Below are 112,104 nucleotides of genomic sequence, written 5' to 3' on the forward strand. Positions count from 1 at the left end.
CTACCTCTCCTCGGACACCGAGGCCCGCGTCGGCGGCGACTTCTACGACATCCAGCCCGGCCCGCACGGCACCCGCGTGCTCGTCGGCGACGTGCAGGGCAAGGGTCTGGGCGCGGTGGACACGGCCGCCGCGCTGCTCGGCACCTTCCGCGAGGCCGCCTACCACGAGCGGGACCTCGCGACGGTCGCCGAGCGCCTGGAGACCCGCATGCGGCGCCACCGCGCGCACACCGCGGCCCTCGGCTACGCCGACGGCGACCGTTTCGCCACCGCTGTGCTGATCGGCTTCTCGGACGACCTGCCCGACGCCGTGGACGCAGTCCTCTTCGGTCACGATCCCCCGCTGGCGGTCGGTCCCGAAGGCGTGCGGCCCCTGACGGACGCCGGCGGGCTGCCGCTGGGCATGGGCGACCTGACACCCGGCCCGGCGGTGTCGGTGCGCCGGCTGGACCTCGCCGCCGACGAGACGCTCCTGGCGGTCACCGACGGGGTGACCGAGGCCCGTGATCCCGAGGGACGCTTCTACCGGCACGCCGAGGAAGTCGCCCGCGCGGTCGCCGCCGACCCGTCGAACGCGGCGCCGCCGAGGCTGGTGGCGTTCGTCCGGGACGGCACGCTGCGGCACTGCCGGGGGCGGCTGTCCGACGACACCACCGTCTTCGCGGTACGGCGGACGGGACGGCCCCCGGAGTGGCCCTAGATGCCCCGCTTTGCAGCCGCAGCGGTTACGGTGCTGCCGTACGTGATCGACAGGGGGAGGGGACATGCCAGGAACCGTGCTGCTGCTCGCGGCGTCGCCGGTGGGCAGGGGGTGCCTGGTGGACGCCGCCTCCGTACTTCCCGTGCTCGCGGCCGTGCCGCCCCCGGTACTCTCCGGCACCGACACCGCGAACGTCGTCGAGCTCGCCGACCCGCTGGAGCCGCAGGCCGTCCTCACCCGGCTGCGCGCCGCCGCCGCGGCCCCCGGACCACTGACCGTGTACGTCGCCGGCCAGCTCCAGCTGGACCGGCGCCAGCGCCTGCCGCACCTGGCGCTGGCCCGTACGACACCGGCGACGGTGCGCTACACCGCCCTGCCCTGGCACTGGATCCGCGAGGAACTGCGGCTGCGGCCGAGCGGTGCGACGACGCTGCTGCTCGACCTGCACGCCGACCAGGAGACCTGGCAGTGGCTGCGGGCCAACCCGCTGGACTCCGGGCGCAACAACGCCGTTTACGGTCGCATCGCGCCGCCGCCCGCGCGGCGGACCGTGGCGTCACCCTCGTACATGCGTGCCGTCGCCACGATCCTGCGCAGCGGGCACCGGCCGTCGCCGGACGAGCTGCACCAGCAGGCGCTGGCCCGTGCCGCGGCCGAGGGCGTGGGCGCGGGCGCGGGCGCGGGCAGCGGTGCGGCGGCGGCCGGTGCGGACCTGGTGCTGACGGCGTCGGGGCCGGAGGCCGGCGACCCGCACGCCGTCATCGCCGCCGCCGTGCGCTCCGGACGGCACGTGGACGCCGACGCGCTCGCCGCCCGGCACGAGCGGGCCGCCGCCCAGACACACGGGCCCGCCTCCGAGGACGCGCTGCACTGGGCGGAGGTCCGCGCCGACCTCGCGATGTTCGCGGGGGATCCGGTGCGCAGCTGCCGGGCCTGGCTGACGGTGGCCGAGGTTCGGCTGGGCGCCGGCCAGCCGCCCCAGGCGCCCGCGGTGGAGGCGGCCGTGGACCGGGCCCACCATCAGTGGGGGCAGGTGCGTGACGCCGGGCGGGCCCGGGAGCTGGGCGGGGCGCTCGCCGCGCTGCGGGGCCGGGTGCCGGGGCGGCGCGAGGGCGCGCTGGACCACGTGCAGCGTGAGCTGAGCCGCTTGCAGACCCAGGGCTGAGGTCCGCCGGGCGGTTCCCGGGCGGCGTGCGCGCCCGCGTGCGCGTCAGGGCGGCGGCGTACGAACCCTCGCCTGTGCGCAACAGCGGTGCCATGATGGTGAGTTATGGCTGAGGGGGATGGAGTGGTGACGCGCGGTATCCGGATCCGGCTGGACGGGGCCGCGAGCGAGAGTGACGTCGACGCCCTGCACAAATGGCTGGAACGGGAGAAACCGCTGGCCGACCTGGTGCGGACCGACCAGCTCCGCATCGACGAACACAGCCGGACCGACGAGGCCGGCGCCCCGATGGGCACCGGCATGGACATCGTCGTGGCGGTGATCGGGGGCGCCGCGGGCGCGATGTTCCAGTCAGTGGTGGACCAGGTCCGGCGGTCCGTGGAGGCCTGGCGGGCCAACCGCCGTGCGGTGGAGGACGGCGAGCCGCCCCCGGTGCGCGTCGAGCCGGTGCGACCCGACGACAGGTAGGCGGCCGGTGACCGGTTACGACCCGCGGGGGAAGGCGAACCGGGCGCTGCTGGTCGGAGTGTCCGAGTACGACAACACGAAGCCGCCGGACGGCGTGCCCGGCGACCTTCCGGCGGTCAAGCACAACCTGAACCGGCTGGAGGAGGCGCTTCGGCACGGCGGTGTGTTCGGTGAGCGGGAGATCACGGTGTGCCGCTCTCCCGACCAGGGCACCTTCGACCAGGAGCTGTGGAAGGCCGCCAATGAGGCCGACGGCGTCCTGCTGCTGTACTTCGCCGGGCACGGGGCGATCCCGAACGCGGGCGACGAGCTGTTCCTGCAGATGCGCAAGGCACGCGTGGTCGCGGGCGGGCACGCGGTGTTCCCCGGCGCGGTGCTGTTCAGCGTCGCGCAGGCGATGCTCGCCGCCAGTCCGGCCCGGCGGATCGTGGTCGTCCTCGACTGCTGCTTCGCCGGCAACGCCGCCTGGATCCGCCCGGAGCCCCGCGACAAACGGCGGCTGCTGCTGTTGATGAGCGTGCAGGCCAACCACCGCATCGACGCGGGCGGTCCCGACACCCCGACGCCGTTCACCGCCGAACTCGCGGATTTGCTGGAGGCGGACGGCGACGTGTCGTTCCGCGCGCTGGTGCACGCCCTGCGGTCCCGGATGTCCGCGGCGGGTCACCGGACGGTGCGCGGTGATGTCTGGGAGCCGGAGAGTCGCGCCGAGCCAGGGGTGGACGTACTCCTCGCCGCACGGGCAGGGGCGACCGGAGGCCCGCCCGCACCTCCGCCCGCCCCCGACCCCGCACCTCCGCCCGCCCCCGAGCCCACACCTCCGCCCGCCCCCGAGCCCACACCTCAGCCCGCCCCCGAGCCCACACCTCAGCCCGCACCACCGCCTGCCCCCGAGCCGGGGCCTCCGTCCGGTCCTGGCCCCGACGCTCGGCCCGTCCCTCCGCCCGGACCGGGACGCGCCCGCCGGTTCCGGGCGGCTCTGGCCGGGCTGCCGGGCGGGTCGGGCGGAGCCTGGCGGGCACTGGTCCGCCGTCGTGTGCGTGACCACGGGCCGTTACCGGCGGACCGGAACAGCGACCGGAGCCCGGGTACGCGAACGGGCGGCGCGGAAGGCCGGGACGGGAAGGGGCGGGACGGGAAGGGCCGGGACGGGGAGGGGCGAGGTGGGAAGGGCCGGGGCGGGCGGTCGCGCCGGCTGGTCGCCTGGGGCGCGGTGCTGCTGCTGGTCCTGGCCGCCGTCGGTGTCGGTGCCGCCTACCGGCACGTCGTGCCGGCCGACGGCCCCTCCTCCTGCGCGCCGTCCCTGGAGCTGCGGGTCCTCACCGACCCCGACCTGGAGCCGACGGTCCGGGCCGCCGCCGACGCCTATCTGACGTCGGAGGCGAACACCACCGGCGACGGCTGCCGGCGCAGCGGCATCACCGTCTACAGCGCGGGCGCCGCCGACGCGGTCACCGCCCTGCGCAAGCAGACCGGCGCCTGGCAGGAACCCCGCGAGGCCGACACCAACCCGCAGCGCGACGTCGGTCCGCAGCCCGACGTCTGGATACCCGGCTCCCCCGCCGACGCCGCCCGGGTCGTCGCGGGGCAGGACACCGACGCCGTGGCCGAACTGGACCCCGACCGGGAACCCTTCGCGTACTCCCCGGTCGTGCTCGCGGTCCCGCAGGACCTCGCCGTCGACGGACTCGACGACCGCACCGGACCCCCGCTCACCCGGATGATCGACGATCTGCGCGCCCGGCACGCGGACGCCGCGGTGCGCCGTCCTGACCCGGAGTTCACCGACGCCGGACTGCTGGCCACGATCGCCCTGTACGGCGCCCCGGGCGCGGCCGGCGCCCGTGAGCCCCGCCGCGCCGAGGGCCGGGTCGACCAGCCCGGGCCGCCCGCTCCGACCGCCGCCGAGCTGCTGTGCGCGCTGCCCGACGACGACGCCGTCGACAACCGCACCGCGGCCCTCGTCCCCGAGTTCCTGCTGAAGAGCGGCGTCGGCTGCGACAGCGCCCGCCGCACCCCGCGCATGGCCCAGTATCCGGGCGACGTACCCGGTCTGGAGCCCGTCTTCGTCCGGGTCCGCTGGCAGGGCGCCGACCGCGACGAGGGCGACCGCGACCGCGAGGCGGAGGCCTTCCGGACGTGGCTCACCGGCGCCGGCGGCCGGGCGGCCTTCGCCCGGGACGGCTTCCGCTCGGCCACCGGAAACCGCGCCCTGCTGGACCGCGACGAGGTCGCCGAAGGGGTGCTGAGGGCGCCGTCGCCGCTGACCGAGTCCGCCGGACGGGACGCGATGGAGGCGTCACTCGAGGGCTACCGCGGCGCGAACGGCCCCGGCCGCGTGCTCTTCCTGCTCGACAGCTCCGGCTCGATGGCCGACCAGTGGGAGGGGCCCAGCGGTGGGCCCGGCCTGCTGAAGCAGTCGCTGGGCGGGCTCGGTGACCGGGACGAGTACGCCGTGTGGGCGGTGTCGGACGCCGGCGGGGACACACACGACACCCTGCTGTCCTTCGGTCCGCACACCCGCAAGGACGCCGAGCGCGCCATCGACCGCGAGGCCGGGGTACGGGACGCCGAGGCGGACCCGCTCGGCGCGCTGCGGGCCGCGCTCGACGCCATGGAGGTGCGGGGGGCCGACGACGAGCGCCCCGGCCTGATCGTCTTCGTCACCGACGACGAGGACGCGGACCGGCTCTCCGGCGACGGCTTCGGCAACCTGCTGGCCCTCGCGGGGGCGAGGGAGGTGCCGGTGGCGATGGTTTCCCTGAAGGGCGGCGGCTGCGACGCGGGGAAGCCGGACGCCCGGGTCTCCGAGGCCAGTGGCGGCCGCTGCCTGGACGCCGACGACGATCTCGGCGCCGCCCTGCACGACGAGGTCGCGCGCACCGGAACGGGGGAGACGTGATGCGCCGGATACCGCGGCGAGGACACTGCCGGCGACGGCTCGCGGCGCTGCCGGCCGCGTTGTTCCTGCTCCTGCCGACCGCGTGCGGCGGTGGCGGCGACGGGAGCGGGCCCGCGGCGCCCGCCTCCGCCGACGTGCCCGGCGACATCGTGGTGGCCAGCGGCCGGGACGTCACCGGCAAGAACGGCGTCCGCCAGCGGCTCATCGACGCCTGGAACGCCGAGCAGGAGAAGGCCGGCACCGGTTACCGGGCCCGGCTGGTGGAACTCCCCGGCAACGCCGACGAACAGCGCAGCCAGCTGCTCGGCGCGCTCCAGTCCGGCAGCGCCGCCTACGACGTCGTCAACCTCGACGTCACCTGGGTCCCGGAGTTCGCGGCCGCCGACCTGATCAGCCCGCTGCCGAAGTCGCTGCTCGACGGCGACGTCATCGAGCCCGTCGCGAGCACCGCCCGCTGGGACGGCGAGGTGTACGCCGCTCCCTTCAACAGCGACGTCGGCCTCCTCTACTACCGGCGCGACCACCTGAGCCAGGCGGACGTCGAGCAGACCGACCTGACGGGCGGCCTGGACTGGCCGGAGCTGAAGAAGCTGATCACCGCCGTCGGCGACCACAAGCCCGACGGCTACGACAAGGGCTGGACGACCCAGCTCGCCGCGTACGAGGGCCGGACGGTCAACGCCGTGGAGGCGTTCGCGTCGGCCGTGCCGGACCTCACGCTCACGGACGAGGACGGCGACTACGACGCCACCGTCGAGGAGCTGACCGAGGGCATCACCGAGCTGCGCCGCCGCACCGAGGCCTCGTACGTGCTCCCGGACGCGTTCCACTCCGACGAGGCGGCCTCCCTCGGCGACTTCGCCGCCGGCCGCACCACCTTCCTGCGGCACTGGCCCTACGTGTATCCGGCCCTGCACCAGTCGTTCCCCGACGACGACCGGCTCGGTGTGACCGCGCTGCCCGGCCGGGCGGTGCTCGGCGGCCAGAACCTCGCCGTGACCGCGGCGTCCCAGCGGAGGACCAAGGCGACCGACCTGATCCGGTACCTGACCGGAAAGGAGAGCGAACGCTGCCTGCTGGACGCCGGTTTCGCGGCGACGCGCACCTCCGCGTACACGGACGACACCGTGCGGTGCGCGGTGGGTGCCGCGACGCCCTCGGCGGCCCCGACCGGCGAGAGCGCCGACACCGTGCCCCGCGACGCGGCCGGCCGGCCGGAGTACGCCCGCGACATCCTGCTCCCCGCGCTCGGGAGGGCGGTGCACCGTCCGCGGACCCCGCTGTACGGGGCCTTCACCCATACCTTCACCACCGAGCTGGGAGCCCTCTTCGCCGACGATCCGCCGGGTGACGCGGAACTGGCCCGGCGACTGGACGAGGCCCTGCAAGACGCCCTGCCGGACTGACCGTCTCAGCGGCTCACGGTGGCCAGCGAGTCCGTGACCGGGGTGGTGTCCCCCGCCGGGGCGGGCGCCGGCGGGCGGGCCGTGTCCGTCGGGCCCGCGTTCGCGGCCAGCAGCAGGCAGGCCACTGCGGCGACCGCGGCGGCGAGGGCTCTGGCGTATCGTTCGGCGGTGCGTGTGCGTCCGGGCACGGCGTCCTCTGCGGGATCGTACGGGGGTTGTGTCGAGCGCGGTTAAGTGTGCTTAATCCGCGGTTTAACCTAGAGCCGTCGGAGGCGAACGGCAAGAGCCACAGGGGGAGTTGGCAGTGGGCGACCGGGATGACCGGGGGGCCATCGGCCGCCGGGTGCAGCGTTTGCGGGCCGAGCGCGGGATGACCCAGCGCCAGCTCGCGGAACCCGCGTACACCCCCGCCTACATCTCCACCCTGGAGGCCGGCCGCGTCCGCCCCTCCGACGAGGCGCTGCGGCATCTCGCCGAGCGGCTCGGCGTCGGCTACGAGGAGCTGGTCACCGGGCGCCCGGCGCGGCTCGCCACCGATCTGCGGCTCAGGCTCACCGAGGCGCAGCGCACGCTCGCCACCGACGGCGCCGAACGGGCGGCCGGGCAGTACGCCGGACTGCTCGCCGAGGCCGAGACCCACGAGCTGCCCGAGGAGCGGGCCGCCGCGCTGCTCGGGCTCGGGGAGTGCGCCGTGGAGACCGGCGAACTCGTCACCGGGCGCCGGTACTTCGAACAGGCCGAGGAGTGCCTCGCCGACTCCGGTGCCCCACTGCCGGCCCGCGTCCCCGCCCTGCGCGGACGCGCCGTCGCGCACTACCTCGCCGGTGAACTCCGGTACGCCGTCTACCTCCTCGAGTCGACCCTCGACGAGCTGAACCGCGGCGGCCTGCACGACCCCGACGCGCTGCTGCTGCTCTACGCCAGCGCCATCGGCCCCTACATGGACATGGGCGCCCACGCGCGCGCCGCCCAGGCCGCCGAACTCGCCCTCTCCCTCGCGCCCAGCGTCGGCGACCCCGCGCTGGTGGCCCGTATGCACCGCTCCGTCGCCCGTACCCTGCTCGCCGAGGGCCGCCTGGCCGAGGCCGACGCCTCGCTGGCCAAGGCCGCCGAGCTGTACCGCACGCTGCAACTCCGTACCGAGCTGGCCAACTGCCACTGGATGCGCGGCTACGTGTGCGCCCAGAACGGCGAACTCCCGCGCGCCGAGGAGGAGATGCGGGAGGCCCTCGGCATGCTGTCCGTCAACCGCGCCGCCCTCTACAGCAGCCAGGTCGCCGTCGAGCTGGCCGACGTACTGCACCGGCGCGGCAAGTCCGAGGAGGCCGCCGAACTGCTGCGGGGGGTGCTGGACGACCTCTCCTCCGAACGCGGCGCCGTGCACGCCGCGGGCGCGCACCGGCTGCTCGGCATCATCGCCGAGGACGCCCGGGACACCGAGTCCGCCGAGGAGCACTACGTCCGCGCCCTGAGCCTGCTGGAGCGGGCCGGAGCCGCCGGTGACCTGGCCGACCTGTGCCGGCTCCTCGGCGACCTGCTGTGCCGCACCGGCCGGGTGGAGGCGGCCCTCGACGCCTACCGCACCGGCCTCGGACACCGCACCGCGCCCGGTACGACCACCCTGGGGCCGGCGCCCGCACAGCCGCCTCTGTGAGACGCCGGGGCCGGTGCACGGCCGCACCGGTTACATTGCCCGGGCACACGGACGAGCGGGACGGAACACGTGGACGACCAGCCGACAGTGACCGACCGGGCGGTGACCGACCGGGCGGTGACCGGGCGGGCGGTGACCGGGCGGGCGGTGCTCGACGTGCTGCGGCTCGCCGTGCGCGCGCTGGTGTACGCCGTGCTCGGCGGGACCGCGCTGCTCGCCATCGCGACCGTGGCCTCGGTACTGGGTCCGACCGTGGCGCTCGACCTCTACACGCCCGCGGTGGCGGCCTGGTGGACGGTGTTCACCGCCGTCGTCGTCCAGGGCGTGCCGTTCCTGCTGCTGGGCACGGTCGTCTCGGCGGCGATCGGGGCGTTCGTGCCGGAGCGCGTTCTCAGCCGTCTCCTGCCCCGTAACCAGGCCCTCGCCGTGCCCGTCGCGGGCGCGGCCGGGGTGGTGCTGCCCGGCTGCGAGTGCGCGTCGGTGCCCGTGGCCGGGAGCCTGATACGGCGCGGCGTCGCCCCGGCGGCGGCCCTCGCGTTCCTCCTGTCGGCGCCCGCGATCAACCCGGTGGTGCTGGTGGCCACGTCGATGGCGTTCCCCGGACAGCCCGCCATGGTCGCGGCCCGCCTGGCCGCCTCCCTCACGGCGGCGGTGGTGATGGGCTGGCTGTGGGTCCGGTTCGGGAAGGACGAGTGGCTGCGGCTGCCGAAGACCCGTACGGACCCGGGAGCGTCGTCGTACGGCTGGACCGGCTTCGTCTCCGGACTGCGGCACGACTTCCTGCACGCGGGCGGCTTCCTGGTCGTCGGCGCCGGCGCGGCTGCCGCCTTCAACGTCGCCGTGCCCCGGTCCGTGCTGGATGTCTTCACCGACTCGCCGTGGCTGTCCGTGCTGCTGCTCGCGGTCCTCGCGGTGGTGCTGTGCGTGTGCAGCGAGGCGGACGCCTTCGTCGCCGCGTCGCTGAGCGGGTTCTCGCCGACCGCGCGGCTGGCGTTCATGGTGGTGGGGCCGATGGTCGACCTCAAGCTGATCGCGTTGCAGACCGGTACCTTCGGCCGGGCCTTCGCGGTGCGGTTCGCGTCGGTGACCTGGGTGGTGGCCGTGGCGAGCAGTGTGCTGGTGGGGTGGTGGCTGCTGTGAGGCGGTACGGGCCGGCGGTCCTGCTCGCGCTGACCGGCGCGGCGGTGCTGCGCATCTCGCTCTTCGGCGACCTCTACCTGCGGTACGTGCAGCCGGGGCTGCGGCCGTACCTGATCGCGTCCGGCGCGGCGCTGGTGCTGCTCGCGGCGGCGACCGTCCTCGCCCGGCGCGGTGACGAGCAGGAGGACCGGGAGGCGGACGCCCACGCCCACGGCCACGGCCCCGTCGGCCCCCGCGTCGCCTGGCTCCTCACCCTGCCCGCCCTGGCCCTGCTGCTGTTCCCGCCCCCCGCGCTCGGTTCCTACAGCGCCGAACGCGAGGCGGCGCAGCGTGCGGCCCAGGGCGTCGGCACCTTCCCCGCGCTGCCGCCCGGCGACCCGGTGGAGCTGACCCTCGCGGAGTTCGGTTCCCGCGCGGTCTACGACAGCGAACGGTCCCTGACCGGCCGTACCGTCCGCCTGACCGGCTTCGTCACCCACGGCGACGACGGCACGTGGTACGTCACCCGGCTCCAGGTCTCCTGCTGTGCCGCCGACGCCACCGCCGGCCGGGCCGAGGTCCGGGGGGCCGGCGCGCCGCCCGCCGACACCTGGGTCACGGTCACCGGCACCTGGTACCCGCGGGGCGGACTCGGCTCGGACGCCGCCTGGCCACCGGCCCTCGACGCGACGGACGTACGGCGGGTGGAGCAGCCCGCGAACCCCTACGAGAAGCGCTGAGCCCGCGCTGAGCCCCCTCCACGACCTGCGGCGCGCACGGGTTTCCCCACGTCGGGCAGGGGTAGTCGTGCCTCCGGCCGCGTGAGTGAAGGAGGCGGTGCGCGTGCGGCCCAGCGATGAACCCCGGTGGCCCCCGGACGGGGAACGCGCCGCCGAGGTGATCGCGGCCCAGGTGCGGGGCAGTCCGCCGGGCGAGGTGCCGGGACGACTGTGCGAGACCGTGGTACGGCTGCTGCCGGTGACCGGGGCGAGCGCGTCGCTGCGCGCCGATGGGGTGCCGGTCCGGCTGTGCGCCAGGGGTGACCGGGCGACGTATCTGGCGGAGCTCCAGGCCACGCTGGGGGACGGTCCCTGTGTGAGCGCCGCCGAGTCGGGCGCTCCGGTGCTCGCCTGCGATCTGTCGGCCGGCGCCGACGCGGGCCGGTGGCCCGTCTTCGCCCAGCAGGCGACCGCGGTCGGCATCCGCGCGGTGTACGCACTGCCGCTGGGCGGCGACGCCGGATGCCTGGGCACCCTCGACCTCTACCGGGACACCCCCGGCGAGCTGACCGGCCCGCAGATACGCCTGGCACGGCTCGTGGCGGGCGTCATGACGGTGGCGCTGATGGCGCTGCCGCGCGGGGAGGAGAGCTGGCTGGACGACCTGGCCGTCGACCACGACGAGGTCTACCAGGCCGTCGGCATGATCATGGTCCAGCTCGGTGTCGGCGCGGACGAGGCCCTGGCACGCCTGCGCGCCGACGCCTTCACCCGCGGCCGCACCGCCCACGACGTGGCCCGCGACGTACTCACCCACCGCCGCCGCCTGGACCGCGACCACTAGGGCCTGTCCGGCGGATCAGGCCGCGGACGCGGGGGCCGGCCCGCCGCTCGGGCCGGTTGCGAGGCACCGTTGCCCGGTTCCGGCCCGAGCCGAACGAAAGCCCCCTGCGCTCACGCCGGGCCGCCCGCCGCGTGCGCGCCCGGTCATCCCGCCGCCCGTTCGCTAGACCTGCGCCCGCCCCTGCCGCCGGACCTCCGCCAGCCGCTGCGCCCCCGCCTCGACGGCCGCCCGGGTGGCGTCGTCGGCCGGTTCGCCCAGGGTGCCGTTGACGAGGCTGATCGCGTCGTCGCCGACGCGTACGGCGACGAGGTCCACGGTGAGGACGGCGCCCTCGGCGCGCACCGTCGTCCGCAGGCCCCGCCGGTCGTCCCCCGCGTCCGGCAGCGTCACCTCGGTGACCCGGACCTCCCGGGTGGCGCCGTGGGCAGGCCGGGCCGTGAACCGTCCGCAGGTGTCCGGCAGCGACCCGAGCCAGTCCAGCGCCCTGGCGATGCCGGCCGTGCGGTACGAGGTGATCCGGTAGTGCAGCTGTGCCCCGCCGGCCGCGTCGTCCAGGGCGACCGTGGCCCTGGGCGCGGCGGCGGCGCCGAAGAGCTCCTCGGTGTAGAGGACGTCCAGCAGCCTCCGGCAGTCGGGCCGCTCGGCGGTGGCCCTGAGCACCTCGTCCCGCCAGGTCGCGGCCCCCCGCGTCGGCACCCACGCCGCACCCAGGTCGGCCTCCGTGATCAGGGCCGCCCGCGCCTGCTCCCGGGTGAGCGCGGGCGGCAGGGCGGCGGACGGAAGCGTGGCCGGGGACTGCGCGGTCGCCGGACCGGTACCGGCCGGCCGGACCACCTCCCGCCCGCCGGCGGAGCAGGCGGCCGCCGTCAGCGCCAGTACGGCCGAGAGCGCGGCGGCGAGCAGGGGACGGGCGGCGGGGGCGTGCTGCATCGGTGCCTCCTGGCGGGCCGGGGCGGCCGGAGCCGTTCAGGACCGGTCGCACCCCCCACGGCACCACCGCCCCCGCCCCACCACCAGCGTGCGGGGCCGTCCGGGTGAGGCACCCGGCGCGAAAACGGCTCGCGGCGGTGTCCGTACGCGGGTACCGTCGCGCCCATGAAGCGCGTCGCCCATCGCCTGATGCCGACGCCGGGGAGTGCCCCGGCGCACTGACCGCCGAGCGGAAATCCGAAGCCACGGTGCGAGCGCCCCGGGGCTTCTTCGCGCGGTGCCCGTCCTCCGTCCGCGCGGCCCGGAGCCGCGGGTGTCCGCGTGATCCCGCGTAGGGTCACGGCGACCGGCGACCGGCGACCGGCGCCCACGAAGCCCAAGGAGCCCTCCGCCGTGACGACCGCCTCCGGCCCGCAGCAGCGGCCCATCCCGGTGATCATCGACTGCGACACCGGCGTCGACGACGCGCTGGCCCTGCTGCTGGCGGTCCGCCACCCGGGGCTCGACCTGCGCGCGGTCACCTGCGTGGCCGGGAACACCGACGTGGCGGGGGTCGTACGGAACACCCTGACCGTGCTGGAGCAGGCCGGCGCCCCCGACGTCCCCGTCGCCCGGGGCGCCGGACGCCCGCTGATCGAGGGTGTGCGCACCGCCCGGCACGTGCACGGCCACGACGGCATGGGCGATCTCGGCCTGCCCGCGCCCGCCCGGGCACCCGCCGACGTGGACGCGGTGACCCTGCTGCGCCGGGAGATCCTCGCCGCCCCGCGTCCGGTCACCCTGATCCCCACGGCTCCGGCGACCAACATCGCGCTGCTGCTGCGCACCCACCCCGAGGTCACCGCCGGCATCGAGCGGATCGTCTTCATGGGCGGCGCGGTGGCCGGCGGGAACGCGACGCCGGTCGCCGAGTTCAACGTCTGGCACGACCCGGAGGCCGCCGCGATCCTGCTCACCGCCGGGGTGCCCATCACGATGTACGGGCTGGACGTGTTCCAGCGGGTGATCGTCCCGGGGCCGGACGTACGCCGGCTGCGCGCGAGCGCCGAGCCCGGCACCCGGCTCGCCGGTGAGCTGCTCGCCCACCGCGGCCCGGTCACCGACGAGGCGGACCCGGGCGGCGGCCTCGGCGACGCGGGCGCGGTCTGCGCGGTGATCGATCCGGCGGGCCTGACCACGCGGCGGCTGCCCGTCGAGGTCTCCCTGGCCCCCGGCCCGGCCCGCGGCCAGACCCTCGTCGACCGCCGCCTGCGCGTCGGCGAGTCCGAGCTGCACGACGGCACGCGCGAGCAGCCGCTGGTCGACGTGGCGTTGGACGTGGACGTGGACCGGTACGTGGACCTGTACCTGGGGGCGGTCGAACGCCGAGGCGAAGGCCAAGGCGCGTAGGCCCCGGCGCGTCGCGGGCGCACGGGTTCGCTTTTCGGGTGATGTGGACAGATCTGTTCGTGTCGCCCGCACGCATCGCGAAGGAGACCGCGTGACCGTACGCAGCACCACCAGCACGCCCGACCTGTCGTCCAAGGACCCCAACTGGTGGCGGCAGGCCGTCATCTACCAGATCTACCCGCGCAGCTTCGCCGACGCCGACGGCGACGGGCTCGGTGACCTGCGCGGCATCACCCAGCGCCTGACGCATCTGGCCGCCCTGGGTGTCGACGCCCTGTGGCTCAGCCCGTTCTACCCGTCCGAACTCGCCGACGGCGGCTACGACGTCGACGACTACCGCGACGTCGACCCGCGCCTGGGCACCCTGGACGACTTCGACGCCATGGCCGCCGAGGCGCACCGGCTGGGCCTGAAGGTGATCGTCGACCTGGTCCCCAACCACACCTCGCACCGCCACGCGTGGTTCCGTGAGGCCCTGGCCGCGGCCCCGGGCTCCGCGGCCCGGGACCGCTACGTCTTCCGCGACGGCCGGGGCGAGCGGGGCGAACTCCCGCCGACCGACTGGCAGTCCGTCTTCGGCGGCAGCGCCTGGCGGCGGGTGCCCGACGGCCAGTGGTACCTGCACCTCTTCGCGCCCCAGCAGCCTGACCTGAACTGGGAGAACGAGCAGGTCCGGGCCGACTTCCGCACCACGCTGAAGTTCTGGTGCGACCGGGGCGTCGACGGCTTCCGGGTCGACGTGGCGCACGCGCTGGTCAAGGACCTGGCCGAGCCGCTGCGTGATCTCGGCTCCCCGGAACTGAGCAGCGAGGCGGCGCTCGCGGAGTTCGCCCCCGGCACCCACCCGTTCTACGACCGCGACGACGTCCACGAGGTCTACCGCGACTGGCGCAAGATCCTCGACGCCTACTCCCCGCCCCGGATGGCGGTGGCCGAGGCGTGGGTGCCGGGCGCCCGGCGCGCGCTGTACGCCCGCCCGGACGAGCTGGGGCAGGCCTTCAACTTCGAGTACCTCCAGGGCGGCTGGGACGCGGCGGAGCTGCGCGAGATCATCACCGGCTCCCTGGCCGACGCGCACGCCGCCGGTGCCTCGGCGACCTGGGTGCTGTCCAACCACGACGTGGTGCGCCACGCCACCCGCCTGATCCTGCCGCCGGGCACCGACACCGACGCCTGGCTGCTGTCCGGCGGCCACGCACCGGCCGTCGACGCGGCGGCCGGCCTGCGCCGGGCTCGCGCGGCGACGATGCTGATGCTGGCGCTGCCCGGTTCGGCGTACGTCTACCAGGGCGAGGAACTGGGCCTGCCGGAGGTGGCCGACCTGCCCACCGAGGTCCTCCAGGACCCGATCTGGGAGCAGACCGGGCACGTCCGCAAGGGCCGCGACGGCTGCCGGGTGCCGCTGCCGTGGACGACGGGCGGACCGTCGTACGGCTTCGGCGCGGGCGCGGCGTGGCTGCCGCAGCCGCCGGACTTCGCGGCGTACGCCGTCGAGGCCCAGGACGGAGTGGCGGGCTCGACCCTGGAGCTCTACCGCACGGCCCTGCGCCTGCGCCGCAAGCTGCTCGACGGTGAGTCGCTGACCTGGGCGGACGACGTCCCGGACGGGGTCCTCCAGTTCGACCGGTCGCCCGGCTGGCGCTGCGTCACCAACCTCTCCGGCAGGACGGTCGACCGGCCGGCCGGTGAGGTGCTGCTGAGCAGCGCCCCGCTGGACGGTGGCCGGCTGGGCCCGGACACGACGGTGTGGCTGGGGCTGTAGGCGGCCGTCGAAGACCCGGCGGCGTCCTGGGGACCGGCGGGGCTCAGCCCGCGATCGCCAGTTCGCGCGACGCGGTGCTGAGCCGCCGGCCCCCGTCCTCCGTGCAGGTCACGAAGGATCTCCTGGCAGGACACCCCGGGCCGTACCGCCTCGTACGCGGCGCCCGCCGGGCGCCGCGTACGGTCTCGTGGGCCCGGCGTTCCCCGTCCGTCGGGGCGCCGGCGCGGACGGTGCGGGTGGTGCCGGAGCCGTAGCCGTTCTCGTGGCCGCCGAAGTGCGGGACCACCATGTCGCCGTCCGCCGCTCACGGGCGTCAGTAGCGCACCGCCCGGGCCACCACCGCGCGCACGTCCCCGGACAGGTCGTGGTTGCTGCGCGCGGTGGCGCGGGCGGACTCTCCGGCGGGGACGTCGGCGACGGTGACGACGGCCGTGTCGAGCAGGGTGCCGCCGGCGTCCGTGTAGTTCACCTGCACGACGAAGGACTTCGTCGAGTCGGCGGTGTTGCGGACGGTGATCTCCACGGTGGTGCGCCCGTCGGCGTCGGTCCTCGGGTCGCCCGCCTTCACGTCGCCCTTGACGTCGGCGCCCTCCTGGATCTCCGCCAGCCACCGTCCGGCCTCCGCCGTCGCCGACGCCACCGCGTCCGCGCCCTGGGAGGCCAGGGAGGAGGCGGCCGACGCGGCCCGGCTGGCCGCCGCGCTGCCGGCGTCCGACGGCGCGTCACCGTCGCCGCCGTCGGAGCACCCGGCGAGCACGGTGCCCGCCAGTGCCACCGCACCGACCGCGCCGAGCACTCGGTGACCGGCCATGTCGCCTCCAGGAACCTGGTGAGTACCGTCCCGCGAGAGCACGCGGTTCCCCATCAGTGAAGGTCCGCGGCGACCGGCGCGCACACCGGTGTTCGCCCGGACGGGGGACGCCCCGCCGGCCCGCCCGCTCCGCGACCGGGCCACCGCGTGCCCGGGGCGCACGGTGGCCGGTGCGGGGTCGCCGTGTGGCCGGGGCATGCGGGCCCGGCGTGGGCTCACCGCGTGCCCGGGTCACACGTGCCCGGGCCCCCCGCTGCCGAAGGCCCCGCTCGAACCCGGCAGCCAGCGGCGGCGGTTCTGGTCCTCGCCGCGGCGGCTGCCCGAGTGGTGGAGCTGGTACGGCATGAGCCGTGGGCTGCCGTCCGCCGCCAGCGGGATCTCGTCGGGTTCCCGCGCCTCCCGTTCCTCGTGGACGGCGCCGGTAGCGGGCAGTCTGCCGTGCTCGTCGGCGTGCGGGCGTTCGGATTCGCGTTCCATGACCCCCATGCCCATGCGTACGGCCCAGATCAGCGCGCCGGCGATCACCAGCCCGCCGATGAAGGCGATCGTCAGGTTGAGCGCGTGCGAGGACGCGGCCAGCAGTTCATACGTTGCCGTACTCATGTTCTGATTATGTACCCCCAAATGAGATAAAGCGCCAGGAATGTCCGGATGGTCGCGGTGATCCCCGAGGCTGCCCCTCGGCTCGGGCGCGCATCCGTGATTGAGAGGAGCCGGCGGCTGGTACCCGGTCGGCGGTGCGGCGGTGCCGCCCCGGGCCCGCCGCCCCGCGCCGCCGGTGGAAGGAGCGCCCCCATGACCGCACCGTTGACGGTCGACGCCCATGAGTACGGACTGGTCGGGGACGGCATCGCCGACGACCGACCGGCGCTGCAGAAGCTGGTGGACGCGCTGGGCGACGCCACCGCCGCGGACGGGCGGCCGCGCACCGTGCGCGTGCCCGCCGGGCGGTACGTGATCCGGGACCGGCCCGTGCTCTGGCGCAGCGGCGTCTCGCTGACCGGCGCCGGACGCGGCGCCACCTGCTTCGCGCTGTGCAACCCCGGCGCCCCGACGCGGCCGGTGCCGCTGGCCTGGTTCACCACCGCCCAGCACGGCGCCGGACGGGACAACCACATCGCCGACGTGACCTTCGCCCACTTCGAGATCGACGGCTCGCAGGTGGAGACCGAGGAGTACGAGGTGCTGGCCAAGGGGCTGGGGCTCCAGTACGTGCTGCGCGGGCGTTTCACCGACCTGTACATCCACGACACCGCCGCCACCGGCTTCGGATGCGACTTCCTCCAGGACACCGTCGTCGAGGGCGTCCTGGCCGAGCGGTGCGGGCGGCAGGATCCCGGCGAGAAGATGGGCGGCGCGGGCATCGGGATCGGGGTCGGCGGCTGGGGGCCGGTCGAACGGCTGGCGGTGACCGACTGCACGGCCAACGGCAACGGCACCAACGGCATCTTCCTCGAACTCCAGCAGGACCACTGGGTCCCGCCCCGCGGCATCCGCGTCACCGCCTGCCACACCGAGGGCAACCGCTACGGCATCTCCGACTGGGGCGCCGACGGCCTCCTGGTCACCGGCTGCACGATGCTCGGCAACCACGTCGCCGGGTTCGACGTGTCGGCGCAGGGCACGACCAGCGTCGGCGGACGCGGCGGCATCGTCACCGGGTGCGTGATCGACGGCAACGTCGGGGACGGCGTCGCGCTCGGCAACACCCCGGGGCCGTACGCCTTCCGCGGCAACCGGATCAGCGGCAACGGGCGGTACGGCTACTGGCAGCACAACCTGGCCGGCGGCGACCAGGAGCCCGCCACGGACATCGTCCTGGAGTCCGACGACATCCACGACAACGCCCTGGACGGCATCCGCCTCGACGCCCCGCTGCACGAACCGGCGATCTTCGGCAACCGGATCCGGAACAACGGCCGCCGCGCCGCGCCCGGGACGCGAGGGGGCGGTGCGGGCGTCCACTGCGGGCCGCTGTCCCTGACCGACGAGAACGCCGACTGGATCCCGGGCGGCCACCGCGGAAAGCCGCTGACGGTCGGCGTCCGGAACGCCCGGGCCACCAGCGAGCCGGCCACCGAGGCCACCGCCGGGTCAGTCACCGAGGTCACCGCCGTGGTCACCGACAACACCGCCACCGAACTCACCCTCGCGCCCGAGCGCCCCGGCGCCGAGACGGCCTGGCCCGACGGAACACCCGCGCCGGGCGCCGCCTACCGCCTCCCGGACACCCCGGCCCCACGCACCGGCCTCACCGCCGCCGCCGCCGTGACCCACCCGTACGTGCACGGCAACCGCGTCCGGGACGACGGGCACCCGCGCACCCAGACACACGCCCTGTGGATCGCGCACGAGGCCACGTGGACCGGCGGCCGGGTCTCCGGCAACGACTTCAGCGGCAACGCCTCGGCGGCGACCCGCTTCGACACGGCGCCCAGCGGCGGGCGCTGGCGGGACAACGACGGCTGACCCGCCGGCCGGCCGGCCCGGCGGGCCCGGCGGGCCTCGGACGCGGGCCCGGCGGGCCTCGGACGCGGTCTCGGCGGAACGCGGCCCCCGCTCGGCGGAGCGCGGCCCCCGCTCGGCGGAGCGCGGCCCCCGCTCGGCGGAGCGCGGCCCCCTCGCGTCGGAAGGCCGCCTCACGGTGCCCGCAGCGCGTCCACCGCGATCCGGGCCGCCGTACCGATCACCGCGTCCGCCGCCGGGAGGACGGCCGCGGTGTGGGCGGTACGGGTGAAGACGGCCACGGCGTAGCGGCCGCCGTCGGGGTATTCCACGACGCCGACCTCGTTGCGCAGGGTCGGCAGGCTGCCGGTCTTGCCGGCCACGTGGACGTCGTCGAAGGGGAAGCCCGAGGCCAGGCGGTGCGGCCAGACCTGGAGGCCCATGATGCGGCGCGCGGCGGCGCCGTACTCGGGCGGGCAGGCCTCGTCCCGCCACAGCGCGCGGAGCAGGCGGGTCATGTCGCGGGGTGTGCTGCGGTTGGTGCGGGCCGGGTCCAGGGCGCGGAGCCGGGTGATGACGTGCGGGTCGGTCAGGGCCCGGGCGCCGGACGGCCCGGCGTCCTCGCGCATGGTGCCCAGCATCTCGCCGAAGCCGTACACCGCCCGCGTGCGGGTGAGGCCGAGCCGGTCCGTGGTGCGGTTGACCGCGTCCAGACCGACCCGGCGCAGCAGCAGGTCGGCGGCGGTGTTGTCGCTGACGGACATCATCAGGAACGCCGCGTCGCGCAGCGACAGCCGGACCGGGTCGAGCATGGCCGCCAGCCCCGTGGGCCCCGGGGTGCGCCCGGCCGGCGGGCACTCGACCTGCTCGGTCAGGTCCAGCACCCCGGCCGCCGCCAGCTCGTGCAGCGTCACGAGCACGCACACCTTGTGGACACTGGCCGTGCACACCGGCTGGTCCGCGCCGGCCTCGACCTGTGCGCCGGAGTCGATGTCGACGGCGTGCAGCCACCCGGTGACCCCGGCGTCGGCGAAGGCCGCGTGCAGGCGGCCGGTGGTGACGGTGTCGGTCACAGCCAGAACTCCGATGCCGGGCGAAGGTGCAGTGGCCGGGCGGGTACCTCGGAGCGGGCGCCGGCCGTGGTGCGCAGGGCGTGCGTGGCCGCGTCCGCGAAGGCGGCGACGGCGGCGTCTCCGCGCCCCCTGGGCCAGGCCACGGAGTGCCGCCAGGCCAGCGGGGCCCCGGTCAGCGGGCGCCAGACCAGGTCCCCGTCGGCGGGGGCGGCGAACTGGGTGTCGCGGGGACCCAGGGCGACCGCCCCGGACGACAGCACCAGGCCGCGTACGAAGCTGGCGCCCTGGCCGTGCCGTACGGCGGCGGGTGTGTAGCCGCCCCGCGCGCAGGCGGTGAGCAGGTCGTCGTAGACCGCGGGGGCGCCGGCGCGCGGGAAGAGGACCAGGTCGTAGCCGGTGAGGGAGGCGAGCGGCACCTCGTCGAGCTCCGCCTGGGCGGCCCCGCGCGGCAGCAGCACGCCGAGGTCGCGGCGCAGGACCGGGCCCAGCTCCAGGCCGGTGACGTCGCAGGGGTGGTGGATGAGACCGACGTCCAGTTCGTGGGCGGCGAAGCCGGCGAGCTGGTCGGCGGTGGACAGCTCGTGCAGCTCCAGTTCGAGTCCGGCCCGGCGGCGCCGGAAGTCCGCCAGCAGGGCGGCGACGGTCTCGCCGGAGATGTCGGGGGCGAGGGCGGCGCGCAGCAGGCCGGTCTCACCGTCCCGGATGCGGCGCGCGGCGGCCCGGAAGGACTCGGACCGGGCGAGCAGCTCACGGGCCTCGGCGAGGAGCAGCGTGCCCGCCTCGGTGATCGTCACCTGGCGGCTGGTGCGTTCGAAGAGGCGGACGCCCAGCTCCTTCTCCAGCCGCTGGATGCGCTGCGACAGGGGCGGCTGGGCCATGCCGAGGCGGGCGGCGGCACGCCCGAAGTGTGACTCTTCTGCAACAGCCACGAAGCACTCCAGGTGCCGCACCAGGTCCACGACCAGTAACCATATCGGGGATTGATCGATCCGACATCCATATCAATCTTGGACAGCGGGCCGGTGGGGTTGCTGTCCTCGGGACATGCGCTCCTTCCTCGACCTCTCGCCCGGCCCGCGCCGGTGGCCCGCCGCGCTCGCCCTCGCCCTCGTCCTCCCTCTGGCCGGCTGCGCCACCGAGTCCGGACGCCCGGACGCGGCGCCGTCGGCGGCCAGCACGTCGCCGGCCGGTGCCACGGCGTCCGCGGCGCCGGAGGTCCGCGCACGACTGCGGGTCGACGGCCACACCCGTCAGTACCTGCTGCACCGGCCCGCGGCCGACGGCCCGAGACCGCTCGTCATCGCCTTCCACGGCCGCGGCGCCGACGCCGCCGAGCTGCGCGCGAAGAGCCGGCTGGAGAAGGCCGCCGGGGCGCGCGGCATGCTGGTCGCCTATCCGGAGGGCCTGGACAACGGCTGGGGCGCGGGCACGCGGGCGACGAGGCAGCGCCCGGACCCCGACCTCGACGTGCGGTTCACCGAGGCACTGATCGAGCACCTGGTCCGCACCGAGCGGGCCGACCCCGGGCGGGTCTACGTCACCGGCTTCTCCAACGGCGGCTCGATGGCGCTGCGGATGGCCGCCCAGCGTCCCGACCTGCTGGCGGGCGCGGCCTCGGTCTCCGGGCAGCTGCCCGCGGGCACCGCCGCCGTGAAGCCCACGGGACGCGTCCCGGTCATGGTCGTCTACGGCGCCGACGACCCCGTACGCCCCCTCGCGGGCTGGCCCTCCCCGCCGCCGGACCCCGAGGAGCCGATCCTGCCGAGCCTGTCCGCCCGGGACAGCGCGGCGGCGTTCGCGGCGGCGGGCGGCGCGGGCGAACCGGCGACGACGCGGGAGAAGGGGTACGAGCGGACCGTCTGGCCCCTCGGGGCCGGCGCGGACGGTCCGGCGGCCACCGTCGAGCTTCTCGTCGTCCACGACGCCGGGCACACCTGGCCCGGCACGTCGGTCCCCCCGCCCAAGGGGTTCGGCCCCGTCGCCAAGTCCCTGGACGCCACCGGCACGATCCTCGACTTCTTCGCCGCGCGCTGACCGGCGACGCGGCCCGGCCCACAGACAGGAACCCCGATGACGGACTCTCCCCACTTCACCCCTCCCGGCCGCCGCCGGCCGCGCAACGGCGTGCGGGCCGTCGCCGCGGTGGGACTCGTGCTGGCCATCGCCGCGGGCGGCTCGTACGCCGCCGGGTTCGGGCCCTTCGCACGCGGCGACGACGGCCCCGACCCCGCCGCGATGAAGCAGGCGCGCGCGTTCCTCGCCGACTGGGCCGCCGGGCGCATGCCGAGCGCGGCCGGCCGCACCACCAGACCCGGCACTGCGCAGGAGGTGCTGCGGAGCTTCACGGCGGGCCTCGACATCGAGAAGCCGGAGCTGACGGCGGCGCCGGAGGCGAAGGAGGCGCAGGACGGCACCCTCGGCGTCGCCTACACCGCGAAGATGCCGATCAAGGGCCTGGGCACCTGGTCGTACGAGTCGCGGCTGCCGCTGCGCGAGCAGGACGACGGCACCTGGAAGGTGGACTGGCGGCTGTCCCTGGTGCACCCGCGGCTGAGCGACACGGAGAAGTTCCGCCTGGAGCGCGAGGAGACGACCCCGCCGCAGGTCACCGACCGCGACGGAACCTCCCTCTCGGGCGGCGGGTACCCGTCCCTGGCCCCGCTCCTGGGCCGGCTCGCCGGCCGCACCGGCGGCGGACCGCGCGGCGCGGTCGAGCTGATCGACCGCGGCACCGGCGAGACCGTGCGCACCGAGGCGTCCTTCGGGAAGGAGCCCGACCCGGCGACGGACGGCAAGCCCGTCCGCACCACCCTGGACGCCACCTGGCAGTCCGCCGCCGAGAAGGCCCTCGCCGAGGCCGACGGCAAGAACGCCGCCCTCGTCGCCCTGCGCATCGACAACGGCGAGGTGCTCGCGCTCGCCAACTCCCCCTCCACCGGCTTCAACCGCGCCGCCTCCGGCACCTACGCGCCCGGCTCCACCTGGAAGATCGTCACCAGCGGCGCCCTGCTGCTCAAGGGTGCCGTCGAGCCCGACGACGTCGTGGACTGCCCCAAGTACCTGACCGTCGGGAAGGAGTTCCACAACGTGGAGACGTCCGAGTACCCCGGCGCCACCTTCCGCAAGGACTTCACGGAGTCGTGCAACACCGCGTTCATCAGCCTGCGCGGCAAGCTGGACGACGGGGAACTGGGCAAGGTCGCCCGCACCTACTTCGGGGTCGGCCAGGAGTGGCACATCGGCATCCCGACGTACGACGGCTCCGTGCCGTCGCCCAAGGACGAGACGGAGAAGGCGGCCTCGATGATCGGGCAGGGCCGGGTCCAGGCCAACCCGCTGATCATGGCATCGGTGACGGCCACCGCGGTCTCCGGCGAGTTCCACCAGCCGTCCGTCACCGCGGGCAACGAGGACACGACCCGCACCGAGCCGCTCCCCGACGAGGTCGTCACCCAGCTGCGCGCGCTGATGCGGGCCACCGTCACCGACGGCACCGCGCGCGTGCTGGCCGGCCTGCCCGGCGAGGTCGGCGCCAAGACCGGTACCGCCGAGGTCTCCGAGGACCAGGACAACAACGGCTGGCTCGTCGCCCACCGCGGCAACGTGGCCGTGGCCGTGGTCGTCGAGGAGGGCGTGACCGGCGGCGGCTCGGCGGGACCGGTCGTGCACAGCCTGCTGTCCGCCGTACCGGAGGACCCGTCCTGAGCCGTACGGGTCCCGCACGGACTCAGCCGAGGCGCACCGGCAGCTCCGCCAGACCGCGCAGCAGGGTGCTGGTGCGCCAGGTGAGCGACGCCGGGTCGGCGGCGAGGGCGAGCTCAGGGTGCCGCCCGAGGAGCAGCCGGACGGCGACGGCGGTCTCGACGCGGGCCAGCGGGGCGCCGAGGCAGTGGTGGAGGCCGTGACCGAAGCCGAGATGGCCCTGCGGCGGGCGGTCGATGTCGAAGCGGTCGGGGTCGGGAAAGTGGCCGGGGTCGCGGGAGGCGGCGGCGAGGGAGACGAGCACCGAGTCGCCGGCGGCGATCCGGGTGCCCGCCAGCTCCAGCGGCTCGGCCGCGAACCGGAACGCGGTGGCGTGCACGGGGGAGTTGTACCGCAGCGACTCCTCGACCGCACGCTCGGTCAGGTCCGGCGCGGCGCGCAGGCGGGCGAGCTGGTCGGGGTGGGTGAGGAGGCTGTGGACGGTGGCGGAGATCAGGTTGACGGTCGTCTCGTGGCCGGCGACCAGGATGAGGAAGGCCATGCCGAGCAGTTCCCCGGCCGTCAGCGCGCCGCTGTCCGCCGCGGCGACCAGGTCGCCGAGCAGGGTGCCGTCCGGGTGGCGGCGGCCCGGGCCGGTCAGTTCGGTGAGGTAGCCGGTCAGCGCGCCGGCCGCGGCTGCCGCCGCCTCGGGGGAGGCGGGCATGACCAGCTCGTTCGACCAGGTGTGGAAGCCGTCCCGGTCGGCCTCCGGGACGCCGAGCAGGTCGCAGATCACCGTGACCGGCAGCGGCAGCGCGTATCCGCCGACCAGGTCCGTCGTGCCCTGTCGCGGCAGCGCGGCGAGCAGGTCGCCCGCGACGGCCTCGACGCGGGGGCGCAGCGCGGCGATCCGGCCGGGCGTGAAGTGGCCGGCCACGAGACGCCGCAGCCGGGTGTGCTGCGGCGGATCGCTCTGGAGCATGTTGCGGCCGATGGCGTGACCGCCGTCGGTGCGCCAGGACGCGGAGTGCCGGATGTCGTTGCGCAGCCGCGGGTCGGTGAGCGCGGCCCGCGCCGCGTCGCGCGTCACGACCAGCCAGCTCTCCCCGCTGTCCGGCACGAGCACCCGGTGCACGGCGCCCCGGGCCCGCAGGGCGGCCAGTTCCTCGAGGGTGGGCGCGGTCATGGGGCCTCCCGGTGCAGGAAACGGCGAAACGGCGAAACGGCGGAACGGCGGAACGGCGAAACGGCGAAACGGGGAATGCTCCCCACTTCGTGGTGTGACGGTAGCATCGCCGCGGAAGGCGCGGGGAGTGGTCCCCGTTTCGCCCGGACCCGGAGGATGAGGATGACCGTCGGCGCACGCGACGGAGCGCCCCGGCGGCGACGCGACGCGCGGCGCAGCCGGGAGCTTCTGCTGGCGGCGGCCCACGAGGTGTTCACGGAACAGGGCCTGGACGCGCCGCTGGACGTGATCGCGCGCCGGGCGGGCGTCGGCAACGCGACGCTCTACCGCCACTTCCCCGCCCGCGCCGCGCTCGTGGACGCCGTCTTCCGCGACTCGCTGACCGGCACCATGGACGCCGGTGAACAGGCCAGGAGAGCGCCGGACGCGTGGGCGGGCCTGACCGCCTATCTGGAGGCGGTCTTCGGCACCCTGGCGGCCGACCGCGGCACCAACGACCTCATGACCACGCACCTGCGGGGCGTCGACAGCCTGGAGGCCGTGCACGAGCACAACCGCCGGACCGTGGACTCGCTGCTGTCCCGCTGCCGCGAGGAGGGCACCGTCCGCGCCGACGTCACCACCGAGGACGTCCTGTTCGCGCTCGCGGCGCTGGGCCGAGCCGTCCCGGCGCTGACCTCCGCGACCGCGCCGGACGCCTGGCGCCGCCCCCTCGCCCTGTTCCTCGGCGGCCTGCGCACCGCGCCGGTACCGCCGCCCCTGCCCGCCCCCGCGCTCACCGCCGCCGAACTCGGTGACGTCCTGCGGGAACTGGGCCCGCACCGCAGCCGCGGCGGCGGTCGTGAGGCCGGCGCGTGAGGTGAGGTTCCTCAGGCCTGGGGCGTGGGCGTCGCGGGCCCGCCGTCCCCGGTGTCCTCGCGGCGGACCGCCTCGCCCCGGATGACGCGCGGCGCCTGCCGGTCCTCGGCCGGCGCCCGCTCCTCGTCCTTCATCGCGCGGGCCTCGGCCTTGAGGATGCGGGCCGACTTGCCCGCCGAGCGGGTCAGCTCGGGGAGCTTCCTGGCGGCGAGAACGGCTGTGACGACGATGAGAATGATCGCGAGCTCGCTCAGTCCGAACACGGCGCTCTCCTGGTGGACGTGCGGTGCGGGCCCGTGGCCCGGGCCCGCACGGAATCTACGGCAAAGTCGGCGAACGCCGGAGCGGCGTCAGAGGTCGAACTCGTGCGGCGGCAGGTCCAGGGCGTAGCAGGCCTCGCGGACCACGGCCCGCTCGTCCTTGTCGAAGTCCCCGTCGGCGCCGCCGATCACGATGCCGATCTGCACCACGGCCCGTGCCTCGGCGGGCTTCTTCTTCGCCTTGGCGACCTCCTGGAGGACGCTGACCTTGCCGAAGGCGAAGTCGGCGGTCAGCTTGTCCAGGTTGGCCTCGAAGCGGCGGCGCAGGTCGTCGGCGGGGAAGTTCTGCAGCACCTCGTTGGTGCCGATGAGCTGGGCCACCCGCTGCCGCTCCGAAGCGTCGACCGTGCCGTCGGCTGCGGCCACCAGCGCGCACATCGCCATGCTCGCGTCGCGGAAGGCGCCGCTCTTGAGGTCGTTCTTCTTCGCGGTGAGCTGCGTCTGCATCTGCGACGCGGACTCCTTGAAGCGGTCCCACAGGGCCATGAGAACTCCGTACGGGTCGGGAGAGCCGGTTACTTCTACAGTCATGTAGAAGCTATCAGCCTTCCTCGTCGCCCTCGGAGCCTTCCCCAGTCTTCTCCCCGAAGCCGCCCTCGGCCTCGTCCCCGAAGCCGCCCTCGGTCTCGTCCTCGAAGAAGTCCCCGGCCTCGTCGACGACTTCGGCCGCCACCACCCCGCCGGCGCCCCCCGCCGCGAGTCCGGCCGCGAGTCTTGCCGCGCCCGCCGCGACGGCGGTGCCGGCACCGGCACCGCCGCCGGACAGGGCCCCGGACTCGTGGCCGTACACGGCGTGGGAGCCGTACGACGCCCGGTGCTCGACCAGCTCCTGGATCCAGCCGTCGACGAGGGTGTTCCAGTCCTGTGGTCCGGCCGGCCCCTCGTGCGGGACGGTGAAGCGGCTGAGGGCGTCGTGGCCGTCGGAGAACGGGCCGCCGCGCTTGTCCGCCTCCAGCACCACCTCGAGGGCGCCGGGCACGGCCAGGAAGGTCAGCTCGATCTCGTTGACCTGGTGGGCGTAGCGCGGGGGCGGGGTGAGCTCGATCTCCTGGTGGAAGGGCAGCTGCTGCCCGGTGCCGCCGATGCGGCCGTACTCCAGGCCGGCGGAGCGGAAGCCGAAGCCGAGCTGCCCGAAGGCCTCCAGGACGGCCTCCTGCGCGGGCAGCGGTGCCACGGTCAGCGGGTCCAGGTCGCCCTTGTCCCGGGCGCCGGCCACCGCCAGCTCGGTGCGCACGCCGAGCACGATGCCCAGCGGCCGGCCGTGCAGCTCCGTGACCGGCGTCTCCCACGGCAGCGGCACCGTGAACGGCACGCCGTGCCGCTCGCCCGCCGCGAGCCGGAAGGCCCCGCCGACGGTGTGCCGGCCGAAGACGACGACGCCCTCACCCTCGCCCTCGCCCGAGCCGCTCTCGGCGGCCCCGGCGTGCTCGGCCTCGACGCGCGCCACCAGCTCCAGTGCGACGTGCTCGACATCGTGGCCGGCGCTGCCGCCGGCCAGCTGGACCCGGCCCGACAGCACGCCCCCCGGCCGGGCGGCACCCGGGTCGAGGACCGTGTCCACCGTGGGCCCGCCCACGCCGAGGGAACCGAGCAGCCGCTTGAACACCATCGAGGCGTTCACTCCTTCACGTCCAGGCGGGAACAATCGTGCGGAACGTCCGTGCTGAACGTTCGTGCGGGAACAACCGGACCCGTCCGGCCGTTCTCTACAGGCGAGTAGAAGCATAGGGGCCCGGGGCTTTCGAGGACTCCCCCATGCTTTTGCTCGTCCTTTACCATGAGAGGGAAAATCTCGGGCGCCGGCTGGTACCGGCGCCCGCCGACCCCGTTAAGGAGTCCCGTTCCGTAATGGAGCCTCCCAGTACCGGCCGTGCCATGGCCGGCCCGCAGTCCCCTCTGTATGTGCGTGAGGGAAGCGGGGTGGCACGGTGACCGAGGTCCTGCTGCTTCTGCTGGCCCTCCTCCTCACCTTGGCCTGCGCCCTCTTCGTGGCGGCCGAGTTCTCCCTCACCACCGTCGAGCGCGGTGACCTGGAGCGTGCCGCCGAGTCCGGCGAGCGTGGCGCCGACGGCGCCCTGAAGGCCGTACGGTCCCTGACCCTCCAGCTCTCCGGCGCCCAGCTCGGCATCACCGTGACCTCGCTGGTCATCGGCATGCTGGCCGAACCGTCCCTCGCGGTGCTGCTGCGCGGCCCGCTGCGGGCGATCGGCCTGGGCGGTACCGCCTCGACGGTGGCGACCGTGCTCGGCGTGGTCGTCTCCACCGTCGTCCTGATGGTCGTCGGCGAGCTGGTCCCCAAGAACTGGGCGATCTCCCGCCCGCTGGCCGTCGCGAAGGTCGTCGCGGGCCCGCAGCGCGGCTTCACCACCGCGTTCGGCCCCTTCATCCGGCACCTGAACGGCACCGCGAACCGCTTCGTACGCCGCTTCGGCCTGGAACCGGCCGAGGAGCTGGCGTCCGCCCGCAGCGCCGAGGAACTGGTCGCCCTGGCCCAGCACTCGGCCGCCGAGGGCGCCCTGGAGGCCGACTCGGCGGAGCTCTTCGTCCGCACCCTGCACCTGGGCGAGCTGACCGCGGAAAACGTCATGACCCCGCGCGTGGACGTCAAGGCCCTGGAGGCCCACGCCTCCGCCGCCGACGCCGCGAACCTCTCGCACGCCACCGGCCTGTCCCGCTTCCCGGTCTACCGGGAGAGCCTGGACGAGGTGATCGGCACCGTGCACATCCGCGACGTCCTGGCCCTGGAGCCGGACCGGCGCACCGGCACCCCCGTCACCGAGCTGGCCACCGCGCCGCTCCTGGTGCCGGACAGCCTGCCCGCCGACCGCCTCCTGGAGCGCATGCGCCAGGCCCGCACCATGGCCGTCGTCATCGACGAGTACGGCGGTACGGCGGGCGTGGCGACCGTGGAGGACATCGTGGAGGAGGTCGTCGGAGAGGTCCGCGACGAGCACGACCCCGTCGAGATACCGGACCTGCTGCCCGCCCCCGCCGAGGCGGACGGGCGCACGGCCTGGGAGGCCGACGGCTCGCTCCGCCTGGACCGGCTCGCCCGGATCGGTCTGACCGCCCCGGACGGGCCGTACGAGACCCTGGCCGGCCTGGTCGCCACCCACCTGGCACGCATCCCCGCCAAGGGCGATGTCGTCGACCTTGACGGCTGGCGCCTCGACGTCCTCGACGTCGACCACCACCGCGCCGACCGCCTGCGGGTCACCGCACCCGCGCCGGCCGGTGTGCCGGCCGGACGGCCCGAGCACGGACGGCCCGAGCACGGACAGCCGGAGCACGAGCAGCGGGAGATGGCCCGATGACCGTCGTACAGCTCTTCATCGGCGCCCTGACGCTGCTGACCAACGCGTTCTTCGTGGGCGCCGAGTTCGCCATGATCTCCGTACGCCGCAGCCAGATCGAGCCGCGTGCGAAGGCGGGCGACAAGCGCGCCCGGATGACCCTGTGGGGCCTGGAGCACATCTCCGCGATGATGGCCACGGCCCAGCTCGGCATCACCGTCTCCTCCCTCGTCCTCGGCGCGGTCGCGGAACCGGCCATCGCGCACCTCATGGAGCCGGCGTTCGAGGCGGTCCACATGCCGCACGCGCTGGTCCACCCGATCGCCTTCGCGATCGCCCTGGCCCTCGCCACCTATCTGCACATGCTGATCGGCGAGATGATCCCGAAGAACATCGCGCTGGCCGCCCCGGCGACCACCGCGCTGGCCCTCGGCCCGCCGCTGGTCGCCCTCACCCGGGCGCTGAAGCCGGTCATCTTCGGTATCAACGCCTTCGCCAACACGCTCCTCAAGCTGCTGCGGGTGGAGCCGAAGGACGAGGTCGAGGCCGTCTTCACCGACGACCAGCTGGCCCGCATGGTCGTCGACGCCAGCGAGGCCGGGCTGCTCACCCCGGCCGACGGCGAGCGCCTGCGCGACGCGCTGGAACTGGGCACCCGCCCGGTCGGCGAGATCCTGGTCCCGGCCCAGAAGATGCGCACGGTCGGCCACACGGTCACCCCGGCCGAACTGGAGCGCACGGCCGCCGAGGCGGGCTACTCCCGCTTCCCGGTCACCGGTCCCGGCGGCACCGTCCTCGGCTACCTGCACATCAAGGACACCCTGGGCCTGACCGACCGCGACGCCCCCTTCCCGCGCGCGGCCCTGCACCGGGTCACCCGGGTCCGCATCGACACCCCGCTCGACGACACCCTCACCGCCCTGCGCACCGAGGACAGCCACCTGGCCGCCGTCACCGGCGAGACGGGCGCGGTCCTGGGCTTCGTGACGATGGAGGACGTCCTGACGGAACTGGTGGGCCCGACGACACCGGTGGCGTGATCCCGGGAACTTCCGCATGACCGTGGGCGTCTCCCCCAGCGACACCGCTGCGGGAGGCGCTCATGGCCATGGTCGGCCTTTTCTGGATCACAGAGGACTACGTGTACGTGGGCGCCGAACCCACCGGCACGGCGCCCGGGGTACGGCTCACCAAGGACGGGGTCGAGACCCTCGGGCTCGATCAGGACCGCTTCTGGGCCTGGGACGAGGTCCGCGGCATCGACGTCCAGGACGTGGCCGTGCGCTCCACGGCGCGACGACTGGCCTCGATGGCGTTCGAGTCGCTGGTCGTCCTCGTCACCGGCGACGGAGAATACCCGCCGGCCTTCACGGTGCGGGTGGAGACCGAGCACGACGGCCCGGTCGAGGCCGACGCCCTGGCCGCCGTCCCCGGTGGCATCCACACCCCGGACGAGTACGACCTCTCCCGCGCCCTCCTCACGAGGCTCGCCGCCGGTGCCACGTCCGTCGAGGACCTGCTCGCCTGGCGCCGCGACGAGCCCGAGGACGTCGCGCCGACCAGGGACCAGCGACTGGCGTTGCTGCGGCAGTGGACGACGGCGCCGGCCTGACCCACCACTCTTCGCGGCTCACGGGGCGGGGCGCAGTCCGCCAGCCCCGCCGAGACAGGTGGTCTCGTACGCCCGGCGCGAGGCGATCCGAATGCGATGCGCCTGCCCGAACGCGTGCGGAAGCCCCGCCCGTCCCGGGCCGCTCGCAGTCACCACACTCACCAGCGGCGTGCTCTTCCGGCGTCTCCCTCAAGCCGCCCGCAACGCATCCGCCGGAGGTGTGCGCAGGGCGTGCCGGGTGGGCAGTTCGATGGTGAGGAAGGACGTCGCGACGACCGTGACCGCCACCGCCGGGAGCAGCCAGGCGGGGCCCGCCGGCCACGGGCGGCCGAGGAAGCCCTGGCCCAGGAGGGCGAGCGGGAGGGCGGACAGGAGCAGGCCGGAGGCGAGTGCCGCGGTGGCGACGACGGTGGCCTCGCGGCGCATCATCGCGCGGATCTGCCGCGGCGTCGTGCCGGCCAGCCGCAGGGCGGCGATCTCGGACCGGCGCTGGGCGGTGGCGGCGACGAGCTTGTTGGCGATGCTCAGCAGCAGGTAGCCGAGCAGCACGACGATGGTGGCGAGGTTGACCCACACCTCGGGCGGCGTGTCCGCACCGGTGGCGTCCGGGCCGGTGCCCGACACGGTGAGGCCGGTACGGCCGGCGGCCAGCGCGTCGAGGCCCTGCCCGGCCGCGGACGTGCCGTCGGTGCGGACCAGGAGGCTCTGGTCGAGGCCGGTCGTGGTGTGCCCGGCGGCCAGTTGGCGGGAGAGGACGACGGGGCCGAAGCCCAGGCCCCGGTCGTACACGGCGACGACCTCGGCGTCGACGCGCGCCCCGTCGCCCAGCACCAGCCGGACCCGGTCCCCGAGCCCCGCCCCCCGCGTGCGCGCGGCCTCACCGCTGACGGCGACCGTCGCGCCGGTCAGCCGGTCCAGGCCCCCGTCCGTGACACCGAGGTCGACGACGTCGCGGGCGTCCGGGGTGAGGATCATCGCCGGGGCGGACCCGGCCGTGGGCTCGCCGAACTCCTCGTACTCCCACACCACCGTGGTCGTCCCGAGGGGCGCCGCCGCCCGCACGCCGGGCAGTGCGCGTACGGCGGCCGGCGTGCCGACGGGCAGCCCGCCCAGGCCCGGCGCGCTCACCTCGTACTGGGAGAGCGTGCCGGCGCGGGCGTCGTCCGAGGTCGCCGCCAGCACCGTCGTCTGCGCGAAGGTGTACGTCAGGACGAAGACGACCGCCATGGCCAGCGGGCTGACCACCCCGGAGAGGCGCAGTGCGTAGGCGCGTACGTTGGCCAGGGCCAGCCAGGTCGGGGCCGCGACCCCGGGGCGCAGGCGCCGTATCGCGGCCTCTCCCGCCCGCTTGACCAGTGCCGGGCCGGACAGGGCCAGGCCGGTCGCGGCGAGGATGCCCGCGATGGACGTGGCCGAAGCTGCGACGACGGTCCGGGAGAGGAGCGGCGCCGCCGACAGGACGCCCGCGCCGAGGATCAGCAGCAGACCGGCGTGCGTCCGGATCCGCGACGGGGCGCGCGGCTCGCTGCGCGATTCGGCGACCGCCTCGGTGGCCGGCATGCGGGAGGTGCGCCAGGCCGCGCACCGGGCCGAGAGCCGCACGGCCCCCGCCATCAGGAGCAGGGTGGCGAGCGCCGGCGCCGGGGTGATCGTGAGGGGGAGTTCCCCGGGCAGCACGCCGCGGTCCGTCAGCAGCTCCCGGAAGCGGTCCGCCAGGAGGTAACCGACCGCGACGCCCGGCACCAGGGCCACCGTCGCGACCACCGTCGACTGCGCGGCGGCCAGGCGGCGGATCTGCTTCGGGGTCGCTCCGACCGCCCGCATCAGCGCCAGGTCGCGGCGCTGCCCGGCGATCGTCACGCCCAGCGCGCCCGCGACCACGAACCCGGTGATCAGCAGCACGATCCCGGCGAGCGAACCGGCGAGCAGGATCAGCAGCGAGCGCGCCGAGCCCACGCCGGGCGCCACGGCATCGCCCCGGTCCGCGCCGGTGACGACCTCCAGCCCCGTACCCGCCACCTGCTCGCGGACGGCCGGGACGACCCGCGCCTCGGCGCCGGACTCGACCCGCAGACCGATCAGGTCCACGGTCCCGGCCCGTGGACCGTCACCGTCGCTGCTCCGACCGGCCAGGCGTGCGGCCGTGCCGTCCGCGAAGTAGACGCCCGCGCCCGGCGCGTCGACGACCGCGGAGACCCGGTAGGAGGCGGCGGGGCGGCCGTTCGCCACGACCTCGATCCGCTCGCCCACCGCGACGCCCGCAGCCGCCTCCACGGCCACCTCCCCCGCACCGGAGGGCGCCCGGCCCTCGATGCGCGGGTCCGCGAGCAGTTTCGTCGAGGACCAGCCGTGACCGGCCGTCCTCGGGTCCTCGGCGGCCGGTACGACCCGTCCGCGCGCGTCGACGAGAGCGGCCGGGAAGCCGATGTCGCCGACGGCCGCGGTGACGGCGGGCAGTTCGGCCAGCCGGCCGACGAGCCGGTCGGGGACCGTGGCGCGCTCGGGCAGCGCGATCGGCAGCTCCCCGCTCGGGCGGAACTCCTGGTCGGCCGCGACCACGACGTCGGCACCGCCGAGCCGGCCGGGCGGCAGCTGGGAGCGGAGTCCCGACTCGGCCAGTACGCCGGTGACGGTGATCATCGCCGCGCCGCCCAGGACCGCGCAGGCCACGGCGAGCAGCGCGGTGATCCGGTGGACGGCCATGCGCCAGGCAAGACGCAGCATGGCTACCGCTCCCCCAGCGCGACGAGACGCTCGGCCAGTTCGGGTGCGGCCGGGCGCTCCAGCGCCTCGACCACCCGGCCGTCGGCCATCACCAGTGCCCGGTGCGCGCGGGCCGCGGCGGCCGGGTCGTGGGTGACCATCACCACCGTCTGGCCCAGGTCGTCGACGAGCGCCCGCAGCAGGTCCAGGACCTGGTGGGCGCTGCGCAGGTCCAGCGCGCCGGTCGGTTCGTCCGCGAACACGACGGCGGGCCTCGCCGCCAGCGCCCGTACGACGGCGGCTCGCTGCTGCTGGCCGCCGGACAGCTCGGCCGGCCGGTGCGACAGCCGGTCGGCGAGTCCCACCCGCTCGGTCAGCGTGCGCAGCCAGTCGCGGTCCGGGCGCCGGCCCGCCAGGCGCAGCGGCAGCGTGATGTTGTCCTCGACGCTGAGCGAGGGGATCAGGTTGTACGCCTGGAAGACGAAGCCGACGCGCTCGCGGCGCAGTTCGGTGCGGCGGGTCTCGTTCAGCCCGGAGATCTCCTGCCCGTCGATGCGGACACTGCCCGACGTGGGCGAGTCCAGTCCGGCGGCGCAGTGCATCAGCGTGCTCTTGCCGGACCCGGAGGGCCCCATCACGGCGAGGAACGTGCCGGGCTCCACGGTGAGCGACACGTCGTCGAGGGCCCGTACGTCCCCCGGGTACGTCCTGGTGACGTTCGCCAGCGCGATGGCGGGCGCCCTGCGCGCGGTGGCCGTCGTGACCGCGGTGCTCATCGACGGCCCCGCAGACCGCGCACGACGAGGGCGCCGGCGGCGAGCACGGTGACCGCGCCGCAGGCCAGGTGCACCAGGGTGCCGGCCCCGGTGTAGGAGGCGACCGCGTTGGCGACCGCGCTGATCACGACGACGGCCCACAGCAGCGTACGGAGGACATCCCCGCGCGAGACCGCGTCCGGTCCCTCATCGGGCGGGCCGGGCGGGCCGGGCGGGCGCGTGGTCAGGCGGTAGGGGTCCTGCTGGGTCATGGCGGCGTCCTCCGTGGGCTTCGCTCCGGTCCGTCGTCGACGCTAGGGAGCCGGACCCCCTCCGGCCGATCCCGTGGGCCGCCCGGTCCGGGGTACAGCAGGCTGTACCTTCCGGCGCCGCACCCGCCGCCGGGGAACCGCGCGGCACAGGGCGCGCCGCCCACGCGGACCGCTCCGCCGGGGCCGGCCGCGTTCGCGTGAACGTGCCCGGTCGGCACCCCCGCCACGGGCGTCCTCACGGCCGGGGAGGCGCCGCCCCGGCCGAACCGCTCCTACGAGGCGTCCTGACCGCGGTGTTGCGGACGGCGGTGTTCCGGACGGCGGTGTACCCGATGGCGGTGTACCCGATGGCGGTGTGCCCGACGGCGGCGGGCCGGCCGGGGCCCGGAGTACCGTGGAGGAACCGGGGGCCCGCCGCGCACCGGCCCCGACACCGGTGCCGCTCCCGGCGATCGACGACACCGGGCCCGATCCGCCCGAGCCCGGGGCAGGACTCGCCTCATGACCGTGAACGTGCCGGTGCGGCCGACGACCACAGAACGCTACGGGCGAAACGCCGGGCCGGACCGGCCGGACCCGCCGGAACAGAGGCGGGAACGGGGCTCCTCGCCCCTCGCGGGGGAACGCGTCCGGCCGCTGAGCCGGCGCCAGATCGAGGACCGCTTCGGGGACCTGGGCAACCTGTACGCACAGACCTCCGGCGGCGGCCCACGGGTGTGGAACGAGGCCCGCGGTGCCTTCCTGCGGCAGCTGGCGGCCGACGTACGGCGGCCGGGGTTCTCGCTGCTGATAGCGGAGACCACGGTTCTGACCGGCTGCGCCTACGGCTATCCCGTACCCGGCGGCGGCACCGGGGGCTCACGGGGCCTGGACGCGTATCTGCCGAGGAGCGTGCTGCCCGTCGCCGCGTCCGGTCGGCTCTTCCTGGTCGCCGGGATCATCGTCCCGGCGCGCGTGCGCAGGCAGAACCAGGACCGCGCCTGGAACCTCGCCCGGCGCCTGCAGAAGCGACTGCTCACCGAGCACGACGCCGCCCTCGGCGTCACGCTGGTGGACCGGACCGACGTCGCGACCGTCCACGCGCTGCGCTCCTGGGGCTGGCGCTACGCGGAGGGCGACACCCTCCAGGCGTCCCTGCTCGGCCAGTACGGCGTCCTGCTCCTCGGACCCTGAGCCGCGCCGTCCCGCCCCGCCCCGTCCCGCCCCGCCCCGTCTCGCGCTGCCCCGTCTCGCGCCGCACCGCCCCGCCCCGTGCGGCACGGGCCGAACCGTCCCCGGTCCGGACGGCGACCCGCACCCCCGGCACGCGTCGACGGCCCCCGCACCGAGGCCGCGGCCGGAGCAGCGGCAGCCGGAGCCGGAACCCTGCGGATATGTGTTCGCCACAGCAGGTATCCGACGGGCGCGACTAGAGTTCAGGTTGCGGGGGAAGCGGATCCCCCGCGGCGGGCCGTGTCCCCAGCGGTCCGCGGGAAGGTATGCATGCCCTCGGAGAGCAGGCTGAACGCCGAAGGTCGGACGCAGGCCGCCGACCGGCTCGACGACGACCGGTACCCGGCGTACACGATGGGCCGGGCGGCCGAGCTGATCGGTGCCACGCCCGGTTTCCTCCGTGCCCTCGGTGAGGCCGGGCTGATCAGCCCGACGCGTTCGGAAGGCGGACACCGCCGCTACTCGCGCCGGCAACTGCGCCGAGCCGCCCGCGCCCGCGAGCTGGTCGACCAGGGAACGCCCGTCGAGGCCGCCTGCCGAATCGTCCGTCTGGAGGACGATCTGGAGGCGGCGCTGCGGATGAACGAGGAACTCCGCCGCGAGACCGCGCCACCCGGCGGGAACGGAGAACGGCGCGGCGAGTGAAAAACTGACCTCGGCGAAACAGATATTCGCCGAACGCCGGGAAAAGTTATCCCGCGGTAAATCGAGCCGCCATTCCGGGTGATTCATTTCCCGTGTCGTCGATTCATTTCGTGCTAGGCTGGACATCAGTTGCAGTTGTGGTTGCCATTTGTGTTACCGGGTTTCCGGGCAGGTGATCATCGCAGCGATGTGAAGGCCCGCACGGTGCGGGCCTCCAGCACTGCCTAGGAGTAAGAGACATGGCTTCCGGTACCGTGAAGTGGTTCAACGCCGAAAAGGGCTTCGGTTTCATCGCGCAGGACGGCGGCGGCGCCGACGTCTTCGCCCACTACTCGAACATCGCCACCCAGGGCTTCCGCGAGCTCCAGGAAGGCCAGCGGGTGAACTTCGACGTCACGCAGGGCCAGAAGGGCCCGCAGGCGGAGAACATCGTTCCCGCGTAACGCGCGCGAACCACGTATGAGGGCCCGCACCGCAAGGTGCGGGCCCTCATACGTGTGCCCGTAGTCCCGCCTTCACCAGCCGGTCGCCAGCAGATGGTTGAGGAGCAGGGCCGCCAGGGCCTGCGCCGTGAGCCACGCCCGCGGGCGGCCGAGGAACGCGCAGGCCGGGAGCAGCCACAGGGCGAAGGGCAGCCAGATGCGCTCCGTCTCCGCCTTGCTCATCCCGGACAGGTCGGCGACCAGCAGCGCGAGCAGCCCGGCACCCACGAGCAGCGCCAGCCGGAATTCCTCGCCGGTCACGGCCCTGTCGCGCCACCGGACCAGCACGCCCCCGGCCCGCCGCAGGCCCGCCGCCGTCGCCAGACCGGTGATGAGCACCGTGCAGGCGAGGTTCGCCCACACCCAGTAGCCGTACGGGCGGACCCCGCCCGCGCCCTGGTAGTACCGGGTGACCAGCAGGTGGTACGCCTCCCACCAGTCGAACCCGGCCACGGTGAACGCCACCGGTACGACCGCGAGACCGGCCAGCAGCGGCACGAGCAGTACGGGACGCTCCCGCACCCGGCGCCGGCCCAGCAGCAGCACCGCCGCCCCGGTCACCGCGAAGAGCGTGAGCCCGTACGAGAGATAGCAGGTCAGGCCGAACAGCAGCCCCGAGCCCGCCGCCCACCACAGCGAGCGACCGGTGACCGCCAGTGCCAGCAGCGCGACGGCCCACGCGGCGACCGCCGCGAAGTACGCGTCGGCCGACGTGCCCAGCCACACCGCGGCCGGCGCCAGGACCAGGAAGGGCGCCGCCCGCCGGGCGAGCCGCTCCCCGGCCAGCGCCCGCACCGCCACCAGCACCGCCACGCACGCCGTCGCCCCGACGGTGATGCACCAGACCCCCGCCCAGCCCCCGCCCCGCAGCCCGATCCGGTCGAGCAGCACGAAGGTGAGCGTGGCCGCCGGGGGGTGACCGGCGACATGGGCGGGCCAGTTGTCGGGGGAGTCGATCAGGATGTGCGCGGTGAAGTCGCGCAGGGTCGCCGGGATGTCGTGCCAGCGGTCGATGACCTGGAGGTACTCGAAGCGGGTCGTGAGCCGGACCGCGATGCCCTGGTGCCAGCCGTCGACCAGGGCGAGGGAGAAGATCCAGGCCGTCGCCGTGCCCCAGGCCGCGGCGAGCAGGGCGCGCCACGGCAGGCGGGCGGCGACGGACGGGCCGTACGCCACGGCCGCCACCGCCACCAGGACGGCCGCGGGTGTGCCGGGGCCGACGTGCGGGTCCCAGCGGCCCACCAGCGGCGGCCAGCCGACGAACAGGGTGCGGTCGGTGGCCTGGATGTGGCGGCCGATCAGTACGGCGGCCGTCACGAGCAGCACGGCTGCCGCGGCGGCGTACAGGTCGCGGCGGGCCGGGCGGGAAGGGCGGGCCGGACGGGAAGGGAGGACGGGGCGGAGGCGGGTCACATCGGCACCGTAGGCCGGGAGATCGCCTACGGGACGGTGTGCGCGGCGGACGTCAGCGTTTCGTCATGGGTCGCGGCCCCTTTCCCGGGCCGGTCCCGGCCTACCGTCTGAGCATGCGCGACCACACCCCCCGGCCCGGCCGTCTTCCCTCGTCGCCGGGATTCTGGCGCAGTCCGCTGCGCGGCCCCTGGTTCACGTCGGTGCTCGGCCTCGTCCTGCTCGCCGGCCTCACCGTGCTGTTCGTGACCGGCCTGCTCTCCTACGCGGCCTACAACCCGGACCTCTCCCCGGTCAACGACAAGACCCCGGACAAAGGGCTCCTCGGCTTCTACCTCTTCGCCTGGCCGACCGACCCGCCCTGGCTGTACCGCCTCACCCAGGGCGTACACGTCACTCTCGGCCTAGCCCTGATCCCGGTGCTGCTGGCCAAGCTGTGGTCGGTCGTGCCGCGGCTCTTCACGCTGCCGCCGGCCCGCTCGCTCGCCCACGCGCTGGAGCGGGTCTCGCTGCTGCTGCTGGTCGGGGGCGCGCTGTTCCAGTTCGTGACCGGTGTGCTCAACGTCCAGCTGGACTACCTGTTCCCCGGTTCCTTCTACCCGTTGCACTTCTACGGGGCCTGGGTCTTCTTCGCGGCGTTCGTCGCCCACGCCGTGCTCAAGGCACCGGCGGCGGTGCGCAACGTACGGCGGATGCGGGCCGGAACGCGGGACGCGGAGGGAAGGCGGGATGGGGAGGGAAGGCGGGACGCGGAGGAAAGGCGGGATGGGGAGGGAACGCGGGACGCGGAAGGAACTCAGGGCGCGGAGGGGGAGGCGGCGGAGGACGACGGGCTGGTGTCACCGCGGCCCCTGGCACCCACCGTGTCGCGGCGCGGTGCCCTGTGGACGGTCGGCGGCGGCTCGCTGCTGCTCCTCGCCACCAGCGCCGGGCGCAACTTCGACGGGCCCCTGCGCGCGACGGCCCTGCTCGCGCCGCACGGCGGTCCCGAACCGGGCAGCGGTCCCAACGGCTTCCAGATCAACAAGACGGCCGCGTACGCGGGCATCGACGCGGCCGAGACCGGCGAGGCCGCGTGGCGGCTCGCCGTGACGGGGCGCACGGGCACCGTCCGCCTCGCCCGCGCCGACCTGCTGCGACTGCCGCTGCACAGCGCGGCGTTGCCCATCGCCTGCGTCGAGGGCTGGTCGACGTCCGACCAGTGGTGGCGCGGCGTGCGGCTGCGGGACCTCGCCGCTCTCGTGGGCTTCGACGACGACCCGCCGGACGTGCTCGTCGAGTCCCTCCAGCGGCGTGGTGCCTTCCGCAGCGGGGCCCTGCGGGCCAATCAGGTGGCCGACCCGCGCTCCCTGCTCGCGCTGTACGTCAACGGCGAGGCGCTGAGCCCGGATCACGGCTACCCGGCGCGTGTCATCGTGCCCGCCGCACCCGGCGTGCTGAACACCAAGTGGGTGGCCCGGATGACGTTCGGAGACCTGCGATGAACCTTGTGCGCCGACTGCGGCCGGTGACCGGCAGCCCCTTCCAACTCCTCCTCCACGCCAGCTCGTTCGCGCTCGCCGGATACGCCGGTGTGCGGTTGCTCGCGGGCGACTGGCTCGGTGTGGCCCTGTGGTTCGTGGGGGCGGCGCTGCTGCACGACCTGGTGCTGCTGCCCGTGTACGCGGCGGCCGACCGGGTGGCCGTACGAGGGCTGGAGGCGGCCGGGCGCCGTGCGTGGGTCCTGTACGTGCGAGTGCCGGCCGCCTTCTCCGGGCTGCTCCTGCTGGTGTGGTTCCCGCTGATCAGCGGCCGGGTGGACGCCCGTTACCGGTCGGCCGCCGGGCTGTCGGCGGACGGATTCCTCGCCCGCTGGCTGCTGATCACGGGTGTGCTCTTCGGCGGCTCGGCGCTGCTGCTGGCGCTGCGGCTGCTGCGCAGGGCGACGAAGCGGCGTTCCCCCGAGGCCCACTGAGCGGTGGCCAGCCAGCCGGCGGCGACCGCGTGACGGAGCAGGGCGGGCGTGCCGATCCGGGCCCAGGGAAACGGGCTGTCGGCCGCGTGGGCAGCGGTGACGTCGACGACCTGCACGTCGGCGCGTTCGTCGACGTCCACCGGGGCCGTCTCGGCGATCAGCAGGCCACCGGGCGCGAGCAGGGCGGCGACGCGGACGAGCAGGGCACGGGGGTCGCCGCCGATGCCGACGTTGCCGTCCATGAGGAGGACGGTGTCCCAGCGCCCCTCGCCGGGCAGCGCCTCGAAGACGGAGCGCCGCAGCGACTGGCCGCCGATCCGCAGGGTACGGGCGACGGCGGCCTCGCTGACGTCGATGCCGAGGACGGTCCGGCCCCGGGCGGCGAGTTCCGCCACCAGCCGCCCGGGCCCGCACCCCACGTCGAGCACGGCACCCTCGCACCGGTCCAGCACCTCCCGGTCGACCGCGTCCGCCCGCGCGCACCAGCGCTCCACCTCCAGCGGCAGCAGCCACCCGTCGGTACGACGCAGGAACAGCGGACCGCGCCCGGCCCGCAGCGCGGCGGCGTAGGGATCGGAGGCCGCCCAGGCGGGGGCCGAGGCGGGAGGCGACGCGGGAGGCGAGGCGAGAGTGGGAGGGGAGGTGTGAGCGAGAGGGGAGGCGGGAGCGGGAGAGGAGACGAGAGCGGGAGCGGGAGCGGCCACAGGGATGACGGCACTGACCGCGCGCCCGTCCGCCGGGCCGCTCGCGGCGCCGTTCACCGGTCCCCCCGCCGGCCGGTGACCGCCGTATACGCGGCCAGCCGGGCGGCGAAGCGGCCGTGCGGGGCCAGCGCGGCGACGGCCGACGCGTCGGCGGCGGTGTCGACGTCGCGCAGGCGCGGCAGGTCGCGCACCCGCAGCCCCGCCGCGAGGAGCCGCGCCCGCTGCACGGCCCCCGTCACCGGCGTCGACATGGGCACGCCGCGCACCAGCGCGGGGTCGGGACGGGCCAGGCCCAGGGCCCAGAAGCCGCCGTCTTCGGCCGGACCGAAGCAGGCGTCGCAGCCGGCGAAGTCAAGGGTGAGCAGCTCCGGCGTCACCTGCGGGGTGTCCATCCCGATCAGCAGGGCCGGCCCCGTGCACCCGGCGAAGGCGTCCGCGAGCCGTTCGTCGAGACCGCCCGCGCACTGCGGCACGACGTCGAAGCCGGGCGGCAGCCAGGGGCCGGGGGCGCCGTCGAGCACCAGGACCCGGCGCCGCGCGGGCGTCGCGGCCACGGCGCGCAGCGTGTCGGCGAGGGCCGCCTCGGCGAGCGCGGCCGCCTCCACCCGGGTGAAGGGCGGGGTGAGCCGGGTCTTGACCCGGCCGGGGCGTGGCTCCTTGGCGATGACGAGGAGGGTGGTCGCACTCATCTGGGACTCCCTTCGGGGGCGGCGGGCGCTTCGGTGAGGACGCGGCGCATGTCACGTACCGCGTGCCAGGTGCCGCGCCAGGTCCCGGTCACCTTCGAGGCGCCCGTGCGGGGCAGGTAGGGGACGTCGTGCTCGGTGATCCGCCAGCCCGCGTCGGCGGCGCGCACCACCATCTGGAGCGGGTAGCCGCTGCGCCGGTCGGTGAGGCCGAGGCCGAGCAGCGGCTCGCGGCGGGCGGCGCGCAGCGGGCCGAGGTCGTGCAGGCGGAGGCCGGTGCGGCGGCGCAGCATCCGGGCGAGGGCGAGGTTGCCCGCCCGGGCGTGCACGGGCCACGTGCCCCGGCTCTGCGGCCGCCTGCGGCCGAGCACCAGGTCGGCCGTGCCGGCCCGGATCTCGTGCACGAAGGGCGTCAGCAGGGCCGGGTCGAGGGAGGCGTCGCAGTCGCAGAAGCAGACGACGTCGGCGCTGGCGGCGGTCAGCCCGGCGTGGCAGGCGGCGCCGAAGCCGCGGCGCGGCTCGGGCACGACCGTGGCGCCGAGACCGCGGGCGATGTCCGCCGAGCCGTCGGTGGAGCCGTTGTCGACGACGAGCGCGCGCCAGCCGGCCGGGATGCGGGCCAGGACCCAGGGAAGGGCCTCGGCCTCGTTCAGGCACGGGAGCACGACGTCGACGTCCGGAGCGGGCGAGGTGGTCACGGCTTTCACCCTACGAACCGGAATCGGGCGAATCGGACTTCTGCTCCTTACGAAACGCGGACGTCGCAGGCCCCGGCGGCCCTCGGGGGCGACGCCGGCGACGGCGTGGTGCGAGGCTGGCCGCATGCAGCAGCAGCCGTACGAGTCCGCGCCCCCGGAGGCGCCCCCGGAGTCGCCCCCGGAGGTCCCCCGGGGGACGCCTCGGGGCGCGCCCCGGGGGACCTCTCAGAGCGCACCCCGGGAGGCGCCCCAGAGCACGTTTTTGGACGCGTCCCAGAGCACGCTTCTGGACGCGTCCCGGAGTGCGCTTCTGGACGCGTCCCCGGACCGGTCCGGGGACGCGTCTCCGGCCGGGTCGGCCCGGGTCCTGGTCGTCGACGACGACCCGACGGTCGCGGAGGTCGTCGCCGGCTATCTGGACCGCGCCGGCTACCTCGTCGACCGGGCCGACGACGGGCCGACCGCGCTCGCCCGGGCCGCCGCGCACCGGCCGGACCTCGTGGTGCTGGACCTGATGCTGCCCGGCATGGACGGCCTGGAGGTGTGCCGGCGGCTGCGCGGGCGGGCTCCCGTGCCGGTCATCATGCTGACCGCCCGCGGTGACGAGGACGACCGCATCCTCGGCCTGGAGGTCGGCGCCGACGACTACGTGACCAAGCCGTTCAGCCCGCGGGAACTGGTCCTGCGGGTGGAGTCCGTGCTGCGCCGCACCCGGCCCGCCGCCGTGGAGCGGCCGCCTGCCGCGGCCGGCCTGACCGTCGACCCCGCCGCCCGGCGGGCCACCAAGGACGGCGCCGAACTCCCCCTCACGCTCCGTGAGTTCGATCTGCTCGCCTTCTTCCTGCGGTACCCGGGACGGGCCTTCTCCCGGGAGGAACTGATGCACCGGGTGTGGGGCTGGGACTTCGGTGACCTGTCCACCGTCACCGTCCATGTCCGCCGGCTGCGCGGCAAGGTCGAGGACGACCCGGCCCGGCCCCGGCTGATCCAGACCGTGTGGGGCGTGGGCTACCGCTTCGACCCGTCCGGGCAGGAGACGGACTGACCATGCACGAAACTCTCCTCATCGCCCTGTACGCCTTCGCCGGCGCCGCCGCCACCGGCCTGGTGGGGGCGGGCGTACTGCGGCTGATCCGGCGGCGTTCGCTGACCGCGTCTCTCACGGTGGTGGCGGCGGTCGCCGTCCTCGCGATGCTCGCCGGCACCCTCGCGGTCGCCTGGGCGATGTTCCTCTCCCCGCACGACCTGTCCGTCGTCACCACCGTCGTGGCGATGGCGGCCGTCGTCTCCCTGGCCACCGCGCTGCTGCTGGGCCGCTGGGTCGTCGCGCGCAGCCGCGAACTGACCGCCGCCGCCCGCTCGTTCGGCGTCGACGGCGGCTACGCGGCCCCCACGGCCGGCGCGACCGCCGAACTGGACGCGCTCAGCCGCGAACTGGCGGCCACCAGCGCCCGGCTCACCGAATCCCGGGAGCGCGAACGCGCCTTGGAGACCTCCAGGCGGGAACTGGTCGCCTGGATCTCGCACGACCTGCGCACACCCCTGGCCGGCCTGCGCGCCATGTCCGAGGCCCTGGAGGACGGCGTCGCCGCCGATCCCGACCGCTACCTCCGCCAGATCCGCACCGAGGTGGAACGCCTCGACGGCATGGTCGGCGACCTCTTCGAACTGTCCCGCATCCACGCCGGCACCCTCCCCCTGGCCCCGGCCCGGATCTCGCTCTACGACCTGGTCGGCGACGCCCTCGCGGGCGCGGACCCGCTCGCGCGCGAGCACGGCGTACGGCTGGTCGGCGACACCGTCGCGGCGGTCCCGGTCGAGGTCGACGGCAAGGAGATGAGCCGCGTCCTCGGCAACCTGCTGGTCAACGCGATCCGCCGCACCCCCGCCGACGGCACGGTCGCGGTCGCCGCCGAGCCCTCGCCCGAGGGCGTGGTGCTCTCCGTCACCGACGGCTGCGGCGGCATCCCCGAGGAGGACCTGCCACGCGTCTTCGACACCGGCTGGCGAGGCACCCACGCGCGTACGCCCCCGGCCGGCGCGGGCCTGGGCCTCGCCATCGTCCGGGGCATCGTGGAGGCCCACCGCGGCCGGGCCACGGTACGCAACATCCCGGGCGGCTGCCGCTTCGAGGTGACCCTGCCCACGGCGGACGCCTGAGGCCGCGGGGTCACCGCCCACTCAGTCCCGCGCGCGCGAACTCCCGCATCCCCTCCGCGAATCCCACCCGCGGCAGCCACCCCAGCCCGGTCCGCAGCCGCGACGAGTCGGCGGTGACGTGGCGGACGTCGCCGAGGCGGTACTCACCGGTCACGACGGGTTCGGGCCCGCCGTAGGCGGCGGCCAGGGCGGCGGCCATCTCGCCCACCGTGTGCGGCTCACCGCTGCCGGTGTTGTACGCCGTGAGCGTTCCGGCCGGTGGCTCGGCCGCCAGCGCCGCGACGTTGGCCGCGGCCACGTCCCGTACGTGCACGAAGTCCCGGCGCTGGCGGCCGTCCTCGAAGACGCGCGGGGCCTCGCCGCGGGCGAGCGCGGAACGGAAGAAGGAGGCGACACCGGCGTAGGGGGTGTCGCGGGGCATCCGGGGCCCGTACACGTTGTGGTAGCGCAGCGACACCGCCGTCGCGCCGGTCGCCCGGGACCAGGCGGCGGCCAGATGCTCCTGGGCCAGCTTCGTGGCCGCGTACACGTTGCGCGGGTCGGCCGGGGCGTCCTCGCCGACCAGCCCGGGGGACAGCTCCTCGCCGCACACCGGGCACGCGGGCTCGAACCGGCCCGCGTCCAGGTCGGCGACGGCACGCGGCCCCGGCCGCACGACCCCGTGCCGGCGGCACTCGTAGCGCCCCTCGCCGTACACGACCATCGACCCGGCGAGCACCAGCCGCCGTACGCCCGCCTCCGCCATGGCGGCGAGCAGCACGGCGGTGCCGAGGTCGTTGCGCGAGACGTACTCCGCCGCGTCGGCGAAGCCGTCGCCGAGCCCGACCATCGCCGCCTGGTGGCACACGGCGTCGATCCCCGCCAGCGCCCGGGCGACGGCCACCGGGTCGCGCACGTCGGCGCCGGGGTCCTCGCGGACGTCGTAGCCGACCGGCTCGTGGCCGTGGGTCCGCAGTTCCTCCACGACATGGGATCCGATGAACCCGGCGGCGCCGGTGACCAGTACACGCATACGGCCACGCTAGGCCCCCGGGGACGGCGTGCCGGGTGGCGCGTCCGGCCCGTCACGACTCCGTAAGAAGCGGGGCGGGCACGACCGACGGCGGCTTTGCCATCCCTTTACAACCGGTCCCGCCGCTGCCTCGTCTCTCCGTCCGGTCCACCTCCGCACCCCCCGCGGCACACCCTCGGACCGACCCGACCCGACCCGACCCGACCCGACCCGACCCGGCCCGGCCCGGCCCGGCCCGACCAGACCGACCCGGCCCGACCAGACCAGACCGACCCGACCGATCCGACCGATCCGATCGACGAGAGAGAGCGTCCCGATGCGCCGAACCATCCTCAGCAGTGCCGTGGCACTGGCCTGCGCCGCCGTACTGGCGGGCACCGCGCCCGCGTTCGCCGACGACCCGACCCCGGCCGCCTCCAAGCCTCCGGCCGCCGGCGCCCCGAGCCCCGGCACCGGGCCGAGCGAGGTGCCCTCACCCTCCGTCAGCTCCCCGGCCCCGGCGGCCGAACCGTCCCAGGCACCGGCCGACGGCCAGGTCTCCGCCGTGCCCGAGGGCGCGCCCGACACCGGAGTCGCGGCACCGCGGTCCTCCGGGACCGACGAAGGGCTCATCGGAGCGGACGCCGGTGCCGTGCTCGTCGCTGGTGGGGCGGCCTTCTTCGTCGTACGTCGCCGGCGGGCGGCGACCGGGGCATGACCCCGCTCTCCGGGCGCGCCTTCGCCACCGCGGCGCTGGCCGCGCTCCTCGTGGGCTGCGGCGGCCCGGGAAGTGACGGGACGGCGCCCGCGCACTCCGCGGCCACCGCCCCGCCTGCGCACGCCTCCACGAAGTCGGTGCCGCCCGCGCAGCGCTCGGTCCCGGTCGGCCTGCGCATCCCGGCCATCGGGGTCGACACCCCGGTGATGACGCTGGGGCTGGCGTCGGACGGAACGGTGGAGGTCCCGCCCGTCACGGACGACGACCGCGCCGGCTGGTACCGGCACTCACCGGCCCCGGGACAGGTGGGGCCGTCGGTCATCCTCGGCCACGTGACGGTCGGCACCCACGGGGACGGGGTCTTCCGGCACCTCGCGCGGCTGCACCCGGGCGACCGGATCGAGGCGCGCCTGGAGAACGGCGCGGCGGCGGAGTTCACGGTCACCGCCGTACGGACGGTGGCGAAGGCCGACTTCCCGACGGACGACGTCTACGGGGACGTGGAAGGCCCCGAGCTGCGGCTCATCACCTGCGGCGGCCCGCGGGTCGGCGAGGAGTACCGGGACAACGTGATCGCCTTCGCGGAGCTGAGCGGAACGACGAGTGCGACCTCGGGTGCGGCTACGGGCGCGACCTCGGGAGGGGCCTCGGGAGAGGCCTCGGGAGGGGCCTCGGGAGGGGCCTCGGGCGTGGCGTCGGTTGCGGCCTCGGGAGGGGCGAGCCCCGCGACTTCCTGACCGATCGACCGCACCGCAATACCCTCACGACCATGGAGAGCGTTGAAACGGTCCCGTGACAGGGCGGCGTCCGAGCTGTTCGCCGCCCTGTATCCGCGCCTCGCCGGCTGGTGCCGCCGGCTCGTCGACGACGACGAGACGGCCCACGAGATCGCCTCGGAAGCCTTCACCCGGCTCTGGGCCCGCTGGACGTCCGTGGAGGAGCCCCGCGGCTTCCTCTACGTCACCGCCGCCAACCTCGTCCGGGATCACTGGCGCAAGCTGGAGCGCGAACGCCGGGCGGTGCGCCGGGTCACCGCGGAGATCGCCGTGCGCCCGCATCCGGAGCAGGCCGATCCGTCGGTGCGCCTGCTCGTGCAGTCCCTGCCGGAGCGACTGCGCGTACCGATCCTTCTCCACTACTACGCTGACATGCCGATCCGGGAGGTGTCCGCGCTGACCGGACGCAAGGAAGGAACCGTCAAGGCCGACCTCCACGCGGCCCGCGAACTGCTCCGCGTCCACCTGAGGAGAAGCCTTGACCACACGCCTTGAGGACGGCCAGGAAGATCCGGGGTCCGAGCGGGACGAAGACGATCCGCTACTGGTCGTACTGCGTCCTGGCGGCGACTTCCTCGGTGCGCCCCCCGGCCGTTACGAGGCGGTCCGCCGCGCGGCGTCCCGCCGGCGCCTGCTCCGCGCCGCGGCCGGCGCCGCGGCGACCGCTGCCGCCGCCGCCCTGATCGCGCTGCCGTTGCACTGGGCGGCCCCCGCCCCGCCCACGCGCCCGACGGCTCCACTGGCACCGGTTCCCGCCGGCCCCACGCCGACGGTCTCACCGAGCCCGGCCCCGCCCAGCGAGGCCTCGCCGGGGCCGGCCCCCGAGCCGTCCGTGTCCTCCGCGCCGGACCCGGCGCCGTCGGCCGTGCCGAGCACCCCGCCCGCCCCCGGTCAGGCGCCGTCGAGCGCATCCGGGGCCGAGCCGTCGGACCGGCCCGCCACCGTGCCCACGCCCTCGGAGCACGGCAGCGCGGCTGCTACAACCGGGCGATGATCTATCACGTCGTGCCGCTCGCCGAATGGAACACCGATCCCGGCCGTCCCTACGCGCCCGCCTCCCTCGCGGAGGACGGGTTCGTCCACTGCTCGCCCGACGAGGAGACCACGCTCACCGTCGTCAACGCCTTCTACCGCACCGCGCCCCGTCCGCTGCTGGCGCTGCTCCTCGACGAGGACCGGCTCACCGCGAGGTGCGTGTGGGAGGCGGCCGTACCCGCGCCGCCGCCCGGGGTCGCCGAGGGCACCCTGTTCCCGCACGTGTTCGGCCCCGTCGACCGCGAGGCCGTCCAGCGCGTGCTGGAGGTCCGGTGGGACGACGAGGGCCGGGCTACGGGACTGTCCTGACGCGGGGCGCGGGGCGCGGGGCGCGGGGCGCGGGACGCAAGGCGCGAGGCGCAGGACGCGGGGCGCGGGACGCAAGGCGCGAGGCGCAGGAAACAAGAAACGGGGGGAGTCCGCCGCCCCCCGTCACGCGTGGGGCGGCGGACTCCCCCCGTCACGCGTGGGTGGACTCCCCCGTCATGCCCGTCATGCCCGTCGCGCCCGTCAGGCCTCCGGCGAAGGCGTGCCGCCGAGCAGCGCCGACGCGGTCTGGACCGGCGTGGCGGCGGGCGCCGGGGCGGGGGCCACCTCGGGGTCCGGGTGACAGGTGAAGCCCAGGCGGGCCATGGCCCGGGTGACCTCGCCGCTGGAGAAGTCGCGGCGGTCCTGCCGGGTGATGACCTCGCCCACCTGCTTGACGGGGTAGCGGCGGCGGCCGATGGTCACCGACTCGCCCGTGACGGGTTCGGGCGTGACACCCTTCATCGAATCCAGCACCCCACCCTTGGTGAGGTCGAACGGGTACCGGGCGATGACACAGCGCATGATGCCTCCACAAGGGGGAGATGGGGCGGGTGGTTTTGCCGTTCGCGGTGGTCCGGAGGGTCCTAAGCCGCCGAGCCACCGGCGGACTGACGCCGCGGCCTGCGGCGCGGGGCTTCGCCGGCGGGCCGGCCCTGGGCACCGCGGCCCTGACCGGTGCGGCTCTGCTGGGTGGCTCCCTGGCCGGAGCGGCCCTGTGCACCGCGGCTGCGGCGGCCACGGGACGAGGAACCCCCGCCGGACGCGGCGCGACGCGGGCGCTCCACGACCGGCACGGTGATGACGACCGGGACACCGGACGGGGTCTGCGCCCCGGTGATGCGGGACAGCTCCGCCTCGCCCGAACGGACCGGCGTGACCTGCGGGGTGATACCGGCCGAGGCCATCAGCCGGGTCATGTCGCGCCGCTGGCCCGGGGTCACCAGGGTGACGACGCTGCCGGACTCGCCGGCGCGGGCCGTACGGCCGCCCCGGTGCAGGTAGTCCTTGTGGTCGCTGGGCGGGTCGACGTTGACGACCAGGTCGAGGTTGTCGACGTGGATGCCGCGGGCCGCGACGTTGGTCGCCACCAGCGCCGTCACGTGCCCGTCCTTGAACTGGGAGAGGGTCCGGGTGCGCTGCGGCTGGGACTTGCCGCCGTGCAGTCCCGCGGCGCGGACGCCGTTGTTCAGCAGGTGCTTCACCAGCCGGTCCACGGCGTGCTTGGTGTCCAGGAACATGATCACCCGGCCGTCGCGCGCCGCGATCTCGGTGGTCGCGCGGTGCTTGTCCGTGTCGTGCACGTGCAGCACGTGGTGCTCCATCGTGGTGACGGCACCGGCCGACGGGTCGACGGAGTGGACCACCGGGTCCGTCAGGTAGCGGCGCACCAGCCGGTCGACGTTGCGGTCCAGGGTGGCCGAGAACAGCATCCGCTGTCCGTCGGGAGCGACCTGGTCGAGCAGGGCGGTGACCTGGGGCATGAAGCCCATGTCGGTCATCTGGTCGGCCTCGTCCAGGACGGTGATGGTGACGTCGCCGAGGTGGCAGTCGCCCCGGTCGATGAGGTCCTTGAGCCGACCGGGCGTCGCGACGACGACCTCGGCGCCGGACCGCAGCGCCCCGGCCTGCCTGCCGATCGACATGCCGCCGACCACGGTGGCGGACCGCAGGCCCAGGGAACGGGCGTACGGGGTGAGCGCGTCGGTGACCTGCTGGGCCAGTTCACGGGTGGGGACGAGGACGAGGCCGAGCGGCCGTCGGGGCTCGGCGCGCCGGCCGGCCGTGCGGGCCAGCAGGGCGAGGCCGAAGGCGAGCGTCTTGCCCGAACCCGTGCGGCCGCGGCCGAGTACGTCGCGGCCGGCCAGGGAGTTCGGCAGGGTCGCCGCCTGGATCGGGAACGGCGTGGTCACGCCCTCGCCGGCGAGGGCGGCCAGCAGCCGCGCCGGCATGTCGAGCTCGGCGAACGAGTCGACGGCGGGCAGCGCGGGGGTGACCGTCTTCGGCAGCGCGAACTCGCCCTGGGGGGCGGCCGGTCGGCGTCCGGAGGTCTGGGAGCGGCGGGGGCCGCCGCCCGAGCGGCGTCGGTCATTGGTGCGTACGCGGTTCATGGGGAACCTTCCTTGATATGGCACGTATCAAGGGAGACCCGCAGCAAGGGAACGGCGCAGGGAATCGCAAGAACGAGCCGGCCCCGGTCGGTTTCGGCGGATGTGGCCGAGTGGACCGGGAGAATTGACAGAACTGGGAAAACCGAATGTGCGGGGAGGGAGCCGGGCCCCGCGGGGCGCTCTGCGCCCGGAAAAGCGGCGAGCTGGGGCCCGCACCCCAAGGTGCGGGCCCCAGCTGCGAAGTGCGCGTGAGCGTCAGGCGGGAACGATGTTCTCGGCCGTCGGGCCCTTCTGGCCCTGCGCGATGTCGAACGTCACCTTCTGACCCTCGAGCAGCTCGCGGAAGCCCTGGGCGTTGATGTTCGAGTAGTGGGCGAAGACGTCGGGGCCGCCGCCGTCCTGCTCGATGAAGCCGAAGCCCTTTTCCGCGTTGAACCACTTAACGGTGCCGGAAGCCATGTTTTTCTCCTTCGGTACGGTGCTCGGAGTTCACCCTGTGTGTTCTCCGGTCGCCGTGATGATCACCCCGTCGGAAAAAACCTTCAGGCAACCACAACTGCAACTTCCAACGACAGTAGCACGCCGTGATCGCCCGGGCGTTGGCGATAATCTTGGCCCGACTGGCGGACAGAGGAATATTCCCGGGGCGTCCGATCGATTTCTCCTCCCATGGCGGCAGATATTGCTCCCTGTGGACCGCAGGCCTGGCGTCCGTCCCGCTGTTCGCGACGCCATGACCTCCCGTGACGGGGGACGCGCCACCGTCGGCGCCGCCGGGCGCGGGAAAGTCGCGAAAGCGGCGATATCGCCCCCGGCGAGACGAAGGACACGTCGGCTGTGCGGGGAACGGTTGGGCGCCCGCCCGCGTCCCCCCTCTCCGGGGCACGGCGGCCGTGTCCGGGAAAGGGGACGCGGGGTGCGTACAGGCGACTTCGCCGAATGGACACGGCGGTTCGAGGACGAGCGGGAGCGCAGGCGGGCGCAGGGCGACCCGGACTGGGGGCGGGGCGCCACGCTGCCCGCGGCGGTGTGGGCCGGCATCCAGCGCTTCCAGGTCGGCGAGGACGGCGACGGCGCGAACCTCGTCGCCAAGGCGGACCAGGCCGGCGACCCCGACTACGCCCGGGCGGTACGGCTCTTCGTCGCCGAGGAGCAGAACCACGCCCGGCTCCTGGCCCGGCTGCTGGCCGCGGGCGGCATACCGACGCTGGCGAGTCACTGGAGCGACACCGTCTTCGTACGGGTGCGGCGCCTCATGGGCCTGCGCCTCGAACTGCTGGTGCTGATGATCGCGGAGGTGGTCGCGCTGCGCTACTACCGGGCCCTGCGCGACGGCACCGGCGACGCCCTCACCTCGGAGGTGGCGGAACGGATCCTGTCCGACGAGCGGCGCCACGTCCCGTTCCACTGCGAGCGGCTGCGCGCGTCCCTGGCGGAACTGCCCCGCGTCGCGCGCCGTCCGGTGATGACCGTGTGGCGGCTCCTGCTCCTCGCGGCCGGTCTCGTCGTCGCCGCCGACCACGGCCGGGCGCTGCGCCGGCTCGGCACCGGGCGCCGTCGTTTCGTGGCCGACGTCATGGCCTCGTCGACCGAGGTGGTTTCCGCGGTGCTGGCCCCCCGGCCGGACGTACATGCTGCCGCCGGTCGGCGCTGACCGGCGGTGATCGGCGCTGACCGGCGGTGACCTGTGCGGTGACGTCCTGAATGCGGGCTCGTACCCGGAACCGCGGAGTACGGACTCTCGTGCTTGCTCTGGTGTTTCGTGCTTGCTCTCGTGCTTGCTCTCGTGCTTGGTGAGCGCCGCCGGGATTTCCCCAAGGGCCCCGCCGGAACGAGACCGGAACCCGGGCTGTACTCTTTCCGTCTTTCTGTGCCGACGGGCTGCTTCTCACGAGAGGGAAAGCGGCAAATCGGCTAAAGATCGATAAAGGTGTCATTGCGGGTGTCTTCTCGAATAGGTAGCGGAATCACGTCCTCCGTGTGGCACCGACCACGGGCGAGACTCTGGGCCGTGGCGGCTGCGGTGGCCCTCGGATTCCTGATCGCACTGGAGATCGCCGCGCGTCGCTACGGCCTGCCCGGCCCGATTACCAACCAGGCGCAGGAGTTGATATTCGCCCCCGCATCGGGGCCGTTGCTGTACGCCAGTATGGCTTTGACGATGGTGGTGCTCACCTGGCGGCAACGGTTCATCGCGGCCGGTGCCGCGATCGGTGTCGACGTCGCCATCGCACTGGTGCGGTGGGCGGCCGGCGCCGGGGTGTCCGAAGGCCACTCCTTCGGAAACGGCGCGTTGTGGGTGATCCTGGGCTGTGCGGTCTTCGCCGTCACGCGCCGCACCGGGCGGGAACGCGTCCTGCTGCTGAAGGGCGTCGGGCTGGGCCTGCTCCTGGTGGCCGGCCGCAAGACGGGCGACGCCTGGCTGCTGATCACGTCGAAGACCCGCCCGGACGTGCTCGACCCGTACGTGGCGGTCGCCGACCACGCGCTGGGCAATCCGTCCTGGCTGGTGGGCCGGGCCGTCGAGGCCACCGGCCCGGTCGGCGCCCACGTTCTCGACTGGGTCTACGCCCAGCTCGCGGTGGCCGCGGTCGTCGTGGCGCTGTACCAACTGCGCCACGTGGCGGCCGAGCGCCGCTTCCCGGGCCACCACCTGGTACGCACCTTCCTCGTGATCGGCCTCCTCGGCCCGGCCGTCTACATGGTCTTCCCGGTGGTCGGGCCGGTCTTCACCTATGGCACCGGCGCGTTCGGCACCGGCGGCGAGCAGTGGGCGATGGCCAACCTGTGGCCGGACACGCCCCCGCCGCTGGGCACCCCGCACCCGTGGACGTACGACGAGATGACGCCCCGTAACTGCATGCCCAGCCTGCACACCGCGTGGGCTACCGTGATATTCATCCATTCCCGCCAGGCCCCCCGTCTCCTGCGATTCGCAGGAACGTTTTGGCTTATCGCGACCCTCGGCGCGACGCTGGGATTCGGTTACCACTACGGAATCGACCTGGTGGCCGGCGTGGTGTTCGCGGTCACGATCGAGGGGGCCCTGCGCTCGCTCGACCGCGGCTGGGACCGGCAGGGAGTCCGGTTGGCCGTCCACGGGGCGCTGGTCTTCACCGCACTGCTGGTGACGACTCGCTACCTGCCGGCGGAGATGGCCGAATACCCGTGGATCGCCGGGCCGCTTGTCCTTCTCGCGATGGCCTCAGTCGTCTACGGATACGTGACGACCACCAGACAGTGGGAACCGAAGACCGCAGCACCGGCGCAGCAACCGGAACCGCGACTGGAACTGGCCTGAGCGACGGCCGAGCCGCGTTGTCGTCCGAGCGATTCCGAGCGATTCCGAGCGCTTCCGAGCGGTGTCGAGCGGTGCCGCGGCCCTCGCCCGCCCCGGAAGCCCCGGAAGCCGCGGAAGCCGCGGAAGCCGCGGAAGCCCCGGAAGCTAGGATCCGGGCCATGGCCCTGACCATGAACGACGTGGAACGGTTCGAGGCCTCCAGGCCCCGCCTGGAAGCCATCGCCTACCGCCTCCTCGGCTCGGCGAGCGAGGCCGAGGACGCCGTGCAGGAGACGTTCCTGCGCTGGCAGGCCACCGACGTCGCGCGCGTCGAGGTCCCCGAGGCCTGGCTGACGAAGGTTCTCACCAACCTGTGCCTCAACCAGCTCACTTCGGCCCGCGCACGGCGGGAGACCTACGTGGGCCAGTGGCTGCCCGAGCCGCTGCTCGCCGGGGACCCGATGCTCGGCCCGGCCGACACGGCCGAACAGCGCGAATCGGTTTCCTTCGCGGTCCTCGCCCTGCTGGAGCGGCTCTCGCCGGGCGAGCGGGCGGTGTACGTACTGCGCGAGGCGTTCGGCTACCCGCACCGGGAGATCGCCGGGATCCTCGACGTCACCGAGGCCGCCAGTCAGCAGATCTTCCACCGCGCCAAGAAGCACGTCGCCGAGGGCAGGGCCCGCACCGAGGTCGACGAGGCCGCCGCCCGGCGGATCGTCGACGAGTTCCTCGCGGCGGCCACCAGTGGCCGCACCGAACCGCTCGTACGTCTGCTCATCCAGGACGCCGTGTCGATCGGCGACGGCGGCGGAAAGGTCCCGGCCCGGGCCAAGGCGTTCGAGGGCGCCCGTGCCGTGGCGACGTTCATGCGCGGCCTGTTCAAGCCCGGCAAGGCCAAGCGTGCCCTGGCCGGAGGCTCCCCCGAGGTCTACGCCGCCATCGCCAACGGCGACCCCGCCGTCGTGGCGGTCGTGGACGGCCGGGTCATCGGCGTCATGTGCCTGGAGATCACCCCCGAGGGAATCGCCGGGTTCCGCAACCAGGTCAACCCCGACAAGCTCGAACGCGCCACCAGGCGGTGGGCGTCCGGCGATCACGGCGAACCCCTGTTCAACGCCTTCTGACCCTCGTGTGACGTGCGTCACGCCCCGCTCCTGTCAGGAAACGACGGGCTGCCCGGTTCAGGGGACGAAGCCCGCCGGAAGCTTCGGAGACCGGAAACACCGGAGCCCCCGGAAACACCGGAGCCCCCGGAACACCGGAGCCCCCGGAACACCGGAGCCCCCGGAACACCGGAGCCCCCGGAACACCGGAGACAAGGAGCAGGAAATGCAGCACCGTATCGTCGTCCTGGGAGCCGGATACGCCGGAGCCGTCGCCGCCGGGCGCCTCGCCAGGCGGCTGCGCCGCGAGGACGTCGCCATCACCCTCGTCAACGCCGAGCCCGACTTCGTCGAGCGCGTCAGGATGCACCAGGTCGCGGTCGGTCGGGACCTCAGGCCCCGCTCGCTCGGCGAGATGTTCGCGGGTACCGGGGTGGAACTGAGGATCGCGAAGGTGACCGGCGTCGACGTCGACCGCAGGACGGTCGCCGTCACCGCCACCGACGCGGACGGCGGCCCGGCGGAGTCCGGGGAACTCGGGTACGACACCCTCGTCTACGCCCTCGGCAGCGCCTGGAACCACCGGGACGTCCCCGGCACCGTCGAGCACGCCCACGAGATCGCCGGGCGCCCGGGAGCGCTCCGGCTGCGCGAGCGCCTGGCCCGGCTGGACGCCGGACAGTCCGTGGTCGTGGTCGGGGGCGGGCTCACCGGCCTGGAGGCCGCGACCGAGATCGCCGAGGCCCGCCCGGACCTGGACGTGGCGCTGACGGCCCGGGGCGGCCTGGGCGACTGGCTGTCGCCCAAGGGCCGCAGGCACCTGCGGAAGGTGTTCGGCACCCTTGGTATCACCGCCCACGAGAACGCCGCCGTCACCGCCGTCGGTGCGGACCACGTCACCATCGCGGACGGCGCCGCCGTTCCGGCCGCGGTGACGGTGTGGACCGCCGGCTTCGCCGTCCACCCCGTCGCGCGGGCCACCACCCTGGACGTCACCGACACGGGCCGCATCGTGGTCGACGGGACCATGCGCTCGGTGTCGCACCCGGACGTGTACGCCATCGGTGACGCGGCCTTGGTGGCGGGCCCCGGGGACAAGCCGCTGCGGATGTCGTGCGCCTCGGGCGTCCCCACCGCGTGGCAGGCCGCCGACGCCGTGGCGGCCCGCCTGACCGGCGGCAAGCTCCCGAACACGGCCCTGCGCTACTTCAACCAGTGCATCTCGCTGGGCCGCAGGGAGGGACTGATCCAGTACGTCACCGCCGACGACCGCGCCGTCCGAGCGGCGCTGACCGGGCGGCTCGCCGCCGTCTACAAGGAACTCGTCTGCAAGGCCGCGGCCTGGGGCGTGGCCAACCCGACCCTCGGCGTGCCGACCCGGCGCCGCCCGGTCGCGCCCCGCACGCCGGAGCCGGCCGCGGCGAGCGGGACGTCGGCCTGAACAACGGACACCGAAACCGGGGCGGCTGGGGCCTCAACGCACCGGAAAGCCGAAGGAGTAGCCCTGCTCCTCGAGCCAGGGAAGGACACGGCGCAGGGCTTCGACGGTCTGGGAGCGGTCTCCTCCCGCGTCGTGGAAGAGGATCGTCGGCCCGTTGGGCAGCTCCCGCTGGACGGTCTCGACGATGGCGTCCGTGCCCGGCCGCTCGAAGTCCTTGGTGTCCACGTTCCAGCCCAGCGGGCGCATGCCCCGGGAGGCGGCCAGCTTGCGGCTGTAGGGGGTGAACGCCCCGCCGGGCGCCCGGTAGTACATCGGCCGCACGCCCCCGGACGCTTTGGTGATCATGCGCTCGGCGTCGAGTATCTCCTGGGACTGGTAGGCCTCGGACTTCCTGTCCATGGCGGTGTCGTGCGACACCGTGTGGTCGCACAGCCGGTGCCCGTCCGCGACCACCTTCTTCACGAGGTCCGGATGGGCCTCGGCCTGCGTCCCCGTCACGCAGAACGTGGCCTTCACCCCGTACTCGCGCAACAGGTCGAGCACTTGAGGGGTCCACGCGGGGTCGGGACCGTCGTCGATGGTGATGTTGACGCCGCGCGCCCCCTTGTCCGAGGCGTGCGCGATGGTCACGTCGACCGGCTTGACGCCGCTGCCCGGCGTGGCGGAAGCGGACGCCTTCGGCGACGCGCCGCCCACGGCGTCGGCCTGCGCGGTCCACAGCGAGGCACCGACGGCGAGCACCGTCACCCCGAGAGCCGCCCCGACCACCTTGCCGTACCAGCCCCGCCCGCCACCGTGCCGTGCCATGTCCGCCCGCCTTCGCGTAGTCGTCCGCCGGTCATCGAGCACCGCCGGGATCAACTGGCAGGACGGAGAAGGGCGCCCTCGGGCTCCGTCCGTTACCGATCACGGACAAAACCAGGGAAGTCCGCGGACAACCGGGCGGCCCGCGGGAGCGTCGTCCGCCGCCGAAAACTTCTCGCCCCCGCCCGCCGCGCCCGGTACGGTCCCGAGGGTGTCCCCACCGCCGGGAGCCGACGAGATCCGCGCGGCCACCCCGGCGGTACCCCCGCTGAGAGTAGGTTTCGTCAATGGCATGCCGTATCAGTGAGCTCGTGCTGGGTTGCCGCGACCCCGAGGTGCTGGCGCGATTCTGGTGCGAGGTCCTGGACTTCGTCGTGCTCGACCGCGAGGAGGACTGCATCGAGATCGGGCCGCGCGAAGGGTTCGGCGGTCTGCAGCCGACGATCATCCTCAGCCGCAGGGACGAGCCGGAGGCGGGGAAGTCCCGGCTGCACATCGACGTCAATCCCACCGACCGCGATCAGGACGCCGAACTCGAGCGTCTCCTGAAGATCGGGGCACGCCCGGCCGACATCGGTCAGTCCGGCGAGGAGCAATGGCACGTCCTGGCCGACCCCGAGGGCAACGAGTTCTGCCTGCTCAAGGCTCGCCTCGACACACTCTGACGACCCTCGCGGGCAGCGCCCGCCAGGATCGGGCCCGGCCGGTCGTGCCGCTGGGACGCCCTCGGGCACGGCGGCCGTCGTGCCCGAGGTCCCGATGCCGCCGCACCGCTCCCCGGCCCGCAGGCCGAGCTTGTCGCCGGAGCGGGCCACCACACCTACCACTCCGCCGTGATCCGGCGCTCACCGGGCGCTTCGCACGCGTGAGCGCGGGCCGCGGGTGAACCTCGGTACGGCCTGCGGCCCGGATCGAGTGGTTTGGGTGCCTCGTCCGTGTGAGGGCGCTGCCTCCGTGTCGTTCGTGCACCAAGAGTGGGACGTGATGAACACTCAGGACACGAACACCTCAGGCGTGAGCACGCGGTTCGGCGGGGATCCCCGCGCGGTCGGTGAGGAGCAGCCCGGTTCCGGCACTCACGACACGCCGCTTCGACCGCCGGCACCGCGTGGCACCACGCCCTCGCGGCGCTCCGTGGTCACCGCGACCGGCGCCTCGGCACTCGCCGTCGGGCTCACTGCCGCCTCCGCCGCCTCCGCGACCGCGCTCAGTCCCGCCACCGCGCCCTCGGTCAGGCCGGCCGCGGCGCCGCCCGGCACCGACCCCGAGGCGTACAGGACGGTCGCCCGCGCGGTCGTCGTCTACGACGAACACGACAAGTCCCTGGTCCCGGCCTACGTGAAGGCAGTCGACGACGGCCTGCCGGCCAGCCGGGGGAAGGCCACGAAGCGGGTCCTGGTCGTCGGGGCCGGCCCGGCCGGACTGCTCGCCGCCGACCTGCTCAACCGGGCGGGCCACGACGTCGTCGTGATCGAGGCCAACGGCAACCGGGTCGGCGGCCGTATCAAGACGTTCCGGAAGGGCGGTCACGAGAAGGGCAGGCAGCCCTTCGCCGACCCCCGGCAGTACGCCGAGGGCGGGGCCATGCGGCTGCCGGAGAGCCACCCGCTCCTCATGGCCCTGCTCAGGAAGTTCGACCTGCCCCGCCAGGAGTTCTACCTGGTCGACGTCGACCCCGACGACCCGGCGAAGAAGACCAACCGCACCTGGATCCACGTCAACGGCATCCGTGAGCGCCGGGCCGACTACGAGAAGAACCCGGAAAGGGTCAACGGCACCTTCGGGATCACCGGCGCCAACCGGAAGAGGACCGCCGCGGCCATCCTCGCGGACGCCCTCGAACCCGCACACCTCCTTGTCCGGGGCAAGGAGGGAACGGCTCTCGTCGACGGATGGGCGGAGGTCCTCAAGAGGTACGGACACTGGTCCATGTACCGCTACCTCACCGAGGCCGCCGGGCTCGGCACCAGGACCATCGACCTGATCGGAACCATCCAGAACCTCACCTCGCGGCTGCACCTCTCCTTCCTGCACAGTTTCCTGTCCAGCGCGCTGATCGACCCCAAGACCAGGTTCTGGGAGATCAAGGGCGGCACCGCGCTGCTCGCCGACGCGCTGTACGCGCCGGTGAAGGGGAAGGTGCGGCTGGACCGGCGTGCCGTGCGCATCGAGCGGGCCGGCGGCAAGGTGCGGGTGCACACCGTCTCCGAGGACTGCCAGACGGGCAAGGGAGGCACCACAGAGGTCTTCGAGGGCGACGAGGCGATCATCACCGTTCCCTTCTCCGGACTGCGGCACGTCACCTTCGACCCCCCGCTGTCGTACGGCAAGCGCCGGGCCGTCGCGGAGCTGCACTACGACGCCGCGACCAAGGTGCTGCTGGAGTTCTCCCAGCGCTGGTGGGAGTTCACCGAGGAGCAGTGGAAGCAGGCCCTCGACAGCGTCGAGGACGGCCTCTACGACAAGTACCGGGCGGGCAAGGTCACGGACGCCGGGTATCTCGGCGCCCACAAGTCCGTGAAGGCCCTCGGCGTGACGGTCCCCGACGCGTACAAGCACTGCTTCGCCGCCTTCCGGCCCGCCGGGGAAGGTGAGGCCGAGGCCGCTCACGTCCGCGGTGGCGGCTCCGTCAGCGACAACGCCAACCGCTTCATGTACTTCGAGCACGCCCATCCCATGGAAGGCAGCGACGGCGGCATCGTGCTCGCCTCCTACAGCTGGTCCGACGACGCCCTCAAGTGGGACGCCTACGCCGACGAGGAGCGCTGTCTGCGCGCCCTCGCCGGAGTGCAGGCCGTCTTCGGCCGCCGGTGCGAGGTCTTCTTCACCGGCAAGTGCCAGACCCAGTCGTGGATGCGTGACCACTACGCCTACGGCGAGGCGTCCGTGCTCTTCCCCGGCCAGCACACCGAGCTGTTCCCCGACATCCCCACATCGGAGGGACCGCTGCACTTCGCGGGGGACCACACCTCAATCAAACCCGCCTGGATCGAGGGCGCCCTCGAATCAGCCGTCCGATCCGCCCTGAAGGTGCACACAGGCTGACAGCGGCGGGCGCGGCCGCCACCACGAGAAGGCAGGCTGCGTCGCCGGCCCGATCACGTTCTTTCGGCGCCAAGGCCCAGGTCACCGATCTGGGCGGAGGCGACGCGGGCGCGGCCCGGCGCGAGACGACAGGCCCTAGGCGCCCTTGTCGCCCTTGTGGAGGTCGCCGGCATGGGCCAAGGCGCTGGGAGTCCGGCAGCCGACGATCGCCGGGGCCTGCTGGACGAGTGTGTCGTCGGTGAGTGCCTCCACCATGAACAGCGCGAAGTCCACCCGGCGCGTCAGGTCGCTGGCCAGTACCGGATCGCCCACGTGCCGGCTCCACACGGGCAGGCCCTGGCTCTGGCCCTCCTCCAGGCTGCTGCCGCGCACCACGGTCCACCGGGTGTCGCTGGCGAACACCCGGCGGCACGCCTCCACCTGGTCGTCGATCTCGACGGCGCGGACGAGTCTGCCGAGCACGGCGGCGATCCGGACGCCCAGGGTGAACATCCGCGAGTACCTGTCCTGGCCGTCGCGCGTGATGTGCCAGCCGCAGGAGAAGACCAGACGCGCGCCGGGCGGTGCGTGGTCGAGCACCGCCTGTGCCGTGCCCGACGCGTACTGCCGCACACCCCAGGGGACCAGCACCGTCAGCACCCCGTCGCATCCGGCGACCGCCCGCCGGATCACCTCCGGGTCGTTCGTGGGGCCGGGGACCACGGTCATCCGGCCTTCGAACGCGGCCAGTTTCCGCACGCTGCCCTCCCGGCACACGCCGACCACCTCGTAGCCGCGTTCCAGCGCCTGCCGGACCATGTACTGCCCGAGCTTCCCGGAGGCCCCGATGACGCAGACCTTCTTCACACGATCCGTACTCATGCCGTGTCCCCTTCGCCGACCTGGCGACCTTATGTTGTAAGGCAAGCTAGCCTTATGCTGTAAGGCGGTCAAGGGAGCGGAAGGAGGAACGGATGCGCGAGGGAGCCAAGAGCCGGCGCGGGGCGGCGGCGCGCACCCCGCTCAGTCGCGAGCGCGTGATTCGTACGGCGGTGGCGGTGGCGGACGAGAAGGGGTCGGCCGCGCTCACCATGCGGGCCATCGCCGAACCCCTGGGAGTCGAGGCGATGTCGCTCTACCACCACGTGGCAGGCCGGGAGGACATCCTCGACGGCATGGTGGACGCGGTGTTCGGCGAGATCGACCTGCCGCCGCGCGACACGGACTGGAAGAGCGCCATGCGCCACCGCGCGGTCTCCGCCCGTGCCGTCCTCCGGCGCCACCCGTGGGCCATCGGCCTGATGGACTCCCGCTCCCAGCCGGGACCCGCGACCCTGCGCCACCACGACGCCGTCATCGGAGCGTTGCGCGCCGGAGGCTTCTCCGTCCCCATGGCCGCGCACGCCATCTCGCTGATCGACAGCTATCTCTACGGCTTCGTGCTCCAGGAGCTGAGCCTGCCGTTCACCGGCGCGGCGGAGCTGCACGAGGTCGCGGACACCATCCTGCGCGACATGCCCGCCGACGCCTACCCCCACCTCACCGAACTGGCCACCGAGTACACCCTCAAGCCCGGCTACGACTACGCGGACGAGTTCGCCTTCGGCATCACCCTCGTCCTCGACGCCCTCCACCCGGACGAGACCGCGAGCGCCTAGGGGCAGCGGCCTGGGTACGGCGAGAGGGCCCAAGTCGATGACCTGGGCCCTCCGAAGGCGGGCTCCGCCTTCCGCCCCTCCGAAGGCGGAGCCCGTCTTCCGCCGTCTCGATGAGCTCGGCCCGGGAGCCGTCGGGCAACGCCTCGAGCGTGACCAGGCGGTGAGCGGGTGCCGGTTCACGGAACTGCGTTCACGGAACTGCGTTCACCGAGCCGCGTTCAGCGGTTGGCGGCCAGTACTGCCGCGAGGCCCTCTTGCAGATCCTTGACGAAATACCCGGGAACCTCCAGCGACGGGAAATGCCCCCCTGCTTCGGGCGCCCTCCATCGGACGATGTGCCGGTAGCGTTCCCGTGCCCAGGGGCGCGGAGACTTCTCGATGTCGCGGGGATACATGCTGATCGCCGACGGGACGTCGACCCGGAGTTCGGGGTCCAGCGAGTTGTGGCTCTCGTAGTAGATGCGGGCCGACGACGCGCCGGTCCGCGTCAGCCAGTACAGGGTGACGTCGTCGAGAACGCGGTCTCTGGAAATCGTCTCGAACGGGCTGTCTTCGGTGTCTGACCACTCGGCGAACTTGTCCAGGATCCAGGCGAGAAGCCCGACCGGTGAGTCGACGAGCGAATAGCCGATGGTCTGCGGCCGGGTCGACTGCTGCTTCGCGTACCCCGCGCGCCGGAGCCAGAAATCGCGGGTCTCCTCGGTCCACTCGCGCTCGACCGCCGTCAGCCCCTCCGTGGTCAACCCGGGCGGCGCCTCCGCGAACGTGGTGTGGATGCCGAGAACGTGCGCCGGGAACCTGCCGCCGAGGACCGTGGTGATGTTGCCTCCCCAGTCACCGCCGTGGGCTGCGAACCTGCTGTAGCCGAGCCTTCCCATCAGTTCCACCCAGGCGGCCGCGATCTTCTCGGTCCCCCACCCGGTGGTGGCCGGCTTGTCGCTGTAACCGAAGCCCGGTAGCGACGGGACCACGACGTGGAACGCCGGCGCTTCCGCGTCTTCCGGATCCGCCAGCTCGTCCACCACGTCGACGAACTCGGCGATGCTGCCTGGCCAGCCGTGCGTCAAGACCAGAGGGGTGGCGTCCGTGCGCGCGGACCGGCGGTGCAGGAAGTGGATTCCCAGGTCGTCGATGGTCGTGCGGAACTGGCCGATGCGGTTCAGGCGCTCTTCGAACGCCCGCCAGTCGTACCCGGTGCGCCAGTAGTTCACGACGTCGACGAGGTCGGCGAGAGGAACCCCCTGGTCCCATCGGCGACGGCCGGGCGCGGCGCGACGGACCGTCTCGGCCTCCGGCAGCCGTGCCGCGGCCAGTCGCGCGCGCAGATCGTCGAGGTCGGCGTCAGACGCGTGGGCTTCGAACGCTTGTACGTCGCTGGTCGGGCGGGGCATGGGACCTCCTGGCCGTCGCGGAACCGGCTGCGATCTGTCGCGAACCGGCTATGACGGTTCTAGCAGTCCTCCGGAGCGCGCTGCAACCGGCTATGGTGGTTCCATGCCTGCTGAGTTCCCCGACTTCCGCCTCGGCAATGTGCTGGCGACCAGCTTCACGGGCACTCTGTCGGAGCGTCATGGCAACGCCGTGGAGCGCATCCCCACGCCGCACCGACTCGTCGACTGGCTGGCGGTGAACGGCCTCGCCGTGGACTCCTGCACCACCGCCCAGCTCGACCTCGCCCGGGAACTGAGGGAGTCGATTCACGCCGCCGCGACCGCGGCCGCGATCCAGGAAGCGCTCCCTGCGTCTGCCGTCCGAGTCATCAACGACCGCAGCGCCCGGGGCCGGGCCGCGCCGCTCCTGACGCCCGAGGGCGAGCGGCGATGGCGGCTCAGCTCGGCTGCCTGCGTGGAGGACGCCCTCGGTGTGATCGCCGCCGACGCGATCAGCGTCATCGCAGGCGAACGAGACGGAAGACTGGCCTTGTGCGCGTCCCCGACCTGCCAAGCCGCCTTCTTCGACACCAGCCGCAGTCGCACGCGCAGATGGTGTGACATGAACACGTGCGGGAATCGCCAGAAGAAGGCGCGCTTCCATGCCAACCAGCGCAACGCCCCCGGATAGCGCAACGCCCCCGGATAGACCGTCGCCCGCCTCCTGGCCGCGAGCATGACATGACAGGGCATGGACGCGGCAGCAGCAGACCTTATGCGCGAGGCCACGCAACGCCCGCCCCGGTGCCGCCCCCGCCCCCGCCCTCGCCCCTGTCCTCGTCCTCGCCCTCGCCCTCGTCGACAGCGTCTCCCGGCCTGCGGGACGACGGCGCCGCCGTCAACGCCGCCGTCATCATCCTTCATTCACGCCGGGTGGCGCGGCGGCGCAGGAGCAGGGCCGGTCTGCTCGACCTGACGGGCGGATCAGCGCAGTCCGGCGAAGAGATCGCTCTCGGGTACGGCCGCGCCGGTGGTGTCCTGGACCCGTACGAAGGTCTCCATGCCCATCAACTCGCCGAACCTCTCCTTGCCCATCCTGAGGAAGAAGATGTTCTCGCCCTGACTGGCGTGCGCCGCCAACGCGTCGAACTTCTGCCCGCTGAACGCGGTGGTGTCCACCCACGTGGTGATCTCGCCGTCGGGGAGGCCGATCTCGGCCAGCGCGGCGGCCTCGGCGGGGTCCGGCTCCGGCATGTCCTCGTGGAACTCGCGCATGATCTCGCCGAACCGCTCCATCATCGAGCGGGGCATCGTGGTCCAGTACACCTTCGGTGTCAGCCCGGTCATCTCCAGCGCCGCCATCGTGATGCGGTGGGCCTGGATGTGGTCGGGGTGGCCGTAGAAGCCGTTCTCGTCGTAGGTGACGACCACATCGGGTTGGTAGTGACGCATGAGTTCCGCGAGTCGTGCCGCCCCTTCCCGCACGGGGGTCCGCCAGAAGGATCCGGGGGCGTCGTTGCTCGGCCAGCCGATCATCCCGGAGTCGGCGTAGTCCAGCATCTCCAGATCGCTGATCTTCAGGACGTCACAGCTGGCCTGGAGTTCCTGACGGCGCATCGAGGCGACCGCCGCCGGATCGTGCCCGGGATCGCCCGGCTTGACACCCCCCGGACCGTCACCGCAGCCGCCGTCGGTACACGTCACGAGAACCGTGCGGATGCCTTCCGCCGCGTATTGCGCGAGGACCCCTCCGGTCCCGGTGGCCTCGTCGTCGGGGTGGGCGTGTACCGCCATGAGCGTCAAGGGCCGGTCAGTCATGAAACAGTCCTCCTGCGGAGTTACCTCTGGGACCAGGTGTGCGGCGGTCGTACCGCGATCTCGAGGGCCGGCTACCGGCGGGGCGGACGGCCTCTCGGCCTCCGTACTCCCCGCCCGTGCGGCGCCGCTCCCTCGGTCGTGCAACCGTGCCGGCCGCACGGGTTGTTCCCGCCGCGGCCGCTTGGACTTCCGGGCGTCGGACAGCTTTGACCGCATGTGGCGTGGGCCGTGGGCCGTGGGCGGCCGGGGGGCGGGGGCTGAGGGGGCGGGGGTCGGGGCCGCGGGAGATCGCGCCCTCTCGTGTCGTCGCGCGGGGCGGGCCCGTGCCGGTGCACCGGCACGCTGGTCCCGCCCGGAAGCTGGTTGGACAGCGTGGCCCGGCAGGCGTGACCGTCTGCGAGGTTGCTCCGGCGGCGGTGCGGGCATCGCCACCCCCCGCCGGACTGGTCATTCCTCCGCGTCGCGGACCAGGAGTGCGATCTGCACCCGGTTCTCGACCGCCAGCTTGGCGAACAGGCTGCCGGTGTGCGCCTTGACGGTCGCGATGCTGATACGCAGCCGCTCGGCGATCTCCCGGTTGCCCAGCCCGTCCGCGATGGCCCGAGCGGTGTCGAGTTCTCGTTCGGTCAGTGCGGACAGCTGCTTCCGCGCGGCCTCCCGGGAGGAGCTGCGAGCGTGCGAGGACTGCGGGCCGGTGGCTGCGGCGATCACCCGTGCCGCGGCGGCGGGGGACAGTACGGGGTTGCCGTCCGCGACGGTCCGGACCGCGTCCAGGATCTGCCGCGGTTGGGTGTCCTTGAGGACGAACCCGAGCGCTCCCGCGCGCAGTGCGCCGAGTACGAGATCGTCGGAGTCGAACGTGGTCAGCATGAGCACCCGTGGGGGCACCGGCCGGGTGAGGAGTTCCCGGGTCGTGCTGAGACCGTCACGGCCCGGCATCCGCACGTCCATCAGGACGACGTCCGGCCGCTGCTCGTCCACCACGGTGATCGCGGCTTCCCCGTCCGCCGCCTCCGCGACGACCGTCATGTCGGGTTCGCCGTCGATGACGAGCCGCAGCGCCATGCGCACCAGCTGTTCGTCATCGACGATGACGACACGCACCGGCTCCCGCTCGCTGTCCACTCAGGGTCTCCTCTCGAGGGTGGGATGTGGCCAGGGCAGTCGTGCGGTGAGGAGGTATCCGTTGTCGGGTGTGGGGTGGTGGTCGAGTTTTCCGCCGACGAGTTCCATTCGTTCGATGAGGCCGAGCAGCCCGAATCCCGACGCCGGTGGCTGTGCGTTCGTGCGGGTGGCCGGGGAGTTGTGGACGCTGACGTCGAGTGTGTCGCCCGCTGTTCCTTCGAGGGTGATGTGCACGTGTGAGCCTGGGGCGTGTTTGGCGGCGTTGGTGACTCCCTCCTGGACGATCCGGTAGCAGGTTCGTCCGATGACGTCGGACGGCTCTCCCGTCACGTTGGCGGTGAGCGTGACGTCCACTCCGGACGTGCGGGCGGCGGCCACCATTTCGGGGATTCGCCCGAAGGAGGGTTGCGGTGGTTCCGGGCGGCCCTGGTCTGTTCGGAGCACACCGAGGACGTCCCGTAGTTCTTCCAGTGCCTGGTGGGAGCCGTCGGCGATGCCGCGGACCAGTACACGGTTCTCATCGGCCGAGAGGTCGCGGCGGTGGTCCAGCACTCCGGCCTGCATGGCGACCAGGGAGATCCGGTGTGCGAGCACGTCGTGCATCTCGCGGGCGATCCGGTTCCGTTCCAGGGCCCGTGCCCGCGCCGCTCGTGCGGTCTGTTCCCGTTCCGCGCTCTCCGCCCGGTCTCGCAAGGACCGCACCTCGACGCGCCGTGCGCCGATGGCGACGCCCATGGCCGCCGCGATGCCCGCGGTCAGCGCCGGGACCGCGAGTTGGAACCACATCGAGACGGGCGGGACCTGGAGCGGATAGAGCCCTACGGCGAACTGCGACCCGGTCACGTAGGCCAGTGCGACGACCCCGATCTCCACCGGACGGCGACGAGTGGAGATCGAGCACAGAGCCAGCAGCGCGGTGCCGGTGGCGAGTGTCGACACGGTCGAGGCGATCGCGACGGTCATGGCGACGGTGAGCGGGAACCGCCGCCGCCACCAGAGCGCCGCCAGGCAGCCGAGAGCCACCAGCGGGTCCCCGGTGGCGAACCACGAACACGTATCGCTCGCGCACCCCCGTGGCAGCTGCGCGGCCGTGGCGAGCCAGACGGGTGCCCCCAGTGCCGCAGCCGCCACCAGCCGCCATGCCTGCTGCCACGCGCCCAGCCGTGGTGCGACGTCTGTATTCACCTGGTCAGTATCGCGAGACCGAACGGCGGGTGAGTCCGCCCTGAGGTTGAGGCGACCCTCGACCAGAGTCGAATGGCTGCCCCGTCTCTGGTCGAAGACGGTTCGAGCCGCCGGGCCGATGTGACGGCCGCGCCGCACGAAGAGACTCGTCTCCGTGCCGGCGGCCCCGCCCGCGCCGACGCTCCCGTGCGCCCTTCAGGAGACCTCAGATGCACCAAAGGACCCCGCCCCTCGCCTTCGCTGCCACCGTCGTGACGGCGACCGCCGTGGCGCTGACCGTGCTTCCGGGCGTGTCGATGGCGACGCAGGACACGGCCGCCACGACGCCGGACACCGTGCGGTGGCGGTGGGGCACGTGCCCCGGGGGTGCCCACCACCCCCCGTCCGTGTGCGAACGACGCGGTGACGGCGTACCTGACCACTGGGCAGTGCCCGCCGCAGGACCTCGCCTGCGCGGCGGAGCCGGGCAAGTGGCGGGAGCAGGGGCATGCTGAAGGAGTGGCGGCATCGTCGAGCCGTGCAGCGGGTCGAGCCCGGGGACGGGCGAGCGCTGAAGCGGTTCCGCTGGTGGCAGATGCCTTTCCGGGCACTGTTCCATCTTCGGCTGACGAACCCTGCCGGACGGCAGACCCGCTACGCCGTCGACGTCAGGCACTGGCAGAATCAGTCGTCCGGCAACGTCAAAGCCCACCTGTACCTCGACGGCAGGCATTGTGCCGAGTCCAGACTTCCCGCCGCCTTCCCCGTCCAGGGCGGCACCGTCGAAGTGAGGATGAGCGGCTTCGGGCTCAAGCGCTGCCACTACGTCAGCGCAGAGGGGGCCGAGCACCAGCTCATCCCGGACCGGCGCTCCGCCGAGGGACGCCGCGCGCACCTCGACCGCGCGCACCCGGCACTGAGCCGCCGCATCGGATTCCTCTCGGCGCTCGTGCTCGTCATCGGCCTGGTTCTCCTCATCGCGCAGCTCACCGAACAGCTCACCCAGGCAGAGGGCATCGCCCGGCACACCGGGACCTTCGTCTCGCCCATCGATCTGCCGGCCTGGCTCAACACCGCGATCGGCCTCGCCACTGCGGCGGCCAGCACGGAGCGGGCGCTGCGGCTGCGCTACAGCCGGTTGCTCGACGGCGCATGACCCCCGCTTCCTCGGACCGGTCGTCCGAGATTCCCTCCGTCGCTCGCGCTCGCGGGCACGGGCACGGAGAACGGCCCCACCCACCCTGTCGAGCAGGAAGCAGGCCACTCCGCAGCAGGCCGCCCGCAAGCTCCCCCGGCAGCAGGCGGGGCCGCCGTGCCGGACGGACGGAGTCTCAACGCCGGGCGTGGCGGATCTTCAAACGTCCATACCCCATGGCCCCGGAGATTCGGATCGCCGGCCCGCCGGGCCGGGAACGTCGCGGCACCTTGTAGCGCAGGTCCTTCCACCCGGTGCTCAAGCCGTCGACGTCGACCACCGAGTCACGAGGCACCGTGATTCTGGCCCCGCCGGTTCCCAGTTGCAGCTCGATGTCGATGACCGGATGCTCGATGATCGCCCGGGACAGATCCAGGCGCACCCTTCCATATGCCGACCCGACCTTGAGGACCCGAGGCACTCGCCATGCACCGCGCCGCTTGATCCGTCCGCCGGCGGCGGCGATCGTGGCCGTGCTTCCCGGGTGCTCCTCCGGGAGCGAGACCAACGCCGACGCCAGCTCGCTTCGCGCCTTGGCGGTGAGCACCTGATGAAGGCGCTCGTCCAACTCATCGTGCGAGACGAGTCCTTGGGCGTACGCCTCCTGTAGGCGTTGCACGGCTTTGTCGCGGTCGTCTTCACCGATCAGCGACGGCGATTCTTCCGGTAAGGAGGTCACCGTCTCACCGTACTGCCGAGTCGGAGATGTGAACCCGTCAAGGGCTCATGGCGGGCAACGCGTCCGGTGACGGCCGAGGATGTGCCGGGCTGCGGCTTCACCATCTCCCGTCCAGTCCGCCGGCCCAGACGGCAATGCCCGTACCCCGTCGTGGGCGACCGCCGCGAGGTCCGCGTACGCGCCGACGGTTGTCAGCGCGAAGCCGTCCCGCAGTACTCCGGTGAACCAGCTGGGCAAAACCCCGGTCGAGCCGGATCCCCCGCACCTCTATGCCGCCGCCCGGATGCCGATCGAGTCCAGGGCGGCGGTCACCGTCTTGCCCAGCGTCGCGGCATCCGCACCGGCACGGGAGCGCAGGTTGACGCCATAGGCGAGCAGCGCCAGCAGATCCGCGGAAGATCCGGGGTCGGCGCCGGGGGCGAGCTGCCCCTCGCGGTCGGCGGTGCCGAGGGCGGCGTACAGCGCCTCGCGCAGCCCTCGGTGGTGCTGGTCCAGGACGGCGCGTACCTCGGGATCGCTGTTCTCGGCCCCGGCGTGCGCGTTGGAGACCATGCAGCCCCAGCGGGCGTACTCGCCCGAGCAACGCGCCTGGATCAGGCCGCCGAAGAACTCGGAGACTGCGGGCAGGCCCCGCTCGTCCTCGGCCAGGCGCCGGAACATCGGCTCCGACCGCTGCTCCATGTACCGGCGCAGCGCGGCGAGGTAGAGCTGCTGCTTGCCGCCGAACGTGGCGTACAGGCTGGAACGGTTGAGCCCGGTCGCGGTCACCACGTCCTGGATCCCGGTCGAGGCCACGCCCTGCCGCCAGAACAGTCGCACCACGGTCTCCAAGGTGGCATCCGGATCGAAGTGCTTGATGTCCGGCACGTTTCACCCCGCCATCTTGAAATAGGGATTCCAAGATACTCCCCGTTCAGCCCGCCGCGAAGGGGCTGACAGATGGAGCGGGGCAGGTCGCCCATCAGCGCGAAGGCGTCCAGCTTCGTCCACGATCCGCCCGGTGGGCGCCCGTGCGCCGCGACCCTGCCCCCCTGAATCGCCTACCAGCTCTCTGGACGGCGGCGTACGGGTCGCGGACACCCTGCCTCCGACGCATCGGCATCTCCGTACGGCTGGCGCGGGACTACGCATAGCCTTATCTTGGAACGACCGTTTCAAGAATCGCTCGCGGGTACCCCCCGGACGCTTCCTCGCGTCCGGCCCCGCTCCAGTCGCCAACCAGGAGGAACGAGCACCGTGGCCACCCTCAACACCGAACTTCGCACCTTCTACGAAGCGCGTCAGCAGCAGATCCCGGCCGGGATCCGGGAGATCATGCAGCGGGCCGGGCAGGACCTGGCCGATTCCGGCCAGGCCGACCGCGCCCTGACAGCGGGCGACAAGGCCCCGCGCTTCAGCCTCCCCTCCGCGACCGGGCGGACCCTGTCCCTGGACGCCCTGCTCGCCGAGGGCCTGGTGGTCCTGACCTTCTACCGCGGTGCCTGGTGCCCGTACTGCAACATCGCCCTGCGCTCTCTCCAGCAGCACCACGACGCCATCACCGAACGTGGTGCCCGCCTGGTGGCCGTCTCCCCGCAGATCCCCGATGAGTCCCTCACCCTGACCGAGAAGCACGGCCTCGCCTTCGACGTCCTCAGCGACATCGGCTCCGACACAGCCAAGCAGTACGGCCTCGCCTTCGACCTCCCCGACGACCTCGCCGCCGTCTACGACAAGCTCGGCTTCGATCTCCAGCGCGTCAACGCCGGCCACCCCCGCACCCTGCCGCTGCCCGCCACGTACGTCATCGACCGCGACGGCCTGATCCGCTGGGCCTTCGTCGACACCGACTACACCACCCGCGCCGAACCGGCCGACATCCTCGCCACGCTCGACGCGCTGGCCTGACGCGGGCAGCCCGACCAGCGCCACGAGTGCTGTCAGAGCCTGTCAGGCGCGGCGAGTCCGGCCGCACCGAAGGAGACGTCGACTGGCTGAAGCCGTGCGCGGATACCGAGGCGAGGAGGGCGACCCGGACAAACGGTCCGCCGTGGCCGAGCTGCTCCGCATCGCGGGTCGCACGGACGAGGCACTCGCCTGGCTCCGCCGCGTCTCGCAGACCGGTGACCCGTACGCCTGGCGTCAGTGCGCCGAACTGCTGGAAGCGGCCGGTCACTTGCAGGACGCGCAGGGCATGCGGCGGTACGGCTGGGAGCCCTACGGTGATATCTCAAGACCGTGGAGGGCGGCCCCGCAGGCAGCTCTGCGGCTGGGCCACGTCCGAACAGCCGGAGACTGATGCGGAGCATGCCGGCGCTGGGGCACCACTACCGTGCAGCCAACAGAAACTCCGTCGGGTGACGTGTCAGACCCGTGCGCCGGACTCCTGCTCATGTCCCCACGATCCGACATGGCTCTCGAGATCCACCTCAAAAGGATCCTCTCTGCCGCCACGGCGGAAACTGTGCGGAGCGCAGTCACCGGTACTCAGGCGGCAATGTCCGAGGTGCCCACCTGGATCGGGACTCGGATTGGATGTTTACGGGCCGCGCGCTCGAATTCCTTCGCGATCTCTCGCTGCATCCTCTCGATGCCCCGCTTGTTGATCTCGGACCCTGCCATGCGCGGTCTCCTGCCGTCAGCGACGTCAAGAAGCCCAATGAGCACCACCGACACCACCGACAACGGGGCCCTCACGGCATGTGGCGGCCGCACGCGGTGCGGCGAGACAGGTCACGCCGACTCCGATTCGGGCTCCGCGCACCGTGGTCCGCACGAGCCGCCCTGAACTGCTGATGTGCGTACGTGATTTCGCAGGCATGGCCCGCGATAGTGAGGCAAGCCACACGAAACGCGTTTCGTCACTTGAGACGGCTGGAATCTCGAGTCGTCCTGAGTGGCCCGTGTGCGTCGCGGGGTGACCGCTCTGCCTCGGCTTGGGGCATACGGAGGGCACGCCAGCCTTGAATTGGACTGGACAACAAACAAGGCCCAGATCGATGACCTGGGCCTTCTTCATGGAGCGGGTGACGAGAATCGAACTCGCGCTCTCAGCTTGGGAAGCTGATGTTCTACCATTAAACTACACCCGCGCAAGACGCCGACCGAGGTCGGTGCCTGGACGCTCCGTCACTCTACCTCATCGTCGGCCCCCGGTGTTCGCGCCGCGGGGCCGGCGGGCGTTGGGGCGGAGTGATGCCGCTGCGGGGGGCCGGAGTTGAGGCGTACGGTGGACGCGTGGGAGAGGTGCCGGGAGGGGCCGGAGTGCCGCCTGGAGAGTCGTCTCTTTGATCCCGTACTGTGGCTTTTGTCGTCAGGATAGTAAGCCAGACGCGGCTCTTGGGGAAGGGACTTGAAGAACTTGATGGATCGCACCGTCCTCCGCTGTGCCGATGGGCACGTGTTCACCGCCGCCTCGTTCCCGATGCAGCAGGCCGAGCGACTCGGCCCCGGCCGGCTCGTCCGATGTCCGCGGTGTGCGCGGCTGCGGAGTGCCGTGCCGGTGGGTTCGGAGAAGCGGTAGCTCACACCCCGGGTGGGTTCACGCGCGCGGCGTGGCGGCGGTTGTCGCTGCTCCGCGCGCCTTGCGTATCCTCGGTGCGTGCTTCTCTCAGACAAGGACATCCGGGCCGAGATCGATTCCGGGCGGGTCCGCATCGATCCCTTCGACGACTCCATGGTGCAGCCGTCGAGTATCGACGTGCGCCTCGACCGCTACTTCCGGGTGTTCGAGAATCACCGGTACCCGCACATCGACCCCTCCGTCGAACAGGCGGATCTGACCCGGCTCGTCGAGCCGGAGGGGGACGAGCCGTTCATCCTGCACCCCGGCGAGTTCGTGCTGGCCAGTACGTACGAGGTCGTCTCGCTGCCCGATGATCTCGCCTCGCGGCTGGAGGGGAAGAGCTCGCTGGGGCGGCTCGGGCTCGTCACGCACTCCACCGCCGGGTTCATCGACCCCGGTTTCTCCGGGCATGTGACGCTCGAGCTCAGCAATCTCGCGACCCTGCCCATCAAGCTGTGGCCGGGGATGAAGATCGGGCAGCTGTGCATGTTCCGGCTCACCTCGCCGGCCGAGCACCCGTACGGGAGCGAGCGGTACGGGTCCCGTTACCAGGGCCAGCGGGGGCCGACCGCCTCCCGGTCCTTCATCAACTTCCATCGGACCCAGGTATGAGCCGGGTATGAGCAGCGAGAACGCAGGCGGGACGCGGGTATGAGCGACGTTCGGGAGAATCTGACCTACGAGCAGTTCGGCGTCGCCGTGCGCGAACTCGCGCAGGCCGTCGCAGATGACGGGTACGAGCCGGACATAGTGCTCTCCATCGCGCGCGGCGGAGTGTTCGTGGCCGGTGGGCTGGCCTACGCCCTCGACTGCAAGAACATCCACCTCGTGAACGTGGAGTTCTACACCGGGGTCGGGACCACGCTCGAGATGCCGGTCATGCTGGCGCCCGTGCCGAATGTCATCGACTTCTCCCGGAAGAAGGTCCTCATCACGGACGACGTCGCCGACACCGGCAAGACGCTCAAGCTGGTGCGGGACTTCTGCCTCGACACCGTCGCCGAGGTCCGCAGCGCCGTGATCTATGAGAAGTCCCACTCGCTCGTCCAGTGCGAGTACGTGTGGAAGCGGACCGATGAGTGGATCAACTTTCCGTGGTCCGTCCAGCCCCCGGTCGTGCGGCGGGCCGGGCAGGTGCTCGACGCCTGACGTCCGGCGGCTCAGGGACGACGCGGGCGTGTGAAGGGCCCCCGGCGCGACACCGGGGGCCCTTCACACGCCTGTCAGGCCGTCGTCAGAAGGTGCCCAGCTTCACGATCGACAGCAGCGCGATCAGCTGGATCGCCGACGCGCCGAGCGCCTTCGGCCAGGGCAGGTCGTGCGAGCGGCTGACCATCAGGGTCAGCAGGGCGCCGGCCGCGACCCAGGTGGCCCAGCCGAGGACCTGGACGAAGGACGCGTCGCCGCCGAGGAACATCGCGAAGACCAGGCGCGGGGCGTCAGTGAGCGACATGATCAGCATCGAGAGGCCGACCGTGGGCTGCCAGGCGCCGTCGCCGCCGAGCTGGCGGGCCAGGGTGTGGGTGACCACGCCCAGGACGAACGCGCTCAGCACCATCGCCACGGCCGTGGTCAGGACGATCGGGACCGCGTTCGAGAGGGTGGCGTTGATCGCCTCCTCGCGGGCGCCGTCGAAGCCGAAGACCGCCAGCAGCCCGTAGAGGAACGTAACGATGAGCGCCGGGACCCACATCGCGTAGTCCCGCATCTGGAGGAAGGTCTGGTTGGGGGCGAGCACCACGCCCCTCAGGAGGGCCTTCCAGTGCAGGCGGGGGCCGACCGGGCCGGGGGGCGGGGCGGAGCCGGCGCGGTAGGTCCCGCCCTGGTTGTAGGGGTCGTCGCCGACGGTGAACGCCTGGGTGTGACCAGGGTTGTTGGCCGCGTACGGGTCGTGCGGGGCCTGGGCTCCGTGGTGGCCGCCCTGGCCGTAGCCGCCGTCGCCGAAGTACTCCGGCTCGCCGTGCCCGCCGCCGTGGTGCGGCTGGGGCCACGGTGAGCCGCCGGAGCCGGGGCCGGGGCCGGGGGCGCCACCCCCGTACGGCTGCTGCGGGTACGGCTGCTGAGGCGTCGCGGGACCGCCGTACGGCGGTCCCTGGGGCGCCTGCTGTCCGTACGGAGGGTGTTGCGGTCGCGCGTTGGGAGCGCCGTTGTTCCGGCCGCGTCCGATCCTGAATCCAGCCACGCCTTCGAACGTACCTGGTCCCGGAGAGTGACGTGCGGGGCCCGGCCTTTCGGGGCGGCCTTTGCGGCCGACCTGTGACATCCCCTACGGGGGTTGACCGGGGTGTCCCCTAGGGGGCAGCAGGGGCGCTCGGAACCTGACGAGCTGCTGTGGGCCGGTGGTTCGGACGGGTAAGGCCCACGGGACCGGGACCGGGACCGGGACGGGGACGGGGAGGCGCACGGACCTCCTCGCCGTCGGCGACTTCGACGATGGAGACGCCCACCTCGTGGTCCCGGTCCCATAGGTGGGCCCTGCGGTCCCGGTCCCGGGAACGGCGGCGGCCCCCGACCCGCTCGGGTCGGGGGCCGCCGTACGTCAAACGGCCGGGGCCGGGTCGGGGGCGGTTACTTCACCGGCTCCGGTGTCGGCTCGCTCTCCGTCTCCGGCTCGCCCGCCGGGTCGGCCGGGGTCTTGACGGAGTCCAGCAGGAGCTGGGCGACGTCGACGACCTGGATGGACTCCTTGGCCTTGCCGTCGTTCTTCTTGCCGTTGACCGAGTCGGTCAGCATGACGAGGCAGAACGGGCAGGCGGTGGAGACGATGTCCGGGTTGACCGAGAGGGCCTCGTCGACGCGCTCGTTGTTGATGCGCTTGCCGATCCGCTCCTCCATCCACATCCGCGCGCCACCGGCGCCGCAGCAGAAGCCGCGCTCCTTGTGGCGGTGCATCTCCTCGTTGCGGATGCCCGGGACGCTGGCGATGATCTCGCGCGGGGGCGTGTAGATCTTGTTGTGGCGGCCCAGGTAGCACGGGTCGTGGTACGTGATGATGCCCTCGACCGGGGTGACCGGGAGCAGCTTGCCCTCGTCCACCAGGTGCTGGAGCAGCTGGGTGTGGTGGATGACCTCGTAGTCGCCGCCGAGCTGCGGGTACTCGTTGCCGAGGGTGTTGAGGCAGTGCGGGCAGGTGGCGACGATCTTCTTGGCCGACTTCGGCTTCGCCGACTCGGGCAGCACCTTGCCGTCGTCGTCCATCTCCTCGCCGAAGGCGGCGTTGAGGGACATGACGTTCTCCATGCCGAGCTCCTGGAACAGGGGCTCGTTGCCGAGGCGGCGCGCCGAGTCACCGGTGCACTTCTCGTCGCCGCCCATGATCGCGAACTTGACGCCCGCGATGTGGAGGAGCTCGGCGAAGGCCTTGGTGGTCTTCTTGGCGCGGTCCTCCAGGGCGCCGGCGCAGCCGACCCAGTAGAGGTACTCGACCTCGGTGAGGTCCTCGATGTCCTTGCCGACGACCGGGACCTCGAAGTCGAGTTCCTTGAGCCACTCCAGGCGCTGCTTCTTCGCCAGGCCCCAGGGGTTGCCCTTCTTCTCCAGGTTCTTGAGCATCGTGCCCGCCTCGGACGGGAACGCCGACTCGATCATGACCTGGTAGCGGCGCATGTCGACGATGTGGTCGACGTGCTCGATGTCCACCGGGCACTGCTCGACGCAGGCGCCGCAGGTGGTGCAGGACCACAGGACGTCCGGGTCGATGACGCCGTTCTCCTCGACGGTGCCGATCAGCGGGCGCTCGGCCTCGGCGAGGGCGGCTGCCGGGACGTTCGCCAGCTGCTCCTCGGACGCCTTCTCCTCGCCCTCCATGGTCTTGCCGCCGCCGGCCAGCAGGTAGGGGGCCTTGGCGTGCGCGTGGTCGCGCAGGGACATGATCAGGAGCTTGGGGGAGAGCGGCTTGCCGGTGTTCCAGGCGGGGCACTGCGACTGGCAGCGGCCGCACTCGGTGCAGGTGGAGAAGTCGAGCAGGCCCTTCCAGGAGAAGTGCTCGACCTGGGAGACGCCGAAGACGTCGTCGTCGCCGGGGTCGGTGAAGTCGATCGGCTTGCCGCCGGACGTCATCGGCAGCAGCTCGCCGAGGGCGGTGCCGCCCTTCGCGTCGCGCTTGAACCAGATGTTGGGGAAGGCGAGGAAGCGGTGCCAGGCCACGCCCATGTCGGTCTTCAGGGCGACCGTGATCATCCAGATGAAGGAAGTCGCGATCTTCAGGCCGGCGAAGAAGTAGACGAGGTTCTGGAGCGTGGAGACGTCCAGGTCCCCGAGCGCGGAGACGACCGGGTACGAGATGAAGAACGACGCCTCGTAGCCGTCCACGTGGTGGAGGGCGCCCTCGAGGGCGTGCAGCATGAAGATGCAGACGCCGACGATGAGGATGACGGCCTCGACGAAGTACGCCTGGCCGAAGTTGGAACCGGCGAAGCGGGACTTGCGGCCGGGCTTGTTCGGCTTGCTCAGCTGGCGGATCCCGATCAGGACCAGGATGCCGAGCACCGTCATCGTGCCGATGAACTCGACGAAGACGTTGTACGGCGCCCAGTCGCCGATGACCGGCAGGATCCAGTCGGCCTCGAACAGCTGGCCGATCGCGTTGACGATCGTCAGCAGCAGGGAGAAGAAGCCCACCGCCACGAACCAGTGCGCCACCCCGACGATGCCCCAGCGGTTCATCCGGGTGTGGCCGAGGAACTCCCTGACCACGGTGATGGTGCGCTGTGCGGGGTCGTCGGTCCGCGTACCTGCCGGTACCGGCTGGCCCAGCCGCATGGAGTTGTAGATCTGCAGGACGGCGCGGCCGAACAGTGCGACGCCGACCACGATCAGGACCAGCGACACGATGATCGCGGCGAGTTGCATTTGGGGCTCCTCGGGCCTGCGAGGTTTCGAGGGGGGCGGTATTACTAAGCGGTAACTTAGGTAGTTCGTCTGAGACTACCCCCATCCTCCGCCGCACTGTAGCCGGACGTGCGGTGATCTGCGTCGCTGAGGCAACCCTGACCGCCGGGCCCGGCCGCCGGGCCTGACCGCCGGGCCCGGTCGGCGGGGTCGGCGTCGCATTGCGCCGGACGCGCCATTCATCGCAAATCATGATATTCGGCATGATTCAGGCATAGGTTGTGCCCGTGCTCTACGGGATCGCTGCAGCCACCGCCTCTTTCCTCCTCGCCGCCCTGCTCACCGCGCTGCTGAGGGTGCCCGCCCTGCGCCTCGCCCTGGTCGACCGGCGACGGCAGCGCCCCGTCCCCCTGCTCGGCGGAGTGGCCGTCGTCCTCGTCACCGGGTTGGTCGCGTGGGCCGGTGACTGGACCGGCGTCGTGCCGGTGGGCTCGGTGGTCGGCCGGCTGCTCGTGGCCGGGACCGCCGTCGGCGCGCTCGGCCTGGCCGCCGACGTCTGGCGGCTGCGGCGGCGCTGGCTGCTCGCGGGGACGGCCGTCGCGGCGGCGTGCGTGGTGCCGTACGACGTGACCGGACCGGTGGCCGGGGCGCTCGCCGTGGGCTGGATCGCGCTGGTCGCCGTCGCCTTCCGGGGGCTGGACCACGCCGACGGGGTGGCCGGCACGGTGGGTGTGGTCACCGCCTTCGGCGTCGCCGCCTGCGCCGCCGCCGAGCTCATGGACGGGCTGGCGGTGCTGCTGAGTGCGCTGGCCGCCGCACTGACCGGTTTCCTGCTGCACAACTGGCATCCGGCGCGGATCGCCCTCGGGGCGTGCGGGTCGCTCTTCGCGGGCTTCCTGCTCGCCGGGGCGGCCGTGTTCACCCGGGCGGGGCACGAACCCGGGGCCGGCGCCGGGGTGCTGTTCGCGCTGACCGCCCTGGTGGGCGCCGACGTCGTCCTCGTGCTCCTCTCGCGGCGGCTGGCCGGGCGGCCCCTGCTGCGCGGCGGGCCCGATCATCTCGCCCACCGGCTGCGGCGGCTCGGGCTCACTCCGCAGGGCGCGGTGGTGGTCCTCGGCGCGGCCTCGTTCTGCGGGGTACTCGTGGGCGCGCTCGTGCACACCGGCTGGGCGGGGGAGGCGGCGGTGCTGTGGGTGGCGGGCGTGGCGGCGGTGGGGGTGCTGGGGCTGCTGCGGGTACGGGTGTACGAGCCTCGGCGGGCGGGGGCGGGCCCCCGGATCCGTGTGCCGGCGGGGGCGGAGCCCCGAACCCGTGTGCCGGCGGGGGCGGACCCCCGGCCCCGTGCGTCAGCGGGGGCGGACCCCCGGGCCCGTGTGCCGGCGGGGGCGGATCCCCGGACTCGTGTACCGGCGGGGGCGGAGCCCCGGACTCGTGTGCCGACGGGGGCGGACCCCCGGCCCCGTGCGTCGGCGGGGGCGGAGCCCCCGGCCCGTGCGTCACTCCACGGGCCGCGCGCGGAACCGCGGGGCAGGTCTCAGGAGTCCCCGGAGGCAACGGACGCTCCGTCGCGTGCGTCCTCCCGGGCGTCGATTTTTCCGGTTCGTCAAGGCAGGCGCGGGGAAGAAGCCCAGGTCAGCGCGCCGTTGCGCGTAAGGAACGGATAAGAGTTGAGCCTGCTCGACTCACCTCTGTTGACGCATTGGAAGGCGTCCTGCACACTTGAGCCTGTTCCACTCAAGTCAGCTGGAGGTTATTCACCATGGCACGTGCGGTCGGCATCGACCTGGGCACGACTAACTCCGTCGTCAGCGTTCTGGAGGGCGGCGAGCCCACCGTCATCACCAACGCCGAGGGCGCCAGGACCACGCCGTCCGTCGTCGCCTTCGCCAAGAACGGTGAGGTGCTGGTCGGCGAGGTGGCCAAGCGTCAGGCGGTCACGAACGTCGACAGGACCATCCGGTCGGTCAAGCGCCACATGGGCACCGACTGGAAGATCAACCTGGACGGCAAGGACTTCAACCCGCAGCAGATCAGCGCCTTCGTGCTGCAGAAGCTGAAGCGGGACGCCGAGTCCTACCTGGGCGAGAAGGTGACCGACGCGGTCATCACCGTCCCGGCGTACTTCAACGACGCCGAGCGCCAGGCCACCAAGGAGGCCGGTGAGATCGCGGGCCTCAACGTCCTGCGCATCGTCAACGAGCCGACGGCCGCCGCGCTGGCGTACGGCCTCGACAAGGACGAGCAGATCATCCTCGTCTTCGACCTCGGTGGCGGTACGTTCGACGTCTCGCTGCTGGAGATCGGCGACGGTGTCGTCGAGGTGAAGGCCACCAACGGTGACAACCACCTCGGTGGTGACGACTGGGACCAGCGCGTCGTCGACTACCTGGTCAAGCAGTTCCAGTCCGGCCACGGCGTGGACCTGTCCAAGGACAAGATGGCCCTCCAGCGCCTCCGCGAGGCCGCCGAGAAGGCCAAGATCGAGCTGTCCTCGTCCACCGAGACCTCGATCAACCTCCCGTACATCACGGCCTCCGCCGAGGGCCCGCTGCACCTGGACGAGAAGCTCACGCGCGCCCAGTTCCAGCAGCTGACGGCCGACTTGCTGGAGCGCTGCAAGACGCCGTTCCACAACGTCATCAAGGACGCAGGCATCCAGCTCAGCGAGATCGACCACGTCGTTCTCGTGGGTGGCTCCACCCGTATGCCCGCCGTCGCCGAGCTGGTCAAGGACCTGACCGGCGGCAAGGACGCCAACAAGGGCGTCAACCCGGACGAGGTCGTCGCCATCGGCGCCGCCCTGCAGGCCGGTGTCCTCAAGGGCGAGGTCAAGGACGTCCTGCTCCTCGACGTCACCCCGCTGTCCCTCGGCATCGAGACCAAGGGCGGCATCATGACCAAGCTGATCGAGCGGAACACGACGATCCCGACGAAGCGTTCGGAGATCTTCACCACCGCCGAGGACAACCAGCCCTCCGTGCAGATCCAGGTCTACCAGGGCGAGCGCGAGATCGCGGCGTACAACAAGAAGCTCGGTATGTTCGAGCTGACCGGTCTGCCCCCGGCGCCGCGCGGCGTCCCGCAGATCGAGGTCGCCTTCGACATCGACGCCAACGGCATCATGCACGTCACGGCGAAGGACCTCGGCACCGGCAAGGAGCAGAAGATGACCGTCACCGGCGGCTCCTCGCTGCCGAAGGACGAGGTCGACCGGATGCGCCAGGAGGCCGAGAAGTACGCGGAGGAGGACCACGCCCGCCGCGAGGCCGCCGAGTCCCGCAACCAGGGCGAGCAGCTCGTCTACCAGACGGAGAAGTTCCTCAAGGACAACGAGGACAAGGTCCCGGGCGAGATCAAGACCGAGGTCGAGGAGGCCGTCGCCGAGCTGAAGGAGAAGCTCAAGGGCGAGGACACCGCCGAGATCCGCACCGCCACGGAGAAGGTCGCCGCCGTCTCGCAGAAGCTGGGCTCGGCCATGTACGCCGACGCGCAGGGTGCGCAGGCCGCCGGCGGCGAGGCCCCGGGTGCCGGTGCCACCGCCGGTGACAAGGGTGGCGACGACGACGTCGTCGACGCCGAGATCGTGGACGACGAGCGCAAGGACGGTGCCGCGTGACGGAGGAGACCCCGGGCTTCGAGGAGAAGCCTGACGTCCCCTCCGGCGCCACCCCTGACGACGCCGAGCCGCAGGCCGCCTCCGAAGAGGGGGCGGCCCCGGCCGGGGACGCGAGCGAGAACGCGGGCCTGGTGGCCCAGCTGGACCAGGTGCGCACGGCGCTGAACGAGCGCACGGCGGACCTCCAGCGACTCCAGGCCGAGTACCAGAACTACCGTCGCCGGGTCGAGCGGGACCGCGTCGCGGTCAAGGAGGTCGCCGTCGCGAACCTCCTGTCCGAAGTGCTTCCCGTACTCGACGACATCGGTCGCGCCCGGGAGCACGGCGAACTCGTCGGCGGCTTCAAGTCCGTCGCGGAGTCGCTGGAGTCGACCGTGGCCAAGCTGGGCCTCCAGCAGTTCGGCAAGGAGGGCGAACCTTTCGACCCGACGATCCACGAGGCCCTGATGCACTCCTACGCGCCGGACGTCACCGAGACGACGTGCGTCGGGATTCTCCAGCCCGGGTACCGGATCGGCGAGCGCACCATCCGCCCCGCGCGGGTGGCGGTGGCCGAGCCGCAGCCGGGTGCCCAGCCGGCCAAGCCGGCCGAGGAGAACGCCGAGGCGCAGGCCGACTCCGCTCAGGACGCCGGGAGCAAGGAGAGCGGTGGCCCGGAGGAGGGCTGAGCTCGAAGTGACGAGAGAGGAGGGACGTCGGGGATGAGCACCAAGGACTTCATCGAGAAGGACTACTACAAGGTCCTCGGCGTCCCCAAGGACGCCACCGAGGCCGAGATCAAGAAGGCGTACCGGAAGCTCGCCCGCGAGTACCACCCGGACGCCAACAAGGGGAACGTCAAGGCGGAGGAGCGCTTCAAGGAGATCTCCGAGGCCAACGACATCCTCGGTGACCCCAAGAAGCGCAAGGAGTACGACGAGGCCCGCAGCCTCTTCGGCAACGGCGGGTTCCGCCCGGGGCCGGGCGCGGGCGGCGGCGGCACCTTCAACTTCGACCTGGGCGACCTCTTCGGAGGCGGCGCCCAGGGCGGGGGCCAGGGCGGCGCCGGCGGCTTCGGCGGCGGCCTCGGTGACGTCTTCGGGGGCCTGTTCAACCGCACCGGCGCCGGCGGCCCCGGCACCGGCACGCGGACCCAGCCCAGGCGCGGCCAGGACATCGAGTCCGAGGTCACCCTGAGCTTCACGGAGGCCATCGAGGGCGCGACGGTCCCGCTGCGGATGTCCTCGCAGGCACCCTGCAAGGCCTGTTCGGGCACCGGCGACAAGAACGGCACGCCGCGCGTGTGCCCGACCTGCGTCGGCACCGGCCAGGTCGCCCGTGGCTCGGGCGGTGGCTTCTCGCTCACCGACCCGTGCCCGGACTGCAAGGGCCGCGGCCTGATCGCGGAGGACCCCTGCGACGTCTGCAAGGGCTCCGGGCGGGCCAAGTCGTCCCGGACGATGCAGGTCCGCATCCCGGCCGGAGTGTCGGACGGGCAGCGCATCCGGCTGCGCGGCAAGGGCACGCCGGGCGAGCGGGGCGGACCGGCGGGCGACCTGTACGTGGTCGTCCACGTCAAGGAACACCCCGTCTTCGGCCGCAGGGGCGACAACCTCACGGTCACCGTCCCGGTGACGTACGCCGAGGCAGCCCTCGGCGGCGAGGTCAGGGTTCCGACGCTGGGCGGCCCGCCCGTCACGCTGAAGCTGCCGGCGGGCACTCCGGGCGGCCGGACCATGCGCGCCAGGGGCAAGGGCGCGGTCCGCAAGGACGGCACCCGCGGAGACCTTCTGGTCACCGTCGAGGTGAGTGTTCCGAAGGACCTGACGGGGAAGGCTCGTGATGCGCTGGAGGCGTATCGCGAGGCGACCGCGGACGAGGATCCGCGGGCGGAGCTGTTCCAGGCCGCGAAGGGAGCTTGACGGAGATGGACGGTCGTCGACGCAATCCGTATGAACTGACCGAGGACACCCCGGTCTACGTCATCTCGGTGGCGGCCCAGCTCTCCGGCCTGCACCCGCAGACGCTGCGCCAGTACGACCGCCTCGGCCTGGTCTCCCCGGACCGCACGGCCGGCCGCGGCCGGCGCTACTCGGCCCGCGACATCGAACTGCTCCGCACCGTGCAGCAGTTGTCGCAGGACGAGGGCATCAACCTGGCAGGCATCAAGCGCATCATCGAACTGGAGAACCAGGTCGCCGCGCTCCAGGCCCGCCTGGCGGAGCTGCAGGACGCCCTCGACGGCGCGGCCACGGCGATGCGCCAGCGCGAGGCGGCGGTACACGCCTCGTACCGCCGCGACCTGGTCCCGTACCAGGAGGTACAGCAGACCAGCGCCCTGGTGGTGTGGCGGCCCAAGCGGCACGGCCAGTCCCCGGACTGACGGTCCGCACCAGGCGGAACGGCGACGACCGGCCCGGAGGCTCCACCGGTTCCACCCGGCCCTCCGGGCCGTTTCGCAACGTTGCTGTCTCATTGGTCTAGTACTTCTTGACGATTTCGTGAAGACAGCGTTGGCTTCCCTCACCTGGGTCACCACAACACCCGTGTGTCGGAAGGTAAGCGCAGTGAACAGCCGTGCCCGTCGTATCGCCATATCCGTGGCCGCGTCCATGATGACCCTCTCGCTGGCCTCCTGTGGTGCGCTGGGCGCGTCCGAGAGCAGTGACGCGGCGAGCCCGACCAAGGGCAACGACATCACGGTGGCCCTGCTGCTCCCGGAGAAGGCGAACACCCGCTACGAGCAGTTCGACTACCCGTACTTCAAGGCGAAGGTCGCCGACCTCACGCGCGACCAGGGCAACGTCAAGTACGCCAACGCCGAGGCGAACGCCTCGAAGCAGGCCGACCAGATGCAGCAGATGATCGACGACAAGGTCGACGTGATCGTCCTGGACGCGGTCGACGCGAAGTCCATCGGCGACAGCGTGCAGAAGGCCAAGGACGCCGGCATCCCCGTCATCGCCTACGACCGGCTGGCCGAGGGCCCGATCGACGCCTACATCTCCTTCGACAACGAGCTGGTCGGCGAGGTGCAGGGCCGCTCCCTCGTCGAAGCGCTCGGCGACGGCGCGGACAGCTCCGACAAGATCGTCATGATGAACGGCTCGCCCACCGATCCGAACGCCAAGCAGTTCAAGGCCGGGGCGATGTCCGAGCTGAACGGCAAGGTGACGATCGCCCAGTCCTTCGACACCAAGGACTGGAAGCCGGAGAACGCCGAGGCGAACATGGCCGAGGCGATCGAGAAGATCGGCAAGAACGACATCGCGGGCGTCTACTCCGCCAACGACGGCATGGCGGGCGGCGTCATCAAGGCCCTGGAGGACGCGGGCGTCACCGACCTGCCGCCCATCACCGGCCAGGACGCGGAACTCTCCGCGGTGCAGCGGATCGTCACCGGCGAGCAGTACATGAGCGTGTACAAGTCCTACCCGCAGGAGGCCGAGAACGCCGCGGAGATGGCCGTGGCGCGGGTGCAGGGCCGGGACATCCAGTTCGAGGCGCTCGCCCGCGACAAGGTCGACAGCCCCACCCACAAGGGCGTCCCCGCGCAGCTCGTCCCGGTCGTCGCCCTGACACAGGACAACATCAAGAGCACCGTCGTCGCGGACGGCTTCTACAAGATCTCCGACATCTGCACCGCCAAGTACGCGGCGGACTGCACGGAGATCGGCCTGAAGTAGCCGGTCGTCCGGCCCCGGCGGACTGCCCGGACACACCGGTGGTAACCGGTGCTTTCCGGCCGCCGTCCCGCGCCGAGCCGTGTTGCGGACCCGGTCCCGGCCGCGCATAGTTGCGCTGCGGAAAGAGCCGGAACCGGGGGTGGGATGGGCGATGGCCGGGCACGGGGCGGATGAGCATCCTCACGGTGCCGACCGGCTGTGCGCGGCCGGGGACCGCGTGTACTCCCGGGCCGTACGACGCGGCCGGGTGCCCCGCCGGGACGCCGAGCCGGTCCCCTGCCTCCTCGAACTGGCCCTGCTGCACCCGGACCCCGACGACATGGACTGGCTGGTGCCGACCTCCCCGCAGGAGGTCATGACCCGGCTGCTGCGCGGGGTCCACGACGAGGTCAACGCCAGTCAGCGGCGGGTGGGCTCCGCGGTGGAGGCCTTCGAGCGGTACGCGGGTCTCGGCCGCCAGCTGAGGACCCCGGCCGGTACGGAGGGCACGGCGATCCGCGTCCTGGACGGTCTGTCCCGCATCCAGGCCGCGATGGACGAGGCGACGCAGGCGTGCACGACGGAGGTGCTCACCGTCCAGCCCGGCGGCATCCGGCGCGAGCCGGAGCTGTCGGAAGGCCTGCACCGGGCGCTGGCGCTGCGCGGGCGCGGGGTGCGGATGCGGGACCTGTACACGCACGTCGCCCGGCACGGCCAGGGCCTGCTCAACTACCTGGAGCTGATGGGCGACGCGGTGGAGGCCCGCACCCTGGACGAGGTGATCGACCGCCTCATCCTCTTCGACCGCACGGTCGCCTTCATCCCGGCCAACACCGACCGCACGATGGCCCTGGAGCTACGCCATCCCGCCTTGGTCGCCTACCTGGTCACGGTCTTCGAACGCCTGTGGCGCCTGGCGATCCCCCTGACGGCCCCGCTCCCCGACACCGGCATCGAGGGCATCTCCCACCGCGAGCAGTCCATCGCGGCGCTGCTGGCGGAGGGCCACCAGGACGCGGTGATCGCGGAGCGGCTGGGCATAAGCGTCCGCACGGCGCGGGCACACATCGCCCGCCTGTCGGAGACGCTGGGAGCGGCCAGCCGTACCCAGTTGGGGGTGCGCATCGCGCAGGCCGGCCTGGACGGCGCCGCGAGCCTGCCCGCCACGCTCAGCGTGCCCGATCAGGCTCCTGGTCGAGGATCCCCGACCGGCCGATGAGGAAGCCGAGCTGCGCCCGGCTCTCGCTGCCGAGGGTGGCGGCGAGTTTGGCGATGTGGACGCGGGCGGTCCGGACGTTCATGCCGAGGCGGTCGGCGATGACGTTGTCGGTGTGGCCCTCGACGAGGAGGGCGGCTATGGCTAGTTGGCGCGGGGTGATGCCGTTGAGCGTGGGTTGCGGGACCGCCTGCGGGTGCATGGGGGTGGCCAGGTGCCAGAGGCGGTCGAAGGTGTTGATGAAGTAGGCGACCAGGGCGGGGTGGCGGACTTCGAGGGCGAGTGACCGGTCGGTGCTGGCGGGGATGAAGGCGACGGTGCGGTCCACGATGATGAGACGGTCGGTGACCTCATCGAGGGTGCGCGCCTCCACATCGCCTGTCAGTTGCTCGTAGCGGGCGCGTGAGTACGCGGCGTGCCGTGCGGTGTGCTGGTAGAGCGCGCGCATGCGAGCGCCGCGGTCGAGGAAGGCCTGGTCCCGCTTGATGGCCCCTTCGAGGATGTCGGGGCGCCTGGTGACCTTCGAATCGTAGGGCTGAATCGCCAGCACCTCGTGCCTGCCCTCGACCATGGCTTCCGCGATGGCCCGCCCCGTGCGCTCCTTGCTGCCGAGGATTCTGAGCGCCGGAGTGTCCTCGCTCGCCGCCGCGCGCGTGCCCAGGCGCATGAGGGGTTCGAAGACGTCCGCCAGGTGTTCACCGCGCCGGCGCTCGCGGGCTATGCGGTCTTCCGACGTCCGCAGCAGTCGCCGCAGGGCGACGGTCGGTGCGGTCGGCTCCAGCCGGTCCAGGTCGTCGATGGCCGGGTGGAGGAGGCCGTTGTCGATCAGACAAGGTGCTGTCGCTGCCGTGGCGCTGGGCACACCGCCCTCACGCAGTGCGCGGGAGTACAGCTCGAGACCCGTCTCGCACAGTGCCTCGTCTCCGTGCCGGTGCGTCTCGTCGGTCATGAATGGCTTTCCCCCCCGAGGTCCCGGTGCTCCTGCTCCAGGATCCCTGACTGGGCTATGAGGAAGCCGAGCTGGGCACGGCTTCCGCTGCCCAGGGCCGTCGCCAGTTTCGCGATGTGGGCCCGGCAGGTGCGCACGTTCATACCGAGGCGGCGGGCGATGGCCTCGTCGACGTGGCCCTCCACGAGAAGCTTGGCGATGGAGTGCTGGATGTCGGTGATGCCGTCAGGAGCGGTCTCGTACGGGGCGCCCGCGCTCAGGGGGACAGCCCGGCCCCACATGAACTCGAACACCTTGGTCAGGTAACTGACGAGGCCCGGGTGGCGGATCTCCAAGGCCACCTGCCGATCGTCGCGAACGGGGATGAACGCGACCGTGTCGTCGCAGATGATCAGACGCTCGACCAGTTCGTCGATGGTGCGGTACTCCGCCTTTCCGTTGGAGAACCGGTCCACGTAGGCCAGCCGTTCCGCACTGTAGCGGGCTGTGTGCTGGTACAGCGTTCGGATGCGTACACCGCGCTCGGTCAGTGTTTTGTCACGCTCCAGGCCTTCGACCAGCCGACGCTCCGGATGGCGGGCACTGGGCTGGACCGTCAGTACCTCGTTCTTGCACTGGTCCGTGGCCAGATCGAGAGCGGAGTTGATGCGGTCGAGTCCTTCCAGCACGGTGATCGAGTGGATCGGCGCCGCACCCTGCGCGCTGAGGGTCATGAACGGCTCGAAGACCTGCGCCAACTCGACCGATGTCCGCCTGCGGTCCGCGATCTCCCGCTCGATCGGATTGAGCCGCTGGGCCAGAGCGATCCCCGGCTGGACAGGGCGCAGCCAGTTGGCGTCGTCCGGGTCGGGGTGCAGGAGGGCGAGATCTATCAGGCACGGGGCGTGGCCCGCCTCCACGCGGGTGATACGTCCAGTGCGCAGCGCGTTCGCGTAGAGACGCCCTCCCTCCTCGCAGAGTTCGGTAATCCCGTGGGGATGTGCCATATTGGTCCGATTTGTTGTCAAATCTCCACCCCCCAGGGTCCTGAACGTGCAGGAACATGATGCACCGATCGTGTGGCCATGACGTGCCTGAATGAGCCATCGTCTTATCCGACGGGGGAAGAGGGGACCTTCAAGTGAGGACGAAGCCGACTATGTCTAAGAGAATGCTTCGCTCGGTGCTTGTCGCCGCCTTCTCCGCCGTCGTGGCCTTCGGAGCACTGAATGGCCTCGTTACTGCGCAGGGCGACGAGCGAGCGAACGGTGTCGAGTCAGTGATGGAGGTGTCCGCCGCGTCCGCCGGCGGGGACGGGACTGCCACCACGGATGACACGGTGTGGTCGTGACATGACTACTCCACCCGACGACCGCTCCTTCCGCCGCGAAATGGCCACCGCCTACCGCTCGGGCTGGCACTTCATCGACCTGGTCACCGCGATCCCCCACGCCGGTGACTCCCTGATGGTGACCGTCTTCGGTGAGCCGGTCGTCGTCACGCTGGACGATGACGGTGACGTACGGGCGTACCGGTGTCTGCGGCGGCCTCGGGGAGCGCCGCAGCCCGTGCGGTGTGCCATCCGATACGGAATGATCTTTGTGAACCTGGACCAGAGGGACCACCGGCTCGTGCAGCCGGAGGCCCCCGAAGTGAGGACCATCTCGGCCACCCCCCGCAGTGCCTGACGCGATTCCCCCGTCGTAACAAATCGCTCAGGTGCTTCCCCCCGGCAGCGGCGTCACCGTGACCTGAACACGGTGACGCCGCTGTCGTTTGTGGTGACATTTCGGGGTAACGCCCTGTCGTCGGCCTGACTGAAAAGCTCTTGCGCGGCGCCGGTGGCCACACGGGGCCCTCGTGTCACACCCGGACGGGCCCCGCCGCCGTTTCTTCCTTGAGTGGAATAGACTCAACTTTGTGTACGTTGTCTGAGTCAGCACTGGGAGACACGGCCGGACCGCCGACGGCCGACGCGAGGAGGGAAGCCAGAACGTGGACGCCGAGCTGACCAACCGGAGCCGGGACGCGATCAACGCGGCCAGCAACCGGGCCGTGACCGAGGGGAACGCCGACCTCACCCCCGCCCACCTGCTCCTGGCTCTGCTCCAGGGGCAGGACAACGAGAACATCACCGACCTGCTCGCCGCCGTCGAGGCCGACCTCGCCGCCGTGCGCACCGGCGCCGAGCGCATCATCGCCGGGCTGCCCAGCGTGACCGGGTCCACGGTCGCACCGCCGCAGCCCAACCGTGAGATGCTCGCCGTGGTCGCCGACGCCCAGGCCCGCGCCAAGGAGCTCGGGGACGAGTACCTCTCCACCGAGCACCTGCTCCTCGGCATCGCCGCGAAGGGCGGCGCGGCCGGTGAGGTACTGGAGGGGCAGGGTGCCAGTGCGAAGAAGCTGCGGGAAGCCTTCCGCAAGGCCAGGGGAGGGCGCAGGGTGACCACCGCCGACCCCGAGGGCCAGTACAAGGCGCTGGAGAAGTTCGGCACCGACCTCACCGCCTCCGCCCGGGAGGGCAGGCTCGACCCGGTCATCGGGCGGGACCAGGAGATCCGGCGGGTCGTGCAGGTGCTGTCCCGCCGCACCAAGAACAACCCCGTCCTCATCGGCGAGCCCGGCGTCGGCAAGACCGCCGTGGTGGAAGGACTCGCCCAGCGCATCGTCAAGGGGGACGTGCCCGAGTCGCTCAAGGACAAGCGGCTGGTCGCCCTGGACCTCGGGGCGATGGTCGCCGGGGCCAAGTACCGGGGCGAGTTCGAGGAACGGCTGAAGACCGTCCTCGCCGAGATCAAGGACTCCGACGGGCAGATCATCACCTTCATCGACGAGCTGCACACCGTCGTGGGGGCCGGCGCCGGCGGCGACTCCGCCATGGACGCCGGGAACATGCTCAAGCCCATGCTCGCGCGCGGTGAGCTGCGCATGGTGGGTGCGACCACACTGGACGAGTACCGGGAGCGGATCGAGAAGGACCCGGCGCTGGAGCGCAGGTTCCAGCAGGTGCTGGTCGCCGAGCCGACCGTCGAGGACTCCATCGCGATCCTGCGCGGGCTCAAGGGGCGCTACGAGGCCCACCACAAGGTGCAGATCGCGGACAGCGCGCTGGTGGCCGCCGCCACGCTCTCCGACCGGTACATCACCTCCCGCTTCCTGCCCGACAAGGCCATCGACCTCGTCGACGAGGCCGCCTCGCGGCTGCGCATGGAGATCGACTCATCCCCCGTCGAGATCGACGAACTCCAGCGTGCCGTGGACCGGCTCAAGATGGAGGAGCTGGCGATCGGCAAGGAGACCGACGCCGCCTCGCTCGAACGGCTGGAGCGGCTGCGGCGCGACCTCGCCGACAAGGAGGAGGAGCTGCGCGGCCTCACCGCCCGCTGGGAGAAGGAGAAGCAGTCCCTCAACCGGGTCGGCGAGCTGAAGGAGAAGCTCGACGAACTGCGCGGCCAGGCCGAACGCGCCCAGCGCGACGGCGACTTCGACACCGCCTCCAAGCTCCTGTACGGCGAGATCCCGACCCTGGAGCGTGACCTGGAGGCCGCCTCCGAGGCGGAGGAGGAGGTCGCGAGGGACACCATGGTCAAGGAGGAGGTCGGCGCCGACGACATCGCGGACGTCGTCGCCTCCTGGACCGGCATCCCCGCCGGGCGGCTGCTGGAGGGCGAGACGCAGAAGCTGCTGCGGATGGAGGACGAGCTGGGCAAGCGGCTCATCGGGCAGGGGGAGGCCGTGCGGGCCGTCTCCGACGCCGTACGCCGCAGCAGGGCCGGGATCGCCGATCCCGACCGGCCCACCGGGTCGTTCCTCTTCCTCGGCCCGACCGGCGTCGGCAAGACCGAGCTGGCCAAGGCGCTCGCCGACTTCCTCTTCGACGACGAGCGGGCCATGGTCCGCATCGACATGTCGGAGTACAGCGAGAAGCACAGCGTCGCCCGGCTGGTCGGCGCCCCGCCCGGATACGTCGGGTACGAGGAGGGCGGCCAGCTCACCGAGGCCGTGCGGCGGCGCCCGTACAGCGTCGTGCTGCTCGACGAGGTCGAGAAGGCGCACCCCGAGGTCTTCGACATCCTGCTCCAGGTGCTGGACGACGGGCGCCTCACCGACGGACAGGGCCGCACCGTCGACTTCCGCAACACCATCCTGGTCCTCACCTCCAACCTGGGCAGCCAGTACCTGGTCGACCCGCTGACCGGCGAGGCGGAGAAGAAGGAGCAGGTCCTGGAGGTGGTCCGGGCCTCCTTCAAGCCGGAGTTCCTCAACCGGCTCGACGACCTCGTGGTCTTCTCGGCGCTGAGCAAGGACGAGCTGAGCCGGATCGCGCGGCTCCAGATCGGCGCCCTGGCCCGGCGGCTCGCCGAGCGCCGCCTCACCCTGGAGGTCACGGACGAGGCCCTGGAGTGGCTGGCCGTCGAGGGCATGGACCCGGCGTACGGCGCCCGCCCGCTGCGCCGCCTCGTGCAGACCGCGATCGGCGACCGGCTCGCCCGGGAGATCCTCTCCGGCGAGATCAAGGACGGCGACACGGTCCGCGTGGACCGCGCCGGCGACGCCCTGATCGTCGGCCCGGCCACGAGCGGCAAAACGCTGTAGGCACGGCGCGCGATCCGGGGTCGGCCGGCCCTCCGGTCTCGGCGCGACGCACGACCGGCCCGTCACCCCCGGTGGGTGGCGGGCCGCCGCGCGTCACCGGGTGAACGCCGCGAACCGCACCACTGCCGCTCCGGCGTCCTCGCAGACCACACTCACCCGGACGGCGTGGGCGTCCACACCGTCCGGCAGGCCCCGCGCGTAGCCCGGATCCGGACACAGACCGGCGTCGGCGCCCGCGCAGGACTCCGTCGCGGGCGCGGGCGCGGGGGCGTCCGGGCAGGTGTGCGCCGGCCAGTCCTGGACACCCGTGCGCGGCATGCGGAAGGACGCGCTGCGATGAATGTCCTGGAATCCCTGCACCGCGCACTCCCCGATCGGCCGCGCGCCGTCCGGCAGGGCGGCTCCGCCGAACGCGAGCGCCTCGGAGCAGGGCACGTGGCCGGCCCTCCGCCCGCCGCCCCGGCCGTCCGATTCGGACAGGACGATGCCGCCGAGGACGATGCCGCCGAGGGCGATGAGCAACGGGAACGGGACCAGCGCAGGAAGCGTCACCAGCGCCGGAGGCGTCACGAGCGAGCGCCGCGGACAGGCCCCGTCCGGCCCGCCCCCGAGGCACCTCCGCCCCGCCTCCGGGCCCCGTCGCCGCGTTCCGTGCCCGCCCCATGGCCCGCCTTCGTCCGCCCGGCGTCCACCCGACCGGCCGGATCATGTCAGCCCAGGGCTGACAGGCCCCCGGCGGGCTTGCCACGCCCCTCCCCGCATGGGGGAGGATGGCCAGATCCGTACGAAGGGAAATTCACGGTGACCATCGACCCGTCCTCGATTCCGAACTTCGGGGGCAAGCAGCCCGAGCCGCAGCCCCAAGGACCGGCGGGCCCCGTCGTCCCGGATCAGGATCTTGTGAAGCAGCTCCTCGAACAGATGGAGCTGAAGTACGTCGTCGACGACGAGGGTGACCTCGCGGCGCCGTGGGAGCAGTTCCGTACGTACTTCATGTTCCGCGGTGAGGACGACCAGCAGGTCTTCTCGGTGCGGACGTTCTACGACCGGCCCCACCAGATCGACGAGAAGCCGCAGCTGCTGGAGTCGATCGACGACTGGAACCGGCGCACCCTGTGGCCCAAGGTGTACTCCCACACCCACGACGACGGCACGGTCCGCCTCATCGGCGAGGCGCAGATGCTGATCGGCATGGGCGTCAGCCTGGAGCACTTCGTCTCCTCGACGGTCAGCTGGGTCCGCGCCGCCATCGAGTTCGACCGGTGGCTCGTGGAGCAGCTCGGCCTGGAGCAGGAGGTCAACGAGTCGGAGAAGCCGACGGACGAGGACGGCGAATAGTCCGCCCCGTGTGAGGAGAGCCCGGCCGGGCACCGACCACCGAGGTCGTGTGCCGGGGCCGGGCTCTCGCCGTCTCCGCGCCCCGCACACGTCCCCCGCTTCGGCTTCCGCTCACCCCGCCAGTGTCTTCAGCCGCCGTACCGCCTCCTCCAGCACGGAGGTCCGCTTGCAGAACGCGAACCGGACGAAGGGGGCGCCCGCCTCCCGGTGGTCGTAGAAGACCGCGTTGGGCACGGCGACGACACCGGCGCGCTCCGGCAGGCCGCGGCAGAAGGCGAAGCCGTCGCTCTCCCCGAGGGGGCGGATGTCGGTGGTGACGAAGTACGTCCCGGCGGGGCGGTAGACGCCGAAGCCGGCCTCCTCCAGACCGGTGGCCAGCAGGTTCCGCTTGGCCTGCATGTCCTCGCGGTAGGCGGTGAAGTACGAGTCGGGCAGCGCGAGGGCCTCGGCGACGGCGTACTGGAAGGGGCCGGAGGCCACGTACGTCAGGTACTGCTTGGCGGAACGGACCGCCGTGACGAGGGCGGGAGCGGCGGTGATCCAGCCGACCTTCCAGCCCGTGAAGGAGTACGTCTTGCCGGCCGACCCGATGGTCACCGTGCGCTCGCGCATCCCCGGGAAACTTGCCAGGGGGATGTGCTCGGCCGTGTCGAAGACCAGGTGCTCGTAGACCTCGTCGGTCACCACCAGCAGGTCCCGCTCGACGGCCAGCTCGGCGATGGCGGACAGCTCGTCGCGGGTCAGAACGGTGCCCGTCGGGTTGTGCGGGGTGTTCAGCAGCAGCAGGCGGGTGCGGTCGGTGACCGCGTCCCGCAGCTCGTCGAGGTCGAGGCGGAAGGCGGCATCCCCGGTGGTGCCTCCGGCGGCACCCCCGGTGGTGCCTCCGGCGCCACCCCCGGCGGTGCCTCCGTCCGGGTGCGGGCGCAGCGTCACCGGCACCCGCGTGCCGCCCGCCATCGCGATGCAGGCCGCGTACGAGTCGTAATACGGCTCCAGCGCGACTACCTCGTCGCCGGGTTCCAGCAGGGCGAGCAGGGAGGCGGCGATGGCCTCCGTGGCGCCGGCGGTGACCAGGACGTCGGTGTCCGGGTCGAAGGACAGGCCGTAGCGGCGTTCCTGGTGGGCGGCGACGGCGGTGCGCAGCTCGGGGACGCCGGGGCCGGGCGGGTACTGGTTGCCGCGCCCGTCGCGCAGTGCCCGTACGGCGGCCTCCCGGATCTCCTCGGGACCGTCGGTGTCCGGGAAGCCCTGGCCCAGGTTGATCGCCCCGGTCCGCTGGGCCAGGGCGGACATCTCCGCGAAGATCGTCGTCCCGAACTCGGCGAGCCGGCGGTTGAGGAGGGGGCGGGCGCTGGAGCTCATGGGGGTCATGGCGGTCATCCTGCGCCGAAGCTCTGGAGTTCCTCAACTCTGCTTTGGGGCGTGGCGGCGAGGGGCATCTCCCGAGCACGCAACGAGCTCCACGACGAACTTCACAACGAGCTTCAAACAGTGAGCGAGGCGCCCAACGGGGGGTTGCTTCGGGGGAACTCCGGGTGCGAGCCCGGGAAGCGGAAGGAGGGTGACGCCATGGTCATCGGCCTCATCCTGATCGTGTTCGGTGCCCTGGTCATCGGAGGGCTGACGGCCGGCGCGCGGAGCGGCGGCGCAAGCGCCCGCGGCCGCGGAAGCAGCGGCTACCGCGGCCACGGCGGCCGCGGCAGCCGCAGCAGCTGGTGGGCCGGCGACTCGTCCTTCGGCGGGCACCACTCGGACCACTCCGGCGACGGTGGCTCGTCCTGCGGAGGCGGGTCGTCGTCCTGCGGGGGAGGGGGCGGCGGCGGATGCGGTGGAGGCAGCTGACACGGGGCAGCTGAGCTCCCGCAGGGGGAACCGCATCCCCGTCACGGGGCCCGCACCTGGGAGCGGGCCCCTCGCCCATCACGAGCGCCCGCCGGGAAAGACTCCCGGCGGGCGCTCCCACGCACCGGCGCGCGCCGGTGCGGGCGGGGTGTGCGCCCTGGTTGAACAGTTGAGCTGTGGAGCCCCCTGAGGGATGGAAACCCCACGAAGTTGGGTAAAAACGCTGTGGCGGCGCCACAGTTCATGATTCCCTCTCCACACCAACGCAGCTCCTCGGACGACCTGTTGACCCCCCTCCTGACCGGCCGACTGGGCTGAGCGGGCCGCATCCCCGGCAATGACCGGGATGCGCAGGCCCCACACCTTCCTCTCCTTGTGTGCTTGCGGAGCCGATCCATGCTCACGACCCTGAAAACCGCCTACACCGACACGCGCGCAGCCGACCTCGCCTGGGCCCTGGGACGCGAGCCGCTGCCCGCGCTCGCCAGTCTGGACCTCGAACTCACGGGCGCGAAAATGCAGTTGAGACTCCTGGGGGCGTCCCATCAAGTCCTGCTCGAGGAGGAGCGGGGCAACTGTTCCGAGACGGTGGCGTGCATCCCGGGCAGCAGCACCCCCCTTCCGCTGGGCGTCGCCAAGCGGAAGGGCGACTGGGAGTACGAGTTCGCCGCCCGCGTGGAGGTGCTGACGCCGGGCTCCTTCGCCGGACGTGCCCAGGAGCTGCTGGCCCTGGTCGCCGACCATCCGCACGGGCTGGCCGGCGTCTTCCCCGGCAGCCCGCACGCCTTCACCGCGCTGCTGGCGCATCGTCACGAGGGGCAGGTGCACTGGCGGACCTGGCACGCCTACCCGCAGGACGGCCACTTGGTGGCGACCCGGACCCGGGTGGGTGTCCGAGTGCCGACGTCGCAGCTCAGCCCGTCCGGGGTGTGAGCGGGTGCGGTGCGGGTCCGGGCGGGATAAACCTGGGCTGCCCAATGGGACGTCAGTTTCACACGTGTGGGTGACGAACCGCAGTGTGGTAGTGACGTAACGTCACCCCGTGATCGAACCGCACGCGCCCGCCCCGCCCGGCTCTCCGCCGTCCTGGGGTGGCCCCGGCGGCTCTTCCGGCTCCGCGGGCGGCACGTCGTCCGGCCCGCCCGGTTCATCCGGTTCGCCTGGTTCATCCGGCCTGTCCGGCTCCTCCGGCCCGTACGGTTCCTCGGGTTCCTCCGGCTCCTCCGGCCCCGGTGGGCCGGCGCGACTGCCCGTACGCCCGGCCGTCGGGCGGTTCCTGGTGCTGGCCGGCGTGTTCGTCTGCGCGGCCTGCGGGCTCGTGTACGAACTCGAACTCGTCGCCCTCGCCTCGTACCTGATCGGCGACTCGGTCACCCAGGCGTCCGTCGTCCTGTCCGTCATGGTCTTCGCCATGGGCCTCGGCTCACTCGCCGCCAAACGGCTGCGCAGGTTCGCGGCGGCGGGCTTCGGTGCGGTCGAGGCCGTCCTCGCCCTCGTCGGCGGTTCCAGCGCGATGGTGCTGTACGCCGTCTTCGCCTGGACCGGCGGCTGGGGCGGCCTGTGGGCCGACGGCCCGCGCTTCCTGCTGGTCGCCTTCTCGCTCACCATCGGCGTGCTGATCGGTGCCGAGGTACCGCTGCTCATGGAGCTGATCCAGCGCGTCCGCCGCCAGGACGCCGGCGGTGCCGTCGCCGACCTGTTCGCCGCGGACTACGTCGGCGCGCTCGTCGGCGGCCTCGCCTTCCCCTTCGTACTGCTGCCCTTCCTCGGCCAGCTCACCGGCGCGCTGCTGACCGGTACCGTCAACGCCGTGGTGGGCGCTGCCCTGGTCCTCGGCCTGTTCCGGCGGGACATGACCCGGCGGGCCCGCTGGCTGCTGCTGACCGCCAACGCCGTCGTACTCGCCCTCCTCGCCACGGCGACCGTCCTCGCCGACGACTTCGAACGGGCCGCCCGGCACGCCGTGTACGGCCAGGACGTCCGCGTGGCCGTCCGGACCGACGTACAGGAAGTGGTCCTCACCGGCGACACCGACGGCCGGCCCCTCGGCCTGTTCCTGGACGGCCGGCTGCGGGTCAGCGGCAGTGACGAGCGGCGGTATCACGAGGCCCTGGTGCACCCCGTCATGAGCGGCCCGCACGCGCGCGTACTGATCCTCGGCGGCGGCGACGGCCTCGCCGCGCGGGAGGTGCTGCGCCACCCGGGCGTGCGCCGCGTCGACGTCGCCGAACTCGACCCCGGACTCGCCCGGCTGGCCCGGCACGACCCCGGCCTGTCCGCACTGAACGAGCACGCCTACGGCGATCCGCGCATCCGCGTCACCACGGCGGACGCCTTCCGCCGGCTGCGCTCGACGCCCACCGCGACGTACGACGTGGTGATCTCGGACCTGCCCGACCCGGGCATCACGGCCAGCACGAAGCTGTACTCGCAGGAGTTCTACGGCCTGCTGCGGCGGGTGCTCGCCCCCGACGGCCGGCTGGTCGTGCACGCCGGCCCGGTCTCCGCACGCCCGCGGGCCTTCTGGACGGTGGACGCGACGCTCCGCGCGGCCGGACTGCGGACCGCCCCCTACCGCGTCGCCGCCCGGGACACCGGCTTCGCACCGGGCCCCGACCGCGCCGCCGCCGCCCCGAACGCCCCCCGTGACTGGGGCTTCCTCCTGGCCGCCCGCAAGCCCCCCGTCCTGCGCCTCGCACCGACGGCCCTCCGTCCCCGCACCCTCACGCCCCGGTCCCTGGCCCAGGACGCCCGCGCCGCATCCCGGACCCGGATCCCCGGCCTGCCACCGTCGACGCTGGTGCATCCGCGGCACTGAAGCCCGCCCCCCCCGGCCCCCGGTGCCCGGTGCCCGGTGCCCGGTGCCCGGTGCCCGGTGCCGGTGATGGTGCCGGTGCCGGTGCCCCGTCCCCCCCCGCCCTCCGTACGAACGAGCGCGTTACATGTGGCGGCCCGACCCTCCCCCGGGTACGGGACGGACCGCCGCACCCCCCTGTCCCTGCGGATCGTTCGCACCGAGAACCTATGGCCGTCCCGCTCGTCCCGAATTCCGCAGGGGGTGGATACCGGGCTCAACCCAGTGAGGTAGGCGCCCGGTTCCTGCAACTTGCGCGGTACGGCGGAAGGATGACGCCGCCGCCGAACGGGCGGAATTACGCTGCCGCAATGCGCCTGCACCCCCTGGCGGCCGACGGCCTGATCGCCGCGGCGCTGACGACCGTGGCCGTTCTGCTCGGCACCGAGGCCGTCGCCCAGGGGTGGCCCGCGCTCGACCCGCTCGCCTGGACGCTCGTCGCCCTGCTGAACCTTCCGCTCGCCCTGCGCACCCGCGCCCCCGTCACCGTCTGTATCGTCGTCCACGCCTGCTGGACGGTCTACGTCACCCTCGGCTACTGGCCCGTGGTCGGCTCCTTCGGCCCCATGCTCGCCGTCTACACCGTCGCCTCCCTGCGCCCCACCCGCACCGCGGCCGCCTGCGCCGCCCTGCTCGCCGGCGTCTGGATCCACGCCGGAGTGGTCAGCGACGCCGAGGCGATGGCGTCGGTCGTGGGGCAGGCGGTGGGCTTCCCGCTGGTGCTCTGGCGGTTCGGCTACGTCGCCCGCCGGACCGGCGAACTCACCCGGCAGCTGCGCGCCGAACAGGCGGACCGGGCCAGGCGCGAGGTGGCCGAGGAACGCGTCCGGATCGCCCGTGAGCTGCACGACGTGGTCGCCCACCACATCGCGGTCATCAACGTCCAGGCCGGACTGGCCCGCTTCGTCTTCCACTCCGACGCCCGCACCGCGCGCGGCGCCCTGGACACCGTCGAGGACGCCAGCGGCGAGGCCCTCGCCGAACTGCGCCGCATGCTCGGGCTGCTGCGTGCCGACGGCGTCCAGGGCGCGGTCGGCGCCCCCGCTCCCGGCCTCGGCCAACTGGACGAGATGGTGTCGCGGGTGCGCTCCGGCGGCGTGGGCGTGGAACTGCGCGTGACGGGCGCACCGCGTCCTCTGCCGCCCGGCGTCCAGCTCTGCGTCTACCGGGTGGTGCAGGAGGCCCTCACCAACGTGCTCAAGCACGCCCCCGGAGCGAACGCCGCCGTCCAACTCGCCTACCGTGCGGGCGAGGTGACGGTGTCCGTGACGGACGACGGCCGGGGCGGGGCAGGCCGGGAGGGGACGGAATCGGCCACAATCCCCGAGCGCGGCGGCCACGGGTTGATCGGGATGCGGGAGCGGGCCAAGCTCTACGGCGGGACGATCGTCGTCGGCCCGCGCAGCGAGGGGGGATTCGGCGTGCGCCTGACCCTGCCGACGCCGGTACACACCGCACGCCGGGGAGACGCCCCCAGAGAATGACCGACGCAGACGGCTCCACGGCCCGACCACCGGACGCCCCGATCAGGCTGCTCGTCGTCGACGACCAGTTCCTCGTCCGCAGCGGACTGGCCGCGCTGCTGCGCGCCGCCCCGGGCATGGAGGTCGTCGGTGAGGCGTCCGACGGCGCCGAGGCGGTGGCGCTGGCCGCGCGGACCCGGCCGGACGTCGTCCTCATGGACATCCGCATGCCCGGCATGACCGGCATCGAGGCCACCCGGCGGATCCTCGCCGAGGCGGTCGACCCCGCCCCCCGCGTCCTCGTCCTGACCACCTTCGACCTGGACGAGTACGTGTACGGCGCCCTGCGGGCCGGCGCCTCCGGGTTCCTGCTCAAGGACGCGGGACCCGAACGGCTGCTGGCCGCGGTCGGCGCGGTGCACGGCGGCGACGCGCTGTTCGCCCCCACGGTCACCCGGCGCCTGGTCGAGGCGTTCACACGGATGTCGGACACGGGCCGGCCGGGCCCCTCGGACCCGGGCCCGCCGCCCGAGCTGACGGCGCTGACCACCCGCGAGGCCGAGGTCCTGAAACTGGTGGCCCGTGGCCTGAACAACGCCGAGGCCGCCGACCGCCTGTTCATCAGCGAGGCCACGGTGAAGACCCACCTCAACCGCACGATGACCAAGCTGGGCCTGACCAGCAGGGCGCAGGCGGTGGTGGTGGCGTACGAGGCGGGACTGGTGACGCCGGGGGGCACGGGAGATCACGGGTGACTTTGCGCAGCCGGGGGGTGTATCGGGCGCCCGCTGGGTAGGGTGGCGTGACATGGAGCATGAGGTGTTCGTTCCGGTTCCGGCCGAGCGGCTCAGGGACGTACTGGCCGACCCCGCCCGGGTCGCCCGGGCCGTCCCGGGGCTCCAGCAGGACGCCGGTGCCGAGCCCGTCGCGGGTCGGCTGAAGGTGCGCATCGGCAGTCACTCCATCACCTACCGGGGCTCCCTGCGCCTGTCCGCGCGGGAGGACGGTGCGTACGTCGTCGAGGGCGACGCCGGCGAGTCGCGCGGCACCGGCACGGTCACGCTCGCGCTCACCCTCCGCGTGGCGGACGCCGACGGCGGCTCCACTCTCACGTTCGCCGGGACGGCCACCGCGGACGGGCGCGTGACGGAACTGCCCGAGGAGTCGGTGGCCTCGGCCACGATCCGGCTGCTGACCCGGTTCGCGGAGAACCTGGGCGCGGCGGCGGAGCGGGAGCCGGGGCAGTCCGCGGCGCGGACGGAGCCGCAGCGCACCTCCGTCTTCGACACCCAGGTGCCCCCGCCCTCCCTCACGGACACGGACACGGACACGGACGAGGGTGATCCGGGCGAGCAGGGTGATCCGGATGACCAGGAGGAACAGGGTAAGCGGGACAAGCAGGGCGAGTCGGACGGGCCGGACAGGGAAGGCGGGCCGGAGGAGCACGAGGGGCCGGGGCCGGATACCCCTGGAGCTCCCGCGGCTCCCGGAGCGCCTGCCGCCCCCGCCACCCCCAGCGCCGCCCCCAGCGCCCCCGGCACTCCCGAGGCCGCGGAGCCGCCCCCTGCCGAGGCCGCGCACGCGCGCCGCACGATGATCGGCCGCAGCGCCGAGGAAGTGGACCACGCCCCGCCGCGCGGCCGGTACGCCCCCGTCCCCGCCCCCCAGGCGGGCGCGGCCGGTGCTCCCCTGCGCTGGGCCGCTCCGGCGGCGGCGCTGGTCGTGGCGTCGGCGATCGTGGTGGGCCGCGCCCTGCGCAGGCGTCGCTGAACCGTCACCGGCTGCCGTTGAACCGTCACCGTTTCCCACTGAACCGTGACCGGTTGCCGCCGAACCGTCACCGGTCCCCGCCGGCCGGGCGGCCGTGCCCGGGTCCCCTTGATCGCCCCAGTAGGGTCATGACGTGAGTAACGAACCCATCACGCTGACCGCGGGTGACGCGGAGGCGACCGTGCTGCCGGGCAACGGCGGCCGGATCGGCGGGCTGCGCGTCGGCGGCACGGAACTGCTCCGCCAGGGCGAGCGCTACGGCTGCTTCCCGATGGTCCCCTGGTGCGGCCGGATCCGCGAGGGCCGCTTCCGGGACGGCGCCGTCGTCCACCGGATGCCGCTCAACTCCCCGCCGCACGCCATCCACGGCACCGCCCGCGACGCCGCCTGGCGCACCGCCCGCGTCACCGGCGACGAGGCCGTCATCACGTACGACCTCACCGACCCCTGGCCCTACTCCGGCCGCGTCACCCAGGTGATCGCCCTCACCGGGGACGCGCTGACGCTGACGATGTCGGTCGAGACGTACGAGTCGTCGTTCCCGGCGCAGATCGGCTGGCACCCCTGGTTCAACCGCACCCTCGGCGGCGCGGACGGCGCGGACGGCGCGGACGGCGCGGGTGTCACGATCGCCTTCGACGCCGCCTGGCAGGAGGAGCGCGGCGACGACCACCTGCCCACCGGCAACCGCGTCGACCCGAAGCCGGGCCCATGGGACGACTGTTTCGGCATGCCGGACGGCGTCGACGTCACCCTCACCTGGCCGGAGCGGCTGGAGCTGAGGGTGACCAGCCCGGAGCAGTGGGCCGTGGTCTACGACGAGCAGGAGGCCGCCGTCTGCGTGGAGCCGCAGACCGGCCCGCCCAACGGTCTGAACACCCTCCCGCGCCTGGTCACACCCCTGGAGCCGCTGGAGGCCACCACGACCTGGAGCTGGCGCCGCCTTTAAGCTGGCGTACATGACGGACGTACGCGGCGCGCTGCTGCAGCAGATCAAGGACAAGGCCGTGGTGCACGGCAAGGTGACCCTCTCCTCGGGTCTCGAGGCCGACTACTACGTCGACCTGCGCCGGATCACCCTGGACGGCGAGGCCGCGCCGCTGGTCGGGCAGGTGCTGCTGGACCTGACCGCCGACCTGGACTTCGACGCGGTGGGCGGGCTGACCATGGGCGCCGACCCGGTCGCCGCGAGCATGCTGCACGCGGCCGCCGCGCGCGGGAGGCGACTGGACGCCTTCGTCGTCCGCAAGGCCGCCAAGGCGCACGGGCTGCAGCGCCGCGTCGAGGGTCCGGACATCAGGGGCCGCCGCGTCCTGGTCGTCGAGGACACCTCCACCACCGGCGGCTCCCCGCTCACCGCCGTCGAGGCCGTGCGCGAGGCCGGTGCCGAGGTCGTGGCCGTGGCGACGATCGTCGACCGGGCCACGGGCGCCGCCGAGAAGATCCAGGAGGGCGCCGGGGTGCCGTACCGGTACGCGTACGACAAGGACGAGCTGGGCCTGGACTGAGCCTCGGACGGTGGTCGGCCGGACGTCCGGCGGACGTCCACTCGGAGTATCCCGCTTCGTCTGGAAAGATGGGGCCGACGATGACGTCGCCCCCCAGGTCTAGGTCAGGGCCGTAAGCACGTTTCACGCCCCCCGCACATACAAGGAGCGGACAGATGCCCATCGCAACTCCCGAGGTCTACAACGAGATGCTGGACCGGGCGAAGGCAGGAAAGTTCGCCTACCCGGCCATCAACGTGACCTCTTCCCAGACGCTGCACGCGGCCCTGCGCGGTTTCGCGGAGGCGGAGAGCGACGGCATCATCCAGATGTCCACCGGCGGCGCCGAGTTCCTGGGCGGCCAGCACAACAAGGACATGGTGACCGGCGCCGTCGCCCTCGCCGAGTTCGCGCACATCGTGGCCGAGAAGTACGACGTCACCGTCGCCCTGCACACGGACCACTGCCCGAAGGACAAGCTCGACGCCTACGTGCGGCCGCTGCTGGCGGTCTCCGAGGAGCGCGTCAAGGCCGGCCGCAACCCGCTGTTCCAGTCCCACATGTGGGACGGCTCCGCGGAGACGCTCTCCGACAACCTCTCCATCGCCACGGAGCTGCTGGAGCGCGCCCGCGCCGCCAAGATCATCCTCGAGGTCGAGATCACCCCGACCGGCGGCGAGGAGGACGGCGTCTCCCACGAGATCAACGACTCCCTCTACACCACGGTCGACGACGCGGTCCGCACCGTCGAGGCGCTGGGCCTGGGCGAGAAGGGCCGCTACCTGCTCGCCGCGTCCTTCGGCAATGTGCACGGCGTGTACAAGCCGGGCAACGTCGTGCTCCGCCCCGAGCTGCTCAAGGAGCTGAACGAGGGCGTCGCCGCCAAGTACGGTCAGCCGGCCGGCAGCAAGCCGTTCAACTTCGTCTTCCACGGCGGCTCCGGCTCCTCCGCCGAGGAGATCGCGACCGCGCTGGAGAACGGCGTGGTCAAGATGAACATCGACACGGACACCCAGTACGCCTTCACGCGTCCGGTCGCCGACCACATGTTCCGCAACTACGACGGCGTCCTGAAGGTCGACGGCGAGGTCGGCGACAAGAAGACCTACGACCCGCGCACCTGGGGCAAGCTGGCCGAGGCCGGCATGGCCGCGCGTGTCGTCGAGGCCTGCGGGCACCTGCGCTCGGCGGGTCAGAAGATCAAGTAGCGGCGGGTGGCGCGGTCGTCCGCGCCGCCCGCGACGGGCTCGGCACCCCGGGATTCGCCCGGGTTGCCGGGCCCTCGTACGTATGCCGGCGGCATGGCGCAGACTTGTGCCATGGCCATTCACGAGAACCTCCTCGGGGGACCGCCCCCGACCCACCTCCCCGACGACCCCGGGCCGCGCGAACTGCTGGCGGGCGGGGCGACCGCCGCCGACGTCGCCGCGAAGTACCCGACGTCCTCCCTGGCCTGGGCCCGGCTGGCCGACGAGGCGTTCGAGCGGGGCAGCACCGTCGAGTCGTACGCGTACGCCCGCACGGGCTACCACCGCGGCCTGGACTCCCTGCGCCGCAGCGGCTGGAAGGGGCACGGTCCGGTGCCCTGGGAGCACGAGCCGAACCGCGGCTTCCTGCGCGCCCTGCACGCCCTCGCCCGCGCCGCCCAGGCGATCGGCGAGAAGGAGGAGTACGAGCGCTGCAGCCAGTTCCTGAAGGACTCCTCGCCGACGGCGGCCGACGTACTCGGCTGACCCGGGGACCGGACACGTCCCGGCCCGTCCGCCTCGCGCGGGCGGGCCTTGCGGTTTCCTGCGACGATTGCGGAAGATGCCGTGTGGGGACCGGGGCCCCGTGTCGGTAACGGCAGGGCGGACCGCTACCCGGAGTGCACATCAGGAGACAGCGATGTCCCACGACGCCCCGAATCTCGACTTCGAGGGCAGCACGCCGTACGAGGACTATGTCAAGGCGGACGTGCTCACCCATCTCCAGCACACCCTCTCCGACGATCCCGGAGAGATGGTCTTCCTGGTCACGACCCAGGTCATGGAGCTGTGGTTCACCGTCATCGTCCACGAGTGGGAGACCGCGGCCCGCGCCCTGCGCGAGGACCGGATCCAGGTGGCGACCGACGCGCTCAAGCGCTCGGTGCGGGAGCTGGAGGCGCTGAACGCCTCCTGGACGCCGCTCGCGGGCCTGACGCCCGCCCAGTTCAACTCCTACCGGAGTGCCCTCGGCGAGGGCTCCGGCTTCCAGTCGGCGATGTACCGCCGCCTGGAGTTCCTGCTCGGCGACAAGTCCGCGTCCATGCTCGTTCCGCACCGCGGCGCCCCGCGCGTCCACGCGGAGCTGGAGAAGGCGCTGCACGAGCCGAGCCTGTACGACGAGGTGGTCCGGCTGCTGTCCCGGCGCGGGTACGACATCCCGGACGCCGTGCTCCGGCGCGACGTCACCCGGAAGTACGAGCCGGCCCCGGAGGTGGAGGCCGCCTGGACGGCCGTCTACTCCGGTGACCAGAACGGCGAGCTGGCCCGCCTCGGCGAGGCGCTCACCGACGTCGCCGAGCTGGTGTGGCGCTGGCGCAACGACCACCTGGTCGCCACCCGCCGCGCGATGGGCTCCAAGACCGGCACGGGCGGCTCCGCCGGGGTGGCCTGGCTGGAGAAGCGGGCCCGCGGCAACGTGTTCCCCGAGCTGTGGACGGCGCGGTCGTATGTCTGAACTTCTCGAACCGGTGACTGAGGCCGAGAAGCTGGACGCCGCCGACGAGCTGGCGGCACTGCGCGAGCGGTTCGTCCTGGACGACGTCGTCTACCTGGACGGCAACTCGCTCGGCGCCCTCCCGGCCGGCGTCCCCGCGCGCGTGGAGGACGTCGTACGCCGCCAGTGGGGCGAGCTGCGCATCCGGTCGTGGGAGGAGAGCGGCTGGTGGACCGCGCCCGAGCGGATCGGCGACCGGATCGCCCCGCTGGTCGGGGCGGCGGACGGGCAGATCGTCGTGGGCGACTCGACGAGCGTCAACGTGTTCAAGGCGCTCGTCGCGGCGGTACGGATGGCGGGTGCGGACCGGGACGAGATCCTCGTCGACGCCACCACCTTCCCCACGGACGGCTACATCGCCGAGTCGGCGGCCCGGATGACGGGCCGGACCCTGCGCCCGGTCACCCCGTCCGAGGTTCCGTCGGCGCTCGGGGACCGTACCGCCGCGGTCCTGCTCAACCACGTCGACTACCGCACGGGCCGGCTGCACGACCTGCCCGCGCTCACGGCCGCGGCGCACGCGGCGGGGGCGTACGCCGTCTGGGACCTGTGCCACAGCGCGGGCGCGCTGCCGGTCGGCCTCGACGAGCACGGCGTCGACCTGGCGGTCGGCTGCACCTACAAGTACCTCAACGGCGGACCCGGTTCGCCCGCCTACCTGTACGTGCGCCGCGACCTCCAGGACCGCTTCGACTCCCCGCTGCCGGGCTGGAACTCGCACGCCGAGCCCTTCGGTATGCGGCCCGGGTACGCCCCGGCGTCCGGCGCGGTGCGCGGCCGGGTCGGTACGCCGGACATCCTCTCCATGCTCGCCCTGGAGGCGGCGCTGGAGGTGTGGGACGGGGTGTCGGTGGAAGCGGTACGGGCCAAGTCCCTGGCGCTGACCGACTTCTTCCTGCGCTGCGTCGGGGAGTACGTGCCGGACGGCCGGTTGGAGTCGCTGACACCGGCGGCGCACGCCGAGCGGGGCAGCCAGGTCGCGCTGCGCTGTGCCGATGCCGGGGACGTGATGAAGCGGCTGATCGAGCGCGGGGTGGTCGGTGACTTCCGCGCCCCGGACGTCCTGCGCTTCGGCTTCACCCCGCTGTACGTCGGCTTCGCGGACGTGGAGCGGGCGGCGCGGGTGCTGGCGGAGACGTCGGCCGATACGCCGACGGAGACGCCGGCCGATACGCCGGTGTGACGGGCGGGTGAGGGCCGGGCGCTCCGCTCGGTCCTCACCCAGCGTTACATCCCCATGTCCGCGCACGTCACCGGCCTGATAGCGTCCCGCCAACGGCCGATTTCATTCCCCCCGAGCCGCCAACACCGTTTTGCCGCTGAGAGGTTGAGCATGCCGGACGCCGCCGCAGAACCGGGCACCGCTGCCGCGAGGGCCGCCGCGGAGGCCGCCGAGCAGAAATCGGCCTTCTCGCACCCGGTCGTCGACCCCGACAGCACCGCCGTGTACGGCGACCACCCGGACCAGGTGATCGACTTCTACGTCCCGCGCGGCGTGGGGGTTTTGGGCGGCTCGGGGGCTCCGGGCGGCGCGGGGGGCTTGGGCGGCGCGGGGGGCTTGGGCGGTGCCGCCCCCGTCGTGGTGGTCCTGCACGGAGGTTCGTGGCGGGCGCCGTACGACCGGCGCCATGTCAGCCCGTTCGCCGGCTTCCTGGCCCACCGGGGCATCGCCGTCGCCAGCGTGGAGTACCGGCGCGGTACGGAGGGCGGGGACGGTCTGGTCGCGGGGCGGTGGCCCGACACCTTCGACGATGTCGCCGCCGCGCTGGACGCGCTGCCCGCTCTGGTGCGGCAGCACCTTCCGCAGGCCGACGCGCGCCGGATCGTGCTCACCGGCCACTCCGCCGGCGGTCACCTCGCCCTGTGGGCGGCCGCCCGGCATCTGCTGCCCGCAGACGCACCTTGGCGCACCGACCGCCCGGCACCCCTGCGCGGCGTGGTCGCCCTCGCGCCGATCGCGGACTTCGAGATCGCCGACAAGCTCGACGTGTGCGGCGGGGCGGCCCGGCAACTCCTCGGCGGCGCGGAGCGGTTCGCCGAACGCCGGCCCTACGCCGATCCGGCCCTGCTGCTGCCCACCGGCATCGCGACGACCCTCGTCCAGGGCCGTGCCGACGTGGACGTCCCGCAGGCGGTCGCCGAGGCGTATGCCGACGCGGCGGCCAAGGCGGGGGAGGTGGTGGGCGTGACGCTGCTGGAGGACGTCGGCCACTACCCGCTGATCGATCCGGCGGCGGACGCGTGCGCGGTGGTGGCGGAGGAGATCGCACAACTGGCCTGGTGAGGCCGGGGCCGTACCTGTTGGGCGGGCCCGGTCGTACCCGTAGTACCTGAGAGCTACCCGGCAGGTGAGTTCCCTGGCGGGACGCGGGTTACCCGGCGCGATTCATAACTTCCCTTACAGACAAGCCCGATGGTCGGGCGAGCTGGAGGGGAGAGGCCATGGGGCCCGGGACGACGGTACGTTGGCGGCGGCGCGTGAACAGATGGCGTCGCACTGTCCTCGCCGCGCTCATCTGTGGTGCCGTGGTCCTTCCCCTCTCCGGTGCCGCGCGCCCCCAGATCCCCGCTCCGGCTCCCGCCGCACTCGCGGCCCCGACGGCGGACACGCTGGAGGAGGCGTACGCCGCCAACCGGGCCAACGCCGCCGAGGCGGCCCGGATGGCGGCCGCCCACGGGGACCGGCACCGCGCGGCGGCGGACCGCTCGATGGCCGACCCGTCCCGGCGGCTGCTCGCCTTCGACGGCCGGGGGGCCGGACTGGCCACGGAGGTCTTCGGCGACCTGTCCCACGCCGACCGCGTCGCCGTCCTGGTCCCGGGCTCCGACACGAGCCTCGACACGTACGGCCGGTTCCGTGCCGCCGCCCTGGCCCTGCACCGGCAGCTCGCCGCCCAGACGCCCGAGGGCGGTGGCACCGCGGTCGTGGCCTGGCTGGGCTACGAGACACCGGGCACCGTGAGCACCGCGGTCGCCACGACCGACCGTGCCGACCGTGCCGCCCCGAAGCTGCGCGCCCTGGTCGACACCCTGCGCGGGATCACCGCCCCCGGCGCCCGTCTCGCCCTCCTGTGCCACTCCTACGGCTCGGTGGTCTGCGCCCGCGCCGCCGACGGCCTGGACGTCGCCGACATCGCCCTGGTCGGCAGCCCCGGCACCGGCGCGGACACCGCCGCGGGCCTCGGCACCGGTGCCCGGGTCTGGGCGGCACGCGGGGCCGACGACTGGGTGGAGCACGTTCCGCACCTCAGCGCCGGCCTCTTCGGCACCACCGTCGGCTTCGGCACCGACCCGGTCTCCCCGGATTTCGGCGCGCGGGTCTTCGCGGCCGGCGGGGGCGGCCACAGCGACTACTTCGACACCGGCTCCGTCTCCCTGACCAACCTGGCCCGGATCGCCCTGGGCGAGACCACGGAGGTGACCCATGCCTGACGTGCCCCGAGCGACGCGGCCGAGTCCTCCGCGCGAGGCGCCCGGCCGGTGGCGCGCTGAAGCCGCCCGGCAGGGTCCGTGTCGCACCGCCGCCCGGCAGAATCCGTGTCGCACCGCCGTCCGGCAGGGGCTGCGCCGGGCCGCCGCCCGGATCGACGCCGCCACGCCCGCCTCGCGTGACCGGGCCGTCGACGCCCTGCGCGCCTTCGCCATCCTCGGCGTGGTCCTCGGCCACTGGCTGGTGACGGCCCTGGTCGCCGACGGCAACAGCCTGCGCGCGGCCAGCCCGCTGCGGGACATGCCCTGGCTGTCCCCGATCTCCTGGGTCTTCCAGACCCTCGCCGTGTTCTTCCTGGTCGGCGGCCATGTCGCCACCCGCGGCCACGCGTCGGCCCGAGCCCGCGGCACGTCCTACGGCCCTTGGCTGTCCGCCCGGTTGTCCCGGCTGTTCCGCCCGGTCGCGGCCGTCCTCACCCTGTGGACGGTGACGGCGGCGCTGCTCCTCCTGACGGGCGCGGAGTTCGTGACCGTCCACACCCTGGTGAAGCTGGCCCTGTCCCCGCTGTGGTTCCTGCTGGTCTTCGCCGTGCTGACGGCGGCGACCCCGCTGCTGACTCGTCTGCATCCGCTGTGGCCGCTGGTCGTCGTCCTCCACGTCGACCTGCTGCGCTTCGGATTCGGCGCCCCGTCCTGGATCGGCTGGATCAACCTCGCGGCCGGCTGGCTGGTCCCCTACTCCCTCGGCGCCGCCTGGACCCGCGGCGAACTGGACCGCCGAGCGGGCTGGATCCTGCTCACCGGTGGTACGGCGGCGACCGCCGCGCTCGTCGCCTGGGCGGGCTACCCGGCGTCGATGGTCGGCGTCCCCGGCGCCGAGGTGTCGAACCTCAACCCGCCGACGCTGGCCGCCGTCACCTTCGGCCTGGCGCAGTGCGGCCTCGCCCTGCTGCTGCGCGAGCGGCTGCGTCGCGCGATGCGGCGGCCCATGGCATGGGCCGCGGTCGCACTGGTCAACCTCTCCGCGATGACGATCTTCCTGTGGCACCAGACCGCGTTGATGGCGACCACGGCCACCGGCCTCCTGGCGGGCCGCCTGCCAGGCCTGCACACGCTCCCCGGCGGCCTGGACTGGGTCGCGGCCCGGCTCGTCTGGCTGCCGGTGTTCGCGCTCGTCCTGGGAGGCTGCTGGGCCGCCTTTCGCTCCTTCGAGCGCGGTGGCGGCCGGCGCCGCACCCGGGTCGTGCGCTCCCATCGCCCGCCGGGCCGGACGAGGGCGGAGGGGGCACGTCATGTCTAGGGTGGGCCGTGTGATGCGAAGGGGGAGCCGGCTGATGACCAAGGGCGGCCGGGTCGAGCGGGTGCTGCGGGTGCTGCACGACGACCTGTGGACCTGGCGGGCGGATCCGCTGCCGCCGTCGGTGTGGCTGCGCTGGTTCCCGCACGGGGTCGTCTGTCTGGCCGCCCTGGGCGTGCTGCTCGGTGACGCGGCCCAGCTCGACGACAACGGCGGGATCGACGCCGGGTTCGCCTTCGTGATCGCCCTCGCCCAGGCCGGCGCGATGGTGCTGGCACTGTGGCGGCCGGTCGCGGGGTGGTGGCTGTCGACGGCGGCCATGCTGGTGGGGGCCTTCGCCCTGCGGGCCGAGATGGTCGCGGAGGACTACGAGTTCACCTGGCCCTGGACGGCCGCCGGGATCATCGGGCACCTGTTCGTGCTGCTGCTGCTCGCGCTGCGGGTCCGCACCCGGGTGTCCGCGGAGGCGCTGGCCCTGACCGCCCTCGTCACCTACGTCGTGCAGGGCCTGGTGGGCGGGCGGAACTACCAGCCGACCGGCCAGCTCGCCGTCATCCTGTTCGCGGTCGTCGTTCTGCTCGGCACCGCCCTGCGCGGCCGCCGCGAGGCCCGCACGGAACTCGCGCAGCAGACCTCGCTCACCGCCGAGGAGAGAGCCCGGCGCACCCTGCTGGAGGAGCGCGGCCGCATCGCCCGCGAGCTGCACGACGTGGTCGCCCACCACATGTCGGTGATCTCCATCCAGGCCCAGGTCGCCCCCCTCCTCGTCGAGAATCCGCCGGACGAGCTGAAGGAGAACCTCGCGGGCATCCGACAGAACGCGCTGGAGGCCCTCACCGAACTGCGCCGGGTGCTGGGCGTGCTGCGCTCCGAGCACCCCGACGCTCTGGAGGCGCCCGACGGGACGGACGCCGCCCCGCACGCCCCGCAGCCCACCCTCGACCGGCTCGACGCGCTGGTGGAAAACATCCGGGCCGCCGGTCTGACCGTCACCACCGAGACGAGCGGGACACGCAGACCCCTGCCGCCCGGTGTGGAGCTGTCGGCGTACCGGATCGTGCAGGAGGCGCTCAGCAACGTCCTGCGGCACGCGCCCGGCGCGACCGCCCGGGTCCACCTCACACACCTTCCGATCGGGCTGCGCGTGGAGGTCTCCAACACGCGGCCGACGCGTTCCCCGGCACCCTCTCAGGGGGCGGGACACGGGCTGCTCGGCATGCGGGAACGGGTGGCGATGCTCGACGGCACCCTGACGGCGCAGACACTGCCGGGCGGTGGCTACCAGGTGGCCGCGTTCCTGCCGGCCGACGGCCCCGACCCTCCCTCCCACCCTTCGGCCCACCCCTCCGCTCACCACCCCACCGAGGACCACACCCCATGACGACCAGCAGCAACGGCCGCGTGATCCGCGTGCTGATCGCCGACGACCAGCAGATGGTCCGGCAGGGTTTCACCGTGCTGCTCAACACCCAGCCCGACATCGAGGTGATCGGGCAGGCGGTGGACGGCCTGGACGCCGTGGCCAAGGTCGCCGAGACGGCACCGGACGTGGTCCTGATGGACATCCGCATGCCGGAGCTGGGCGGCATCGAGGCCACCCGCCGCATCACCGGGGCGACCGAGAAGATCAGGGTGCTGGTGCTGACCACCTTCGACCTCGACGAGTACGTGTACGAGGCGCTGCGGGCCGGCGCGTCCGGGTTCCTGCTCAAGGACGCCTCCGCCGACCAGCTCGCCGACGCGGTCCGGGTGGTGGCGGCCGGCGACGCGCTGCTCGCGCCGGGCATCACCCGGCGGCTGATCGCCGAGTTCTCCCGGCTGGACGACCGGCCGCGCGGCCCGTTGAAGACCCGCGTCGGCGAGCTGACCGAGCGGGAGACCGAGGTGCTCGCCCTGATCGCACAGGGCCTGTCGAACGCGGAGATCGCCCAGCGACTGGTGGTCGCCGAGCAGACGGTGAAGACCCACGTGGGCCGGATCCTGGTGAAGCTGGGCCTCAGGGACCGCACGCAGGCGGCGGTGTTCGCCTACGAGTCGGGCCTGGTGCGACCGTCCGGGTACTGATGTCCGGGGTGCCGAGCGGGGCGGGCGCGTAGTACCTGAGGCGGATGCCGAAGGACCCCTCTCACTGGTGACGACGGTGCCCACCGGCACCGCCTACCGTTGCGAACGTGACCGAGACGACCCAGACGACCACGCCTGCCGGAGACGGAAGCGGATCGCGCAGCCCCGAGTACCGGCTGGCCGTGAATGCCCTGAGCGGGCTGCGCGAGGACCTGTTCCACGACGCCTTCGCCTACCGTCCGCTGCCTCGCACGGCCGCGTACGGGCCGGTGATCCGCCGCCTCCCGGCCCGGATGCGGCCCCACGCGGCCCGCCTCCCGTACGCGGTGGTGGCCGCCGCCGCGCTGCTGTGCTTCTGGGGCGGATCGGTGGGCAGCGGCACGTCCGACGGTCTTCCGGCCCTGCTGTCCGGGGTGATCTGCGCGCTCCCGGTGCTGGCCACGCTGGTCCGGCCGGTCGGTGCCTTCTGGATGTCCATGGCGGCGACCCCGGTGGTGTCGTTGCTCGGCAGCAGCTGGGGCGACTGGCCGTGGCTGCCCGGCACGTTCATGTGCCATCAGGCGGTGCTGGTGATCGTGGCCATACGCACCCGGCCCCGTACGGCAGCCTGGATGTGGGCCCTGACCGCGGCCTACGGCTTCGTCGTCGAGACGCTGTTCGGCGCCGGCCACTTCAGCACCAACTCGGCACCGCTGCTGACCGTCTCCGCCTTCGCCCTCCTGGTGGTCTCCGTCTGGCACATCCGGCGCGACGCCCGTCAGCAGGTGAGCGCGCAGCAGACGGTCACCGCGCACGAGCGGTCCCGGCGCACCCTCCTGGAGGAGCGCA

At 73.1% G+C, this 112,104-nt stretch carries 107 protein-coding genes, 1 tRNA gene and 2 pseudogenes (2 of these 110 cut by a window edge); 71 read left to right on the top strand and 39 right to left on the bottom strand.

The features are described 5' to 3' along the window. From ACZ4V1_RS11845 to ACZ4V1_RS11865, 5 genes are all read left to right on the top strand, one after another. On the top strand, positions 1–700 hold the 3' portion of the coding sequence (locus ACZ4V1_RS11845; protein ID WP_468333086.1) for a PP2C family protein-serine/threonine phosphatase. Its footprint begins 542 nt before the window's first position; the window shows 700 of its 1,242 coding nt (coding positions 543–1,242); the start codon falls outside the window, past its left edge; the stop codon is at positions 698–700. Positions 701–764: 64 nt separating this feature from the next. Then, the gene (locus ACZ4V1_RS11850) at positions 765–1,865 is read left to right on the top strand and encodes a hypothetical protein (protein WP_468333089.1); all 1,101 of its coding nucleotides are present in this window, start codon (positions 765–767) and stop codon (positions 1,863–1,865) included. 105 nt (positions 1,866–1,970) lie between these two features. Further along, positions 1,971–2,333: a hypothetical protein gene (locus tag ACZ4V1_RS11855; RefSeq protein ID WP_468333092.1), complete on the top strand. Its 363-nt coding sequence runs from the start codon at positions 1,971–1,973 to the stop codon at positions 2,331–2,333. Between the two features lie 7 nt (positions 2,334–2,340). Continuing rightward, positions 2,341–5,235, top strand: a complete 2,895-nt coding sequence (locus tag ACZ4V1_RS11860) for a substrate-binding domain-containing protein (RefSeq protein ID WP_468333095.1) — start codon at positions 2,341–2,343, stop codon at positions 5,233–5,235. Next, the gene (locus ACZ4V1_RS11865) at positions 5,235–6,641 is read left to right on the top strand and encodes an extracellular solute-binding protein (RefSeq protein ID WP_468333098.1); all 1,407 of its coding nucleotides are present in this window, start codon (positions 5,235–5,237) and stop codon (positions 6,639–6,641) included. Before ACZ4V1_RS11860 ends, ACZ4V1_RS11865 begins: the two co-directional genes overlap by 1 nt. A gap of 5 nt (positions 6,642–6,646) precedes the next feature. Here the strand turns inward: ACZ4V1_RS11865 and ACZ4V1_RS11870 are convergent, their stop codons facing one another. Next, on the bottom strand, positions 6,647–6,829 hold the full coding sequence (locus ACZ4V1_RS11870) for a hypothetical protein (RefSeq protein ID WP_468333101.1): 183 nt from the start codon (positions 6,827–6,829) through the stop codon (positions 6,647–6,649). A gap of 116 nt (positions 6,830–6,945) precedes the next feature. On the opposite strand from ACZ4V1_RS11870, the gene ACZ4V1_RS11875 reads away from it, so the two are divergent. The 4 genes from ACZ4V1_RS11875 (at position 6,946) to ACZ4V1_RS11890 (ending at position 10,977) form a co-directional block, all read left to right on the top strand. Further along, positions 6,946–8,295, top strand: a complete 1,350-nt coding sequence (locus ACZ4V1_RS11875; RefSeq protein WP_468333104.1) for a helix-turn-helix domain-containing protein — start codon at positions 6,946–6,948, stop codon at positions 8,293–8,295. Positions 8,296–8,412: 117 nt separating this feature from the next. Beyond that, positions 8,413–9,435, top strand: coding sequence for a permease (locus ACZ4V1_RS11880; RefSeq protein WP_468333550.1), 1,023 nt, complete (start codon positions 8,413–8,415; stop codon positions 9,433–9,435). Beyond that, complete coding sequence (locus ACZ4V1_RS11885) at positions 9,432–10,154, top strand: TIGR03943 family putative permease subunit (RefSeq protein WP_468333553.1); 723 nt, start codon at positions 9,432–9,434, stop codon at positions 10,152–10,154. The genes ACZ4V1_RS11880 and ACZ4V1_RS11885 overlap by 4 nt, the downstream gene beginning before the upstream one ends. Positions 10,155–10,251: 97 nt before the next feature. Further along, positions 10,252–10,977 carry a GAF and ANTAR domain-containing protein gene (locus ACZ4V1_RS11890; RefSeq protein ID WP_468333107.1) on the top strand — a complete coding sequence of 242 codons (726 nt, stop codon included), beginning with the start codon at positions 10,252–10,254 and terminating at the stop codon, positions 10,975–10,977. A gap of 162 nt (positions 10,978–11,139) precedes the next feature. On the opposite strand, the gene ACZ4V1_RS11895 is transcribed toward ACZ4V1_RS11890, so the two are convergent. Beyond that, the gene (locus tag ACZ4V1_RS11895) at positions 11,140–11,907 is read right to left on the bottom strand and encodes a hypothetical protein (protein WP_468333108.1); all 768 of its coding nucleotides are present in this window, start codon (positions 11,905–11,907) and stop codon (positions 11,140–11,142) included. A gap of 393 nt (positions 11,908–12,300) precedes the next feature. On the opposite strand from ACZ4V1_RS11895, the gene ACZ4V1_RS11900 reads away from it, so the two are divergent. Both ACZ4V1_RS11900 and ACZ4V1_RS11905 read left to right on the top strand, forming a co-directional pair. Then, positions 12,301–13,296, top strand: coding sequence for a nucleoside hydrolase (locus tag ACZ4V1_RS11900; protein ID WP_468333111.1), 996 nt, complete (start codon positions 12,301–12,303; stop codon positions 13,294–13,296). Positions 13,297–13,387: 91 nt separating this feature from the next. Then, the gene (locus ACZ4V1_RS11905) at positions 13,388–15,058 is read left to right on the top strand and encodes a glycoside hydrolase family 13 protein (protein ID WP_468333114.1); all 1,671 of its coding nucleotides are present in this window, start codon (positions 13,388–13,390) and stop codon (positions 15,056–15,058) included. A gap of 43 nt (positions 15,059–15,101) precedes the next feature. Here ACZ4V1_RS11905 and ACZ4V1_RS11910 read toward each other — a convergent pair whose 3' ends face one another. The 3 genes from ACZ4V1_RS11910 to ACZ4V1_RS11920 form a co-directional block, all read right to left on the bottom strand. Continuing rightward, entirely contained in the window at positions 15,102–15,347 is a 246-nt protein-coding gene (locus ACZ4V1_RS11910; RefSeq protein ID WP_468333117.1) for a hypothetical protein, read from the bottom strand. A 24-nt stretch (positions 15,348–15,371) separates the two neighbouring features. Continuing rightward, positions 15,372–15,869, bottom strand: a complete 498-nt coding sequence (locus tag ACZ4V1_RS11915) for an FxLYD domain-containing protein (protein WP_468333120.1) — start codon at positions 15,867–15,869, stop codon at positions 15,372–15,374. Positions 15,870–16,100: 231 nt separating this feature from the next. Continuing rightward, on the bottom strand, positions 16,101–16,472 hold the full coding sequence (locus tag ACZ4V1_RS11920) for a DUF6479 family protein (protein ID WP_468333123.1): 372 nt from the start codon (positions 16,470–16,472) through the stop codon (positions 16,101–16,103). Between the two features lie 192 nt (positions 16,473–16,664). Between ACZ4V1_RS11920 and ACZ4V1_RS11925 the strand changes: the two genes are divergently transcribed. Further along, positions 16,665–18,338 carry a right-handed parallel beta-helix repeat-containing protein gene (locus ACZ4V1_RS11925; protein ID WP_468333125.1) on the top strand — a complete coding sequence of 558 codons (1,674 nt, stop codon included), beginning with the start codon at positions 16,665–16,667 and terminating at the stop codon, positions 18,336–18,338. Positions 18,339–18,508: 170 nt separating this feature from the next. Here the strand turns inward: ACZ4V1_RS11925 and ACZ4V1_RS11930 are convergent, their stop codons facing one another. Then, complete coding sequence (locus ACZ4V1_RS11930) at positions 18,509–19,387, bottom strand: serine hydrolase (protein WP_468333127.1); 879 nt, start codon at positions 19,385–19,387, stop codon at positions 18,509–18,511. Next, the gene (locus ACZ4V1_RS11935; protein WP_468333129.1) at positions 19,384–20,316 is read right to left on the bottom strand and encodes a LysR family transcriptional regulator; all 933 of its coding nucleotides are present in this window, start codon (positions 20,314–20,316) and stop codon (positions 19,384–19,386) included. The genes ACZ4V1_RS11930 and ACZ4V1_RS11935 overlap by 4 nt, the downstream gene beginning before the upstream one ends. Positions 20,317–20,431: 115 nt before the next feature. Between ACZ4V1_RS11935 and ACZ4V1_RS11940 the strand changes: the two genes are divergently transcribed. Beyond that, a complete protein-coding gene (locus ACZ4V1_RS11940) occupies positions 20,432–21,421 on the top strand; it encodes a CE1 family esterase (protein ID WP_468333132.1) in 990 nt (329 codons plus the stop codon). Positions 21,422–21,457: 36 nt separating this feature from the next. Then, positions 21,458–23,092, top strand: a complete 1,635-nt coding sequence (locus ACZ4V1_RS11945; protein ID WP_468333135.1) for a penicillin-binding transpeptidase domain-containing protein — start codon at positions 21,458–21,460, stop codon at positions 23,090–23,092. A 22-nt stretch (positions 23,093–23,114) separates the two neighbouring features. Here ACZ4V1_RS11945 and ACZ4V1_RS11950 read toward each other — a convergent pair whose 3' ends face one another. Then, positions 23,115–24,254, bottom strand: a complete 1,140-nt coding sequence (locus ACZ4V1_RS11950) for a cytochrome P450 family protein (protein WP_468333138.1) — start codon at positions 24,252–24,254, stop codon at positions 23,115–23,117. 162 nt (positions 24,255–24,416) lie between these two features. On the opposite strand from ACZ4V1_RS11950, the gene ACZ4V1_RS11955 reads away from it, so the two are divergent. Continuing rightward, positions 24,417–25,112, top strand: a complete 696-nt coding sequence (locus tag ACZ4V1_RS11955) for a TetR/AcrR family transcriptional regulator (protein WP_468333141.1) — start codon at positions 24,417–24,419, stop codon at positions 25,110–25,112. A gap of 11 nt (positions 25,113–25,123) precedes the next feature. On the opposite strand, the gene ACZ4V1_RS11960 is transcribed toward ACZ4V1_RS11955, so the two are convergent. The 3 genes from ACZ4V1_RS11960 to ACZ4V1_RS11970 form a co-directional block, all read right to left on the bottom strand. Continuing rightward, positions 25,124–25,375 (bottom strand): twin-arginine translocase TatA/TatE family subunit, encoded by a 252-nt coding sequence (locus ACZ4V1_RS11960; protein WP_468333143.1) that lies wholly within the window; start codon positions 25,373–25,375, stop codon positions 25,124–25,126. 87 nt (positions 25,376–25,462) lie between these two features. Then, complete coding sequence (locus ACZ4V1_RS11965) at positions 25,463–25,918, bottom strand: tellurite resistance TerB family protein (protein ID WP_468333556.1); 456 nt, start codon at positions 25,916–25,918, stop codon at positions 25,463–25,465. Between the two features lie 55 nt (positions 25,919–25,973). After that, positions 25,974–27,041 (bottom strand): sporulation protein, encoded by a 1,068-nt coding sequence (locus tag ACZ4V1_RS11970; RefSeq protein ID WP_468333146.1) that lies wholly within the window; start codon positions 27,039–27,041, stop codon positions 25,974–25,976. 319 nt (positions 27,042–27,360) lie between these two features. On the opposite strand from ACZ4V1_RS11970, the gene ACZ4V1_RS11975 reads away from it, so the two are divergent. The 3 genes from ACZ4V1_RS11975 (at position 27,361) to ACZ4V1_RS11985 (ending at position 30,337) form a co-directional block, all read left to right on the top strand. Continuing rightward, positions 27,361–28,746, top strand: coding sequence for a hemolysin family protein (locus tag ACZ4V1_RS11975; RefSeq protein WP_468333149.1), 1,386 nt, complete (start codon positions 27,361–27,363; stop codon positions 28,744–28,746). Then, positions 28,743–29,765 carry a hemolysin family protein gene (locus ACZ4V1_RS11980; RefSeq protein WP_468333152.1) on the top strand — a complete coding sequence of 341 codons (1,023 nt, stop codon included), beginning with the start codon at positions 28,743–28,745 and terminating at the stop codon, positions 29,763–29,765. The genes ACZ4V1_RS11975 and ACZ4V1_RS11980 overlap by 4 nt, the downstream gene beginning before the upstream one ends. 62 nt (positions 29,766–29,827) lie before the next feature. Continuing rightward, complete coding sequence (locus ACZ4V1_RS11985; protein WP_468333155.1) at positions 29,828–30,337, top strand: hypothetical protein; 510 nt, start codon at positions 29,828–29,830, stop codon at positions 30,335–30,337. A 189-nt stretch (positions 30,338–30,526) separates the two neighbouring features. Here the strand turns inward: ACZ4V1_RS11985 and ACZ4V1_RS11990 are convergent, their stop codons facing one another. From ACZ4V1_RS11990 to ACZ4V1_RS12000, 3 genes are read right to left on the bottom strand one after another with little or no spacing between them, the layout of a single operon-like run. Continuing rightward, a complete protein-coding gene (locus ACZ4V1_RS11990) occupies positions 30,527–33,061 on the bottom strand; it encodes an FtsX-like permease family protein (RefSeq protein ID WP_468333158.1) in 2,535 nt (844 codons plus the stop codon). 2 nt (positions 33,062–33,063) lie between these two features. Next, positions 33,064–33,816, bottom strand: a complete 753-nt coding sequence (locus ACZ4V1_RS11995) for an ABC transporter ATP-binding protein (RefSeq protein WP_468333161.1) — start codon at positions 33,814–33,816, stop codon at positions 33,064–33,066. Then, positions 33,813–34,067, bottom strand: coding sequence for a hypothetical protein (locus ACZ4V1_RS12000; protein WP_468333163.1), 255 nt, complete (start codon positions 34,065–34,067; stop codon positions 33,813–33,815). The genes ACZ4V1_RS11995 and ACZ4V1_RS12000 overlap by 4 nt, the downstream gene beginning before the upstream one ends. 501 nt (positions 34,068–34,568) lie before the next feature. Between ACZ4V1_RS12000 and ACZ4V1_RS12005 the strand changes: the two genes are divergently transcribed. The 3 genes from ACZ4V1_RS12005 to ACZ4V1_RS12015 all read left to right on the top strand — a co-directional run bounded on the left by ACZ4V1_RS12005 (position 34,569) and on the right by ACZ4V1_RS12015 (position 36,367). Beyond that, complete coding sequence (locus ACZ4V1_RS12005) at positions 34,569–35,240, top strand: hypothetical protein (protein WP_468333166.1); 672 nt, start codon at positions 34,569–34,571, stop codon at positions 35,238–35,240. A gap of 309 nt (positions 35,241–35,549) precedes the next feature. Further along, positions 35,550–35,924: a MerR family transcriptional regulator gene (locus tag ACZ4V1_RS12010; protein WP_468333169.1), complete on the top strand. Its 375-nt coding sequence runs from the start codon at positions 35,550–35,552 to the stop codon at positions 35,922–35,924. 239 nt (positions 35,925–36,163) lie between these two features. Continuing rightward, positions 36,164–36,367, top strand: coding sequence for a cold-shock protein (locus ACZ4V1_RS12015; RefSeq protein WP_003975194.1), 204 nt, complete (start codon positions 36,164–36,166; stop codon positions 36,365–36,367). A 72-nt stretch (positions 36,368–36,439) separates the two neighbouring features. On the opposite strand, the gene ACZ4V1_RS12020 is transcribed toward ACZ4V1_RS12015, so the two are convergent. Then, positions 36,440–37,819, bottom strand: a complete 1,380-nt coding sequence (locus ACZ4V1_RS12020) for a hypothetical protein (protein ID WP_468333172.1) — start codon at positions 37,817–37,819, stop codon at positions 36,440–36,442. Positions 37,820–37,932: 113 nt separating this feature from the next. On the opposite strand from ACZ4V1_RS12020, the gene ACZ4V1_RS12025 reads away from it, so the two are divergent. Further along, positions 37,933–39,300, top strand: a complete 1,368-nt coding sequence (locus ACZ4V1_RS12025) for a molybdopterin-dependent oxidoreductase (protein WP_468333174.1) — start codon at positions 37,933–37,935, stop codon at positions 39,298–39,300. A 322-nt stretch (positions 39,301–39,622) separates the two neighbouring features. On the opposite strand, the gene ACZ4V1_RS12030 is transcribed toward ACZ4V1_RS12025, so the two are convergent. The 3 genes from ACZ4V1_RS12030 to ACZ4V1_RS12040 are packed head-to-tail and all read right to left on the bottom strand — an operon-like array spanning position 39,623 to position 41,867. Further along, positions 39,623–40,480 carry a class I SAM-dependent methyltransferase gene (locus ACZ4V1_RS12030; protein WP_468333559.1) on the bottom strand — a complete coding sequence of 286 codons (858 nt, stop codon included), beginning with the start codon at positions 40,478–40,480 and terminating at the stop codon, positions 39,623–39,625. A gap of 47 nt (positions 40,481–40,527) precedes the next feature. Continuing rightward, positions 40,528–41,163 (bottom strand): TIGR04282 family arsenosugar biosynthesis glycosyltransferase, encoded by a 636-nt coding sequence (locus ACZ4V1_RS12035; RefSeq protein ID WP_468333177.1) that lies wholly within the window; start codon positions 41,161–41,163, stop codon positions 40,528–40,530. Continuing rightward, positions 41,160–41,867, bottom strand: coding sequence for a glycosyltransferase family 2 protein (locus ACZ4V1_RS12040; RefSeq protein ID WP_468333180.1), 708 nt, complete (start codon positions 41,865–41,867; stop codon positions 41,160–41,162). The genes ACZ4V1_RS12035 and ACZ4V1_RS12040 overlap by 4 nt, the downstream gene beginning before the upstream one ends. Positions 41,868–42,168: 301 nt before the next feature. Here ACZ4V1_RS12040 and ACZ4V1_RS12045 point away from each other — a divergent pair, with 301 nt between their 5' ends. Then, complete coding sequence (locus ACZ4V1_RS12045; RefSeq protein WP_468333562.1) at positions 42,169–42,903, top strand: response regulator transcription factor; 735 nt, start codon at positions 42,169–42,171, stop codon at positions 42,901–42,903. Between the two features lie 2 nt (positions 42,904–42,905). Further along, the gene (locus tag ACZ4V1_RS12050) at positions 42,906–44,018 is read left to right on the top strand and encodes a sensor histidine kinase (RefSeq protein ID WP_468333183.1); all 1,113 of its coding nucleotides are present in this window, start codon (positions 42,906–42,908) and stop codon (positions 44,016–44,018) included. A 10-nt stretch (positions 44,019–44,028) separates the two neighbouring features. Here ACZ4V1_RS12050 and ACZ4V1_RS12055 read toward each other — a convergent pair whose 3' ends face one another. Beyond that, entirely contained in the window at positions 44,029–45,030 is a 1,002-nt protein-coding gene (locus ACZ4V1_RS12055; protein ID WP_468333186.1) for an NAD-dependent epimerase/dehydratase family protein, read from the bottom strand. A gap of 316 nt (positions 45,031–45,346) precedes the next feature. Between ACZ4V1_RS12055 and ACZ4V1_RS12060 the strand changes: the two genes are divergently transcribed. The 5 genes and pseudogenes from ACZ4V1_RS12060 to ACZ4V1_RS12080 all read left to right on the top strand — a co-directional run bounded on the left by ACZ4V1_RS12060 (position 45,347) and on the right by ACZ4V1_RS12080 (position 47,847). Then, the gene (locus ACZ4V1_RS12060) at positions 45,347–45,727 is read left to right on the top strand and encodes a sortase-dependent protein (RefSeq protein ID WP_468333189.1); all 381 of its coding nucleotides are present in this window, start codon (positions 45,347–45,349) and stop codon (positions 45,725–45,727) included. Further along, positions 45,724–46,329 (top strand): annotated as a pseudogene (locus tag ACZ4V1_RS12065) (class F sortase); the annotation flags it as partial. The gene ACZ4V1_RS12060 and the pseudogene ACZ4V1_RS12065, both read left to right, overlap by 4 nt. Before the next feature lie 177 nt (positions 46,330–46,506). Beyond that, positions 46,507–46,998, top strand: coding sequence for an RNA polymerase sigma factor (locus ACZ4V1_RS12070; protein ID WP_468333192.1), 492 nt, complete (start codon positions 46,507–46,509; stop codon positions 46,996–46,998). Further along, entirely contained in the window at positions 46,982–47,497 is a 516-nt protein-coding gene (locus tag ACZ4V1_RS12075) for a hypothetical protein (protein ID WP_468333195.1), read from the top strand. The genes ACZ4V1_RS12070 and ACZ4V1_RS12075 overlap by 17 nt, the downstream gene beginning before the upstream one ends. After that, entirely contained in the window at positions 47,494–47,847 is a 354-nt protein-coding gene (locus tag ACZ4V1_RS12080; RefSeq protein WP_468333197.1) for a DUF952 domain-containing protein, read from the top strand. Before ACZ4V1_RS12075 ends, ACZ4V1_RS12080 begins: the two co-directional genes overlap by 4 nt. Before the next feature lie 201 nt (positions 47,848–48,048). Here ACZ4V1_RS12080 and ACZ4V1_RS12085 read toward each other — a convergent pair whose 3' ends face one another. From ACZ4V1_RS12085 to ACZ4V1_RS12095, 3 genes are all read right to left on the bottom strand, one after another. Then, positions 48,049–48,369 (bottom strand): SCO5918 family protein, encoded by a 321-nt coding sequence (locus tag ACZ4V1_RS12085; RefSeq protein WP_468333199.1) that lies wholly within the window; start codon positions 48,367–48,369, stop codon positions 48,049–48,051. 62 nt (positions 48,370–48,431) lie between these two features. Further along, on the bottom strand, positions 48,432–49,955 hold the full coding sequence (locus tag ACZ4V1_RS12090) for a DEAD/DEAH box helicase (RefSeq protein WP_468333202.1): 1,524 nt from the start codon (positions 49,953–49,955) through the stop codon (positions 48,432–48,434). A 255-nt stretch (positions 49,956–50,210) separates the two neighbouring features. Next, the gene (locus ACZ4V1_RS12095; protein ID WP_055418803.1) at positions 50,211–50,414 is read right to left on the bottom strand and encodes a cold-shock protein; all 204 of its coding nucleotides are present in this window, start codon (positions 50,412–50,414) and stop codon (positions 50,211–50,213) included. A gap of 457 nt (positions 50,415–50,871) precedes the next feature. Here ACZ4V1_RS12095 and ACZ4V1_RS12100 point away from each other — a divergent pair, with 457 nt between their 5' ends. The 4 genes from ACZ4V1_RS12100 to ACZ4V1_RS12115 all read left to right on the top strand — a co-directional run bounded on the left by ACZ4V1_RS12100 (position 50,872) and on the right by ACZ4V1_RS12115 (position 55,779). Further along, positions 50,872–51,609, top strand: coding sequence for a ferritin-like domain-containing protein (locus ACZ4V1_RS12100; RefSeq protein WP_468333206.1), 738 nt, complete (start codon positions 50,872–50,874; stop codon positions 51,607–51,609). Between the two features lie 324 nt (positions 51,610–51,933). Next, the gene (locus ACZ4V1_RS12105; RefSeq protein WP_468333209.1) at positions 51,934–53,256 is read left to right on the top strand and encodes a phosphatase PAP2 family protein; all 1,323 of its coding nucleotides are present in this window, start codon (positions 51,934–51,936) and stop codon (positions 53,254–53,256) included. Between the two features lie 158 nt (positions 53,257–53,414). Then, the gene (gene sigJ, locus ACZ4V1_RS12110; protein WP_468333212.1) at positions 53,415–54,359 is read left to right on the top strand and encodes an RNA polymerase sigma factor SigJ; all 945 of its coding nucleotides are present in this window, start codon (positions 53,415–53,417) and stop codon (positions 54,357–54,359) included. Between the two features lie 205 nt (positions 54,360–54,564). Then, positions 54,565–55,779, top strand: coding sequence for an NAD(P)/FAD-dependent oxidoreductase (locus ACZ4V1_RS12115; RefSeq protein ID WP_468333215.1), 1,215 nt, complete (start codon positions 54,565–54,567; stop codon positions 55,777–55,779). A 33-nt stretch (positions 55,780–55,812) separates the two neighbouring features. Here the strand turns inward: ACZ4V1_RS12115 and ACZ4V1_RS12120 are convergent, their stop codons facing one another. After that, a complete protein-coding gene (locus ACZ4V1_RS12120) occupies positions 55,813–56,586 on the bottom strand; it encodes a polysaccharide deacetylase family protein (RefSeq protein WP_468333218.1) in 774 nt (257 codons plus the stop codon). A 284-nt stretch (positions 56,587–56,870) separates the two neighbouring features. Here ACZ4V1_RS12120 and ACZ4V1_RS12125 point away from each other — a divergent pair, with 284 nt between their 5' ends. Further along, positions 56,871–57,248 (top strand): VOC family protein, encoded by a 378-nt coding sequence (locus ACZ4V1_RS12125; RefSeq protein ID WP_468333221.1) that lies wholly within the window; start codon positions 56,871–56,873, stop codon positions 57,246–57,248. Positions 57,249–57,567: 319 nt separating this feature from the next. Next, positions 57,568–59,628, top strand: a complete 2,061-nt coding sequence (locus ACZ4V1_RS12130; protein WP_468333223.1) for a flavin monoamine oxidase family protein — start codon at positions 57,568–57,570, stop codon at positions 59,626–59,628. 135 nt (positions 59,629–59,763) lie between these two features. On the opposite strand, the gene ACZ4V1_RS12135 is transcribed toward ACZ4V1_RS12130, so the two are convergent. Further along, complete coding sequence (locus ACZ4V1_RS12135) at positions 59,764–60,489, bottom strand: NAD(P)-dependent oxidoreductase (protein ID WP_468333226.1); 726 nt, start codon at positions 60,487–60,489, stop codon at positions 59,764–59,766. A gap of 92 nt (positions 60,490–60,581) precedes the next feature. On the opposite strand from ACZ4V1_RS12135, the gene ACZ4V1_RS12140 reads away from it, so the two are divergent. Continuing rightward, positions 60,582–61,265: a TetR/AcrR family transcriptional regulator gene (locus tag ACZ4V1_RS12140; RefSeq protein ID WP_468333229.1), complete on the top strand. Its 684-nt coding sequence runs from the start codon at positions 60,582–60,584 to the stop codon at positions 61,263–61,265. Positions 61,266–61,483: 218 nt separating this feature from the next. On the opposite strand, the gene ACZ4V1_RS12145 is transcribed toward ACZ4V1_RS12140, so the two are convergent. Further along, the gene (locus tag ACZ4V1_RS12145; protein ID WP_468333232.1) at positions 61,484–62,656 is read right to left on the bottom strand and encodes an epoxide hydrolase family protein; all 1,173 of its coding nucleotides are present in this window, start codon (positions 62,654–62,656) and stop codon (positions 61,484–61,486) included. A 103-nt stretch (positions 62,657–62,759) separates the two neighbouring features. On the opposite strand from ACZ4V1_RS12145, the gene ACZ4V1_RS12150 reads away from it, so the two are divergent. Then, the gene (locus ACZ4V1_RS12150; RefSeq protein ID WP_468333235.1) at positions 62,760–63,326 is read left to right on the top strand and encodes a CGNR zinc finger domain-containing protein; all 567 of its coding nucleotides are present in this window, start codon (positions 62,760–62,762) and stop codon (positions 63,324–63,326) included. A gap of 293 nt (positions 63,327–63,619) precedes the next feature. Here ACZ4V1_RS12150 and ACZ4V1_RS12155 read toward each other — a convergent pair whose 3' ends face one another. The 3 genes from ACZ4V1_RS12155 to ACZ4V1_RS12165 form a co-directional block, all read right to left on the bottom strand. Continuing rightward, entirely contained in the window at positions 63,620–64,453 is an 834-nt protein-coding gene (locus ACZ4V1_RS12155; RefSeq protein WP_468333238.1) for a PIG-L family deacetylase, read from the bottom strand. A 447-nt stretch (positions 64,454–64,900) separates the two neighbouring features. Then, complete coding sequence (locus ACZ4V1_RS12160; RefSeq protein WP_468333241.1) at positions 64,901–65,578, bottom strand: response regulator; 678 nt, start codon at positions 65,576–65,578, stop codon at positions 64,901–64,903. Then, positions 65,579–66,763, bottom strand: a complete 1,185-nt coding sequence (locus tag ACZ4V1_RS12165) for a sensor histidine kinase (protein WP_468333244.1) — start codon at positions 66,761–66,763, stop codon at positions 65,579–65,581. Between the two features lie 369 nt (positions 66,764–67,132). Here ACZ4V1_RS12165 and ACZ4V1_RS12170 point away from each other — a divergent pair. Both ACZ4V1_RS12170 and ACZ4V1_RS12175 read left to right on the top strand, forming a co-directional pair. Beyond that, a pseudogene (locus ACZ4V1_RS12170) lies at positions 67,133–67,234 on the top strand (alpha/beta hydrolase); the annotation flags it as partial. A 16-nt stretch (positions 67,235–67,250) separates the two neighbouring features. Further along, complete coding sequence (locus ACZ4V1_RS12175) at positions 67,251–67,898, top strand: hypothetical protein (protein WP_468333247.1); 648 nt, start codon at positions 67,251–67,253, stop codon at positions 67,896–67,898. 175 nt (positions 67,899–68,073) lie between these two features. Here the strand turns inward: ACZ4V1_RS12175 and ACZ4V1_RS12180 are convergent, their stop codons facing one another. Continuing rightward, complete coding sequence (locus ACZ4V1_RS12180) at positions 68,074–68,616, bottom strand: DUF1707 SHOCT-like domain-containing protein (protein ID WP_468333250.1); 543 nt, start codon at positions 68,614–68,616, stop codon at positions 68,074–68,076. 267 nt (positions 68,617–68,883) lie between these two features. Beyond that, a complete protein-coding gene (locus ACZ4V1_RS12185; protein WP_468333253.1) occupies positions 68,884–69,483 on the bottom strand; it encodes a TetR/AcrR family transcriptional regulator in 600 nt (199 codons plus the stop codon). A 369-nt stretch (positions 69,484–69,852) separates the two neighbouring features. Between ACZ4V1_RS12185 and ACZ4V1_RS12190 the strand changes: the two genes are divergently transcribed. Both ACZ4V1_RS12190 and ACZ4V1_RS12195 read left to right on the top strand, forming a co-directional pair. Next, positions 69,853–70,503, top strand: coding sequence for a peroxiredoxin-like family protein (locus ACZ4V1_RS12190; RefSeq protein ID WP_468333256.1), 651 nt, complete (start codon positions 69,853–69,855; stop codon positions 70,501–70,503). Between the two features lie 94 nt (positions 70,504–70,597). Next, positions 70,598–70,894: a hypothetical protein gene (locus ACZ4V1_RS12195; protein ID WP_468333259.1), complete on the top strand. Its 297-nt coding sequence runs from the start codon at positions 70,598–70,600 to the stop codon at positions 70,892–70,894. A 188-nt stretch (positions 70,895–71,082) separates the two neighbouring features. Here ACZ4V1_RS12195 and ACZ4V1_RS12200 read toward each other — a convergent pair whose 3' ends face one another. Next, positions 71,083–71,217 (bottom strand): hypothetical protein, encoded by a 135-nt coding sequence (locus ACZ4V1_RS12200; protein WP_468333262.1) that lies wholly within the window; start codon positions 71,215–71,217, stop codon positions 71,083–71,085. 396 nt (positions 71,218–71,613) lie between these two features. Beyond that, positions 71,614–71,687, bottom strand: a tRNA-Gly gene (locus ACZ4V1_RS12205). 509 nt (positions 71,688–72,196) lie between these two features. Between ACZ4V1_RS12205 and dcd the strand changes: the two genes are divergently transcribed. Then, a complete protein-coding gene (gene dcd, locus ACZ4V1_RS12210) occupies positions 72,197–72,772 on the top strand; it encodes a dCTP deaminase (protein ID WP_239765110.1) in 576 nt (191 codons plus the stop codon). Positions 72,773–72,811: 39 nt separating this feature from the next. Next, entirely contained in the window at positions 72,812–73,309 is a 498-nt protein-coding gene (locus ACZ4V1_RS12215) for a phosphoribosyltransferase (RefSeq protein WP_121748162.1), read from the top strand. 85 nt (positions 73,310–73,394) lie between these two features. Here the strand turns inward: ACZ4V1_RS12215 and ACZ4V1_RS12220 are convergent, their stop codons facing one another. Together ACZ4V1_RS12220 and ACZ4V1_RS12225 are read right to left on the bottom strand one after the other, a co-directional pair. Beyond that, positions 73,395–74,423 (bottom strand): Yip1 family protein, encoded by a 1,029-nt coding sequence (locus ACZ4V1_RS12220; protein ID WP_468333267.1) that lies wholly within the window; start codon positions 74,421–74,423, stop codon positions 73,395–73,397. A 305-nt stretch (positions 74,424–74,728) separates the two neighbouring features. Continuing rightward, positions 74,729–77,011, bottom strand: a complete 2,283-nt coding sequence (locus ACZ4V1_RS12225; protein WP_468333270.1) for a (Fe-S)-binding protein — start codon at positions 77,009–77,011, stop codon at positions 74,729–74,731. A 260-nt stretch (positions 77,012–77,271) separates the two neighbouring features. On the opposite strand from ACZ4V1_RS12225, the gene ACZ4V1_RS12230 reads away from it, so the two are divergent. The 7 genes from ACZ4V1_RS12230 (at position 77,272) to ACZ4V1_RS12260 (ending at position 85,469) form a co-directional block, all read left to right on the top strand. After that, the gene (locus ACZ4V1_RS12230; RefSeq protein ID WP_468333272.1) at positions 77,272–78,654 is read left to right on the top strand and encodes an MraY family glycosyltransferase; all 1,383 of its coding nucleotides are present in this window, start codon (positions 77,272–77,274) and stop codon (positions 78,652–78,654) included. Between the two features lie 95 nt (positions 78,655–78,749). Continuing rightward, positions 78,750–80,606 carry a molecular chaperone DnaK gene (gene dnaK / locus ACZ4V1_RS12235; protein ID WP_468333275.1) on the top strand — a complete coding sequence of 619 codons (1,857 nt, stop codon included), beginning with the start codon at positions 78,750–78,752 and terminating at the stop codon, positions 80,604–80,606. Then, positions 80,603–81,274: a nucleotide exchange factor GrpE gene (gene grpE, locus ACZ4V1_RS12240; protein ID WP_468333278.1), complete on the top strand. Its 672-nt coding sequence runs from the start codon at positions 80,603–80,605 to the stop codon at positions 81,272–81,274. The genes dnaK and grpE overlap by 4 nt, the downstream gene beginning before the upstream one ends. A gap of 33 nt (positions 81,275–81,307) precedes the next feature. Continuing rightward, positions 81,308–82,507 carry a molecular chaperone DnaJ gene (gene dnaJ, locus ACZ4V1_RS12245; protein WP_468333281.1) on the top strand — a complete coding sequence of 400 codons (1,200 nt, stop codon included), beginning with the start codon at positions 81,308–81,310 and terminating at the stop codon, positions 82,505–82,507. 5 nt (positions 82,508–82,512) lie between these two features. Next, positions 82,513–82,968 carry a heat shock protein transcriptional repressor HspR gene (locus ACZ4V1_RS12250; protein WP_468333284.1) on the top strand — a complete coding sequence of 152 codons (456 nt, stop codon included), beginning with the start codon at positions 82,513–82,515 and terminating at the stop codon, positions 82,966–82,968. A 184-nt stretch (positions 82,969–83,152) separates the two neighbouring features. Then, entirely contained in the window at positions 83,153–84,271 is a 1,119-nt protein-coding gene (locus ACZ4V1_RS12255) for a sugar ABC transporter substrate-binding protein (RefSeq protein ID WP_468333287.1), read from the top strand. Between the two features lie 151 nt (positions 84,272–84,422). Then, positions 84,423–85,469, top strand: coding sequence for a helix-turn-helix transcriptional regulator (locus ACZ4V1_RS12260; RefSeq protein ID WP_468333290.1), 1,047 nt, complete (start codon positions 84,423–84,425; stop codon positions 85,467–85,469). Here ACZ4V1_RS12260 and ACZ4V1_RS12265 read toward each other — a convergent pair. Beyond that, positions 85,420–86,415, bottom strand: a complete 996-nt coding sequence (locus tag ACZ4V1_RS12265) for a helix-turn-helix transcriptional regulator (RefSeq protein ID WP_468333293.1) — start codon at positions 86,413–86,415, stop codon at positions 85,420–85,422. The two genes, ACZ4V1_RS12260 and ACZ4V1_RS12265, sit on opposite strands and share 50 nt — an antisense overlap. Next, the gene (locus ACZ4V1_RS12270) at positions 86,412–87,401 is read right to left on the bottom strand and encodes a helix-turn-helix transcriptional regulator (RefSeq protein WP_468333296.1); all 990 of its coding nucleotides are present in this window, start codon (positions 87,399–87,401) and stop codon (positions 86,412–86,414) included. Before ACZ4V1_RS12270 ends, ACZ4V1_RS12265 begins: the two co-directional genes overlap by 4 nt. A 345-nt stretch (positions 87,402–87,746) precedes the next feature. Here ACZ4V1_RS12270 and ACZ4V1_RS12275 point away from each other — a divergent pair, with 345 nt between their 5' ends. Further along, positions 87,747–88,082: a hypothetical protein gene (locus tag ACZ4V1_RS12275; RefSeq protein WP_468333299.1), complete on the top strand. Its 336-nt coding sequence runs from the start codon at positions 87,747–87,749 to the stop codon at positions 88,080–88,082. A 307-nt stretch (positions 88,083–88,389) separates the two neighbouring features. Beyond that, complete coding sequence (clpB, locus tag ACZ4V1_RS12280; protein WP_468333302.1) at positions 88,390–90,990, top strand: ATP-dependent chaperone ClpB; 2,601 nt, start codon at positions 88,390–88,392, stop codon at positions 90,988–90,990. 93 nt (positions 90,991–91,083) lie between these two features. Here the strand turns inward: clpB and ACZ4V1_RS12285 are convergent, their stop codons facing one another. Continuing rightward, entirely contained in the window at positions 91,084–91,560 is a 477-nt protein-coding gene (locus ACZ4V1_RS12285) for a hypothetical protein (RefSeq protein ID WP_468333305.1), read from the bottom strand. A gap of 231 nt (positions 91,561–91,791) precedes the next feature. Between ACZ4V1_RS12285 and ACZ4V1_RS12290 the strand changes: the two genes are divergently transcribed. Further along, positions 91,792–92,328, top strand: a complete 537-nt coding sequence (locus ACZ4V1_RS12290; protein ID WP_055418755.1) for a YbjN domain-containing protein — start codon at positions 91,792–91,794, stop codon at positions 92,326–92,328. Between the two features lie 111 nt (positions 92,329–92,439). Here the strand turns inward: ACZ4V1_RS12290 and ACZ4V1_RS12295 are convergent, their stop codons facing one another. Then, positions 92,440–93,699, bottom strand: coding sequence for a pyridoxal phosphate-dependent aminotransferase (locus tag ACZ4V1_RS12295; RefSeq protein ID WP_468333308.1), 1,260 nt, complete (start codon positions 93,697–93,699; stop codon positions 92,440–92,442). A 198-nt stretch (positions 93,700–93,897) separates the two neighbouring features. Here ACZ4V1_RS12295 and ACZ4V1_RS12300 point away from each other — a divergent pair, with 198 nt between their 5' ends. From ACZ4V1_RS12300 to fbaA, 9 genes are all read left to right on the top strand, one after another. Further along, positions 93,898–94,170, top strand: a complete 273-nt coding sequence (locus ACZ4V1_RS12300; protein ID WP_468333311.1) for a hypothetical protein — start codon at positions 93,898–93,900, stop codon at positions 94,168–94,170. Positions 94,171–94,566: 396 nt separating this feature from the next. Next, positions 94,567–95,103 (top strand): DUF2617 family protein, encoded by a 537-nt coding sequence (locus tag ACZ4V1_RS12305; protein ID WP_468333314.1) that lies wholly within the window; start codon positions 94,567–94,569, stop codon positions 95,101–95,103. Between the two features lie 241 nt (positions 95,104–95,344). After that, complete coding sequence (locus ACZ4V1_RS12310) at positions 95,345–96,988, top strand: polyamine aminopropyltransferase (RefSeq protein ID WP_468333565.1); 1,644 nt, start codon at positions 95,345–95,347, stop codon at positions 96,986–96,988. 347 nt (positions 96,989–97,335) lie between these two features. Continuing rightward, the gene (locus ACZ4V1_RS12315) at positions 97,336–98,508 is read left to right on the top strand and encodes a sensor histidine kinase (protein WP_468333317.1); all 1,173 of its coding nucleotides are present in this window, start codon (positions 97,336–97,338) and stop codon (positions 98,506–98,508) included. Continuing rightward, a complete protein-coding gene (locus ACZ4V1_RS12320; protein WP_468333320.1) occupies positions 98,505–99,242 on the top strand; it encodes a response regulator transcription factor in 738 nt (245 codons plus the stop codon). The genes ACZ4V1_RS12315 and ACZ4V1_RS12320 overlap by 4 nt, the downstream gene beginning before the upstream one ends. Before the next feature lie 52 nt (positions 99,243–99,294). Beyond that, positions 99,295–100,257: an SRPBCC domain-containing protein gene (locus tag ACZ4V1_RS12325; protein WP_468333323.1), complete on the top strand. Its 963-nt coding sequence runs from the start codon at positions 99,295–99,297 to the stop codon at positions 100,255–100,257. Positions 100,258–100,390: 133 nt separating this feature from the next. Beyond that, positions 100,391–101,206 carry an aldose epimerase family protein gene (locus ACZ4V1_RS12330; protein ID WP_468333326.1) on the top strand — a complete coding sequence of 272 codons (816 nt, stop codon included), beginning with the start codon at positions 100,391–100,393 and terminating at the stop codon, positions 101,204–101,206. Between the two features lie 10 nt (positions 101,207–101,216). After that, the gene (gene pyrE, locus ACZ4V1_RS12335; protein WP_468333329.1) at positions 101,217–101,765 is read left to right on the top strand and encodes an orotate phosphoribosyltransferase; all 549 of its coding nucleotides are present in this window, start codon (positions 101,217–101,219) and stop codon (positions 101,763–101,765) included. 155 nt (positions 101,766–101,920) lie between these two features. After that, positions 101,921–102,952 (top strand): class II fructose-bisphosphate aldolase, encoded by a 1,032-nt coding sequence (gene fbaA / locus ACZ4V1_RS12340; protein ID WP_468333332.1) that lies wholly within the window; start codon positions 101,921–101,923, stop codon positions 102,950–102,952. Here the strand turns inward: fbaA and ACZ4V1_RS12345 are convergent. Then, the gene (locus tag ACZ4V1_RS12345; RefSeq protein ID WP_468333334.1) at positions 102,937–103,071 is read right to left on the bottom strand and encodes a hypothetical protein; all 135 of its coding nucleotides are present in this window, start codon (positions 103,069–103,071) and stop codon (positions 102,937–102,939) included. The two genes, fbaA and ACZ4V1_RS12345, sit on opposite strands and share 16 nt — an antisense overlap. Between ACZ4V1_RS12345 and ACZ4V1_RS12350 the strand changes: the two genes are divergently transcribed. From ACZ4V1_RS12350 to ACZ4V1_RS12390, 9 genes are all read left to right on the top strand, one after another. Beyond that, positions 103,064–103,477 carry a DUF3151 domain-containing protein gene (locus tag ACZ4V1_RS12350; RefSeq protein WP_468333336.1) on the top strand — a complete coding sequence of 138 codons (414 nt, stop codon included), beginning with the start codon at positions 103,064–103,066 and terminating at the stop codon, positions 103,475–103,477. The genes ACZ4V1_RS12345 and ACZ4V1_RS12350 overlap by 8 nt on opposite strands. A 154-nt stretch (positions 103,478–103,631) precedes the next feature. After that, positions 103,632–104,447, top strand: a complete 816-nt coding sequence (locus ACZ4V1_RS12355; protein WP_468333339.1) for a tryptophan 2,3-dioxygenase family protein — start codon at positions 103,632–103,634, stop codon at positions 104,445–104,447. Then, entirely contained in the window at positions 104,440–105,669 is a 1,230-nt protein-coding gene (kynU, locus tag ACZ4V1_RS12360; protein ID WP_468333342.1) for a kynureninase, read from the top strand. The genes ACZ4V1_RS12355 and kynU overlap by 8 nt, the downstream gene beginning before the upstream one ends. 150 nt (positions 105,670–105,819) lie before the next feature. Next, positions 105,820–106,770, top strand: a complete 951-nt coding sequence (locus ACZ4V1_RS12365) for an alpha/beta hydrolase (protein WP_468333345.1) — start codon at positions 105,820–105,822, stop codon at positions 106,768–106,770. 158 nt (positions 106,771–106,928) lie between these two features. Next, positions 106,929–107,918, top strand: coding sequence for an alpha/beta hydrolase (locus tag ACZ4V1_RS12370; RefSeq protein WP_468333348.1), 990 nt, complete (start codon positions 106,929–106,931; stop codon positions 107,916–107,918). Next, positions 107,911–109,215 (top strand): acyltransferase family protein, encoded by a 1,305-nt coding sequence (locus ACZ4V1_RS12375; RefSeq protein WP_468333351.1) that lies wholly within the window; start codon positions 107,911–107,913, stop codon positions 109,213–109,215. The genes ACZ4V1_RS12370 and ACZ4V1_RS12375 overlap by 8 nt, the downstream gene beginning before the upstream one ends. Continuing rightward, positions 109,208–110,593 carry a sensor histidine kinase gene (locus tag ACZ4V1_RS12380; protein ID WP_468333354.1) on the top strand — a complete coding sequence of 462 codons (1,386 nt, stop codon included), beginning with the start codon at positions 109,208–109,210 and terminating at the stop codon, positions 110,591–110,593. Before ACZ4V1_RS12375 ends, ACZ4V1_RS12380 begins: the two co-directional genes overlap by 8 nt. Continuing rightward, complete coding sequence (locus ACZ4V1_RS12385) at positions 110,590–111,276, top strand: response regulator (protein ID WP_468333357.1); 687 nt, start codon at positions 110,590–110,592, stop codon at positions 111,274–111,276. Before ACZ4V1_RS12380 ends, ACZ4V1_RS12385 begins: the two co-directional genes overlap by 4 nt. Positions 111,277–111,383: 107 nt before the next feature. Further along, positions 111,384–112,104 carry the 5' portion of a sensor histidine kinase gene (locus tag ACZ4V1_RS12390; RefSeq protein WP_468333360.1) on the top strand. It continues 695 nt past the right edge of the window, so 721 of the gene's 1,416 nt are visible here — the first part of the coding sequence; the start codon lies at positions 111,384–111,386; its stop codon lies off the right edge, out of view.

Source organism: Streptomyces sp. NPDC028991 (assembly GCF_055564775.1).

Coding starts and splice junctions, on each gene's coding strand:
- ACZ4V1_RS11850 (WP_468333089.1), top strand. CDS start 765: ATGCCAGGAACCGTGCTGCTGCTCGCGGCGTCGCCGGTGGGCAGGGGG.
- ACZ4V1_RS11855 (WP_468333092.1), top strand. CDS start 1,971: ATGGCTGAGGGGGATGGAGTGGTGACGCGCGGTATCCGGATCCGGCTG.
- ACZ4V1_RS11865 (WP_468333098.1), top strand. CDS start 5,235: ATGCGCCGGATACCGCGGCGAGGACACTGCCGGCGACGGCTCGCGGCG.
- ACZ4V1_RS11895 (WP_468333108.1), bottom strand. CDS start 11,907: ATGCAGCACGCCCCCGCCGCCCGTCCCCTGCTCGCCGCCGCGCTCTCG.
- ACZ4V1_RS11910 (WP_468333117.1), bottom strand. CDS start 15,347: ATGGTGGTCCCGCACTTCGGCGGCCACGAGAACGGCTACGGCTCCGGC.
- ACZ4V1_RS11915 (WP_468333120.1), bottom strand. CDS start 15,869: ATGGCCGGTCACCGAGTGCTCGGCGCGGTCGGTGCGGTGGCACTGGCG.
- ACZ4V1_RS11920 (WP_468333123.1), bottom strand. CDS start 16,472: ATGAGTACGGCAACGTATGAACTGCTGGCCGCGTCCTCGCACGCGCTC.
- ACZ4V1_RS11925 (WP_468333125.1), top strand. CDS start 16,665: ATGACCGCACCGTTGACGGTCGACGCCCATGAGTACGGACTGGTCGGG.
- ACZ4V1_RS11940 (WP_468333132.1), top strand. CDS start 20,432: ATGCGCTCCTTCCTCGACCTCTCGCCCGGCCCGCGCCGGTGGCCCGCC.
- ACZ4V1_RS11945 (WP_468333135.1), top strand. CDS start 21,458: ATGACGGACTCTCCCCACTTCACCCCTCCCGGCCGCCGCCGGCCGCGC.
- ACZ4V1_RS11950 (WP_468333138.1), bottom strand. CDS start 24,254: ATGACCGCGCCCACCCTCGAGGAACTGGCCGCCCTGCGGGCCCGGGGC.
- ACZ4V1_RS11955 (WP_468333141.1), top strand. CDS start 24,417: ATGACCGTCGGCGCACGCGACGGAGCGCCCCGGCGGCGACGCGACGCG.
- ACZ4V1_RS11965 (WP_468333556.1), bottom strand. CDS start 25,918: ATGGCCCTGTGGGACCGCTTCAAGGAGTCCGCGTCGCAGATGCAGACG.
- ACZ4V1_RS11970 (WP_468333146.1), bottom strand. CDS start 27,041: ATGGTGTTCAAGCGGCTGCTCGGTTCCCTCGGCGTGGGCGGGCCCACG.
- ACZ4V1_RS11980 (WP_468333152.1), top strand. CDS start 28,743: ATGACCGTCGTACAGCTCTTCATCGGCGCCCTGACGCTGCTGACCAAC.
- ACZ4V1_RS11985 (WP_468333155.1), top strand. CDS start 29,828: ATGGCCATGGTCGGCCTTTTCTGGATCACAGAGGACTACGTGTACGTG.
- ACZ4V1_RS11990 (WP_468333158.1), bottom strand. CDS start 33,061: ATGCTGCGTCTTGCCTGGCGCATGGCCGTCCACCGGATCACCGCGCTG.
- ACZ4V1_RS11995 (WP_468333161.1), bottom strand. CDS start 33,816: ATGAGCACCGCGGTCACGACGGCCACCGCGCGCAGGGCGCCCGCCATC.
- ACZ4V1_RS12000 (WP_468333163.1), bottom strand. CDS start 34,067: ATGACCCAGCAGGACCCCTACCGCCTGACCACGCGCCCGCCCGGCCCG.
- ACZ4V1_RS12005 (WP_468333166.1), top strand. CDS start 34,569: ATGACCGTGAACGTGCCGGTGCGGCCGACGACCACAGAACGCTACGGG.
- ACZ4V1_RS12010 (WP_468333169.1), top strand. CDS start 35,550: ATGCCCTCGGAGAGCAGGCTGAACGCCGAAGGTCGGACGCAGGCCGCC.
- ACZ4V1_RS12015 (WP_003975194.1), top strand. CDS start 36,164: ATGGCTTCCGGTACCGTGAAGTGGTTCAACGCCGAAAAGGGCTTCGGT.
- ACZ4V1_RS12025 (WP_468333174.1), top strand. CDS start 37,933: ATGCGCGACCACACCCCCCGGCCCGGCCGTCTTCCCTCGTCGCCGGGA.
- ACZ4V1_RS12035 (WP_468333177.1), bottom strand. CDS start 41,163: ATGAGTGCGACCACCCTCCTCGTCATCGCCAAGGAGCCACGCCCCGGC.
- ACZ4V1_RS12050 (WP_468333183.1), top strand. CDS start 42,906: ATGCACGAAACTCTCCTCATCGCCCTGTACGCCTTCGCCGGCGCCGCC.
- ACZ4V1_RS12055 (WP_468333186.1), bottom strand. CDS start 45,030: ATGCGTGTACTGGTCACCGGCGCCGCCGGGTTCATCGGATCCCATGTC.
- ACZ4V1_RS12060 (WP_468333189.1), top strand. CDS start 45,347: ATGCGCCGAACCATCCTCAGCAGTGCCGTGGCACTGGCCTGCGCCGCC.
- ACZ4V1_RS12080 (WP_468333197.1), top strand. CDS start 47,494: ATGATCTATCACGTCGTGCCGCTCGCCGAATGGAACACCGATCCCGGC.
- ACZ4V1_RS12085 (WP_468333199.1), bottom strand. CDS start 48,369: ATGCGCTGTGTCATCGCCCGGTACCCGTTCGACCTCACCAAGGGTGGG.
- ACZ4V1_RS12090 (WP_468333202.1), bottom strand. CDS start 49,955: ATGAACCGCGTACGCACCAATGACCGACGCCGCTCGGGCGGCGGCCCC.
- ACZ4V1_RS12095 (WP_055418803.1), bottom strand. CDS start 50,414: ATGGCTTCCGGCACCGTTAAGTGGTTCAACGCGGAAAAGGGCTTCGGC.
- sigJ (WP_468333212.1), top strand. CDS start 53,415: ATGGCCCTGACCATGAACGACGTGGAACGGTTCGAGGCCTCCAGGCCC.
- ACZ4V1_RS12115 (WP_468333215.1), top strand. CDS start 54,565: ATGCAGCACCGTATCGTCGTCCTGGGAGCCGGATACGCCGGAGCCGTC.
- ACZ4V1_RS12120 (WP_468333218.1), bottom strand. CDS start 56,586: ATGGCACGGCACGGTGGCGGGCGGGGCTGGTACGGCAAGGTGGTCGGG.
- ACZ4V1_RS12125 (WP_468333221.1), top strand. CDS start 56,871: ATGGCATGCCGTATCAGTGAGCTCGTGCTGGGTTGCCGCGACCCCGAG.
- ACZ4V1_RS12130 (WP_468333223.1), top strand. CDS start 57,568: ATGAACACTCAGGACACGAACACCTCAGGCGTGAGCACGCGGTTCGGC.
- ACZ4V1_RS12135 (WP_468333226.1), bottom strand. CDS start 60,489: ATGAGTACGGATCGTGTGAAGAAGGTCTGCGTCATCGGGGCCTCCGGG.
- ACZ4V1_RS12140 (WP_468333229.1), top strand. CDS start 60,582: ATGCGCGAGGGAGCCAAGAGCCGGCGCGGGGCGGCGGCGCGCACCCCG.
- ACZ4V1_RS12145 (WP_468333232.1), bottom strand. CDS start 62,656: ATGCCCCGCCCGACCAGCGACGTACAAGCGTTCGAAGCCCACGCGTCT.
- ACZ4V1_RS12150 (WP_468333235.1), top strand. CDS start 62,760: ATGCCTGCTGAGTTCCCCGACTTCCGCCTCGGCAATGTGCTGGCGACC.
- ACZ4V1_RS12155 (WP_468333238.1), bottom strand. CDS start 64,453: ATGACTGACCGGCCCTTGACGCTCATGGCGGTACACGCCCACCCCGAC.
- ACZ4V1_RS12175 (WP_468333247.1), top strand. CDS start 67,251: ATGCTGAAGGAGTGGCGGCATCGTCGAGCCGTGCAGCGGGTCGAGCCC.
- ACZ4V1_RS12200 (WP_468333262.1), bottom strand. CDS start 71,217: ATGGCAGGGTCCGAGATCAACAAGCGGGGCATCGAGAGGATGCAGCGA.
- ACZ4V1_RS12215 (WP_121748162.1), top strand. CDS start 72,812: ATGAGCGACGTTCGGGAGAATCTGACCTACGAGCAGTTCGGCGTCGCC.
- ACZ4V1_RS12220 (WP_468333267.1), bottom strand. CDS start 74,423: ATGTCACAGGTCGGCCGCAAAGGCCGCCCCGAAAGGCCGGGCCCCGCA.
- ACZ4V1_RS12225 (WP_468333270.1), bottom strand. CDS start 77,011: ATGCAACTCGCCGCGATCATCGTGTCGCTGGTCCTGATCGTGGTCGGC.
- dnaK (WP_468333275.1), top strand. CDS start 78,750: ATGGCACGTGCGGTCGGCATCGACCTGGGCACGACTAACTCCGTCGTC.
- dnaJ (WP_468333281.1), top strand. CDS start 81,308: ATGAGCACCAAGGACTTCATCGAGAAGGACTACTACAAGGTCCTCGGC.
- ACZ4V1_RS12250 (WP_468333284.1), top strand. CDS start 82,513: ATGGACGGTCGTCGACGCAATCCGTATGAACTGACCGAGGACACCCCG.
- ACZ4V1_RS12260 (WP_468333290.1), top strand. CDS start 84,423: ATGGCCGGGCACGGGGCGGATGAGCATCCTCACGGTGCCGACCGGCTG.
- ACZ4V1_RS12265 (WP_468333293.1), bottom strand. CDS start 86,415: ATGACCGACGAGACGCACCGGCACGGAGACGAGGCACTGTGCGAGACG.
- ACZ4V1_RS12270 (WP_468333296.1), bottom strand. CDS start 87,401: ATGGCACATCCCCACGGGATTACCGAACTCTGCGAGGAGGGAGGGCGT.
- ACZ4V1_RS12275 (WP_468333299.1), top strand. CDS start 87,747: ATGACTACTCCACCCGACGACCGCTCCTTCCGCCGCGAAATGGCCACC.
- ACZ4V1_RS12295 (WP_468333308.1), bottom strand. CDS start 93,699: ATGACCCCCATGAGCTCCAGCGCCCGCCCCCTCCTCAACCGCCGGCTC.
- ACZ4V1_RS12300 (WP_468333311.1), top strand. CDS start 93,898: ATGGTCATCGGCCTCATCCTGATCGTGTTCGGTGCCCTGGTCATCGGA.
- ACZ4V1_RS12305 (WP_468333314.1), top strand. CDS start 94,567: ATGCTCACGACCCTGAAAACCGCCTACACCGACACGCGCGCAGCCGAC.
- ACZ4V1_RS12315 (WP_468333317.1), top strand. CDS start 97,336: ATGCGCCTGCACCCCCTGGCGGCCGACGGCCTGATCGCCGCGGCGCTG.
- ACZ4V1_RS12320 (WP_468333320.1), top strand. CDS start 98,505: ATGACCGACGCAGACGGCTCCACGGCCCGACCACCGGACGCCCCGATC.
- ACZ4V1_RS12325 (WP_468333323.1), top strand. CDS start 99,295: ATGGAGCATGAGGTGTTCGTTCCGGTTCCGGCCGAGCGGCTCAGGGAC.
- pyrE (WP_468333329.1), top strand. CDS start 101,217: ATGACGGACGTACGCGGCGCGCTGCTGCAGCAGATCAAGGACAAGGCC.
- fbaA (WP_468333332.1), top strand. CDS start 101,921: ATGCCCATCGCAACTCCCGAGGTCTACAACGAGATGCTGGACCGGGCG.
- ACZ4V1_RS12350 (WP_468333336.1), top strand. CDS start 103,064: ATGGCCATTCACGAGAACCTCCTCGGGGGACCGCCCCCGACCCACCTC.
- ACZ4V1_RS12345 (WP_468333334.1), bottom strand. CDS start 103,071: ATGGCCATGGCACAAGTCTGCGCCATGCCGCCGGCATACGTACGAGGG.
- ACZ4V1_RS12355 (WP_468333339.1), top strand. CDS start 103,632: ATGTCCCACGACGCCCCGAATCTCGACTTCGAGGGCAGCACGCCGTAC.
- kynU (WP_468333342.1), top strand. CDS start 104,440: ATGTCTGAACTTCTCGAACCGGTGACTGAGGCCGAGAAGCTGGACGCC.
- ACZ4V1_RS12365 (WP_468333345.1), top strand. CDS start 105,820: ATGCCGGACGCCGCCGCAGAACCGGGCACCGCTGCCGCGAGGGCCGCC.
- ACZ4V1_RS12370 (WP_468333348.1), top strand. CDS start 106,929: ATGGGGCCCGGGACGACGGTACGTTGGCGGCGGCGCGTGAACAGATGG.
- ACZ4V1_RS12375 (WP_468333351.1), top strand. CDS start 107,911: ATGCCTGACGTGCCCCGAGCGACGCGGCCGAGTCCTCCGCGCGAGGCG.
- ACZ4V1_RS12380 (WP_468333354.1), top strand. CDS start 109,208: ATGTCTAGGGTGGGCCGTGTGATGCGAAGGGGGAGCCGGCTGATGACC.
- ACZ4V1_RS12385 (WP_468333357.1), top strand. CDS start 110,590: ATGACGACCAGCAGCAACGGCCGCGTGATCCGCGTGCTGATCGCCGAC.